Origin of the sequence: Gilliamella sp. B3892 (assembly GCF_026536305.1) — a bacterium.
Taxonomy (GTDB): Bacteria; Pseudomonadota; Gammaproteobacteria; order Enterobacterales; family Orbaceae; genus Gilliamella.
In genome coordinates this window covers 1-115,343 of the sequence record NZ_JAFNOK010000006.1, presented here as the reverse complement: position 1 = coordinate 115,343, position 115,343 = coordinate 1, and the positions used below count along the sequence as shown (strand labels likewise).

Below are 115,343 nucleotides of genomic sequence, written 5' to 3'. Positions count from 1 at the left end.
TTGGTATAAATATGGTGGTAATAAACCTATAGCACCGAATAATCTACCAATACCTGAATCATTCACCGTGAATAAATAAGGCAATCACTTTTGTTATGTTGAAATCAAAACTACAGAATTTATTATCAATTAATACTCTAAAAAATGGTCACTACCAAATATTAGCCGGGCCGATGCTTATTTTATTGATCCTGTCGATGATGGTACTGCCTTTACCAGCCTTTATTTTGGATCTATTTTTTACCTTTAATATCGCTTTATCCATTATTATTTTAATTGTGGCGCTATTTACTAAGCGTGTTCTTGATTTTGCGGCGTTCCCCACTGTTTTATTATTTGCCACTTTATTACGTTTATCTTTAAACGTTGCCTCAACTCGTGTTGTATTATTAAAAGGACATACCGGTAGTGCAGCTGCTGGGCGGGTCATTGAGGCATTCGGGCATTTTTTAGTAGGCGGTAATTTTGCAATCGGTATTGTTGTCTTTATTATTTTAGTCATAATTAACTTTATGGTTATTACCAAAGGCGCTGGTCGTATAGCAGAGGTTGGGGCGCGTTTTGCCTTAGACGGTATGCCGGGTAAACAAATGGCGATAGATGCCGATCTCAATGCCGGCTTAATTAACGAAGACGAAGCCAAATCCCGACGAGCTGAGGTAACTCAAGAAGCCGATTTTTATGGCTCAATGGATGGGGCAAGTAAATTTGTCCGTGGTGATGCGATTGCTGGCCTACTCATCATGGCAATCACCATTATTGGTGGCCTACTCGTTGGTGTTATGCAACACGATATGACGCTATCTGACGCCAGTAAAACTTATGTATTATTAACCATTGGTGATGGTCTGGTTGCCCAAATACCGTCGCTGATTATTTCAACCGCAGCGGGTGTGATTGTTACACGTGTTTCATCACAAGAAAATATCAGTGAACAGATGCTCAATCAACTATTTAATAATCCACAAGTTTTAATCTTAACAGCGGTTGTGATTGGTTTACTTGGATTAATTCCCGGCATGCCAAATATGGTTTTTTTAATCTTCACTGCATTTTTATCACTTATTGCATGGTGGTTAACTAAACAGCAAAAGGCAAAACCGAAAAGTACCACCTTAAACACTGATGCACCAGCTACAACGCCAGCAAATAACGAAGCAAGTTGGTCTGATGTCAATATTGAGGATACATTGGCAATGGAAGTCGGTTATGGGCTGATTCCAATGGTTGATCAAACACAAAATGGTGAATTATTAGGACGAATCCGTAGCCTACGCAAAAAGTTTGCCCAAACATTTGGCTTTTTGCCGCCACAAGTCCATATCCGTGACAATCTTTCTTTAGCTCCTTATCAATATAAAATATTTATCAAAGGCGGAGAAATCGGTAAAGGGGAGATAATGAATAATAAATGGCTTGCGATCAATCCCGGTAATGTTACAGATAGCATCGAAGGTATCGCAACCACTGAACCTGCTTTTGGATTACCGGCAATTTGGATAGATGAAAACAATAAAGAAAATGCCCAAATTTTAGGTTATACCGTAGTGGATACTAGCACCATGATTGCAACTCATTTCAATCATTTATTACAACAATTTGCCAGTGAACTACTCGGGCGTTTAGAAACTCAAGAATTACTTGAACGCATAAAACAAGAAGTGCCCAAACTTATCGAAGACTTTATTCCGGGCGTGGTGTCTTTAACGACATTTCACAAAGTTCTACAAAATCTAATAGCGGAAAAAGTATCAATTCGTGACATGCGAACAATTATTGAAACAATAAGTGAACATGCACCAAACCAAAATGATGCTTATCAGTTACTGAGCATTGTTAGAATCGCTTTAGGAAGAGTTATTACTCAACAATGGTTTCCCGGTACAGATCCAATTAATGTCATTGGACTGAATGTCAATTTAGAACGTTTGTTATTACAAGCAATGCAAAACACTAACAACGTTGAACCGGGATTAGCCGAACATATTATTCAACAAGTCCAGCAAGCAATTAATCAACAAGAAGCAATCGGTGCTCCGCCGGTATTATTAGTTAATCACACATTAAGACCAATGCTATCGCAATTTTTAAGACCAAGCTTTCCACAGCTAGCGGTATTATCAAATTTAGAAATTACGGATAATAGAGAGATTAAAATGACAACGCAACTTGGGGATGATAGTTAATAAATTATCTGTTAAAACCTTACATAAAATGAAACAATATTGAATGTAAGGTTTACCCTATATATTACTCAGCCACTACCGTAAAACGTTGCTTAATATGTTTGGCATTTTCAGCTTCATCGATCATGGCAATAGCATAATCGGCATAACTGATCCGGCTTTGTCCTTGCGAATTGAACAAGACCTGCTCATTACCGGCTTTATAGTGACCTGTTCTTGCTCCGTCGGCAATAAACTCAATCGCAGGGCTTAAGTAAGTCCAGTTTACATCCTGACATTTTTTAAGCTCATCTAGTGCTTTGGCCATATTATTGGCTAACGGTTTAAATTCTTCGGGAAATTCTGGGGTATCAACTAAACGAATAGTGTGTTGTGGATTAACATATAAACTACCGGCACCGCCAACGACTAATAAACGATTAGGTTTACCGCTTAAAATATCAGTAAGATGTTTTAAACTGGTTTGATGTTGAGGCAGTGATTCAAGACTCCATGTGGCAAATGCATCAACAATCACATCAAAAGGTTTCAAATCTTCATAAGTAAGTTCGAACAGATCTTTAACGAGAACTTTTGCATTAGGATCGACATGCGCATTTGGATTACGAACAATCGCCGTCACATCATGCCCACGCGCAATTGCTTCTTTAACGATTAAACTACCTGATTTACCACTCGCACCAATGACCGCAATTTTCATGGTCTACTCCTTTAATATTATCAAAATAAAATTTTGGTTAACACTTTTTGACTTAACATGTTGATCAAAAAACGAATATATTTAGATTAATATTCAAAGTTTCCATTGTAAAGTAGGTACCATATAGTAATATAGTATCTATTTAGTAACTATTGTTGAATTTTAAGGAAATTATCAGCGTGTTAAGTAATGAAAATTTACCACCCTGCCCGGTTGAAACCACATTAATGCTAATGGGCGATAAATGGAAAGTCTTAATTGTTCGTGATTTATTAACAGGTACAAAACGCTTTGGTGAATTAAAAAAATCACTTAATGGTGTGTCACAGAAAGTATTAACTCAACATCTAAGAACAATGGAAAAAAACGGCTTAGTCAGCCGCAAAGTCTATGCCCAAGTACCACCTAAAGTTGAATACACATTGACCGATGTCGGGCAAAGTTTAAAACAAGTGCATGACGCTATGTTGGCGTGGGGAAGTGCTTATCAATTAAAACAGGGTAAAAAGTAGGTTTTAGTGATAAAAAGTTTTTTCTATCTATGCATAAGTAATGTTAGCAAATTGATAGCATGATTTTCATTAAGCAAAAAATGATGGCTAATTAGCATCAAATTTAGAACAAATGAAATAAAATTCATCCGGTTTTGAGTCTTTATCCTGACCAATAACGATTGTATCTGGGTAAAGATTGTTGTCGGTAATAGGGGTAATTTCCTTTCGGAATATGTCTGTATCATTCAAAGGAATAGGTTCTTCACAGCTGCGTAATATAGGGTTAACCTCAATCAATTTAGCGAACTTGTGCATATCACCTTTGGCTTTAGCATAAAAAGAAGTGATGAAATTATCGCTTTCATAACGAATCATATTCACCCATACATTCTTGACTTTGATAGGTTGCTCAAAATGGTATTCGATTTCAGTTATACTATCTTGTTTTTTGTTTTTTATAGTAATTTTTTGTTTTTCAAGTTCAGCGATGATCTTTTTATCTTCTATGGCAAAAGGCTTTAACTGACATAATAAAGCTGATCTAAATTGTTCTGTTATGGTTGTATTCTTCGTGTCATCACTAGAGGCATATCCAGATAAACTCAACAAAAACAGAGCGGAAGTGTAAGTCAAAAGTAAATGTAATTTTTTCATGTCTAATGGCTTTTAGTAAAGTTACAGATTGAGTTAAATTGTATTACCAAGAACTTGTCAAACTTTAATCTAATTCTACCACTGAATTTAAATAAAATATAAGCAATATTGCATATATTTAAATATCAACCAACCTGCCACCATATCGCAATTTTGTTAAAACTATATTACTATAATTTAATTGATCTTTATTCAGTAAATTTATTATGAGCAAGTCATTGAGCCATTTAACCATTAAAGATATTGCTAAACTTAGTGGTGTAAGCAAATCAACGGTTTCAAGAGTAATTAACCATGATCCTATGGTGAAAGAGGCAACACGTAATAAAGTCAATGCCATTATTGAACAGTATCAATTTACGCCCTCCAAATCAGCTAGAGCAATGCGAGGTTATGGTAATAAAGTGATTGGTATTATTGTCACTCGGCTTGATTCAATGTCTGAAAATCAAGCTGTTCGAAGTATGCTACCTATTTTTTACCAATCTGGCTATGACCCAATAATCATTGAAAGCCAATTTTGTGTTACAAAGGTATCGGAACATCTTTCCATGTTAAATGAGAAACAAGCTGACGGAGTAATCATTTTTGCTTTCAACGGGCTTGAACACTCATTATTATCATTTTGGCAACGCAAATGTGTCATCATAGCAAGATCTTTTTCTAACTATAATTGTATTTGTTATGATGATACGGGTGCAGTAATTAAGCTACTTAACCATTTATATTTTGAAAAAAAATTTAAAGACATTGCTTTTATTGGTGTCGAGCAACAAGATCAAACTACAGGCGCATTACGTTACCAAGCTTATCTTGATTTTTGCCATAAACAGCAACTTTTACCTAATGCCGCTTTAAGCAAATTGAGTTACCGCTCCGGTTATGATCTTGCCGCATCCGTGTTAAAAAAATCACCGTGCGCTATTATTTGTGCGACAGACAGTATTGCTTTAGGTTTAAACAAATATTTAGCCGAAAATCAGTTAAAACATATTGTCGTTGCGAGTGTTGGTAATAGTGAACTACTTCAATTCTTATTTGCTAATACTTTAGTGGTTGAGCTAGGGTTTGATAAAGCAGGCACTTATGCTGCGCAAGAATTACTGGCTATGTTAAAAGGTAAAGTTGAATATAAAACCATTACTGTGACATCTTGTTTATTTAACACGTCAAAATAGACTTATCTCCCCCAAATATTAATAAAAATGTGAATTGAATCACAAAAAGGGAACGTTCCCATTTATTAGTTATCAAATTCATTTTATGCTTAAACCCTATCATAAAATAGCCACATTATTGATCACATTAAAAATGTACAAGTGCAAAAGAAAAGGAGGCCTGCTATGGCTAAAGATTCCAATATCACAACAGAATCAATTATGCAGTTAATTGAATTTGTTGGTGGGAAACATAATGTTGCCAGTGTTAGCCATTGTTTAACTCGGCTCAGATTTGCTTTAGCAGATCCTAAATTAGCCAATATCGAAGCAATTGAAGAGCTGCCTTTTGTGAAAGGCTGTTTTAGTAATGCCGGACAATTTCAAGTCATTATCGGCACAAATGTTGATAGCTATTACAAAGTGCTTATTGAACAATTAAATTTAGATGAAGCCAACAAAGAGCAAACAAAGGCTGCAGCTAAGCAAAATATGTCATGGTTTGAACGGTTAATCTCAAATTTAGCTGAAATTTTTGTCCCATTATTACCCGCACTGATTGCGGGCGGCTTATTACTTGGCTTGCGTAATGTGATTGGTGACATGCCAACTATCAACGATAAACCGCTTACTGACACTTATACTTGGTTGGTACCTATTCATAGTTTTCTTTGGTTACTGTGTGAAGCGATTTTCAATTTTCTACCGGTAGCCATATGTTGGTCTACAGTCAAAAAAATGGGCGGTTCCCCTGTGTTAGGGATCGTTTTAGGGATAACATTGGTTTCCCCACAACTGATGACTGCTTATAATCTAGGGAAAATCGTTCCCGAAGTGTGGGATTTTGGTTGGTTTACTATTGCTAAAGTTGGTTATCAGGCACAAGTTATACCGTCAATTTTTGCCGGTTTAGCGTTAGGATGGATTGAAACTCGATTACGTAGAATTGTCCCTAATTACCTAACTTTAGTGATTGTCCCAATCGTATCACTACTATTAGCCGTCGTCCTTGCACATTTTCTTTTAGGACCAATCGGACGAATGTTAGGCAATGGTATTGCTTATGTGGTTAAATATTTAATGACTGGTGATTATGCCTTCATTGGCTCGGCAATTTTTGGATTCTTTTATGCTCCGTTGGTTATTACTGGAATTCACCATACTACATTAGCTATCGATATGCAGATGACAGAAAGTATGGGCGGTACACCGATTTGGCCAATCATTGCCTTATCTAATATTGCTCAAGCCTCAGCCGTTGTTGGCATCATTCTAATCAGTAAAAAACATAATGAGCGCGAAGTTTCCATACCTGCGGCAATATCAGGTTACCTAGGTGTAACTGAGCCAGCTATGTACGGTATCAATTTACGCTATAAATTCCCAATGTTCTGCGCCATGATTGGAGCTGCTAGTGCTGGGTTAATCTGTGGTTTATATGGTGTGTTATCAAATGGTATTGGTGTCGGCGGATTACCTGGCATCTTATCGATTCAACCCGTTTATTGGGGAATTTATGCCTTAGCTATGTTGGTGGCAATAGTTGTGCCAATTATTTTAACAGCAGCTGTTTATAAATTGAAATTGAAAAAAGGCACATTAGAGATTCGCTAAACACGATTTAATAACCGTTAACCATTCGATTACTGAATGGTTAATTCATGTCAGATTAAACATAAAGAGCAAACAATGAATACGAACGAAATCCCTTGGTGGCAAAATGGTACTATTTATCAAATCTATCCCAAAAGCTTTCAAGCCAGTGGTGCAAGTTCAACGGGGGATTTATTAGGTATTATAAGTCGATTAGATTATCTTAAAAATCTGGGAATTAGTGCGATTTGGTTAACGCCAATTTATCCTTCTCCGCAAGTTGATAATGGTTATGATGTATCAGATTATTATGATATCGATCCAGCTTATGGCACGATGCACGACTTTGAATTATTGGTGAAGCAGGCGCATGAACGTGATATCCGGATTATGATGGATATGGTATTTAACCATACTTCAACACAGCATCCTTGGTTTAAATCGGCTTTAGATAAAAACAGTCCATTTCGATCGTTTTATATTTGGAAAGACGCCAAAGCTGACGGCTCAGAACCTAACAATTGGCGGTCAAAATTTGGCGGCAAAGCCTGGCAGTGGCATGAGCAATCTAAACAATACTATTTACACCTGTTTGCAAAACAGCAAGCCGATCTCAATTGGGAAAATCCAACCGTTCGCCAAGAGATTAAAAATGTCTGTCAATTTTGGGCGGATAAAGGCGTCGATGCATTAAGGCTTGATGTGATTAATTTAGTCTCTAAACAGCAAGACTTTCCGGATGACGTGCAAGGTGACGGAAGAATATATTATACGGACGGCCCGAAAATACACGAATTTTTGCAAGAGATAAGCCGAGAGGTTTTTCAACCTAATGGTTTAAAAACAGTGGGGGAAATGTCGTCTACTACGCTTGCAAACTGTCAAAAATATGCCGCATTGGATGGCAAAGAGTTGACCATGACGTTTAATTTTCATCATTTAAAAATTGATTATCCAAATGGGGAAAAATGGACGCTGGCTAAACCTGATTTACTTGAACTCAAAAAGATACTTGGCTATTGGCAAGTGGGTATGCACGGTAAAGCGTGGAATGCGATTTTCTGGTGTAATCACGATCAACCTCGCATTGTGTCACGTTTAGGTAATGAAGACCAATACCACAGCGAATCGGCCAAAATGCTGGCAATGATTCTTTATGGACTACAAGGCACGCCGTATCTTTATCAAGGTGAAGAGATTGGGATGACCAATCCCCATTTTACCCATATTTCGCAATATAAAGATGTGGAAAGTCTTAACATCTATCAAGAAAAAATTGCCGAAGGTGTGTCAGAGTCTGATATGTTAGCGATTCTTGCCAGTAAATCACGGGACAATAGCCGAACACCAATGCAATGGGACAACACCGCCCACGCCGGATTTAGTCAAGGTAAACCTTGGATTGAGGTGGCAAACAATTACGCGAAAATCAATGTGAAGGCAGCACTTGACGATCCTAATTCCATTTTTTATTGCTATCAAACTTTAATCAAATTACGCAAAACATACCCGATCTTTATTTTCGGTGACTATCAAGATCTAACGCCTGATAATGCTGATTGTTGGTATTATATCAGACATTGGAATAATCAAACGTTACTTGTGATAGCCAATCTGACCGAAAATAGGGTTAAATGGCAATTGTCTAAAGCATTAGAAAATAGTTCTTGGCAAAAGTTGTTGAGTAATTACCAAAATGAAACAACGTTAAAATCGGAATTAACATTGCAACCTTACGAAGCGATGTATTTTCTATTGAACGAAGATTAATAATTTTAACTATTGGCTTTTAATAAAAGTCTGTAACAGCGTAATCAATAAAGATTACGCTGTTTAATCTCATCATACCGACTAATATTGATACAACGACTCTCGCATGTTAACCAAAATCTGTAATACCTTAGCTGAATCAGGTTGTTCAGGTAGTGATGATATTAGTGATGCGGTTTCAATGTCAGCCAGTAATGATTCGGCCATATTTATAATCTCATCATAGCTTAATTGACCATTTTTAATGGCGAGCAGTTCATCACGATTAGCGCATTTATTGGTAATGGTGCCTTTGGTCATTATTTCGTGAGCAACTTGTAATAAGCGAATGGTATGCATCATATTTTTAGCATCAAAATCATTACCATTTTCAATATTGCTACGATAACGCTGCTCATTACGTTCGGCAACCCATTGCCAGTAAGCCTTATAATCACGACAATGCGATGAAAAACCATCACGATTAAAACTTAAGTAAGCATTTACTGGGGTGCCTTCTTTCACCAACGACAAGCACAGTTCAGTCGAATCATCATGCTGAATAATGCCATGATAACCGCAATCTCCCGATGCATCATAAAAAAGTGCATATAAATCTCGACTATGTGGCACATTCACTAAACCACATAAGTGTTGATCAAGATGCTTTTCATTTAACCAATTGGTGAGAGGATAAGCATGCTGACCTTGAATGATATAACAAAAATCAAGGACTGTTTTACGTTTCACCTCAACGGGATTATTAATTTTTTTATTCAATCCTTTGGCTTTTTTAATTTGTGACATGGCATAGTGAGCAAAGGTTTGTTTAGTTTGCTGAGATAGAAATAGATCAAGGGTTAACTGCTGCATTATCGGATGTTGATATAAAATACAGTCTGGTGCAGAAGCCAATACTTCTAAAATATTCGGATTATTTTTTAGTAATAACTCGACAAAGCGTCCTAATTCATAATAGACAATATCATTGGTTTCATTACTAATTAGCGGAATATACTCCAGTCCATAAAATTTATCTTTAGGTAAATAAAACACTCCTTTGATATCCGTATCCGATGTTTCGGTAGCTAATCCGAATGAACGACTACCACTAATCACTTCAAACAAAATAAGATTTTGGGCTTTTAAATCATCAATTGTCATTAAGTCTCCCTCAACGCTATTTTAAAGTCATTAATGTTTGCCTAAAAAATTGATCTAATTTATCTGCATTAAAATGTTGTTCGCAGATAGATTGAACTTGTTCAGAGATATCAATCATTGATTGTTCAATAAACAACAAGATTTCTGGCGCAATGGTAATCGGCGCTGATTCCACCATGGTTGCTTTTAATGTAATAATATCATTAATTTGCTGGCGCAAACTGTCCGGTAACAACGTTAATAACGGAATGATTGACATGGGCGCAATTTGCCGTTTTTCTAGGCACCATTCAGCACACAATAGTGGTCTTAGCACATAAAACAGTTTTTTTATGCCAATCTGCTGCCCATCAAGATTTTGTAAGGCACTTTTGGCAATACCTAAATAGTGATAAATATTACCACGCGCATTAAAAAAGTGGGCACACAGTTGCCACAGTTGACCTGCAATGGCTTCATTTTGATGATAAATAATTGGAGATTGTAGCCATTCAAATGGTGTGGTGTTGGACTTACGTATTAACTGTAACGTCTTTTTCAGATCCCAACCTTGTAAATCCAATTCATCATCTACAGGAAAAGTTAAATGTGATGAAGGATTATCAATAGCTAAATACTTATCCAACGGATGAACGTAAATAAAACGCACATCATAATCACTATTTGGCGAGGGAAATCCCCACGCCCGACTACCCGACTCACAAGCGTATAAAATATGGATATGATATTGTTTTTCTAATTCAGTAATTTTTTGTTTTATTCGCCGTTCCATTTTAACTATTCCTTAATTTTGACACACTTTATTCATTATCATTGATAATCAATTAATTAACCATGACTATTTATGATAAAAAGCTTCAAATCTGAAATCATTTTAACCAAAAACGGGCTGTAACTTTTTTTAGCATTAAAGTGTTGTATTTAAAATAAAATCCACTCTAGCCATCAACTCATAATTTTTGATCTTAATAGAAAGTATATGCGACAATATCGAGGACAAGGAGAATTTTTTATGATGATGGACGCATCCTATTCAATAGAACAATGTGTAAAATACCACACACAAAATGTTGTTTATGTTTCTCAACCAGAAATCACATTAACACAAGATCAAGCGCTGAATATTAAAAAAAGAATGATTAATGGTAATTATGCAATTGCTCCTTTTTATTTCCCATATGATGCATATGCCATTTCATCTGTTTTAGATGAATATGGTCTACAAGGACTTTATTATATGCCTGGCTCTTTAGAAGAAGCGGTAAAAGAGATTGAAGATAAAAAAGGACAAGTTAGTGAAAATAATTAATTTAGTAATTATCGTTTTATTTAATTTTATCGGTGCCTATCTAAGTTACCAATGGTGTTATTCAATAATTATAAGAAAACATCATCGTTTACCACCAGAATTATATTATTTGATATGTTATGGTTTGTGTTATTTCTGTTTTATTCTGATTTCAATCTTTCTTTTAAATAAAATAAAAAGACCGATGACTTTAGTGATTTTCGGCGTGCCAATTGGTATTATAATTCCCGCAATGCCGCCTATTGTCCCAATGTTAGTAATGGAAGATACGAATAAATTTGCTTTTAATCTAGATTTTATTATGGGGATGTTAGGTATCACATCAATGATAACCCTTAATTTTATAATCTATCCGGCAATTTTATTATGCTGTCATTATTCTATCGGTGGGATACAAAAAATATTAAGTAAGATTGTGTTGAAGCAATAATTAATTGTCCGAACTTACTAACAAAAAATCTTCAATCACTTTAAATATTAGTGAGACCCAATGATTTACCTTGTTGTTATTGAATATTTTATGTTTATTAAATAAATAAATAGATATCAACTGAGTATTGTTTACTTTGAAAATAAGTAATATGTAGAATAATACAGCGCTTATAAGGACAATATGGTAAGTGATACTTAGTTATTTACAATCTTTTAATTTTTTGCAAAATCAATTCCAATTTTGACAATAATGTCTAATAAGCTGATTACAATCATCATGGTGATTAGTTCTAAGGCAAAATAAATACACACAAATATAGTTTATATACCTAGTGTGGTGGTTATTAATTTGTTTTTTTATTGATTTGAATTGAGTTTTTTAATTATTAATGAAGTAAATTTAGCTAACCAATTTTCATATTTTAAAACATGTCCAATTAGTCCTCTAACATTCGCAATATCAAAAATTGCATATAAAATGTAATCATCAGGTATTTGTGTGTGCCCATAGACCTTTTTTATATCTTTAGGTGTATTTGTCATAAATACAAATGCATCTTGATTAGGAATTCTTTTACATGCAAAATGAGCAAAAACATTTCTAATAGTTCTACGCAACTTTATTTCGGTCAAATTTTCTGTAGCTTCAAATTTTTGTTCTTCTTCCAAATTGAGTTGATCTAAACAATTGATAAATTTATCAATCAAATTAGGAATGTCTTGTCTTTCTTTTTTATCAAAGATTAACAATGCTTTATTTTTAAGTAGGATAATACAACGCTGAATATTTAAATCTATAAAATTATAAGTTTGTATATACATACCTAATAATCTAAAATCTTCATTTGTTAAATTTTCAAGTTCATCCACTTGAAAATTTCTGAATTTTTCTTCAAGAAAAATCATTTTATCTGTTCTAAATTCAGATGGTAATGCCATTCAATCTCCTGTTAGTAATCCTAATTCTATCTGTATTATACTTTTAGGAATATTGTTTGTGAAACTATTACTCTAAATACACTAACACATTATAATTAGGAAATAAAATTAAATAATAGTTATTTAAATAAAAGCAATAAAAACGAAAAGATAGATCGTATCACCTAAATAACCCTAACGACTCGCCCCTATACTTCAAATCCGGCTGTTTAATCCACTGCTGGGCATCAATAATCGCCAGCTCTCGAGCATTTTGTTGTTTGGTGATGTCGAGAACGTGATTAGCGGCATTGGCAGCGAGTTCAAAGGCGGTTAATTGGGATTGTCCATTGACTAAATGGGCAGTAAACAGGCTACAAATTAAATCGCCCACGCCTAATGGACGGTGTGGAAAATCATATAATGGTCGAGCCAGATGATAGCTTTGTGATGGTGTGGCTAAAATCATTTCAAATAATTCAGTCGTTTTACCGGCATGCAGCAGATTTTTAACCAATATGGCTTGAATCGGCTTATTTTGCAGTGTTTTTATCGCGTTAAGCACATCGTTAAAGGTTTTGATTTCCAGATTCGATAATATCTGTAACTCCAATAAATTTGGCGTGATATAGTCAGCGTATTTGATTGCTTGCTTAGTGAAGAAATCAATAATATTTTGTGGTAAGGAACTGCCTTTATTGATGTCGCCCCCCATCACCGGATCGCAAACATAAATCGCATTAGGATTATAAAATTTTATCTTTTTTACGGCCTCAAGGATCTCTTCACCTTGTTCGGCAAGTCCAATATAGCCCGAAATAATGGCGTCAATGGATGACAATACGCCAATTTTTTCCAAACTATTGACGATTCGAGTAATTTGCTGAGCGCCCAGCACAATGCCGTCATAATGTGGATAAACCGTATTACTCGATAACTGAACGGTGTGAATTGGCATCACTTCGACACCTTGCAATTGCATCGCTAGTGTCGCCACTTTATTACCGGCATAACCATAAACAACATTGGACTGAATTGATAAAACAGTTTTCATATATAGACCTTATTATTCATCATAATAACGATATTTGCTTAACAAGTAGATGCAGATAATGGATATCAGTGCTAAACCGCAATAAAATAAGGCTAAGGGTAACCAAAAACTTTTGAAGGTATAAATAACATAACCACCTATCATTGGAATTAAGCTACCAAAAATAGCCGCACATCCTTGATAACTCATTGATAACCCAGTATAGCGCATTCTGGCAGGGAAAATACGGCTCAAATACCCAGCTATTACACCATAAAAGCCGCTGTAGCAAATCACATTTAGCGAAATCCCAATAATAAAACTGGTTTTTGTGCCTGAATTTATAATCGGGAATAACAAGAATACCGATGCCATTGCCAATATTGCTGTACAAATCAAAAAGCGTGTTGCCGAGAATTTTTCTGACCAATAAGAGATAAACGGTTGAGCAACAAAATGGACAATAGCGATCCAAAACAGTGCATCAACTATCACTGATTTTTCGACACCAAGTACCAAAGTAGTATAACCAATCATTAAGGTATTGGAAAAGATACCGCTAAATGACAGCACATTAGCACCAATCGCTAATATTAATAATGGCAATGCTTTTTTAAATACTTCAATAATCGGTGCTGACTCTTGCTTTAAGTCCGCTTGTTTTTTAGATGCTTCAACAAAAACCGGCGATTCGGTTAACGTCACTCTAGCAATAATGCCAATAATTAACAAAATCGCACTGGCTAAAAAAGGAATACGCCAATAACCGCTATCAATCAGTTCATTAACAGGTAAACGAATAATATAAGAAAAAACCAGTAATGCTAAAATATTGCCTGCTGGGCTTCCCCACTGAGCAAAGGATGAAAAGAAGTTTTTCAATCCTTTCGGCGCATGTTCATTAGTCATCAATACGGCACCACCCCACTCACCACCAACAGCAACACCTTGTAAAACTCGCAACGCAACCAATAACGTTGGTGCCAAAATACCTGCTTGTTGATAAGACGGTAATAACCCAACAAAAGTGGTCGCCGTCCCCATTAAAAGCAAAGTGATAATAAGTGATTTTTTACGCCCTAAACGGTCACCAATATGCCCAAATAACATTGCACCTAAAGGACGGGATAAAAAACCTACTGCAAAGGTAGCAAATGCCCCTAAAATTTGTACAAACTCGTTATCAGACGGAAAAAATAGCTGACCAAAAATCAATACCGATGCTAACGCATAGATATAAAAATCATACCATTCAATGGTGGTACCGATAAAAGCAGCGAAAGCGACTTTTTTAGCCGATGAATTTGACATAAGCAACCTTGGTTTAACCAATATTTTATGTAAGTGATAACGATGAAACTAGCATAAAATGAGTGATTTCACAATTTGTTATCTGAAAAGGTGGGGTAAAGATTATAATTAAAGGAATGTATCCAGTATTTTATTTATAAGTTTAAATTCTGAATATAAAAATTAAAGTACATTTATATTTACCTAAAACCGCTAAAATTTTACTGGATATAAAATTAATAATTTATTGAATTTAAAGACTCGGCTTAATATTCAATATATCAAGTAAATCCTGCTTAATATATTTTTCACGTTCTAAAACAAATTCTTTGAAATTTTTAAAATCAAGAGATACATTCTCAGATAAATGATGTTGTTTTAAAAAATGATGAATAGCATTTTGGTTATCAAAATTTTGTTCAACCCATGCTTGTAGTGTCATATCTCTTTTTTCAAGATTTTGTGTATTTGGTAATAACCGAATATTAGCAATACGGTCTTTATAATTATCATAGAAAATAGTATCTTCAACTGTAAGTCCTAAAAGACGATAATTAACTTTATTAAAGTGAGATCGAGGATGTAAATGATCTTTGTGATAAATAAAAGTTTGATTAATCGATGGATATAGCAACATTAGTAAAGAGTATGTCTTTTTATCATTGTATTTCAATTCTAATAAAGCATCTAATTCGTCCATATCAAATATGATAGAGCGCTGTCGACCTCTATAATGTTCTGTTATGGATTCTAACGGAAATGAGAAAGGAGACTCTTTTATCAATCGCCTTATAACAGGATAAATCGCATCAGGTGTACCACCAAAAATACCTTTAAGTATAACTTTAGCCAACCACTCTTTAATTTTTTGTCGATCACCTTGATAATGACTTGAAATCAGAAACTTATTGTCATAATTATTATAATAAATATAATTAGCAATAGGTATCACAGCATTATATGTCGTTAAGCTATCACCATTAAAACCAAAGTTTGAAATTAATTTAACAGAAAGAATTATAGCATTACGAATTTTTTCCCAATTTCCTTCTATGATTTTCATATTTTCTTTAGTGAAATTATCCACCTGAAATTTCACATCTAAATCAGATAAAACTAGGCAAGATTTCAATATAAAATCTTTGTTAAAATGAAAAGGGATAGAATTTATGGATGTGCCTATTTGGTTTAAATCATCAACTAAACAATGTATCTCTTCTCGAGCATCTTTTTCCATCCATTGAGCTGTTGCAATGGATAATAAAAGATCTGAATAACTTAATTTAGTTCCTCCACTATTAATCCGAATAAATATTTGTAAAACTTTATCAAGTTTATTATCACTTTCCACATATGCACTAATTGTACCTTTTTGATGAATGATATTATAAAATTCATTTAAAGTTTTTATAGCGTATTCAGACTGACTTTCTGTATATTTAGATGTATCCATCAGCCCTTGTTTCATCAAAAACATTGAAATCTTACTCATATCAGCTAATTCTAGTATTTGGTGACAAGGAAACCAAAAACAATCTTCTGATTCTTTTGTAGCTTCTGATTGAGTTAGAAATTTGAACTCATATTTCATTTCTAATTCATCTGTAAGCCTATAGAATAAGTTTAAATATAATTGTTTCTTAGGATAAGCATGATCATTATCTACGCGATAATAGGGTAATTTGGCTGCATATGTTCCCATAAGACCTATATATAAGGCAGTTAACCGCTGCTGCCCATCTAAGATAGCTGTAATAGATTCTTTGTCTAAATTTTCTACCTTATCATTATGAAACTGATCACGATCATGATAATGTTTTAGGAACTCATAAAACTGAAAATTATTTATACCATCTTTATCAACCCGCCAAAATAAAAATGTACCAATCGGATATCCTCTCATTAAGGAATCAAATAAAACCTCAATTTGACTTTGTCCCCAAACAAATTCACGTTGAATCGATGGTAACAAGTATTCTCTTTGTTGTATATGAGTTAATGCATCTTTGATTGTGATTGGCGTTTGATAATTGGACATTGTTTTACCCTAAGCTAACAACTAATTAATTCTATAATTAGAATAATACTATAATCATATCTAACTTAATTTTAATATAATCTTACTAATATAAAAAGATGAGTATATTCCAGTAACGGATTATTAAATAATAATATTGTATCTAGTACGCTATATGTTAATGAACATTTAGAGGAACTTTTGACTAAATTATTCCTGAAACTCTTTACAAAAATATCTATTATTATTTAATCAATACCGTTAAAAAAATTTATTTAGTTAAAAAACTGAATATTTTAACTAATCTATAATCATTATAAATTTGAAATATGTATTTCAACAAATACATTAATCCAAATGGTAGACATGAGAAACAAGAAATTACACAGAATGATTGAAAAATAAATAAACAACTTTTTTAACTACAATTACAACCGGCAATGAATTAATTATTCAAGCGGACAAACATCTTGTGAAAGACTGTATTATGTACACTGCCAAACAAGAATCAGACAAAAAACTGTCGTTTATTGCGTATAAAGCAAGGAAAACAAACTAACGAGAAGAAAGTTATGACAAAAACTCAATATATGATAATACTGAAAGCTATTCTTAATAGGCACACGCAAGATGCGATTGCGAAGATTAATCATATTAAACAGATTCTGCCCGAAAAAGCTAGATCGGTTGAGGTTGGTATTCATCCCACCCAAGATGAGGAAGGTATATTTTCTATTATGATTCACCTTATCGGACCAGATCTATACGTACTTAATAAAATGATAGAACCTTATCGTGAACTGTTTGGCATAAAATTCATTGATGCTAAATTACAACCAGAAGTGCCTTTATTTGATCCTTATGAAACTCCATTTTCAGTCAATGATTTAATTGTTGAAGTAAGCATTGACTGGCTTAAGCAGATATGGAATTTGTCAGGGGGTATAGGCATACCTGCATATGCATTTGGTGAAGAATACTCTAAATTTGAGGGACTTATCCCCCTAGGTGAGTAAATAAAAATCCAAAGATAAAATTGAAGAGGCCGGTGTAATTGGTTTTAAAAGATGGTATGATATCTTTTTATATTCATTACACCTATTTAGCTTTTCATAAAGGCATACTATTACTGTCTATATTATTCTTGATATTCAGCATAATCATCTAATACGTCATCAGTCATCCGATCTAAGTGTTTTTGTTTACTAAGCTCCTTTAGACTACTGTATGAGATATAACTACAACTTTCTGATAAAGGGCCTTTTTCAAGAAGAGAAAATACTGGTCGTCGGATTTCTTGAAAGACTTTTTCTTGTCGATTATCGGGCGCCACGATATGTAAATTAATATTCATATTCGGTTGTAATGCTAATAAGTCAGCCATACGTAATAAACCCGAGTAAACAGATGTAGTATGTTCTACTTCAAAAGCTCGAACAATTGAGCGACCTTTTAACCAAATTACGTCTATTTGTTCAATGGTACTTAATGTTGCCTCATCGTAATTAAGCGGCAATCTATCTAATAGAACTTCGGTGTTATTTTTCCATTCTTTTAAAACTCTACTGCGATCTGCTTTAGGCAGCCAAATTTTAAGTCCCATACAAGCCCCAATTTGAGCAATTAATGCCTGCATTTTTATTGATTCTCGCACGTCCTGATTTTGTGTTTGCGCTTCATCATCAAATGATTGATCATCATTAGGTACAGAAACCTCAATCACTTTATCCGCTCGGTTAACTGTATGTGTTTTTAATTTTTTCTTATCCAATTCATCTAAAGGATAGGGTATCGCATCATTTGATTGCTTTAATAATGTAGTTGCTAATAATTTACCATCTTTATCATTAAGTTTATTTAAACTGTTTCGTAGTAAGCCTGTCCATGCACTGCTTTTTTTATCATGTGATTTGGTAAACGAAAGTTGTTGCCAAAGTTCATCAACATGAATAGGAATTGTTTCAGCCAACGGTAACCAAACTTTAGTACTAACATGAAAACGAACTGTAAAAGGATCATCTTCATCTAAAAAGATAGGTGTAGAATCGTGAAACGGACCATCGATCACCTCAAGCAAACCACACCAACGAGATAATCGTGTTATATAACAAATTAAAATATCACCAGGCTTAAGCTTATTAGCGAGCCCTTCTTGCCGAATACGAAAACCGGATATTGATTTATCGGAATGCGTGAAAGCATGATAGGTTTCGGGTGAAAATATATTGGTATAGTAAGTCATAAATTACCTATGCTAATTTGAAGATAGTATTTATTAAAAATAGTGTTTATATATTATTTTAGCGCTTTACTCGCTCATATATTTGTTTGGCAAGTCGTTTAACTACTCTTTTTTTCAATTCTAAATTACTCATAACCTTATTACATACTTCTTCATTACCGCTTAATCGTTCTAAAAATAGATCCAGAAGTTTTGTTGATAAAAATTCAGTAAAACTTTCTAAAGAATTAGCTTTAACCGCGTCTTTAATTGATTCATCCGAAAGTGCTGCTTCTTCGATTTGATCAAAAAATAATTGGTCTGCAACAGTAAAATCGGTACCAAATGCTTCATTTAATTCACTAACTAAATGTGAAAGATTTTCAGTAGAATCAGCTCGACCAGTACCAACATCAGTTGAACCTTTCAACTCATTCGCCTCACCATTTCCTAAATCTATACCTTGTTCACTTAATTTCTGTAAACGATAGAATTGTAATACGACAATTTTTGATAAATCAATTTCAATTTCTTTCGTACCTTTAGGTAATTTCTGGAGTAATACCTTTAAATAAGCATAACGTTTTTCATGTTCTGAGTCGGTAAAATCCAGAATTTGAGAAACAAATAAATATAAATTTAAGTAACTTTGTAATTGACTCTTAAATAGTTTTTGTTGTTCTTGTTGGTGAATAGGATCATCTATATGTATCGCTTTATATTTTTCTACTGCACGGTCAATAATACTATTCAATTGGCGATGTTCCTGACCTGTTAATCGACTTCTATCTTTAAACCAAATATTAGCAAATTCATTAATATCGTTTTCAAAATATAATTTCCAACTGTCAAGATCAAATCCTAATTCATTTAATTTTTGTGCATTAGGAATATCGCCAAGTTGTGTTACTTCATAGAAAGGTTTAAAGGCCTTATAAATATCATCATGAGTATTAACAAAATCTAATACAAAAGTATCTTCTTTACCATAAGTACAACGATTTAATCGAGATAGCGTTTGCACCGCATGAATACCAGAAAGCTTTTTATCAACAAACATTGTATGCAATAATGGTTGGTCAAAGCCTGTTTGATATTTTTCAGCAACTAATAATACTTGATAATTATCAGTATCAAATTGCTCAGGTAATTCGGTTTCTTTAAAACCATTCATGCTAGATTCGGTATATTCAACAGCATCAACTTCTAATTTTCCTGAAAAAGCAACTAATGATTTAATGCCCCTGTAGCCTTTCTCTTTGATATATTCATCAAAAGCTAATTTATAGCGCACTGCGTGTTCCCGAGAACTAGTTACCACCATTGCCTTTGCTCGACCACCTATTTTATGGATTGTGACCGTTCGGAAATGCTCAACTATTATTTCGACTTTTTGTTGAATAACACTTGGATGCATGGAAACAAAACGCATCATTAATGCTTTGGTTTTGTTTTTTGCGAGTTCTTTATCTTCACTAGCAATTTTTAATAATTTAAAATATTGTTTATAGGTAGTATAGTTAGCCAGTACATTAAGAATAAAACCTTCTTCAATGGCTTGTTTCATACTGTAATAGTGAAAAGGAGCAAATCCATTTTCCGAAGGCTCATCAAAACAAGCTAACGTTTTCCATTTTGGCGTAGCAGTGAAAGCAAAAAAACTTAAATTAGGTTGTCGGCTACGTTTAGCTGCCTCAATAAACAATCTCTTTCTAGCCTCATCACTTAAATTATCATCGTCTTCGTCATCTAAAAATTCTTGAGCAATTGCTGCTTCGATGCCATCTTTGTTCAAAATTTTACGCAGCTCCATTGCTGTTTCACCACCTTGCGAACTATGTGCTTCATCCACTATGATGGCAAAACGCTTATCGGTTGTTGATAAGTTAATATCAATACCTTTTTTAGCTTGAGTACGAATTGATTTCATGACATAGGGAAATTTTTGAATCGTAGTAATAATAATAGGCACATTTGCTGCCAGCGCATGAGTTAACTGCAAAGTATTTTCATCTATTTTCTGGACTACGCCATCTTTATGTTCAAATTGCACAATCGTTTCTTGTAACTGACGATCTAACACTACTCTATCAGTAATTACAATAATGGAATGGAACACTTTTTCATCACTGTCGTTGTGCATAGAAGCTAAATGATGAGCTAACCAAGCAATGGTATTGGATTTTCCTGAACCAGCTGAATGTTGAATAAGATAATTATGTCCCGCACCATGTGATTTACTGTGTTTGATTAGTTTTCGTACGGCATCGAGTTGATGATAACGTGGAAAGATCATCATTTCTTTGGTTTGATAAATAAAGCCGACATCTGTGCGCACTTTTTTTGATTCAGTACTTAAATGTAAAAAACGCCCAATAATATCCATTAAACTATCTTTCACTAAGATTTCTTGCCAAAGGAAACAAGTACGTACATTATCCTTAACTGGGGGATTGCCTGCTCCATTGTGAAAACCTTTATTAAAAGGAAGAAAATGTGTTTTTTCACCATTTAACTGAGTTGTCATATATATTTCACAGGTATCTACTGCAAAATGAACCAAGGTACGCTTTTTAAACTCATATAATCGACCTTGTGGATTGCGCTGATATTTATATTGATTTATCGCATCATGGACATTCCAGCCTGTTGCCGATAGCTCATTTTTTAGCTCCATAGTGATAATTGGGATGCCATTTAATGACAAAGCAATATCAGGAATTTGTTTATCTTCAGTGTTAATTTGGCGAGTACAAGTTAAAATATTGGCATTATATTGTTGTTGCGTAGTTTTATTAATATTGGTATTCGGTGCAAAGTAAGCCATTTTAATTTTTTTACCAAAACTTTTAAAACCTTGCCGTAATACAGCTAAAGATCCAAAACTATCAAGTGCGTGAGTAAGATCATTAAGAATATATTCAGCTGCATCACCCTTATAAGCGGAAGTAATCCTTTCCCAAATTTTAGGTTGTGTGGCTTGAATAAAGTTAATCACATCTTGCGGGATTAAAGCTCGTTGAATATCATAGGCTTTCGGTGAGCCTTTTACATAACCACCATCTGTAATTAGGCTTCGCTCCACTTCCTGTTCAAAATAGTATTCGCTATGCATACCAACCACTCCTTAAAATATTTTTTATAGTTATTGATTCAAATTCCTAACATCAATTTTACCGGTTATCGCTTGAGTAATAAGAGCTGAGCGGTATTCTTTTAAATTGATAATAATTCTATTAATTTTATCTTGTAAAGTATCTGTTCTTTTTATTTCTTTTTCCAAATTTCTAACTATCAATTCTTGCTCATGTATTGGAGGTAATGCTAATTTAATTTTTTTTAAATCATCCTGATTTAGGTTTGGTTGCCCCCCCCCATTAGACAAAGAAATGAGAATTGGCCGACGCATCCATAACCAATAATATAAAAATTTATAATTTAAAATATTCGAGCAACAAAAAATACAACATGCTTGATTAAATGTTGCTTCTTTACCTAATATACCTAATCGTCCAATAGTTGCACCATACATAGCAATTGCTACACTATTTTTAGGAAATTTTTTTAAAGCACTATAAGTATTTATGGCTAATGAGGAAACATGTTGTTTGGTATCTTCAATCACTGTTTCTCTTAATTCAGATGTTGTAACCCAGAGAATATCACCATCATAATATTCATTATTGTCACTTTTTGGAGTAGTACCGCTACCTATACTATCTGTGGCATGAACAATTTTCCAAACATTCCAATGACTCGGAATATCCCCCAACCACTCAATACCACTCTCTTTCATCTCAACATCAGGATTAATTCCCTTCGTTACGGCATGCGAAATTAATGCAATACGCTGTTCTGCTAGTTTTTCAAGTAACATTTCTTGTTTAGAGATTAGCGTATCTATTTGGGCGATTTTTTTATCTAAAAAGCTAACGATTGCGTTTTGTTCTTCTAATGGTGGAATTGATAAAATTAAATCACTGTATTTTTCTGCACTTATATTTTGTATAGTTGCTTGGATATTTATAGCTTTAACCCAATCCCAGTATATTTTAGATTGTAAAAAATAATTAACAAATTCAGCATTAAACTTCTGAAGATCTAATCTCGCTCTAATTAAATATCCAGCATAACATGCATTACCAACTATTTTTTTATAATATAAATAACTTTTACCCACAGTAGCTCCACTTCTTGCGAGTAAAATATCAAGATCTTCTAATAAATAGCTTTTTGCTTTTTCAAACTCCAATGATTTAAATGTTTCATCTCTTAGGTTTCCTATTTCATCAATATCAGTAATTCTAATATATCTAGGTTGACTCCTATCTTCAGATTCAGCAGATTCATTAGCCCCATATTTTAATTTATCAACTAATAAAAATTTTAATCGATTAATTTCCCAAAGATTGGGTATTTCTCCCAACCACTCAACACCACTTTCTTTATAGTGCGCGTACTTTGGTAAATCGCTCATGCAGATAACTCCCCAAGCAGTTGCATAATTTCTTGTTCCAGTTGCTCAATATCTGCTTTAATTTCTGCTAATGGTCGTGGTGGTTGATAGACATAAAAATGACGATTAATCGGAATTTCGTAACCAACTTTAGTTTTGCTGTAATCGACCCATGCATCGGGCACATGTGGTAAAACTTCTGCTTGCATATATGTTTCGCAATGTGCATGGACTAATTTTAATAATAAATCTAAACCCGTTTCATTATCATATTGTAATGGCAATGGTAACGAAATATCAGATGGAAGTGGAACTAATTCAGTATCTCTTAACTGTGGATCGGGTTCTGGACAACCTTTACTATCTAAGCAAATATCGGCATCGGGATCACGTTCAGATAATGCCTCTACTATCGCTTTTTTTACTGAAGCGGAAATTTTAAAGGTTAATTTTTTTAGATGAGCATCAAGAATTTTTAAAAATGACTTCCGATTTTTCCAAATGGTATGGCTGTCTATTTTTGCAAGTGCATTTTTAATCGCCTGCTGCTGATCCATTCCAATTTGTTCTTCTTCGGCAATGCGTTTTTCATCCTTAACCTTTTTACTTACCGCTAAATTGATAAATGCGCTTTGATTATCTAAACGGGCAATACGTTCCGGAGATGCTTGAAAATTTAAACGTAAAGGTCTTTCAACCACCAATTTAAGATAGCCAAATTCCTGATTAGTAAATATTTTACTACAAACTTTAAAATCACCTAATTGATTTTTTATAGTTGGACTTTTTTCCAGATCAATAAAGTTTGAATAAAATTGGGTTAACTCAGCAATATGGTCGGCAGAAAGTTCATTGCGTTTATTACCTAAGCTTTTAACCATTTTCTGATAATGTGTGGTACCATCAATTAGTTGAATTTTACCTTGGCGTTTTGTTGATTTCTTATTCGATACAATCCAGATATAAGTATAAATACCCGTGTTATAAAACATTTGGTCAGGTAATGCGATAATAGCTTCTAGCCAGTCATTTTCAATAATCCACCGACGAATATTACTTTCACCACTGCCGGCATCGCCGGTAAATAATGGCGAACCATTAAATACGACAGCAATACGTGAGCCTTCACCGCCTTCTTTTGGGGCTGATTTCATTTTGGAAATCATATGCTGCAAAAATAACAATGAACCATCATTAATACGTGGTAAACCGGCACCAAATCGACCTGAAAAACCAAATTTAGCTTCAGCCTCAACAAATTCTTTTTCTGGTTTCCATTCCACACCAAATGGCGGATTAGAAAACATATAATCAAAACGTTTATCTTGATGACCATCATGAGGGATATAGCCATCTTTTGCCTTGGCATTTTTTATCCCTAAGGTATCACCGTAAATAATGTTTTCAGCAGGCTCATCTTTTATCAATAGATCAGAACAGCAAATAGCATAGGATTCAGGATTATATTCTTGCCCATATAATCCTAAACTAATTTTATTATTATAGGCTTTAAGATATTTTTCTGATTCGGATAACATACCACCGGTACCGGCAGTAGGATCATAAATTAAGCAGTGTTTAGCTGGTTTACTTAATTCTTTACTATCTTCAGCAAAGATGACATTAACCATAAGATTAATGACTTCTCTTGGAGTAAAGTGATCGCCCGCTTCTTCATTGGCTTGTTCATTAAATTTGCGGACTAATTCTTCAAATAAATATCCCATTTGTAAATTTGAAATACTTTTCGGTGATAAATCTAAACCCGATTTTTTTAATTCCTCATTAAAATTTTTAAAAATCAGATATAAACGATTAGCATCATCTAATTTTTCGATTTCTTTTTCAAACTCAAATTTAGCAAAGATATCCTTTGCCTTATCGGAAAATCCATCAATGTATTTCAGTAAATTTCCAGTAAAATGGTCAGAATCCGCTAATAATGTTTCTAAATTAAATCCGCTAATATTGTATAATGCTTGTTGACGATCTGAACCAGTAATCTTAGTTAATGCTTTTTCCAAAAAGTCACGGGTTAATTGTTTACTTTCGGGCTTCTCTATTTCTGCATCATAAAATTTTTTAATTTGTTGAGTATAAGGACTTAATATCGCATCAAAACGACCTAAAACAATAAGCGGTAACATAACCCGACGATATTGAGGCGGGCGATATGGACCTCGAAGAAGATTAGCAATACTCCAGACGAGTGTAACTAATTTAGAATGCTGTGGATCTTGATTTGATTCAATTGTCATATTTAATGGTTTCTTAAAAAAGTACAGTGTTAGTTAGAGTGCGATAACCTATATTATTATCATTCATTGCACACATGTATAGAAAGCTATTTTTTCTACAAATAGTCAATTATTATAACTAATTATAAATATTCATCTATTACATTGATTGTTATAAAGTTCAGAGTAGTTAATATAAACCTTAGATCCTATTCTAGTATATAGATTCAAATAAATCATCTTAACAAAACCTATATTGTTAATATCTATCCTTTATTATTAAATTATCTCTTTTTTACATCGTCTTTATTACATCTTTTCCAAATATGAAACAATCGGCAAATCTGCCTCCGCCCAATCAAGATTTCCGATCTCATCACTTTTTAACCAACAAATCTCATTATGTTCTAAACATTGTGGTTGTTCATCTACAAGTTCACACACAAAAGCATTAATTTTTACTGTGCCAAAATCATAGTTATGTGAAGTGGTTAATAAATGATTCTTAATTGATATTTTACAACCGAGTTCTTCTTTAATTTCACGCATTAGCGCTGTTTCTAATTGTTCACCTGATTCAACTTTACCGCCAGGGAATTCCCATTTATAAGCTTGATATTTCGTATTACCTCGTTGTGCACAAAGAAATCTTCCATCCTTGATAATTACAGCTGCAACAACATGAACGAATTTATTCATCTTTTTTAGAAACCTCTTTAGCTCTTAAACTTGCAATTGCCTTCAATTTATTTATGTCTTTCTCATCTTTAACAAAATGCATTTTACGATGACAATTTGGACATAATGCAACCGTATTTTCTATAGAATCCTCCCCGCCCTCAGACAACCAAAGAATATGATGACATTCTAAATAAGGAATATTTCCGCTGGTAAAAAAAGGAGCTCGATTTTCACATAAATCGCATTTCCCATCAGCTAGGCGTTTTATAAACTCAGCTAACTCAGCACTTCTTATATATTGAGGCGTAACAATGTCTCGTTTACCTGGTTTTTTATTTTGCTTTATTATTTTATTGAGTAATTTATCTACTTTGTACTTATGGACTTGTTCTTCTTGCGCTTTTTTATAATCAGTAAAAACACTATTGGGCAACTTATTATCAATAAGTTTTAAAGGAAAAACCCAAACTTTACGTAATAATTGATTAGCATCGTATTGCTGTGTTTGATAGGGAGAAGCTGCTTTAATTAAACGTCCTGAATATGTATATTCTTTGTCCTTAAACACTTCAAAGTAATGTACACTAATACCATTAAACTCAATCTCATTAAGTGTTTTATTTTGCATAAATTCCAAACTTTGATCACCTCTTTGCCCCATTCCAGTATAATGTAGTACATCATCATCCCAAACATCAGAATAAACTGACTCTACATGATTTGTTATTAGAACTAGAGTTTGAGTGGTATTAGATTTTCGCATTCCACCTTGTGGACTACATTTAAAAATATCACATAATTGTTGGTTATTTAAAACTGCACCAGGTATTAATTGTTTAATTTTATTGTCAACTGGAGTCATCATATGCATTTCCTAAACGCTTATCCCAATCGCCCCAAAGGCATATTAGAATTGTGATATTTACACTGGGGGCTTAAACGTTTTAATAAATTAAGCAATGATTGCTCAACCTCAGTCTTATAATTAAATAAACGCGTATGATCATGTTTATATTTTGATAATACATACAAAAAAGGCACATGTTGTGCTCGTTGTTCACCTTTTTTCCAAATGATGATATCGATGATTTTATGTTGTAATTGTTTGATACCCATTATTTTCATTAACCTAATGTAAAAATCGGGACATTATTACAAATATAGGAATATTTTTGTGATCTAGCTCACAAAAATTTGAAACACACTGAAAAAAATAATTTTATTATAGAGAAAATGAGAGTATTTACTTCCAAATCGTATTTGATAAAAAGCCAGCAATCGCTGGCTTTATTTTTTTGGATACTAAATTAGATTACAAATTTTTTTTATTGCATACTCGTTCTTACAGAACGTTTATATAACGTGTCGAAAAATTATTATTTCTTGATAAAACATATTTATAAATTTTTCAATTCCTGCATTCCTCAGTTATTGCTTATTCCTCAATCTCTATTACTGGATATTCTAAACCATTGTAATGCATATAAAATGTTTTATTAGGTAAGGCAATTTCTCGCGCAAGACATTCGCCATAATCATCTACCACAGCTATTTCATTTACATTTTTTTCAAAAACAATTAGGTCGACATAACCATTAGTCATACAAGTTCCTAATATTATATTACGATCATAGATACGAATGTCATGTGCGCACCTTTGATCATTCTCACCTGAAAGTTCAAACATGGGGAGATTATTAACAACGGGGTTTAATTTATCATTTTGTTTAACGTAGAGATTAATATATTCTCCGCTATAAGGAGAGGAAGTTGATCTGATTCTATATTGAATACGTACACCAAAAGCCAAAGTTTCAGGATTAAGTTGATAACTATCTTTATCAATTTCAAAACCAATTAATTCTTTGGCATCACTTTCAAGTGCATTAGGTTGCCAACTATTAGCAATGACTTGACCTGATTGATTATCAATTAATAAAACATCAAGGTCATAGGTGTCAACTATACCGCCTTTTTGTAGTAAGGGTAAAACAACAATAGATTTGCTTTTATCTGCTTGCCAAACATCGCAAATTGCCATTTTGCTATCACGAGAATGGTGTCGCTCATTGAGCAATATATCAATCCACTTTTCACAATCTGCATGACTAACAACAGGTAAACATAGTAGTGTTAATAACAACGAATTTTTTAAACCAATCATTTGATTATACCTTTCAAGCCTTTTCTGTTGGAATTGCGATGAGGATTATAATTTATATTTTATTAACATGGTTATTTTTTATTCTAATATGAAGGTTATTTTAAATTTCAGGTCAATAAACAATTTTTTTAACTACAATTACAACCAGCAATGAATTAATTATTCAAGCGGGCAAACATCTTGTGAATGACTATATTATGTACACTGCCAAACAAGAATCAGACAAAAAACTGTCGTTTATTGCGTATAAAGCAAGGAAAACAAACTAACGAGAAGAAAGTTATGACAAAAACTCAATATATGATAATACTGAAAGATATTCTTAATAGGCACACGCAAGATGCGATTGCGAAGATTAATCGTATTAAACAGATTCTGCCAGAAAAAGCTAGATCGGTTAAGGTTGGTATTCATCCGACCCAAGATGAGGAAGGTATATTTTCTATTATGATTCACCTTATCGGACCAGATCTATACGTACTTAATAAAATGATAGAACCTTATCGTGAACTGTTTGGCATAAAATTCATTGATGCTAAATTACAATTGGAAGTGCCTTTATTTGATCCTTATGAAACTCCATTTTCAGTCAATGATCTAATTGTTAAAGTAAGCATTGATTGGCTTAAGCAGATATGGAATTTGTCAGGGGGTATAGGCATACCTGCATATGCATTTGGTGAAGAATGCTCTAAATTTGAGGGACTTATCCCCCTAGGTGAGTAAATAAAAATCCAAAGATAAATAGGTTTCAGGGGAAAATATATTGGTATAGTAAGTCATAAATTACCTATGCTAATTGGAGATGGTATTTATTAAAAATAGTGTTTATATATTATTTTAGCACTTTACTCGCTCATATATTTGTTTGGCAAGTCATTTAATCACTTCTTTTAATTCTACATCACCCATAACCTTATTACATACTTCTTCATTACCACTCAATCGTTCAAAAAGTAAGCCCAGAAGTTTTGTTGATAAAAATTCCGTAAAACTGTCTCATATAATGGCAGTTTAGTGGCAGCATTAACTGCCACTGTTATTAATTTTCTCTTCTGTGCAAAAACAAGCAATTTTATGTTCATTATTATTAATCAGCTTTGGCTGCTGAAACGCACAACGTGAAAATGCCCAACGACAGCGAGCATGAAAAGCACAACCTAAAGGCGGGTTCAAAGGGCTTGGTAATTCCCCTTCTAACTTTATTCTATCACGCCTAAGATCGGGATTTAATCTTGGTGTTGCGGATAAAAGTGCCTGCGTGTATGGGTGTTGAGGATTACGATAGATTTCATCTTTTCTCCCTTGTTCAACACAACGCCCCAAATACATTACCATTACTTCATCAGCAATATGCTCAACGACTGAAAGGTCATGAGAAATAAATATATAAGATAACCCAAGATCTTGTTGCAAATCCATCATCAAATTAAGTACTTGTGCTCGCACAGAAACATCCAATGCTGAAACCGGTTCATCAGCAACCACCACTTCGGGATCAAGCATTAAACCTCTTGCGATAGCAATACGCTGGCGTTGTCCACCCGAAAACATATGAGGATAACGATTATAAAACTCTTCTTTTAACCCAACTTTTTGCATCATTGATAGTACTTTTGCTTTACGGTCACTTGCCGTTAAATCAGTATTGATAATGAGAGGTTCTTCTAATATCGAGCCGATTTTTTTTCGTGGATTTAATGATGAATAGGGGTTTTGGAAAACGATTTGTATTTTTTGACGACGTAATTTTTGCGCTTGTGGATCATCATTTAATAGGTTCTGATTTTTAAAATATATTTCACCGGATGTCGGTTTTTCAATCATTGTTAATAATCGGGCTAATGAAGATTTACCACACCCTGATTCGCCAACAATCGCAAGGGTTTTGCCTTTACCTAATGTAAAAGAAACACCATCAACCGCTTTGACTTGTTTTTTTTCCGAAAAAAAACCGGTTTTTACCGAATAATATTTTGTCAAGTTTCTGGCATCAAACAGTAATTCACTATTTTCCATATTATTGTTGTTCATATTGAGGTGTCCCTTCGCGCGATAATGGATAATGACATTTGACTTTCCTGTTTTTGGAATAGCTAATTAATGTAGGCTCCTCGGTATTACAACGCTCAGTTGCATAAGGACAACGAGGATTAAGTAAGCAGCCCACTGGTCTATCGTATTTACCCGGTACAACACCAGATAACGATTCTAACCGTTCTTTATCTTGAGTAAACTCAGGAAGTGATCGTAATAATGCTTGAGTGTAAGGATGTAACGGCGTTTTAAAGATAATTTCAGCATCGCCAATCTCCACAACTTGCCCGGCATACATCACAATAATTTTTTGTGCTGCTTCAGAAACTAACGCTAAATCATGGGTAATAAGAACTAATGCCATGTTATTTTTGCGTTGTAACTCAAGCAATAACTCAATAATTTGCCCTTGAATGGTAACATCTAATGCGGTTGTCGGCTCATCAGCAATTAAGAGTTTAGGATTGCACGCAATTGCGATTGCGATCATGACCCGTTGACTCATCCCACCTGACAACTGGTGTGGATAAACACTTAAACGATTCTCAGCATCTGGAATACCCACTAATTTAAGCAATTCAATCGCCCTTGCTTTAAGTGCTCTTTTACTGCCACCTTGGTGAATTTTTAATGTTTCAATAATTTGGTAACCTATAGTGAAACAAGGATTCAAGCTAGTCATTGGATCTTGAAAGATCATCGCCACATCTGCACCTACAATCTTACGACGCATTTTGCTTGTAAGCTGTTGAAGGTTTTTAGTATCAAAATGTAATGCTTCGGCAGTAACTTTGCCGGGAAAATCAATTAATCCCATTATTGCCAGCGAACTAACTGATTTACCTGAGCCAGATTCTCCAACTATACCAACTACTTGTCCTTGTTCGACGTCATAACTAATATGATCTACGGCTTTGAATCCGTTAAATTCAACTGATAATTCTTTTACTTCTAATAGTGCCATGACTGTATCTCCATTACTGCTTCAATTTAGGATCAAGTGCGTCACGCAAACCATCTCCCATTAAGTTGAAAGCTAACACTGTCATTAAAATAATTAAGCCAGGAAAGGTAACAACCCACCATGCAGACTGTGCAAATTGCAATACGTCAGCAAGCATTGTTCCCCATTCAGGTGTTGGCGGTTGTGCGCCCATACCTAAAAATCCTAAGGCGGCCATATCTAAAATTGCATTTGAAAATCCTAACGAGGCTTGAACAATCAGTGGCGCTAAACAATTTGGCAAAATATTTATAAACATCTGCCGTAAGGCTCCGGCACCGGCAACTCGGGAAGCAATCACATAATCTTTATTAATTTCAGCAAGCGTCGCGCCTCGAGTTAAACGAACATAGTGTGGTAATGCAACAAAAGCTAAAGCGATAGAGGCGTTAGTAATAGATGGGCCGAAAATTGCAACTAAAACCAGTGCAAGCAGTAAACTCGGTAAAGCAAGCATAATATCAACAGCTCGCATAATGATGTTATCGACGAAGCCACCAACATAACCAGCAATCAAACCTAGGGTAATGCCCAAAATAAGTGAGATGATGACAACCAAACAACCGACCAATAAGGATAGTCGAGCACCATAAATAAGGCGAGATAAAATATCTCTACCTACATCATCGGTTCCCAAAATAAATTGCCAACTGCCATCTTTCATCCAGACAGGAGGAGCTAATAATGCTTCTCTAAATTGTTCAGAAGGAGAATGTGGCGCAATAAAATTAGCAAAAACAGCTAGCAATACAACGATAACAATAAAAATTAAACCAACAACAGCCCCTTTATTTTTTGAAAAATAGAACCAAAACTCTCCTAAGGGCGTTAAGGGTTTAGGTGCAACCAAACTAGCATCCGGCTGTGTATTGGTTTTTTCAGCAATATCCTGTTTATTCATCTGTATACATACTCTTATTTATGTCTAATACGTGGATTGATAACGCCATACAACATATCAACTAATAAATTCACTAAAATGATCATACCCGCAACGATTAACACGCCACTTTGCACGACAGGGTAATCTCGGCGTTGTAGCGCTTCAATAAGCCAACGTCCAATTCCAGGCCATGAGAAAACCGTTTCGGTCAATATAGCTCCAGCTAGCATTGAACCAACTTGTAAACCGATAACAGTAATCACTGGAATCATCGCATTGCGTAACGCATGAACAAGGATAATACGAATTCGGCTAACGCCTTTAGCACGTGCTGTTCGGATGTAATCTTCACTCAATACTTCTAACATTGAAGAACGGGTCATACGGACAATGACCGCTAATGGAATGGTACCTAACACAATAGCCGGTAAAATTAAATGAGTTACAGCATCAATAAAATCTTCTGTTTCACCCCATAAAAAAGTATCAATTAGCATAAATCCAGTTAAAGGATTACTTTCATCCAAAAATAGCATATCACTGACACGTCCGGACACTGGGGTTAAGTTTAAATGTACAGAGACTAACATTATTAGCATCATTCCCCACCAAAAAATTGGCATGGAATAACCGGTTAGAGACAGGCCTATCGCTGTATGATCAAATATTGAACCACGTTTCACTGCGGCAAGAACACCGATTGGAATGCCGAAACTGACAGCAAACAACATTGCGCAAAATCCTAACTCAAACGTTGCTTTAAATCGGGGTACAAATTCGTCCCATACTGGAATTTGGCTTTTAAAAGAGATTCCAAAATCGCCATGAAACATATTGATAATATATTGAAAATATTGATGATAAAGTGGTTTATCTAAACCCAGTTGAGTCATCAATTCAGCATGGCGTTCTGGGGATAAGCCTCGCTCTCCAGCAAGCACTGTAATAGGATCCCCTGGGATAAGATGGACAAAAATAAAAGTAAGCAGTGTGATACAAATAAACGTCGTAATCAGTATACCTAACCGCTTTAAAATAAATTGGAACATATAGTTGCTCTTAAATATTGCTTCTAACGTATTGTTTATATGATAGATAATTTTTTATAAAAATAATATTTACTATTTCAACCCTAAAAAAGCTAATGCCGCAATTAACCACAAAAAGGTGGTTAATTGCATTGATGCTATTTTTCAAGAGTAACTTGGTTAAAATTATGTAATGCTAAAGGATCCATGATGTAGCCTTTAAGCTCTTTACGTAATGGCATATAAACCATAGAATGAGCAATCATTAGCGCAGGCGCTTGATCACGCATTTCAACTTGCGCTTGTTTGTATAGCTTAACCCTTTTTTCATGATCAGGCTCAATGCGAGCTTGTTGTAATAAATCATCAAATGGTTTATAGCACCAATGTGAATAGTTAGAACCTGCTTTAACCGCATCACAACTCATCAAAACAGAATAAAAATTATCCGGATCACCATTATCTCCAGACCAACCCATTAACACCGCATCATGTTCACCGTCACGAATACGGGATAAATACTCTCCCCATTCATAACTAACAATTTTAGCGGTTACACCAATCTTAGCCCAATCTTCTTGAATCATTTCAGCCATACGGCGCGCATTTGGATTATATGGGCGTTGTACTGGCATTGCCCATAAAGTGATAGTAAATCCGTTTTCTAGGCCAGCTGATTTTAATAATTCTTTTGCTTGTGCTGGATCATAAGGGTAATCTTTTACTTCATCGTTATAACCCCACATTGAAGGAGGAATAAAGTTTTTAGCCGGTTCAGCGGCACCTTGAAAAACAGCCTTTATAATCGCTTCTTTATTCACTGCCATATTTAATGCTTGTCGAACTTTTAAATTATCAAGTGGTGGCTTATCCATATTGTAGGCTAAATAGCCAATGTTAACCCCAGCCATTTCTTTCACTACAATATTATTGTCTGATTTCATTCGTTCAACATCGGCCACATTTGGAAATGGCATAGCATGACATTCTCCTTTTTGCAATTTAGCATAACGAATTGCAGCATCTGGTGTAATTGAAAAAACTAAACGATCAAGTTTAGCTTTTGGACCAAAATATTCCGGATTAGCTTTATAAAGGATTTTTGAATCTTTTTGATATTGAACAAAAGTGAATGGCCCCGTACCGACAGGTACTAAATCGACTTTTTCGGGGGTGCCATTTTTAAGCATAGCATCGGCATATTCAGCAGATAAAATTGAAGCAAATGACATCGCTAAATCAGCTAAAAAAGGGGCTTCTGGCCGTTTTAATTCAAACACAACAGTATGATCATCAACTTTTTTAATCTCTTTAATTAAATCTGCTAATCCCATACTTTCAAAATATTCATATTGACCACCAGAAACTTTGTTATAAGGATGATTTTTATCTTTTTGTCGCATAAATGTGAAAATAACATCATCAGCATTTAAATTTCGTGTTGGTTTAAATTCTTTAGTGTTATGCCATTTCACATCATCACGTAAATGAAAGGTATAAGTTAAACCATCTTGGCTAATATCCCAGGATTTAGCTAAAGAAGGTTCAATTTCGGTCGTACCTAATTTAAACTCGACCAAACGGTTATAAACAGGCACAGCGCTAGCATCCATTGAAATTCCACTTGTCACTAACTGTGGATTGAATGTTTCAGGTGAAGCTTCAGCACAATAGACTAGTGTTTGGGCAGCATGAAGCTGTGCACTAGCAAGCATCGTCAGCAACCCAACACCTAACAAAAATTTACGCTTATATTTCCTTAAATTATTCATGATAATTACTCCAATTATTGAATTGTAAATCTATTTTTATATTACTTAAACAAAGTTAAAGACGTTGTATTACTAACATCTTTTAAATAAAGCCTGTATAAATAGTCTGAATTTTGATTTTCAGAACAATTTATTTTATTAAAATCTTTTTTCATCAAATCTTGCACAGCAATAGTGCAAATTGCATTATCATTAAAAGTTCAATATCACATTGAAATTTATAATAATATTCCATTTTTAATTGAAAAAACCTATAACACAAGGCTATTAGTGTTGTGTAACAAAAGAACTTGCAAAAATAGTGCCATTTTTCAATCAAAACCATGCTAAACAAAAATATAAAAAACAACTAATCAACACATTTTTTTGATAAGTTTAAGTTATCTATGTCACTCGACTGATTAGATGATTTTTCGCTTACTGTTTGATTTTTATTGAATGTATTATAATTAGTGCAGATAAAATAATCATCAAAATAATAATAAAAAATCGCTGCCTTAATTGATTTAAGCTAATAGCACTTCAATGCTTTAAGTAGGTTGTAATAAGAGAGAAGGAGAATTTCAGAAACAAAAAAACCAGCTTTCGCTGGTGTTCTTTTAGAATTGGTGCCCGGACGCGGAATCGAACCACGGACACGGGGATTTTCAATCCCCTGCTCTACCGACTGAGCTATCCGGGCAACAATGGATGCACATTAAACACGATCTGTGATAATTCGTCAATTCTTTTTGTGATATATTTTAAAAAAAATAAACTGTTTGGTTGAAAAATAACTGATTGGGTTTATATTACTACAAATATTCTGACTGTATCATGTTGTTTCTAGGTAATGACTAATGCGATTTTTAGCCTATTTTATTCTTTTTCTTATTATATTTTATTTTTATTGCGAAATTAGTTTATTTAAACTGGTGATTTCTTTAATCGGTGTATGGCCAACCCTAATTTTTGTGATTGCTAAATTCATTCTTTGTTCTCAATTCGCTAAAAAACAAATTATAAAAAATGATCGATTTATGCAACAGGATGAGACGAATCTAAAGGGTATGAAACTGGAGAGTTTAAAAATTGAAACACTTTCAAATATTTTAACAACAGTTGGTGTTTGTCTTGTCACCCTTCCTGGTTTTGTAAGTGATATATTTGGGGGGATTTTATTAATTCCGTACGTAAAAAGGTATATAACCAAATCAATTTTAGAAAAAGTATTTAGTAAAACGGTTGTTGTTTCATCAAAAACAACAACCGTTAATCAGTTTGATGAATATATTGAAGGTGAATTTAGTCGTAAAGATGATGAATAAATAATCAATCGGTTATTTTTTTGGAATCTTTCTCTTGAAGAATATAAAAATATCCCCATGTAAAGCACACTATATTTTAAAATCATTAAATTATGATTTATTGTTAATAATCATTTGTTTACAAATTAGTGCTAGGAGATAACTAATGAAAATTCGTCCATTGCATGATCGTGTGATCATTAAACGCAAAGAAGTAGAATCAAAATCAGCTGGCGGTATTGTTTTAACGGGTTCAGCTGCGGGTAAATCAACACGTGGTGAAGTTTTAGCTGTTGGTAATGGTCGCATTTTAGAAAATGGTCAAGTTCAACCATTAGACGTTAAAGTTGGTGATATCGTTATTTTCAATGAAGGATATGGCGTTAAAACAGAAAAAATTGATAATGAAGAAGTGCTTATCTTATCTGAAAGCGATATTTTAGCCATTGTTGAAGCGTAATTGGCAAATAATTTTATTTATATACAGAATTTAGGAGAAATACAAAATGGCAGCTAAAGATGTAAAATTTGGTAATGACGCTCGCATTAAAATGCTAAAAGGCGTTAATGTATTAGCTGATGCAGTTAAAGTAACATTAGGTCCAAAAGGACGTAATGTCGTTTTAGATAAATCATTTGGTGCACCAACCATTACTAAAGACGGTGTGTCTGTTGCTCGTGAAATCGAATTAGAAGATAAATTCGAAAACATGGGTGCACAAATGGTTAAAGAAGTGGCTTCAAAAGCAAACGATGCCGCTGGTGACGGTACAACTACCGCAACAGTACTTGCACAAGCAATTGTTAACGAAGGTTTAAAAGCGGTCGCGGCTGGCATGAATCCAATGGATTTAAAACGTGGTATCGATAAAGCAGTTGTTGCCGCGGTTGAAGAGCTTAAAAAATTATCTTCACCTTGTGCAGATTCTAAAGCGATTGCTCAAGTAGGTACAATCTCTGCTAACTCAGATGAAACTGTTGGTACTTTAATTGCACAAGCAATGGAAAAAGTGGGTAAAGAAGGTGTTATCACTGTTGAAGACGGCACAGGTTTACAAGACGAACTTGATGTAGTTGAAGGTATGCAGTTCGATCGTGGTTATTTATCACCATACTTCATCAATAAACCAGAAACCGCAACAGTTGAATTAGATAGCCCATATATCTTATTAGTTGATAAAAAAATCTCTAATATCCGTGAATTATTACCGGTATTAGAAGCGGTTGCTAAAGCAGGTAAATCACTATTAATCATTGCTGAAGATGTTGAAGGCGAAGCATTAGCAACACTAGTTGTTAATACTATGCGTGGTATTGTTAAAGTTGCAGCAGTTAAAGCACCTGGTTTTGGTGATCGTCGTAAAGCTATGTTACAAGACATCGCTATTTTAACAGCTGGTACTGTAATTTCAGAAGAAATCGGTTTAGAGCTTGAAAAAGCGACTTTAGAAGATCTAGGTCAAGCTAAACGTGTTGTTATCAATAAAGACAACACCACTATCATCGACGGCGTTGGTGAAGAGTCTTTAATCAGTGCACGTGTTGAACAAATCCGTAAACAAATCGAAGAATCAACTTCTGATTACGATAAAGAAAAACTTCAAGAACGTGTAGCTAAATTAGCGGGTGGTGTTGCAGTAATTAAAGTTGGTGCAGCAACTGAAGTTGAAATGAAAGAGAAAAAAGCACGTGTTGAAGATGCATTACATGCAACTCGCGCAGCTGTTGAAGAAGGTGTGGTTGCCGGTGGTGGTGTTGCGTTAGTTCGTGCTGCATCTGCAATTTTAGACCTTAAAGGTGCAAACGAAGATCAAAACGTTGGTATTAAAGTTGCCCTTCGTGCAATGGAAGCGCCATTACGTCAAATCGTAACTAACTGTGGTGAAGAAGCATCTGTTGTGGTTAACGCAGTTAAAGGTGGCAAAGGTAACTATGGTTACAATGCTTCAACTGAAGAGTACGGCGATATGATCGCAATGGGTATCTTAGATCCAACTAAAGTAACTCGTAGCGCATTACAATATGCGGCATCTGTTGCTGGTCTTATGATCACAACTGAATGTATGGTTACTGATCTACCTAAAGATGATAAAGCTGATTTAGGTGCTGCTGCAGGTATGGGCGGCATGGGTGGAATGGGCGGAATGATGTAATTCCTCTCATCTACATACTAAAAGCATTAACTCGAATCACCCGCATCGTGCGGGTGATTTTTTTTGGTTATTTTTTAATTGTTTTTAAAGGTGTAAAACAAAGTTTTCGCTTGATGCGGATCTCATTTTGATAGAAAAAACAGCTACAACCCCACATACAATACCCTCACGATATCTTACCGAGATAACCTATCAAGCAGATGAATTTTATAATTTATAATAATTATATTGTCAAAAAGAGAGGTTGATTAGATAATAACGCGCTGAAAAGATGAGACTTATCTTTTTCAAGTAATGGAATTAATTATCCTGTTTTTAAATAAAAGGATAGATTTTAAAAAGGAAAAAACAATGAGCGTAGCTTCAAAGAAAAAATTAGCCACCACTGAACAAAGAGATTATTCTGCAAGACAACGTGAAAAAAATACTAAAGCAGAAAACCCGCAAGCAAATATTAAGGACAATACCTTTTTTAATGTCATTTTTTCAGATAGCCTCTCTTTAGAGCAAAAAGTAGAAGAAGTCACCCGCATATTAGCTTTCACTGACAACAAAGAAAATGATCGTGCCAAAATTCAAGAATTTGATGCGTTTAAGGAATACTTACAATCTATCTCAGAAGAGATGTCAAAACAGCGTATCGAAATGACCGATACAGAAGTGTTTGCTGAATTACAACGTGTTTATTCTGATTTTAATGATGATCTTAATGATTTTATTGAAAAAATAAAACCGCTTACCGAAATCACTGATGCACTTTATAACTTGCGCCAAAATGGTGAAACGCGTAATGCATTAGCAAAAATTAAAGCTGATCAACAATGGGATGCAGAAAAAGAGGCGCAACAAGCGCAATTAAACAACGAAATTCATGACAATCAAATACAAATCAAAAAACTTGAAGCTGACAATATTGAGCTTGAAAAAGAGAGATCGTTCTTCGGGCTAGGTCAAACCAAACCGGCAGCAAAAGCGAAAATCACCGCTAATGAACAAACAATAGCATTTTTAAAACAAGCTATCGAAAACAAGCGTAAGCAAATTGGCGAGATCGTAGCTGAAGTCAAACAGAATCATCAGCAGCGCACGCAATCAATTGATGTTGAAAAGCTTAAAGAATTACTGAATTTAACTTCCGATCAACACACCTTACGCCAAGCCGATATGGTTCAATCAGCACTAAAATTTGTCAATCAAGGCAAAGAGCGTTTTGGTGCTATCCGCAATCATCTGGAAAAAATGGTCAAGCAAATTGAGGGATTAAGTGATAATAATGGCAATATGATCCAAATCTACGCCATTATGAACGAAGCGACCAAACAAGTTGAAAAAGTTCACCGTGAACGCAGAGCAGAGCTTGAAAACAAAGACGTCGGCGACAATTTACTTGAGTCAATGAAACTTGATGAAGCAAGACGTAATTTAGATGAGCATATTGATACCGTATCAACAGCAACCGTTGATACCATGCAAACTTATGGTGAATTAACCACTGAAGCAATCAAAATACGTAATATGCAAGCGGCAACCAAAAAGCAAGTTGAAAGCGCAAGAGCAATGCACTCTCGCGGTATTGCATCGGTTGCATCACAACTAAGTGTCGTGGTCACAGCGGTTAACTCAGCGGCGATCAATGAAGCACAATCCATGGCAGGCAATACCCTCGCTGAAATGACACGTGTTACCAACGATATTGCGAAAAATGAAGCAATCCGCATCGCAACTGGCCGTGATGAAATCAATAATGATTTAGAAGCCATGTTACAAAACTTAGCAGAATTTGGTGATACCCAACGTGAAGCGACTGAAATCACCCGTTCAGCACTTGAAACAATGCGTGCTAATTTGGAAGAAATCGAAAAAATGTCTAAAGATGTTCAAGAAAACACCCGTGACTTTATTGCAGTAACCGGTGACGTTTTATCAGAAAAAACCGAAACCAAAAAAGAGAGCACGGGTACAACTTCGCCCTTTAAACTATAACAAAGGAATTATCAATGTATTTAGTTAGAGGACGCGAATATTTAGCGCAATATCCCAATTTTGCTTTAGTGGGAAGGGAGCATGATTTAGAAAGAATATCATCGATTCTTATACGAAAAACTTCAAACTCACTATTATTAACGGGTCCAGCAGGTGTAGGCGTTTCGGCGCTTACCCTTGGTTTACAAGCGGCAAAAAATAATCCGGACACACCATTTGACTTAATTGTCAAAAAACTGTTTTGGTTAAATAGTGATGCACTTTTTGCCAGTGGTGATAGCGCAAAAATTAATAACGAGTTTCAACGAATTTTAAAAAAATTAATGCAAACACCGGAATCGGTTTTAATCATAACCGACACGGCTAATTTTCTTGAAGCAGCACACAACACCGGCAACTCACACTTTATCAACGCTTTAAATAATGCGGATAAATCAGATAATTTCCAAGTTATTTTAGAAGTGCGTGATGATAAATTAAGCAGTGTTTTAAAAGCCAGCACCAATATGTCTGAGCTTTACACCCTTTATGATGTCAAAGAGCCGGCTGGAGATGATTTAAATGCAATTGTTAGTGTTGTTGCACAAGAGTTATCAGAGCACCATAAAATCGCAGTGGATGAAAAAGCCGTCATCGAGGCGATCCATTTAACAAGTAAATATCGTGACAGTTTAGGTTTAGGTGGCGCACAACCACAACGAGCAATTTCATTACTCGATCGTGCTTTTGCCAGCTACCGCCAATTAACCCATAAACAGCACCCTAAAATTACGGAATTAATGGAAAAAATCAGCCGTAGTTCTAATGAATCAGAAAAGCAAGAGCTGCAAAAGCAACTTGACCAGTGGCAACAAGATTGGCAAGAACTTAAATCAGAGATTAGCAAAACTTACCAATATCAACGTGATGCTGAAACAATGCGCTTTAAGTTGCAAGATGAGATCACTCAGTTAGAACAAGAAGAAGAGAATAACAAAAATTCAGAATCTTCTGCTATAAAAACCTTTGCCCAGTTAACTTCTGGTGGATTTGATTCACCCGCAGTGACCAAATTAAAAGAAAAAATTCGACAAATCGATGCCGAAATTGAACAAAATAACCAACAACATAAAAAACTGGTCACATTAGCTAACAAAGATTTACAGCTTAAGCGCCAGCAAGTGATCAGTGAATTTAGTAAAATTTCGGGTATTTCGGCCAATAAACTCGATGAAAATGAAATCGAAAACTTAATTCATCTTGAAGATCACCTATTATCACGCATCTTTGGGCAAGATAATATTGTTAAGCATGTCGCCAATTCGGTAAAAGTTGCGAAAGTGGATGCGCTTGAAGAGTCGGGTCCAGCCATGTCTTACTTATTCCTAGGTCCGTCCGGTGTAGGTAAAACCGAAATGGCCAAAGCGCTTGCGCTCTATGTATACGGAGACGAAAAATCGTTAATACGTTTTGACATGTCTGAATATATGGAAAAACATGCTGTGGCCAAATTGATCGGTGCACCACCAGGTTATGAAGGCTTTGAAGCAGGTGGAATTTTAACCAATTCAGTTAGAGCAAAACCTGTTGGTATTTATCTTTTCGATGAAATCGAAAAAGCACATCCGGATGTATTTAATATCTTTTTACAGATCTTATCGGACGGAAGATTAACCGACAACGTTGGTCGAACCGTTGATTTTTCCGATATCATGATCATCATGACATCTAACATCGGACAATCTTACTATTTAGATCCGGAACTGTCCGATGAAGTAGCTTGTCAATTGGCAACAAATGAACTCAATAATACTTACCGTTCAGAATTGCTTAACCGCTTTAACGGCCGAGAAAATATTCTTCACTTTAAACGCTTGCCGATGCAAATTATCGAAAAAATTATTCGCCGTGAAATCGATAAATTGAATCAAGCTTATCAGCCACGAGGCTATAGCATTGAAATGCAAGATACTTGTATCAGCGCATTTTGTCATGAACACTATGACATTATTCGTGGTGCACGAGGTTTACCGGGTTATATTAAAGCCAATATAAGACCATTTATTGTGAATCATATTTTACAAAACCCTCATGATCAGGGCGTATTTAAAGCGATTTATAATCAACAGACGCATAGTTTTGATATCGAATTTAGTAAAAAATAATACGGTATTTTACTTTGAGCAAATAGGTTGATTTATTGCTAAATCATACTTAAGCAAAGGGGGCTATATGCCCCCTTTTTTATTTCCTTATCCATCTGGTATCCTTTAAATAAAAGATTAATCATCAATTTGACTTTTAAACAAAGCAATAAAATCTTGACAAGAAGTTTCAGAAAATACCCACGTTTTAGTATAAAACACGAATCTTTGCTTTTTTTGAGGTACTTAACAATAGGATCACGGCAAAATCCAATCATCCCGACAAAACGAGCAATGTATGATTTAGTTTGTAGTTAAAGCGATAAATGTTTTGACAAGAAGTTTCAGAAAATACCCACGTTTTAGTATAAAACACGAATCTTTGCTTTTTTGAAATACTTAACAACATGATCACTGCAAAATCCAATCATCCTGACAAAACTAGCAATGTATGATTTGGTTTGTCGTTTAATCGATTAACGTTTGACAAGAAGTTTCAGAAAATACCTATGTTTTAGTATAAAAATAGTAACGGCAGATAATAATCTGCCGTCAATAAAAAACCGTCACTTCAACGGTAGACGGTTTTTCTCATTAGGATAGATGCTGATAAAGCGTTATCACACCAATTAAGATAAGGACTATTCCGCCGATTAGCTCAGCTTTTTTTCCAATAAAACAACCGATTTTTCGACCTAACAATAAACCAATTGTCACCATAATACAGGTCGCCAGACCAATCATTCCAGCGGCAAGATAGATATTAACACTGGCAAGCGCTAATCCAACCCCCACGGCAAAGGCATCAATACTGGTTGAGATAGCGGTAAAAATAAGCATTAAGAAAGATTTTTTTGACGATTGGGTGACTGACTCATCACAATTTTCATCATCTTCCTTAAAACTATTATAAATCATGCTAATACCTAAAAATAACATGACGGCAAAAACGACCCAATGATCCCACTTTTCAATATATTGCAGAGCAATATAGCCGATTAACCAACCCAATAAGGGGGTAATGGCTTCAATGACACCAAATAATAGTCCAACTTTTAATGCGCCAATAAAAGGCGTTGATTGGTAAGATGTGCCACGACATACCGCTACGGCAAATGCATCTGTAGACATGGCTAACGCCAATAACAAAATAGCCCAGAAACTCATGACATATACTCTGCTTCAAATGATATATTTTATATTTAATTTTTATTGTTTAATCAAAACTATTTTTTGGTTACTGAAAATAGGTAATTCGCCACTTTCGCATCCCCTTTTGTTCGGTAGAGTTCTGCGGTTTTTATTACGCTATCTCGACGGCTAGCATCGTATTTAAACAGTTGCTGAAACATTGAGTCAGCCGTTTTTTTATCGCCATTTTGAATCGCACAATATCCATATTGCTCATAAACATCCGCTTTCCAACTGTGCCGGTCGAAATCAAGCCCTTGCTGAAACTGTTGCTTGGCTTCTTGATAACGATTACGACCACATAAAAACGAGCCATAATGAACATGATATAAGCCATTACCCGGTTGCATTAAGGTAATGCGTTTATAAATCATCTCTGCTTCGTTATATTCACCAACATGCTGATCAAACATTGCCATAGCCAGCATAACCTGCGGATTATTCGGCGAGTATTGTGCGGCTAATTTCAGATTATAATGTGCGGCTTTGACGTTATCTTCTGATTCATCGGCTTTGGCCAAATACCCCAAGCCTAAACGCATTCGGGCTAGCGCCGCTTTTTCAGGATCAAACTCTTCATCATTTGTATTTTGACAACCCGCTAATAGCATGACCATTAAGCAACTTAATATCGGCACTAGTTTTTTCATGTTCAATTCCTTATATTCTGCTTTGTTATGCCGTTTGTTGAGCAAGATTTTGCTTTTTATAAAGCGTTCTTTTCGTGCGATCAACAACTTCACCGGCTAACTGACCACACGCCGCATCAATATCATCACCCCGTGTTTTACGGACAATAACGGTAAAACCATAGCCCATTAACGTTTTCATAAAACGGTCGATGCGGGTATTGGAACAACGGGAATAAGGCGCACCGGGGAACGGATTCCATGGGATTAAATTAATTTTACTCGGCACATTTTTTAGGAACTTAGCCAGTTCATGCGCATGCTCAACACTGTCATTAATTTGGTTAAGTAATACATACTCTATGGTGACCTTGCCATGGTTGGCATTGGAAGTCGCCAGATAGCGTAAGATAGAATCTCGCAGCATCGCCATATTATATTTTTGGTTGATTGGCATAATTTCGCTACGGATAGCATCATTAGGCGCATGCAGGGAAATGGCTAATGCCACATCAATCATACCAGCTAATTTATCTAAAGCCGGAACAACGCCGGACGTAGAAAGCGTGACTCGACGTTTTGATAAACCATAGCCAAAATCATCAAGCATGATTTCCATTGCTGGTGCCACATTCGATAAATTCAGTAACGGTTCGCCCATACCCATCATCACCACATTGGTAATCGGACGATCGGCCAATTTACCGGTTACTCCAATAGCATTTGACGCTCGCCAAACTTGGCCAATAATTTCAGAAACGGTTAAATTACGGTTAAAACCTTGCTGAGCGGTTGAGCAGAATTTACACTCTAACGCACAACCCACTTGTGATGAAACGCACAGTGTCGCTCTATCACGCTCAGGGATATACACGGATTCAATCATTTGGTTATTACCAACATCAAGCGCCCATTTAATGGTGCCGTCAGATGATCGTTGCTCCATTGCAATAGTTGGCGCTTTAATTTCTGCCAGCGTTTTTAACTGTTCACGTAATTTTTTATTGATATCGGTCATTTGATCAAAATCATCAATACCAAAATGATAGATCCATTTCATCACTTGGTCAGCTCTAAACGGTTTTTCTCCTAACGAGATAAAAAACTCACGCAATTGCTGCCGGGTAAAATTGAGCAAATTGATTTTTTCAGGCGTTGGATTGAGATCAAGGGTTTTGGTTGTGTCTGAACAATTTACAGACGTATTAGATGTTGCAGTTGTTAACATAAGGCCTCGTTTTTACACATTATGGCTATTTCAAATTTCAGGGAAAGGATTATACTGTTTTTCACCTATTGTGGCTAATAGAATATAATGGATAATATAAAATGATTAAGAAGGCGAGAGTTATAAAAATAATTTTTACTTCACTTTCAACATTAACCCCACTTTTATACACAACTTTCACTATGGCACAAACAATACCACTAAACAAACTTATCGGTCAGTTCGATGAAAAACAAGACAGTAATTTTGTTGCTTTAGATTCAACAATCTTACCGGTTAATAAAAAAGGCATGTATCTACAAAAGGAGCCGACAGAGCAACTGATTAAAGCTTATAACGATTTTAAGGCAGCACATCCCGATATTCCTTTTATTGTGGTTAGCGCAACACGCAATTACACCTATCAAAATGGCATTTGGCAACGTAAATGGGATGCGCTGGCAAAAAAGATAAATGATCCACAAAAAATTGCCCAAGAGATTTTGAAATTCTCTTCCATGCCCGGCACATCAAGACACCATTGGGGTACCGATATTGATATCACCAGTGTTTCATCAGACTATTTTAAAAATGATAAAAAAGGCATCATTTTATATAAATGGTTACAAGATAATTTAGCTAAATATGGATTTTGTCAGGCATTTAATGAAGGGCGTAAAGGTGGCTATCAACCCGAAGAGTGGCACTGGTCTTATAAACCGATTGCCAGCCAATATATTGCACAATATAAAGCGACATTAGAAACCAATCCGCAATCTATAATGCAATCGCTCAATTTTATCGGCCATGACAAAATTGAATTACAACGACTCATTAAAGAGTATGTGCTAACAGTTAATCAAGACTGCTATTAGTGTTTACGCCAGTAAGGTAATTTAATTGTCACCACTAACCCACCACCATCACGATTATTTGCTTGAATAGTACCGTTATGCATAATAACGGTCTTTCTGGCAATGGCAAGCCCCAGCCCATAACCTTTACCTAACTGAGCAGATTGAATACGAACAAACGGTTCAAAGATACTCGATAGTTTACTGGATTCAACGCCGGGTCCCCGATCTTTCACTTCAATTTGTAAGCACTTACCTGACTCTTTTAACGTCACTTCAACCGCTTGCCCGGGTTTGGAAAAACGAATCGCATTACGGATGATATTTTCAACTGCCCGACGGATCTGTTCTGAATTACCTTTCACAATTGAATGAGAAATAGGCGATAAATTAAAATAGACATTAATCAATTGATGATTGGCTTCGTAATTCGCATCGCTTATTACAACGCCAAGTAACTCTTTAAGATCAAAATATTCATCGGTACGATTATTCATCTCAGCACGAGAGTAGTTTAGGATTTCACCAATAAGCTGATCTAATCGTTCTGATTCTAACTCAATACGGGCTAATGCGGTGTCAATATTTTGTTTATTTTGCTGGGCTAGTCCAATGGCTAATTGCAAGCGAGCTAATGGCGTTCTAAGTTCATGTGACACATCATGCAATAGGGCTTGACGATCTGAAATTAAGATGTTGAGCTGCTCAACCATCATATCAAAATCTTTACCCAGTTCGCTTAATTCGTCACGTCGAGCTTTTAGTTTCTCAAATAATCGTACAGATAGATCGCCTTGAGAGACTCGAAAAAAGCCTTCCCTTAGTAGCTTCATCGGTCTGGTTAAGTTCCACGCTAAAAACAGACTAAATAGCAGCCCAACACAAATACCCATTAATACAATAGGTAGAGGCATGTTAAACAGTGCTTTTTTAACGTGATCATCCTTATCTTTATCTTCTTTAAATGACACCGTATAGAGCGTGCCGTCTGGCGCGATAGTGGTGCGTTGATAAACATAAGTTGGCGGTTCTAATTCATCAGTCAGAATATTGACTTGATCATTTTGCGGAGAAACTAACTTTATCGACAACAACGCCCGTTCACGCTCCGGTAAATGGGCGATAAAATTAAGTGTTTCATCTTCGCCAGCAACATGCAATAATTGCGCTATCATGTCGACTTTTGTCGGCATATGATTTAAAAATCGTTGATTTTTACTTTCTATATAGTAAGAAAAAGCAATCCAAGTAAATTGGAAAGTAAGATAAAAAATGACCCCAAATATAATGAGTATTTTTGTGAATAATCGACGATTCATAGCAAGCCTAATTGCAAATTAACGAATACGATAACCAACAGCCCGAATCGTTTCAATTGTGACATCATTTTGGGCGACTTGATGTAATTTTTGACGAATGTTACTGATATGAACATCGACACTACGATCATAGAGCTCACGTGCTCGTCCAAGTCCAATTTCTGAAAGCTCTTCTTTAGTAACCACTCGCTCACTATGTTTGACCAATAAAACCAACAAATTAAACTCGGTTGAGGTCAAATCAATGACTTTACCATTCCAGGTACAAAGTCGTTGAGGTAAATCTAACGTTAAGCCATTAAAATGATATTTTTTGTCATCAACCAATTCGACTGAACGTTCATCAAAACGACGTAACACAGCACGCAATCTGGCTAATAATTCACGTGGATAACATGGTTTAGGGATGTAATCATCAGCGCCTAACTCCAGTCCCAAAACGCGATCAATATTATCACCTTTAGCCGTTAACATAATAACTGGCATATTACATTGTTGACGAATACTTTTAAGGACATCAATACCATTAACATCCGGTAACATAACATCTAAAATTGCTGCACGATATTTACCTGAAAGTGCTTCATCAATACCATCTTTACCCAAATAAACACTTTTGATATTAAAACCTTCATTGGTCAAATATTCACTAAGCATCTGTGATAATTCAATATCATCATCAATTAATAAAATATTTATCATATATCGCCATTATTATTTAATTTTAGGTATTTACATTATTGCAATAATAAAAAAAAAGTCAGTCGGTTTTACTAAAATATTACATAATTTGAACGATTGCCGACGATTTAATTTACCTTGAAATAATGCAAATAAGTTTAAGATTTAATGTACGTTTTAGTCTATTTATGACTAAATAACATCGATAAATTAGTCATTAAATATTAACCACTATTGATAATATATTGACATTATTCAATTCTTGATCAACATAGACTAAAATAGTACGTTCATTGTCTGTTAAATGTTCTTCACCATCTAACATTACTTATGACTATATGGAGATAAAAAATGAAACAACAAGTAATGTTGCAACAATTAATTAAACTGGTGAAACATGAAGTTTTGCCGGCACTTGGTTGTACTGAGCCGATTTCACTTGCTTTAGCCGCCGCTTGCGCAGCTCGGCATATTGATAAAAACAGTATTGAAAAAATCGACGCTTTTGTTTCCCCCAATTTAATGAAAAACGGTATGGGCGTAACCGTACCCGGTACCGGTATGATTGGATTACCCATTGCCGCTGCAATAGGTGCGATTGGTGGCGATGCTGATGCCGGACTTGAGGTATTAAAAAATATTACAGATAACCAAATCACTCAAGCCAAAAATATGTTAGCAGACAACAAAATCACGGTACAAATTGCCAAAAGCAATAAAGCTATCTACTCTGAAGCGAATATCTATACCCACTCTGACCATGTTAAAGTCTGCATTGAAGATCAGCATACTAATGTGACGTTAATTGAAAAAAATGGTGAAACAATTTTTCAAGCCGATAACACCCGCCGATGTGAGTCAAAAAACGATATCATTCTTAAAAATATGTCGGTGAGGCTCATTTATGAATTTGCCAGTCAGGCTAACTTTGACGATATCAAATTTATCTTAGATTCAGCAAAATTAAATGATGCTTTATCACAAGAAGGGTTATCAAAAGCCTATGGTTTAAGTATTGCCACAACTTTACATCAACAAACCAAAACCGGTTTACTGGCAGATGATCTACTTTCTAAAGTGATAATTCGCACAACCGCCGCCTCGGATGCACGAATGGGCGGAGCAACACTGCCGGCGATGAGTAACTCCGGTTCGGGTAATCAAGGCATCACCGCCACAATGCCAGTCGTTGTGGTTGCTGATTATTCAAATGCAACGCCTGAACAGCTAGCTCGAGCCTTGATGTTATCGCATACGATTGCGATCTATATTCATAGCAAGTTCCCACCTTTATCGGCACTTTGTGCAGCGTCAACCGCTGCCATGGGGTCGGCAGCAGGTATGGCTTGGTTACTGGGTAAAGGGCAATATGAACCGGTTGATATGACGATTTGTAATATGATTGGTGATCTATCGGGCATCATTTGTGACGGCGCATCCAATAGCTGTGCGATGAAAGTTTCAACTTCGGTATCATCGGGTTTTAAAGCCGTTTTAATGGCGTTAAATCAAACCCGAGTCACCGGTAAAGAAGGCATTGTCTGTGATAGTGTGGAAACATCTATCAATAATTTAGGTGCAATAGTTAGCAATAGCATGAAAGTTATCGACAGCCAAATTATTGATATTATGTCGCATAAAGCTTAAATAATTTGGTTATTGCTAAAAGATTAAACTTTTAGCGCTTTTAATATAATCAATCAGCACATTTTTTAAAAAATATGCTGGACAATGTTATTTTTTATGCGTAATATTTCGTCCTGCTTCTTATGGTGGCTATAGCTCAGTTGGTAGAGCCCTGGATTGTGATTCCAGTTGTCGTGGGTTCGAGTCCCATTAGCCACCCCATTTATACGAAGCAAAAACATCTAACGGCGAGTAGCGCAGCTTGGTAGCGCAACTGGTTTGGGACCAGTGGGTCGGAGGTTCGAATCCTCTCTCGCCGACCAATTTTATATAAAAAAGCCTGCTCAACGAGTAGGCTTTTTTATTATCCGCTTTAGCTCTGTTATTCTCCGCAATAGCTTATAAACTGTCGCTTTATCGTATTTATTTAACGCACTATCTGCTGCTATTTTACCCCACTGCCAACCCTAATTAATATTCATTTAATTGATTTTATTATATTTCTCATAAAATTTGTGATCTCCCTTACACTTTTGGTACTTAAAATTGACAACATGTATTTTTTTATCTATTTTTTGAACTATATTATGTGATTTAAGATATATCTGGGAATTAAAAAAGCCCAGTAATTGGAGTGTGATCTTTGGAATATCGTGATATTGCGTCTAAAACCGATGTAGAAGAACAAATAAGAGCAAATCCTAAAATTATTAAGGAAAAATCGACTGAGCGAGGGCTTGCGGAATTTTTTAAGGTAAGCCGAACAACCGTCAGGAAAGCCTTGCATGATTTAGCGATGGAAAGTTATATTTTTCAAGCCGATAACCACATTCCGAATCACAACGTTTTTGAAATCAATATGCTAAAAATGTCTTCGTTTAGTGAAGAGATCCAAAAAGAAGAAAATGTTCAAATTGAAATAAAAGTATTGTCCAACCAAATTATAAAAATGCCCGCACAATTGCGTAGCTTTTTTGGATCCAACCAGCAATTAATTCGAATTATCCGACAACGTTTATTGGGCAACACTCCGCTTTCTTATGAAATCAATTATCTCCCTTCAGAAAAATTTACCGATTTAGAAAAACAGGACTTAAATAACGTTTCGCTCTATGAATACCTTAAAGAGCATTATCATTTTACCCCAAGCCATGGTCGGGAAGAGATCACTTACGAAGCAGCGACCGAAGATAAAGCACAGTATTTAGCTATTGCCGAAGGAACACCTATCTATAAAGTATCAAGTTACAGTTACGATAATAATTTCCAGCCATTTGAACATACCGATCAATATTTGATTGGCAACCGATTTCGCTATCACTTATCGGCCAAAAATATCTTCAATTATGAGGAAAAACATAAATGAAGCTATTTGAAAAAATTGCCGCTCAATTACTTGAGCAGATAAATACCGGACGATATGGCGTTGGTGCTGAGTTACCACCCGAAGGACAATTGCAAAAAGATTACAATGTAAGCCGAACAACTGTCCGTAAAGCAATAGATCGATTAGTCGATCAAAATATGGTGGTGAGGAAAAAAGGAGTGGGGCTGTTTGTTGCGCCAACGCTTTCGACCCAAAATATTTTAGAGATGACAGGCATCATTAAACCTTACATCTACCCCAATCATAAAAAAGTCATCAAAGAAGCTTACTTAAGGCAAGCAGGCGCATATTACAGCCAATTACTAAAAATAAAACCGGCTGAACTGGTCTATTACATTAGCTTCCTTGAAGTGGCAAAAAACAGTATCGTAAAAGCGATCTTTGTGCTGCCATTAAATAACTTTCCCGATTTTCAAATTTCAATTATCAAAGTGTTATCTGCGCTCGAAATCATCAATTCAGGCAAGAAAAAAGTCGATAAATTAGAACAAGATTTGCAACTGATTGTAGCCAACTCAGAGCTCGCCAAACAACTTCGAATCCAGATTAACGACCCATTATTTAAAATTTCTAATCACTATTTTGATACTAATAGCGAACCGATTGCCCTTGAGTATAAGTTTGCTAGTAATACCAAATATGTGGTCGATTTCACTTAGGAGGTACACCAATGATTAAATTGTTACGTGTTGATCATCGCTTATTGCATGGTCAAGTTGTTGTTTCATGGTTCGAAAGTATGGATGCAAACACGATATTAGTTGCTAATGACGTTGTCGCCACTGACGAACTACGTAAATCTGCGATTCGTTTGGCTAAGCCAGAGCATGCAAAATTAGTGATGAAATCTATCGATGACAGTATTGAGGCCATTAACTCAGGCGTTACGGATAAATATCAGATGCTAATTGTCGTTGAATCAGTAGCAGATGCTGAAAAATTAATCCGTGGCACGCAAGGCAAAATAACCAGCCTTAATTTAGGCGGTACTAAGCCACGTGAAGGCACAAAAAACTACTCTAAAACCATTAATTTAACCGATCTTGAAGCAGATTTACTGACCAAATTACAACAAGACGGTATTGATATCTACATTCAGCAAATTCCAAGCGAATCAAAGCAGAAATTTGAGAAATAGTTGAGAGGTACAAAATGAGTATCGAATTAACCGCAGTACTGTTAGCTTTGATTGCGATGTTAGCAAATGGTGAATACTTTTTAGGTTCATCAATGTTATCCAGACCGTTAGTGACTTGTACCTTAGCCGGTTTAGTCATGGGTGATATCACACAAGGCATTATTATTGGGGCAACGTTAGAATTAGCGTTTGTCGGATCGTTTTCAATCGGCGCATCCATTCCACCGGAAATAATTTCCGGCAGTGTTTTAGGTACCGCTTTTGCCATTGGTGCCGGTAAAAGTACCGAAATCGCCTTAGCACTGGGCATTCCAATTGCATCACTGGTTTTATTAGTCAAAAATTTATGTTTTCTTTTTATTCTTCCTTACTTTGTTCACAAAGCCGATAAATACGCCAGCGAAGGCAACGGCAAAGGAATGGATCGAATGAACATACTCGGTGGTTTCTTTTCAATCAATCTGCCAATTGGTTTAGTGGTTGGATTCTCCTACTTATTCGGTAGTTCAGCGGTCAATGGCTTATTAGAAATGATTCCTCGCTTTATTATCGATGGTTTAGGTATTGCAACCGGCTTATTACCGGCGTTCGGTTTTGCCATGTTAATGAAAATTATGATTAAAAAAACCAATGCTACCTTTTTTGTTCTAGGCTTTGCTTTAGCCGTGTATATGAAAGTGCCTGTTACTGGCGTGGCCATTTTTGGTGCCTGCCTAGCACTTATCTTGACCGGTTACTCCTCATTTAATGGAAAAAAAGGCGTAACAGAACAAGACAGTCAGAAGCTAACAACTAACACTGGCAACGTTTTAGGTGCACAGGAGATCGATTATGAAAACGAAGAATTCTAAATTAATAACCAATAAAGAATTAACCCGAACCTTTTGGCGCTCTTTCACCGCTGAATGGTCATGGAATTATGAACGGCAAATGAACTTAGGCTATGCCTATGCCATGCGCCCGGCTTTAGATAAAATTTATAGTGATAATCAAGTGGACCTTACCGATGCCTATCAACGCCACTTAGAATTTTATAATGTTACCCCTTGGCTAATTACCTTCCCTCTAGGCATCTGTATTGCCATGGAAGAACAAAATGCCACCGATAGTGAGTTTGATAAAAGTTCGATTAATGATGTCAAAATTGCGTTAATGGGGCCGTTAAGTGGTTTAGGTGACTCTTTCTTCTGGGGAACATTACGTGTTATTGCCACCGGCATTGGCACCTCTTTAGCGCTGGAAGGTAATATTTTAGGTCCATTGCTATTCTTGCTTATCTTTAATGTGCCGGCGATTTTAGCACGATATTTTGGCTTATTAATTGGCTACAACATTGGCGCTTCCTTTATTGAAAAAGTGCAAAAAACGGGCTTAATGGATAAATTGTCCTATGGCGCTTCAGTACTCGGGCTCTGTGTGGTCGGGGCTATGGTTGCCACCATGGTGACACTCAATATGCCATTGAAAATAGGTACCGGTGATGATTCGGCATCCTTACAAGATATTTTTGACGGCATTGTGCCACAGATCCTACCGTTACTCTTTACGCTATTTATGTTTGTATTGGTGAAAAAAGGTGTTAAAGCACATTGGATCCTTCTACTTATCGCCGCTATAGGCATTTTCGGTGCCTGGACTGGGTTATTAGGAAATTGAGGGATAAAACAATGAAAAGTATTGCTGATTATGTCGCATTAGAGCCGAAATATTATCAAGCTGTTTTAGATAATTATCAGACGTTATTTGCCGATCATATCGATTTAAGTCAAATAAAACAGCTTAATGCCATTGTCATTTTTGCCACCGGCTCCAGTGCTAATGCTGCTTATGGTGCAAGACCGATAATGAGCGAACTGTTGAAGATTCCTGTCTATATTGAAGATCCTTCAATGGCGGCTAATTACCTGCACTATAACGATCCAAATACACTCTATTTTGCCATTTCACAAGGTGGAGAGAGCTACTCAACCATTCATTTAGTTGAACAATTTATTCACCATAACAAGACGATATATAGCCTGACCAGCAATCCGCAAAGTCCTTTGTATCAAGTTAGCAATCACGTTTTATCTATGGGGATGCCGATTGAGGAAATGCCTTATGTCAGTGCCGGTTATAGTATCACCATTTTAGATTTGATCTTAATTAGCCTCATTATTGGGCAAAAAACCGAAACCATTAATCAAACCAAATTTGATGACTATATGAATCAGATTAAAACGATTACCCAATTATTACCACTAGTTATTGAGCGTTCACAGGCGTGGGTTAATCGCCTTGAAGATCAATATAATCAAGCTCAACGGGTAATATTGATCGGTTACGGTGCTACCTACGGGGTTGCAAGGGAAGGAGAAACTAAATTTACCGAAACCGTGCGCAACACAGCGTTGGGTAAAGAGCTCGAAGAGTATATGCATGGCCCTTATCTGGGTTTGCATAGCGATGATCATATCATTTTTATTGAACCGCAAGGGAAACTGGCGCAAAGAGCTGATTCCTTAAAAGTATTCTTAAATCAGTATGTGAAAAATGTTGTAACAATTTATGCACATCAACAAGACAACCTAACAGAAAATGACTTATGTCTAGGTGTCAGTTGTGATGAGCGATTAACTTCGCTGTTTATGACAATTCCTATTCACTTACTTAGCTATCAAGTATCACAGTTAAAAGGTCACAATCTGGAAAAATCAACATATCCGGAATTTGATGAAATTACTAAATCTAAAATTAAGAGGGTTAGAGCATGAGAAAATACGATGAAAAAAAAGAACTCGAGAGCATGAATGGTGCATTGGCACTTCGTCCACAAATCAATGAATTTATCGATAAAATTCATTCTCGTGGTTACAGCAATGTGTGCTGGTTAGGTATTGGCGGAACTTACGCTTCATCGATGCAAGCAGTTGTTCATATGAAAGAAAAATCAGCCATTGAAACCTTTATTCAACATGCTGCGGAATATCTGGTAACCGGCAATAAGCGTATAACCAAAGACACCTTAATTATCATCTCATCTGTTACAGGCTCTACCCAAGAAGTCGTTGCGGCTATTGATAAAATTCAACAAGAGGTCGGTGCAACGGTCTTAGCCTTTTTAGATAAAGCCGATTCACCATTAGGTAAAATGGCGCACCATGTGATTTCTTACCCAATGAATGAACAATTAAAATTCTTTATGGCCGCTGATCGCTTAATGTATTTGGCCGGCGAATACCCTGACTATGATGAATTTTATCAACAAATGGATCAACATTTTGCTAAAAATATCGTCGAAGTGGCGAAAAAAGCTGATGCATTCGGGCAAGAAGTCGCATTGAAACATCATAACGATGCGATGCACTATTTTGTCGGCGCTGGCAACCAATGGGGAGCGACGTATTCCCATGCGATGTGCTACTGGGAAGAGCAGCACTGGCTACGTTCAAAATCGATCGAGTCTGCTGAATTTTTCCATGGCACATTAGAAGTGATCGACCGTGATACGGCTGTAACCGTTTATGTTGGTGAAGATAGTCAACGTCCATTAAGTGAAAGAGTGGCAAAATTCTTACCGCAAATTTGTGGAAACTACACCATTATTGATACCAAAGACTATCCATTACCGGGTATATCAGAAAAATATCGTGGCCATTTATCACCGTTTGTGTTTAGAACGATAAATAACCGAATTGATGCTTATGTTGAACACTTAAATCGACATCCAATGACTATTCGTCGCTATTATCGTTGTCTGGATTATTAAGGAGTGCAACAATGGTTGCAGTATTAATTAGTACTCATGGACCAACGGCGCAAAGCTTGATCGTAAGTGCCGAGATGATTTGTGGTAAACAAACCTTATGTGAAGCAGTGCCCTTTTTAATGGGGCAATCGTTAGATGATTTTCAACAGCAGATTGAAAATCATTTAGCAAGCTTTGCCCAACAAGGCGAGGCCATATTGTGTTTGGTGGATTTAAAAGGCGGAACGCCTTTTAATACCACAGCGCAGCTTATGGCAAGTTATCCCAATCTCGAAATTATCACGGGTGTGAATATCCCTATGTTATTAGCGACTTTTATGCTCAGAGAACAATTGCAGCTAGATGATTTATTACCGGAAGTAATCAAAGCATCAATGGAAGGTATTGAGCAAATTAATATCGCATCAATGACAACCAATTCCGATCAAGATGAGGATTTTTAGCACATAGCTATCGCTCAAGATAAGTCGTCTATATAAGTAAGGCAAACTGGTTTTAAAACACTCAAAACCGCTGCCTTGCTTATCAAGCACTTAATAAACTCATTGATTTAGCTGTTTAATATAACGCCATGTTATTTTGTTATACCCTGTAGAAATAATTCTTATCTTACTTTGTTTTATCAAGATATTTTGTTTTAATAGTAAAAAATATATCTCAATATAACATCTACTTTTTGGAAATAAATTATGAAAAATGTTGGTTTTGTCGGTTGGCGTGGAATGGTGGGATCTGTTCTGATGCAACGTATGGTTGAAGAGCATGATTTTGATTATATCAATCCGGTTTTCTTTTCTACATCTCAAGCAGGTCAAGCTGCACCTACATTTGGAGGTAAAACCGGGACATTACAAAGTGCCGATAATATTGATGCGCTAAAAGCATTAGATATTATTGTTACCTGTCAAGGTGGTGATTACACCTCAGAGATTTACGCCAAACTTCGTGCAACCGGTTGGCAAGGCTATTGGATTGATGCCGCTTCAACACTTCGAATGGAAGATGATGCCATCATTGTGCTTGATCCGGTAAATAAAGCTAACATTCATACAGCATTGGATCAGGGCTTCAAAACTTTTGTTGGTGGTAACTGTACTGTCAGCTTAATGCTTATGTCGCTCGGTGGCTTATTTGCTGAAAATTTAGTTGATTGGATTTCTGTTTCAACTTATCAAGCCGCTTCCGGCGGTGGTGCTCGCCATATGCGTGAACTGTTAACACAAATGGGCATGTTACATGCTGAAGTTGCGAAAGAGTTACAAGATCCTAATTCATCAATTTTAGAGATTGAACGTAAAGTGACGCAAAAAATGCGTGACGGCAGCTTACCGACCGATAACTTTGGTGTGCCGTTAGCCGGCAGTTTAATCCCATGGATTGATAAAGCGTTAGACAATGGTCAAAGTAAAGAAGAGTGGAAAGGTCAAGCTGAAACCAACAAGATTTTAGGCACCAGCCAAATTATTCCGGTTGACGGCTTGTGCGTTCGTATCGGCGCATTACGCTGCCATAGCCAAGCCTTTACAATCAAGCTGAAGAAAGATATCAGCGTGCCTGAAATTGAACAATTACTCGCTGGGCATAATGATTGGGTGAAAGTGGTACCAAATGATCGCCAGTTATCGATGCAAGAACTCACTCCGGCTGCTGTTACCGGAACATTAACAACGCCGGTTGGTCGTTTACGTAAATTGAATATGGGCAAAGATTTCTTATCTGCCTTTACCGTTGGCGATCAGCTATTATGGGGCGCCGCTGAGCCGTTAAGAAGAATGTTACGCATTTTAGCCTAATTGACAAAGCCCGAATCATCGGGCTTTTTAGTCACCAAAATCTATTTAATTATAGTCATCAAACAACGTCATTAATAACGAACCATTAAACAGCGCTTGTTGAATTAAGGCAAATGCACCAATAGCCGATCGGTCATTGAGCGATGAGCAGTTAATGGTAAGATTCTTTCTTAAATCCTCTAAACTTAGCGCATTTAAAGCACTATTGACGGCACTTAAAAGGATTTGCGGTGATTTGGTTAGCTCACCGGCTAACACTATGCGTTGTGGATTAAAAATATTCACCATAATTGCCACAGCTCGACCAAGATTTTCGCCGGCATCTTTGACTAATTTTATTGCCAGCTCATCGCCTTGATTAGCACACTGACAAATGTTAGCAATATGACACGCATCAAGAGTGAGTTTGGTTGGATAACCTTGTTCTATCATCTGTATGGCACGGCGTTCGATCGCATCGTTTACAACTCGATTTTCCAGACAACCGAAATTACCACAATGACAACGCTCACCCAATGCATCAACTTGAATATGACCAACTTCACAAGCGCTCTGATTATGGTTGGTTAAAAGTTGTTGATTAACAATAACGCCCGAACCCACACCGCGATGAACACGAATCAATATTGAGTCTTCAACATCTTGAGTTGAACCAAAGTAGCTTTCTGCCAGTGCTAAGCTTTGAATATCGTTGCCTAAATAAATGGTCACATTAAACTCTTTTCGCAACACTTCAGCTAGCGGCCATGCTTTAACTTGAATATGAGGGGTATAACGAACGATGCCTCGCTGTGAGTCAATCAAGCCAGGTAATACAACTGATATAGCAACCAGTCGTTTAATTTTTTTACTGTGGTTTTCAATAAACTGTTTAAGTAAGCTAATTAAATATTGTTGTACTTCTTGCTCTGTGAAAATTGTCAGCGGATGCACTTCTGACATCAACGAGCGGCCACCTAAGTCATAAAGTTCAATGGTGATATGCGAACGGCTTAACTGCACACCGATTGTTTGATAGTAACTAAATTTTGCCTGTATCGAAACAGCCGGGCGTCCACCAGTTGATTGTTGCGCATCAACTTCTTTGATCAGTTTATTTTTAAGAAGTTGACGAGTAATTTTGGTAATACTTGCGGGTGCCAGCTGACTGACTTCGGCTAATTGAATGCGTGATAGTGGTGCTTGCTGAACAATCAAACGATAAATAATTGCATAATTTAACTGTTTGATTAGCTCAGCATTACCCACTAAGTTCAGATAATTAAATGTCATATATTATCTCAATATTTTCTTAATTATCTGATATTCTAACGGCTCATCTCTCCATTAACAACCGTTTTAAGTACAGTAAAATCCGGATTAAAAATAACTAAGTTGGCAATTTTGCTTTCAGTTATGGTACCGAGTTGTTTATCAACACCTATTGCTTTAGCAGGATAAAGGGTTGCCATTCTTAATGCTTCATCCAATGCGATACCGACATACTGCACCGCATTTTTTACCGCTTCAATCATGGTTAAGGCCGAGCCACCTAGCGTACCATTTTCATCAATACAGCGACCGTCTTTATAATAAATCGTTTTACCGGCAAATACGCCCGATTCTAAGTTTGAACCGGCAAGCAACATCGCATCGGTAATTAATATTAAGTGATCTTGTTTGATTTTATGGCTATTACGAATGTTTGCCCAACTCACATGTTGACCATCAGCGATAATCCCAACATACACTTCAGGTTCATCATAAATTGCACCAACAACGCCCGGTTCACGCCCGGTAATATAAGGCATAGCATTAAATAAATGGGTGCCTAAACGAATACCGTCATTAAAACCACGACGACAGTCATCATAATGTCCATTTGAGTGCCCAACCGATACATGAATACCAGCTTTAACAAGTTGCTTGATAAAATGACTTTCAACCCGTTCCGGCGCTAAAGTAATGACTTTAATAACATCGGCATTTTCACAAAGAAAATCTATCATTTGCTGTGAAGGTTTACGAATAATATTTTGGTCATGAATCCCTTTCTTTTCAGGATTGATATAAGGGCCTTCAAGGTGTAATCCTAACGCTTGATTCGGATGCGTGGCTAAATATTCCCGCATAACTTTAACCGCTTTAATCATAAACTCATCAGTTGAAGTGATCAGTGTCGGTAAATAGCTTGTGCAACCATAAACAAGGTTGGTCGCTTGCATCGCTTCTAATGTTTCAACGCTTAAGGCATCAAGCGTTTCATTAAATTGGACTCCCCCACAACCATTTACTTGGATATCAATAAAACCGGGTGCAACAATTGCGCCTTGTAGATTTTCAACAGTAATATCGGTAGGTAGTTCATTTTGTTTACAGACTTTGGCAATCTTATCGCCGTCGATAACAACGGCGTGATTTTCAAGAATCTCATAACCAGTATAAATACGACAATTGGTTAATGCGTACATTGAGTTATCCTTTATAAAACGGTCACTTTAAGATTATCAGCTTCCATTTGTTTAAAATATTTTAGTGTCTTGACTTTAAGATCATCAGTGCTTGGCTCATCACAAACAATGATTGATGCAGGATGCATTTGTAGTGCGGTGACTGTCCACAAGTGGTTAATTGATCCTTCAACACCCGCTTGTAAAGCTAAGCTTTTATTATGTCCACAAACTAATAAAATGACCTCTTGCGCATCCATTAACGTTGCAACACCAATTGTTAGCGCATGTTTAGGCACTTGATCTTTGTCATTATCAAAGAAACGCGAATTCGCAATGCGAGTATCATCTGTTAAGGTTTTGATACGGGTACGGGAGCAAAGTGAAGAGCCGGGTTCATTAAATGCAATATGCCCATCTTGACCAACACCACCAACAAAGATATTAATTTTACCATAGGCTTTAATTTTTTCTTCATATTGACGACATTCGGCATCGATATCTGGTGCATTTCCGTTTAATATATGAATGTTGTTTTTATCAATATCAATATGGTCAAAGAAATTTTCATGCATAAAAGTATGATAACTTTGTGGATGATCTTCTGGCAAGCCCACATATTCATCCATATTAAAAGTCACAACGTGTTTGAAACTCACTTTACCTGCTTGATACTGTTTAATTAATTGTTGATACATGACCAAAGGAGAGCTTCCGGTTGGCAAACCTAACAAAAACGGACGATCTGCTGTCGGGTTGAATTGGTTAATTTTATTAACAATACGCTGAGCAACCCAAGCGCCTACTTCTTGGGCATTTTCTAAAGGAATGAGTCTCATGGGGGAATACCTCTTTTGATATAATTAAATAACTTCTTTTTTTTTAATGTAAAATATGTTGTCTGTATTCTACTATATTAATGTATTTAAGCAAAAAAAATCGTGACAAAAATCACAAAAAATGAATAATTAATTTGCGAAGTAAAATAATATAGAGTCAAATAGTAAATGATTTACTACAATTACTGAAAAAAGTGAAATTTCATTATTTTTCAAGTAACTCCCAAATAAATATATGAGGTAAAAATATGGGAATTTTAGCTTATTTGCAACGTATCGGGCGCTCATTAATGGTGCCTGTCGCAGTATTACCTGCCGCCGCAATACTATTAGGCATTGGATATTGGATTGATCCAAATGGCTGGGGACAAAATAGTATTATTGCTGCCTTTTTAATAAAATCTGGTGGTGCAATTATTGAAAACATGCCAATCCTATTTGCAATAGGTGTTGCTTATGGTATGTCTAAAGATAAAGATGGTGCAGCTGCATTATCTGGATTAGTCGGTTTTTTAGTTGTCACAACATTACTTTCACCAAGTTCTATTGCATTATTTAATGGTATTGATACTAGTATTGATGGTTGGGAATCACAAATCCCCCCTGCATTTAAAAAAATTAATAATCAGTTTGTTGGTATTTTAGTTGGTATTATTGCAGCTGAATTATATAACCGATTCAGTTCTGTTGAATTACATAAAGCGTTAGCTTTTTTTAGTGGTAAACGATTAGTTCCCATTATTGTTTCTATCGTTATGCTATTAGTTTCTGCTGTTTTATATTTTATATGGCCATCTATTTATGATGCATTAGTTGCTTTTGGTAAATACATTAAAGATTTAGGCTCTATTGGGGCGGGTATTTATGGCTTCTTTAACCGTTTGTTAATTCCGGTCGGCTTACACCACGCACTTAACTCGGTATTTTGGTTTGATGTGGCTGGCATCAATGATATACCAACTTTCCTTGGTGGACAAAAATCAATTGATGCTGGATTAGCAACCATTGGTATCACCGGTCGCTATCAAGCAGGATTTTTCCCAATTATGATGTTTGGTTTACCGGGCGCAGCATTAGCCATGTATCATACAGCTAAAAAAGGCAATAAAGATAAAACCGCATCGATCATGTTAGCCGCTTCATTTGCAGCATTTTTCACTGGGGTTACTGAACCTTTAGAATTTGCTTTTATGTTTGTAGCACCTGTACTTTATGTGATCCATGCTATTTTAACTGGAATTTCACTATTTATCGCTGCAACCATGCAATGGATAGCTGGCTTTGGCTTTAGTGCAGGTTTAATCGATATGCTGTTATCCAGCCGCAATCCTTTAGCTATACATTGGTATATGCTTATTCTTCAAGGCATCGTATTTTTCTTTGTATATTATATTGTGTTCCGTTTTGTTATTGTTAAATTCAATCTTAAAACTCCGGGGCGTGAAGACGATGTGAGCGATACTTCAGCTGAAGAGAATGTACCAGCTGTAGGCGACACTTCTAAGCTTGCTGAACAATATTTAGCTATCGTTGGTGGTAAAGAAAATCTAACTAATATTGATGCTTGTATCACACGTTTACGTTTGAATGTTCATGACTCAGATTTAGTCGACGAACAAGCGGCAAAAGCGCTTGGTGCAATGGCGGTGATTAAGCTAGGTAAAACCGGCGTACAAATCGTTGTTGGTCAGCAAGCAGAGAAAATTGCCGATCAGATGAAACAACTAGTTTAATTTATTATAACTATAACATTTGATTGATTTTGCCCACTCTATTCGCTTAACTTTAAATAGGGTGGGCTTTTTTATCTAACCAGCCCACAAAAATTCATTGTACCTTTGTAAATATTTACCGTTGGTAAAATCGCTTGCGACTGTTTTAATTTATTTAGTCAGTATAGAGGTTGCAGATCAAATCCGGTTTTCAATATAAATATCAATTAGAAACGTAAAATCATATCTTGCTTAGCAAGTAGTTGATTTAACGTTGACCTATCAATAATTTGAGTGGGAATATTTAACGTAATATCAGTTAGATGCTCTGCTTTAAGTGAAGATTGGTCTACATAAACATCTTCAATATCATAAAGTTCAAGCATATTAAATGTCGCAATATAATCACGCATCAAAATTTGTTCAGGCGATTGATTTGTCAATAAATGAAAGATACCACTATCGATAAATATAACCGATATATGGTTAATTGCAGACAGGGCTAAGGCGGCATCAAGTGCTTCTCTGCCTTTAGCGTTACCATGAGGTGGCGAGCTAATAATGATTGCAACGTTTTTCATTGAATATGACCTTAACCTAAAATTGAATCATACGATCTGATTCGGCTATTGATTCGCCCAGTTCGCCAAGTCCGGTTAATTCAAAATAGTCAGCAAGATTATCTTCAGTAATACCTCGCCGTTGTGCAGCAGCAACACAAACCGTTAATCGAATAGCGTATTTTTTTGCTAATTGTTGCCATGCGTTAACTAAATCAAACTCATCACTAGCTGGATCGGTACAACGGTTTGCGTTGTAACAACCATCTGCATAAAAAAAGATATTTTCAATGCGGTGTGGAGTATGAGCCAGTAGAGCTTGTGCAAATTGATAAGCACAATAAGCTGATTGGGTCCCATAAGCAGGACCCAAAATGACAAGTGTATAGTTTAAAGCGTTAACCAAATTCGTTAACCACGGGTTATTGTTGTGGTTCAGCTGAAGGTTTTACTTTTTCTTCATGCCCTAACGGTTGAATGCTTTGCTGAGAATCATCGCCATCAATGCCGAGTAATTCAACTTCAAATACAAGTGTCGATGCTGGTCCGATACCCGGTTTGTCTCCTTGACCACCCCGTTTTTGATCGCCATAAGCTAATTCAGGTGGAACAACTAACTTAATTTTACCGCCAACGCCAATTAATTGAATGCCTTCAGTCCAACCACTAATTACCGCTTTTAATGGGAATGTTGCCGTTTCGCCATGATCATAAGAACTATCAAATTTCTGACCGTTGGTTAATGTTCCTACATAGTGAACAATTACGCTATCATCAGCGGTTGGATGACGCCCATTGCCTTCTTTAATAATTTGGTAAAGTAATCCAGACTTAGTTTGATTTACACCTTTTTGTTTAGCAAATTCTTGACGGAATTTTTCACCAGCGGCGGTATTGTCAGTTTTTTCTTTTTCAAAACGTGCTTTGCTCTCTTTTTCAACACGTTCACGAAATGCGTTTAACGTTTTTTTAATTTCATCTTCTGAAAGTTGTGATGCGCCACGATAGGTTTCTTCAAAACCACCGATTAAATATTCTAAATCTGTTTGAATTTCGTTTTGGTCTAAATTATCTTTCATATAGGTTGCAAAAGAGGAGCCTAACGCATAAGACTCTTTTTGTGCATCAGTCGAAATGGTAAGTTTGCCAGTAGATGCATTTTCGTTTTCATTACAGCCGGCTAATGCAAATACCATTGCACTACTTATTAAAGTCATTTTAATCAATGATTTCATTTTACTTCTCCGAGTTAAATGGTTTTTTGTTATTATTCACAACATTATATATGAATTAAAACTTTATAAAATAATATTTACAAATCATTTATTTAAATACCAGATACCAATATTATTTCCAGCGATTTAATCAATCAAAGCCTTGTGGTTGAAATCATCCTTGAGTGATAGCGGGATCCTCAGTTATAATGTTCAAAATTTATTGAAAATAATATATAAGGATAGCTATTTTGACTACCGAACTTAATACCCTTGATATTGAAGAAATCATCAGTTTATTACCTCACCGTTATCCATTTCTAATGGTTGATCGTGTTATTAGTTATGAAAAAGGTAAAACATTAAAAGCCATTAAAAATGTTACGGTTAATGAGCCATTCTTTCAGGGTCACTTCCCAAATAAACCTATTTTCCCGGGTGTTTTAATTTTAGAAGCCATGGCTCAAGCAACCGGAATTTTAGCCTTTAAAAGTATTGAAGAGCTTTCACCAGGCCAGCTTTATTACTTTGCTTCAATTGATAAAGCACGTTTTAAACGCCCGGTTGTGCCAGGTGATCAGCTTATGCTTGATGTGGAATATATTAAAGAGCGTCGTGGTATTGCCTTGTTCCATGGAGTTGCAACTGTTGACGGTAAGTTAGTTTGTGAAGCCGAAATGATGTGTGCTCGTAAATAACTTCGATTTAAAGATATCCCAAAACAGTATTAAGGAACGGTTATGGCAGCAGAAATACATCCAAGTTCAGTGATAGAAAAAGGGGCAAAAATTGGCAATAATGTCAAAATTGGGCCTTTTTGTTATATCGGTGAAAATGTTGAAATTGGTGATGGGACTTTTTTAAAATCGCATGTGGTTATTAATGGTCATACTCAAATTGGTAAAGATAATCAAATCTATCAATTTGCTTCCATTGGCGAAGTTAACCAAGACTTAAAATATCGTGGCGAACCAACTCGGACTATTATTGGCGATCGTAATTTGATTCGTGAAAGTGTGACAATTCATCGTGGCACGGTTCAAGGTGGCGAATTAACACGTATCGGTAACGATAATTTACTGATGATTAACGCCCATGTTGCTCACGATTGTATTATTGGTGATCATTGCATCTTAGCGAATAATGCCACCCTTGGTGGGCATGTTCATTTAGATGATCATGTAATTATTGGTGGTATGACAGCTGTACATCAATTTTGTGTGATTGGATCACATGTTATGGTGGGTGGCTGTTCTGGCGTTGCACAAGATGTTCCCCCTTACGTCATTGCACAAGGTAATCATGCAACACCACATGGCGTAAATTACGAAGGTCTAAAACGTCGTGGTTTTAGTAAAGATGCGTTGCAAGCAATACGCAACAGCTATAAGGCACTTTATCGAAATGGATTAAGTTTTGATGATGCCAAAGCTGAAATTGAGATAATTGCCAAACATCATCCCGAAGCGCAACTTTTTGTCGACTTTTTTAGCCGCTCAACACGTGGCATTATTCGTTAATGACCAATAAACCGTTAACTATCGCTTTAGTCGCCGGAGAAACCTCTGGCGATATCCTCGGTGCAGGTTTAATCCGTTCTCTTAAACAACATCATCCTAATATTCATTTCGTCGGTATTGCCGGCCCTTTAATGCAAGCGCAAGGCTGTCAAGCATGGTATGAAATGGATGAATTATCGGTAATGGGTATTGTTGAAGTATTAGGGAGATTACGCCGTATTTTAGCTATTCGCAAGGATATCACTAAACGATTAATTGCGCTTAAGCCGGATATCTTTATCGGTATTGATGCACCTGATTTTAATCTTTCTTTAGAAGGAAAATTAAAACAAGCGGGCATTAAAACAATTCATTACGTTAGTCCGTCAGTTTGGGCTTGGAAACAAAAACGTGTTTTTAAAATTAAACGTAATACCAATTTAATACTGGCATTTTTACCCTTTGAAAAAGCTTTCTATGATAAGTTTGACGTGCCTTGTCGCTTTATTGGTCACAAAATGGCAGATGATATCCCGCTTGAGCCAGATCAAATCGCAATGCGTCAACAATTAGGTATTGCCCCTACTGGCCGCTGTTTAGCTTTACTGCCCGGTAGTCGCCATACTGAAGTGACCTTATTGTCAGCCCCATTTTTACAAGCTGCCCAGCTATTGCGTGAGCGTTATCCTGATCTACATATTGTTGTACCGTTAGTGAATGCTAAAAGGCGACAGGAGTTTGAGCAGATAAAAGCCCAAATAGCGCCACAACTTGAAGTACAATTACTCGATGGTCATGCTCGTGAAGCGATGATTGCCAGTAATGCAGCCATATTAGCCTCCGGAACGGTGGCTTTAGAGTGTATGCTAGCTAAGTGCCCAATGGTGGTGGGTTATAAAATGAAACCTTTCACTTTTTGGTTAGCTAAAAAACTGATCAAAACACCTTATGTTTCGTTACCCAATATTTTAGCGGGTAAACAGATTGTGCCGGAACTATTACAACATGATTGTACCCCAGAAAATATTGCCAACCATATTATTCCTTATTTAGAAAGCGATAATGCCGATTTGAAAAATACATTCTTATCTTTACATAAGCAAATTCGTTGTAATGCTGATGAACAAGCAGCCCAAGCTGTACTTGATGTATTAGAGGATTCCCCTTGTTGTTAGAATTTACCTACCCTGATGCCACTTTAATTGCCGGAGTTGATGAAGTTGGACGAGGCCCACTTTGTGGTGATGTTGTTACTGCTGCTGTGATTTTAAATCCAAATAAACCGATAGAGGGATTAACCGATTCTAAAAAGCTGACAGAAAAAAAACGTGAAGCTTTATTTGATATTATCAAGCAAAATGCATTAGCGTGGAGTGTTGCTCGGGCATCAGTCGATGAGATTGATAAGCTTAATATTCTTCATGCCACTATGCTGGCTATGCAACGGGCGGTGTCTGGTTTAAAAATCAAACCCAATTATGTTTTAGTGGATGGCAATCGTTGTCCTGAATTTGGTATTCAAACACAAGCTGTCGTTAAAGGCGATTTACTTGTTGCTGAAATTAGCGCTGCGTCGATTCTTGCGAAAGTGACTCGTGATCGTGAAATGGTTGAATTAGACAAATTATATCCACAATATGGGCTGGCACAGCATAAAGGTTATCCAACCAAATCTCATTTGGTTGCAATTGAAACGCATGGCGTGAATCACTTATACCGAAAAAGCTTTGCGCCAATTAAAAAGCTACTCATGCTGTAAGCTTACCTGCGCGGATAACAGTGATAAATAGTGTGAATGAAACATCGAAGCGAGTGAAAGGACGGTTTGTTGCTAGGCTATCTTATTACCATAGCCTTCGTTTGATTTTTGTTTTACTACTAGTAAGTGACAGCTTAAAATCTTTAATTAATCATAATAATACAAAATAAAACAGCCACTTAAATATAGTTTTAAATAGCTGTTAGTCGTCTTTAAATAACTAATCCCGATTGCTGAAAATCGATGTCGATTTTGTTTTGTACATAAATTTACTCGCTCGAGCAAAACGGATCGTTTTGAAAATACCGAGTAAACTTGCTTGATGCATTCGATATAACAATCGATGAATAATTAGCGCAAACCACCCTTTTACACTCATTTCACTCTTGCCACCTAGCTTAATCACGCCTTGCGCTGTATCGTGCAACGAGATAATAGTACCATTATCAGTATATTTAAATGATTTTAATGGTTGATTATTCAGTAGATTAACGATGTTTTCATAACAAATTTTTGCCATTTGGTGTGCCGCTTGCGCAGTAGGTGGTGAAGCACGACCGCTTTCCTGCATTGCATAAGCACAATCACCAATCACAAAAATGCTATCATCGCGGGTCGTTTGTAATGTTGGTTTAACCACTAATTGGTTAGAGCGACTCGATTCTAAGCCTGCAATCTCTTTTAAATAATCTGGCGCTTTAACCCCGGCTGTCCAAATCATAATATCGGCTTTTATCGTTTGACCGTCTTTTGGATAAAAACCATCACTTTCAGCCTTCGTAATCATCGTTTTAGTTAACACGTGAATTCCACGGCTTTCTAAAGTTTTAGTGATACTTAATGCAGTAGTTTCAGGTAGGGCTGGTAAAATGCGATCGGTAGCTTCAATGACGGATACATCCAAAAGATCTGAACACATCTTATTACGACCACAAGCACCAAAAGTTTCAACCATGTGTGGTAATTCGGAGGCTAATTCAACACCGGTTGCCCCACCACCAACAATGGCAATACGGATTTTTTCTTGCTCAGTGGAATCTTTGTCATCAATGATCGAACAAAAACGAGTGAATTTTGATACTAAGGTTTCACGTAATTTGATTGCCGCATTTTGGTCATCTAAAAAGATACAGTGCTCTTTCACGCCCGGCGTACCAAAATCATTGGACGTACTACCAATAGCCACTACTAAAATATCATAATCGATAGTATCAGTTTGATTGTTAATATCAGTAATTTTGATCTGTTTATGGTCACGATCAAGATCGGTGAAGGTACCTTGAGTGAATTGAAAATAGTGTTGTTGCCCTTGGGATGCATAATAAATATTATCAACTTGCTCATCAAGCCCCCCTGTTGCAACTTCATGTAACAAAGGTTTCCAAAGATGATAACTATTTTTATCAATTAAAGTAATTTGCGCTTTATTGTGTTTACCTAATTTATCACCAAGGTCTGTGGCTAGCTCTAAACCGCCTGCTCCGCCACCAATAATAACTATTTTTTCCATATTACAAACCCTATAATTTTCAATTAAAAAATATCATACTAAATAAGTAGGTTTTTATCTATTTCTTTTGACTGATAATATTCATAAATAAAATCTATTAAAATGTTGGTTTACAATTATTGAAATTTATTTAATGCTCACATAGAATAACTAAAATGTATTAGATGTTAATAGTACCAATATATTCTTTTTTGCCACATAAATGTAGCTTTCATTGTTTAAATAAAGCACTATTCGTATGGTATAATAATCATAACTGACGTATATTGAATCAATCTTACATACAATTTTCCTAGTTCTTTAGGCCTTATCTAATTATTGTCACTTATACAAATTTATGAATAAAAAAACTTTTATTATAATTGCATTAATTGTTATTCTGATTTCGATGACAATTTTAATACGTGCTCACAACAGCCAGCTTATATTGCAGGGCGAAGTTGATGCGCCTAATGTTAGCATTGCCTCAAAAGCTAAAGGGCGAGTACAACTGATCCATGTTAATCGTGGTGATGATGTTAAGCAAAACGATATTTTAATTACACTCGATAGTCCCGAACTTTTAGCGCAAGTTAGAGCCGCTGAAGCAGCCCGGGATCAAGCACAAGCGCAGGTAGAACTTTCTAAGCATGGTACCCGTGAAGAAAGTATGCGCTATTATGAGGCTTTAGTTGAACAGGCTAAAGTTGCTTATGATAATGCAAATCGAGAGTATAACCGTAATAAAGCCCTTTCTACTAAGGGGTTTGTGTCACAATCGGTGTTAGATAGTGCATTAAAAACCCGCGATGCTGCCTTTCAACAAGTCCAATCAGCACAAGCTAATTTAGATCAAGCTAAAAACGGCGACCGTATTGAACAACGGCAAATTTATGATGCTAAATTAAAAGAAGCACAAGAGCAGCTCAAGCAATTACAAATTCAGTACGACGACTTAATCGTTAAAGCGCCTGTCGATGGTGAGGTAGGATCAATTCCTGCTGAAGTTGGTGAACTTTTTAATGCTAATAGCCCTTTACTGACATTGATTCGATTACCGCAAGCCTACTTTGTTTTCAACCTTCGTGAAAACATTATGCCAAATATCCATAAAGGTGATCGAATTAAACTCGAGGTACCTGCGCTAGGTAATGAAGAAATCGAAGCGGAGATTCGTTATATTGCGCCAATGGGTGATTATGCAACTAAACGGGCAACTCGTGCCACCGGTGACTTTGATCTGAAAACATTCGAAGTTAGACTTTATCCATTAACACCTGTCAAAGGTTTGCGTGCAGGTATGAGCACATTATGGAAATTAGACAACTAACCTTTGACTTTTGGCACCGCTTTAAAGACGCCTTTAACGATGAGATACCAGTTATATTTAGGCGTTTTACCTTTCACTGGTTAATGTGGATTTTGCCACTGATTATCTTTGTTTTAATCAGCAGTATCTTTTATCGCGGGGTACTGTATGATCTGCCTGTCGGCTATGTTGATCTAGATAAAAGTGCATTATCGCGAGAAATAGTTCGTAATCTCAATGCCGGTGCCCATGCCGATCTAGTCAATTATGATAGTGCGCTTGCTGATGCTGAGCGAGATTTACAAAAAGCCAAAATTTACGCCATTTTATATATCCCTTCTAATTTTGAAGCAGATGTTTTAGCTGGTCGCCAACCTACGCCTATGCTCTATTACAATGCGTTATATTATAGTGCCGGGTTATATTCGATTATGGATTATTCGGGTTTAATTGCGCAATTAAATACCCAATATCGAACCACGATGGCAACCAGCATCGGTTTACCGGTACCGACACTTGCTAAAGTGAATTTTAATTATGACGGGTTATTTAACGCCAGCGGTAACTCAATGTACTTCCAGCAATTTTCCGCAGTCGTACATCTGTTACAACTTTTTGTTGTAACAACAACCATTCATATTTTATCGCAACTGCATAAGCGAACTCGTCTTAGTTATCCATTTGTGCTTGGCAAATTAGCACCTTATACCATTTGGTATACCATGCTACTTATATTCGAAATTGCAATGTTGGTGCTGTTTTCAGATGCACGAGTATCTGGCTCTCCATTTGCGATGATGATTGTGGTATTTTTTTATGTCATTGCAGCGCAAAGCATTGGCATTTTACTTTTTACTTTCACAAAAACATCACTTGATGCTTACACCTTTATCGGCTTACTGGTAGGATTAGCCTTAACCTATTCCGGTGTTGTTGTGCCCGAATTATCAATGCCGTGGATAGCGAGGTTTATCTCATCACTTGAACCGTTAACTTATGCACTTAATAAACTGTTCGATCTTTTCTTACGGCACTCGACTTATCTCTCTATATTTAAAACTTGTGGGATTTTGATGATCTATCCAATAATAATTACCGTGTTAGTCAGAAAACGCTTAGTTAAGCGTTTACACGCACAGTAAGGAGAAAAAGATAGATGCTTAAAATATTTTTTTCTTCATTTTTAAAAACGTTTATGTATATGTTAGTGCGACCTGTGTGGTTGCTACTACTTATATCCGTTTCATTGATGAGTTTAGTATACATTAATGGCACCATTACTAATTTACCGGTAGCCATTGTGGATCAAGATCATAGTGCAACCAGTCGTAGTTTGATTCGTTCATTAAACACCAGTTCTAAAATCGAAGTATTGACTTATGAGAACTCATTGCAAGCTTATGATGATATCAATAATCGTAAACTTTTTGCCGTCTTTACCATTCCAAGAGATTTTGAAAAAAACATCTTAAATGGTCAAGAGGTCACAATACCGGCTTATGGCGATGCTTCGAGCCGTTTAGCGAATGGTTTAATACAAGTTGATATTAGAGGTATTTATCAGCAAATTTTAACCGATTTTAATACCCGTATCATGCGTACCAATGGATTTTCGGATAAACAAATCGATATTATTTTATCGCCCATAAAAGGACAAACTCAGCCCCTTTATAATGCCGGTATCAGTTTTGCCGCCATTACATTTCCGGGATTGCTAGTGATGTTATTGCAACACTCATTTTTAATTGCTTCAACCCGTACCAATATTACATTGCACTCTTTACCTCAAGGTAAACCGCCTTTCATTGCTATTTTTGGTGCGCTATGTGGTTTGATACCTATTTGGTTATTTTTATCCATTGTGCTATTCGGTTTGTGGCCTTGGGTGCTGGGCTATAGGCAACTGGCGAATATATTGGAAATTTTGATAATGACGTTTCCGCTGCTGCTTGCGGTTTTAGGTTTAAGTAAGTTACTTACTGAATGCTTGCGCCGTTCAGAGATGATTTATCTTACCTTAGCATTTTTGACAACACCGGTGTTTTATCTCTCCGGCACTATCTGGCCGCTCGATGCAATGCCACTTTGGGTACAATTTGTATCGAAAATGCTACCTTCAACTTGGGCAACCAACATGATTGCTGGCGTCAATCAAATGGGGCTTAGCTTATCGGATAATTGGTTTAATATCTTTATGATCTTAATGCTAGGTGTAATTTATGGTTCACTTGGTTATTTCATTGCGGCATTACGTACCGGAAAAGTGAGACGATTTTTCAAAAAAGCCAAAATGTCACCAAACGCATCAAAACGCTTAAGCAAGTAATAGAGCGCTAATTCGGCAGTTGTTATAACGTGAATTTAATATCAATTATTGTTATGATGACTGCTTATTTTTATCGATTTAAATATCATGTTGTATGCACATTAAATATAATCCGTGGATTATTAGTTTACGCCCTAAGACGTTAGCGCTTTCATTATCAACTGTTTTATTAGGCAATGCTCTGGCTTTTTGGCAACAATCGTTCAACCTACCGGTTACGATTTTTACTATCATAACAGCTGCATTGCTACAAATATTATCCAATCTTGCCAATGATTATGGTGATGCCATTAAAGGCACTGACAAAGATAATCTAATTGGTCATCAACGTGGAATTCAATTAGGTTTAATTAGCCTTCGGCAATTAAAAGTTGGTTTATCAATTAACATTTTGCTGTGTATTGTTTCTGGCCTTTGCTTACTTTTGCTGGCATGCAATGATATTTACCAATTATTAATTTTTATACTATTAGGGCTGTTATCTATCGTTGCGGCGATAACTTATACCATAGGTAAAAAACCTTATGGGTATATTGGGCTTGGCGATCTGTCGGTTTTTATCTTCTTTGGAATAATCGGTGTAATGGGGAGTGACTATTTGCAAACCAAAATAGTATCACTATCCATTATTTTACCTGCCATAAGTAGCGGTTTGCTGGCGGTTGCAGTACTTAATATCAATAATTTGCGCGATGCCGATAACGACCGCATTCACCATAAACGCACGCTGATTGTGTTATGGGGTAAAACATTTGGTAAATACTATCACTTAAGTTTAATCCTTAGCGCATTAAGTCTACTTGGTCTATTTGCTTATCTGTATTTAAAGACAATCTGGAGCAGTTTATTTATCTTAACTTTTCCTTTATACATCCAACATATCTATGCAGTATTTAAATTTAATCAAGCAAAAGATGCTACACCGTTATTAATTCAAATGGTCAAACTTGCTTTATTGACAAATTTACTTTATTGTTTGGGTATTATTTTGAGCTAGCTCACGTTTATGAAATTTAATATCGTGTCACTCAATATTAGCGTTATACTAGAAACAATTCATTATTACAGCAAAAGGAGACTCGATAATGGAGTTTGATACTTCTATTCTTTGCGATTACTACCCAGAAGATGTTAACGTCGTTGAACCAATTTTCAGTAATTTTGGTGGGGTAACATCATTTTCAGGTCAAGCTGTAACAGTCAAATGTTTTGAAGATAACGGCTTGTTATACGAAGTTTTACAATCAAATGGTGCTGGCAAAGTTTTGGTGATTGATGGCGGTGGTTCAGTTCGTCGAGCATTAATAGATGCTGAACTTATTGATATTGCTATCCAAAATCAGTGGGAAGGCATTATCGTTTATGGTGCGGTACGGCAGGTCGATTATTTAGCTGACGCTGAAATTGGTATTCAAGCACTAGCAGCAATTCCAGTCGGATCGGACGATCAGGGCGTAGGCGAAATTGATATTCGTGTCAATTTTGGTGGCGTCACCTTCTTTTCCGGTGATTTTGTTTATGCAGATAATACCGGTATTATCCTTTCTGAAATTGCACTGGAAATTGAAGAAAAATAGAATTGATTATACCGCCGATCACAATCGGCGGTTTTTATATTCAAACACAGGATAATTCTGAAAACTTTTGTCAGCATTGAGATGCCTTAAATTGTTCGGTTTCGTATATATCCGCCTGTAACGGTGATAATTAAGCCGGCTAATTCCATTTCTAATAATTTACTGGTTAATTCCGGAATAGGTATATCAACAAGTAAGGCAATAATATCAACCGGTGTAGGTTGATGACGAATTACCGCAAAGATATCCGGATATAAAATATTGTGACTATCGCCATTGCTTCTGCTCGCTTGTCGATTAATCGTTGATAAATAACCACTATAATGCTCTAAAATATCGGTTGGCTGACTAACTAAATAAGCGCCTTGTTTAATTAAAGCATGGGTTCCTGAGCAATTTTGATTATCGATATCGCCCGGTAAGGCAAAGACATCACGATTTTGCTCAAGTGCATAGCGTGCAGTAATTAATGAGCCACTTTTTTCGGAGGCTTCTATCACAAATGTCCCTAAACTTAATCCGCTAATAATTCGATTACGGCGAGGAAAATAGACCGATCTTGCTTTCTCAAAAGGTAAGAATTCCGACACAATTGCGCCATCTTTCATTAAAATTTCATTAACCAAATTTAAATTTGTTCTTGGTGCTATTTGCGCTAAGCCACTTCCCAATACAGCAATGGTATAGCCCGATACATCCAGCGCACCTCGATGACATATCGCATCTATCCCCAACGCTAAACCACTGGTTATTGTCAAACCATTAATTGCCAATTCACCCGCAAAGTATCTTCCCCATTGAGCGCCATAGTCACTATACTCACGGCTACCGACCATTGCCAGTTGGGGAGAGTTTAATAATTGCCGGTTACCTAACACAAATAACAATAAAGGTGGGGAACAAATTTGTTTTAATAGTAATGGATAGTCACTATCGCAATAAGCAATAAGATGCTTTTGTGGCGTTGGAGAATTTAACCATTCAAGTATGGGTTCAAAATGGAGATACGAGGTTTGATAAAACTGTACTAATTGAGCGTCATTTAATCTTAATTTATCTAACAAAAAAGAGACATCTTGTATAATGTTGGGTAAACCACACGCAAAAAGCTGTCCTATTCTGTCAAAAATTGCTTGTTTTCCATACCCAAGCATTGAAATTCTTAATAAGAATTCATATTTAGTCATTATAAACCTTTATGAAACAGTTAAAAACCAGTGTCCTGATATGGATTGATAAGATATATCTTACCAATAGCCTGTAAGGACTGTTCATTGTGATAATAAATGTTTACAATGTGTGAGAATCTGAAAAATATTGATAATTGAGGAGTAGATCGAACAATTTATGGCTATTTTACCGGTATTACGTTTTCCTGATGAACGACTTCGCAAAGTTGCTAAGCCCGTTACTAATTTTACCCCAGAACTACAAACAATCATTGATAATATGATTGAAACCATGTATGCCGAAAATGGCATAGGTTTAGCGTCGACTCAAGTTGATGTGCATGAGCAAATTATTGTGATCGATGTATCTGAAGATAAGAGTCAAGTCTATGTGATTATTAATCCTGAGGTGATTAGTCAAGAAGGTGAAACAGGCATTGAAGAAGGTTGCTTATCGATACCCGATTGCCGTGGATTTGTCCCGAGATCTGAAAAAATAAAAATTAAAGCGCTTGATCGGCATGGCAATCCTTATGAAATTGATGCTGATGAGCTACTAGCTATCTGTATTCAACATGAGATGGATCACTTAAAAGGGAAGCTCTTTGTTGACTATCTTTCACCTTTAAAGCGTCAACGAATTGAGCAAAAAATGAAAAAATTAACCCGCGAAGAACAAAGAAACAAATAAAAAAACCGCCATAATTACTGGCGGTTTTTTTATATACTTTTATTTTGCAACAATAACCATTGCCGGGCGAATTAAACGACCATTTAAGGTATAGCCTTTTTGGATTGTGTTAACAATTTGACCCGATTGATGTTCCGGCGATTCAACCATACTAATCGCTTGATGCACATCTGGATTTAGTTGAGAATCTTGAGTATTAATCACTTCTATTCCAAACTTTTTAACAGTATCTAAAAAAGATTTTAAAGTAAGTTCTAAACCTTCAACGGTTGCTTGATGTTCCGGATTGTTTTTATCGGTCGATTCTAATGCACGCTCTAAATTATCTATTACCGGTAAAAGCTCATTTGAGAATTTTTCCAGCGCAAATTTACGGGCTTTATCAACATCCTGTTCAACACGTTTGCGAACATTATCGATTTCAGCTCGGGCACGAATCATTGCCTCGCTTTCGTTCTTTTTCGCTAGTTGTAGCGCTTGCTCAAGCTCAGCAATTCGGGCATCTTTGGCTTTTAATTGCTCTTCAACATTCGCTTGTGATTCAGTTTTTTGCTCGGTTGATTCTTCCGTTGTGGTTTCAATATTTGTCTCATTTTCTGACATATTGTTATCTTGTTCTGTCATACTGTACTCCAAATGTAGTCGAAAACTTAGTTAATTACGGTTATTATGGGGGCAAATTTTATTATTACAAGTTTATCGATCGGCTGATAACTATTTTTTTAACCCTCGATTAAAAAATATAAAAATTTATATCATTAATTACTAGGATATTTTATGGATACACCATTTAAATGTATAGGTCTGATTGGGCTTCCACGTAAAATAGAAGCAATGCAAACCCATCAAGTGTTGCATGATTGGCTAGTTGAGCTTGGTATTCGTGTTTTAGTCGAAGACCGCTTAGCGGAATATTGCCAGTTTCCCGCCAACGAATATGCTTCGCTCGATACCATTGGTCAGTTAGCTGATTTAGCCATTGTGGTTGGTGGTGATGGAAATATGCTACGCTCAGCTCGTTACTTATCGCACTATAAAATTAAAGTGATTGGTGTTAACCGTGGTAATCTTGGCTTTTTGACTGATATTTTACATGATCAAGTGATTGAACAGTTAACACCTGTCATTGCAGGCAAGTATGATGATGATCCACGTTTTTTACTTGAAGTCTCTATTTATGATAATGGTCACTTAATTAATTCCGGTTTTGCGGTTAACGAAATTGTTGTCACTCCCAATACCGTTGCCCATATGATTGACTATGATGTGTATATCAATGAACGTAATGCTTTTTCACAACGAGCCGACGGCTTAATTATTGCCACACCAACCGGATCGACCGCCTATTCATTATCGGCCGGAGGCCCGATTTTAGCACCTCATTTAGATGCTCTGATTATTACACCAATGTTTCCACACTCATTAGCTATTAGACCGCTGGTGATTAAAAGTGATAATCCTATCCGACTTAAATTTCCAACAACGGCGCTTGATCTTAATATTGCCTGTGATAGCCAAATCATTTTACCGGTAAAACCAACGCAAGATGTCATTATTCGCCGTTCATCGTATGAATTTAATTTAATACATTCAAAAGATTATGACTATTTTAATAATCTTTCAAGTAAATTGGGCTGGTCTCAAAAAAGGTTTTGAACTGCTTAGATAAACTGTTGTAAAGCGATAATAACAAAGCTTTGCAACAGTTTGTGGAAGTCTTGAAAAGCATGCTAGTTTAAAATAAAAGATGAAATATTCGCAATATTTAGCTTGCTAGCAAATAAGCCAATACCCATACCGTAATTGATGAAAAAATAGCTGCAATAACATCATCAACCATAATACCAAAACCGCCCGGCACACGCTTATCAAACCAACGAATAGGCCAAGGTTTGGCCATATCAAACAATCTAAATGCGACAAAAGCAATCGTCACCCATAGTATTGAAAATTGAGGAATGAAATACAGCGTTATCCACATACCGACAAATTCATCCCAAACAATATGACCCGAATCATGAGTATGGGTATCATCCGACGTTTTTTGGCAAATATAACAACCAAACACAAACGTCACTAAAATAAAAACCCAATATAAAGCAGGTTGTAAACCCCAAAATAAAAGCCACAGTGGTATCGCCATTAATGATCCCATAGTACCAGGCATAATGGGTGATAGCCCACTACCCAATCCGACCGCTAAAAAATGAATTGGATTAGTGAGTTTTAGGTATTTTTTAAAATCTTTATTGCGCGCTTGTTTCGTCATTCTGATGATAATCGGTTGATAAAATTATGCCGACTTGAGGTCGGCAAAAAATTTGCTTAGCTAACTTTAGCCAGCACTAATAATATTTAGCTATATTATTAGTCTTTAGCTAAGGTTGCAACCATTACTGCTTTGATCGTGTGCAGGCGATTTTCGGCTTCATCAAAAACGATACTATGTTTAGATTCAAAGACTTCATTTGTCACTTCTAAACCATCTTTCAAACCATACTGGGCTGCCATTTGTTGACCTACTGTGGTATTCATATCATGGAAAGCCGGTAAGCAATGCATAAATTTAACATTTGGATTCTCGGTTAATTTGACTACATTTTGATTGACTTGGTATGGGGTTAATAATTTCACTCGCTCATCCCACACTTCTTTTGGTTCGCCCATGGAAACCCATACATCGGTATAAAGAAAATCAACACCTTTCACACCTTCAGCGACATCTTCAGTTAAAACAATTTTAGCGCCTGTTGTTTTAGCTATCTCTTGGCACTTTTGAACAAGCTCTGATTCAGGTTGGCACGCTTTAGGCGCCACGAGTCGGATCTCCATACCCATTAAGGCAGCACCTTCCATTAACGAATTGCCCATGTTATTACGAGCATCGCCTAAATAAGCAAATTTAACGCTATTAAGTGGGCGCTCACCGATATGCTCTTTCATGGTCATAAAATCTGCTAAAATTTGCGTTGGATGCGCTTCAGTCGTTAAACCATTCCAAACCGGCACACCGGCATATTTTGCCAAAGTATCAACAATATCTTGCCCATAACCTCGATACTCAATACCGTCATACATGCGTCCGAGTACTCGAGCTGTATCGGCTATCGACTCTTTATGCCCAATTTGGCTACCACTTGGCCCTAAATAGGTGACTTGAGCACCTTGATCATATGCACCGACTTCAAAAGCACAACGAGTACGGGTTGAGTCTTTTTCAAAAATTAAGGCAATATTTTTGCCAACCAAATGTTTTTTCTCAGTGCCTTGTTGTTTAGCCTGCTTTAATTGAATGGAAAGATCGATTAATTGATTGATTTCATTTGGCGTAAAATCCAGTAAACGTAAAAAATGGCGCTGATAAAAACCATGCATAACAAGCTCCTGATAGATGTGATAATTCAAGTCATTCTATTTGAATAATTATGCATTTTCAAGTTAAACCTGATAATATCGTCGATAATCTACAGTAACTTGCAATAAGTCTCAAAAATGAGACATGATTATTGAAATAATTTTAATAATATCGCTTTTTTTGTACAAAAAAGTGTAATAAAATGACCATTCATTGAATCCTGAAAGATAAGTGGTTTTGAATTTTTATTCATAAATAGTAATTCTTTATTCAAAAGGTCTTTTTAACCATGCAAACTTATGCCCTCCTTATATTACAAGACGGTTCACAATTTATCGGTAAATCAATCGGTGCCGACGGACAAACTGTTGGTGAGGTCGTTTTTAATACCTCAATGACCGGTTATCAAGAAATACTCACCGACCCTTCATATTGCGAGCAATTAGTCACGTTAACTTATCCCCATATAGGTAATGTCGGTACTAACAATGCCGATGCTGAATCTAATCAAGTTTATGCAAAAGGGCTGATTATTCGTGATTTACCACTATTAGCCAGCAATTATCGCAATGAGCTCGATCTTTCGAGTTATTTAAAACAGCATAATGTTATTGCCATTGCCGATATCGATACTCGCCGTTTAACTCGAATCTTGCGTGAAAAAGGGGCTCAGCATGGCGTGATTATCACGGCAAACGATAAAGAAACTTTACTTGAAAAAGCCGATACCGCTAAACAAATGGCGATTGATTTTAAAGGATTATCCGGACTGGATTTAGCCCAAAAAGTCACCTGTACAAAAAGCTATTTGTGGACACAAGGTGTATGGACAAGAGAGCAAGAACACCCCGCGGCAAAATCGGAAAGCGCCTTGCCTTATCATGTTGTGGCTTATGATTTTGGCGTAAAACGTAATATCTTACGGATGTTAGTTGCACGGGGTTGTAAATTGACCATTGTTCCGGCCAAAACCTCTGCGCAGGAGGTATTAGCATTAAATCCTGACGGTATATTCCTATCAAATGGTCCCGGTGATCCGGCACCTTGTACTTATGCCATTGATGCCATTAAACAGTTTTTAGCCACTAACATACCGATATTTGGTATCTGTTTAGGTCATCAACTGTTAGCGTTGGCTTGTGGTGCAAAAACCATAAAAATGAAATTTGGACATCATGGTGGCAATCATCCGGTTAAAGATCTTGAAAATAATCGAGTTATGATTACCGCCCAAAATCATGGTTTTGCCGTTGATGAAATGAGTTTACCGACTCACTTACGTGTGACGCATAAATCACTGTTCGACGGTTCGCTACAAGGTATTCATCATAATCAAAAACCGGCTTTTAGCTTTCAAGGTCACCCCGAAGCGAGTCCCGGGCCTCACGATGCCGCCCCACTATTTGATCACTTTATCGAATTAATTAAAATTTATAAGCAGGAGCAATAACATGCCTAAGCGAACAGATATTAATAGCATTCTCATTATTGGCGCTGGCCCAATTGTTATTGGTCAAGCTTGTGAATTTGATTATTCCGGCGCTCAAGCTTGTAAGGCTCTGCGTGAAGAAGGTTATCGGGTTATTTTAGTCAATTCTAATCCTGCCACCATTATGACCGATCCGGAAATGGCGGATGCCACCTATATTGAGCCAATTGATTGGACAACGGTGAGTAAAATTATTGAACAAGAAAGACCCGATGCCATTTTGCCCACCATGGGCGGACAAACAGCGCTCAATTGTGCGTTAGAACTGGATAAAAGAGGCATTTTAAAACAATTTAATGTCGAGATGATCGGCGCTACCGCTGATGCAATTGATAAAGCTGAAGATCGCAAACGTTTTGATCAAGCCATGAAAAAAATTGGTCTTGATACTGCCCGTTCCGGCATTGCTCACTCATTAAAAGAGGCTTATGCCGTACTTGAACAAGTTGGCTTTCCTTGCATTATCCGCCCTTCTTTTACTATGGGGGGAACCGGTGGCGGGATTGCTTATAACACTCAAGAATTTGATGAAATTTGTACCCGAGGACTTGATCTGTCGCCCACCAATGAACTCCTCATTGATGAGTCATTAATTGGTTGGAAAGAGTATGAAATGGAAGTGGTACGAGATAAAAATGATAACTGTATCATCGTCTGTTCGATTGAAAATGTTGACCCTATGGGCATTCATACCGGGGATTCTATTACCGTTGCGCCAGCTCAAACACTAACTGATAAAGAGTATCAAATCATGCGTAACGCATCGATAGCGGTACTTCGTGAAATTGGCGTTGAAACAGGTGGTTCGAATGTACAATTTTCGGTTGATCCTAAAACCGGACGCTTGATTGTGATTGAAATGAATCCAAGGGTATCACGTTCATCAGCATTAGCATCTAAAGCAACCGGTTTTCCAATCGCAAAAATTGCGGCCAAACTTGCGGTTGGCTATACCCTTGATGAGCTATCTAATGATATTACCGGAGGTAAAACGCCAGCGTCATTTGAGCCTTCGATCGACTATGTGGTGACAAAAATACCCCGCTTTAATTTCGAAAAGTTTGCCGGGTGTAATGATCGTCTAACAACTCAAATGAAATCAGTGGGTGAAGTGATGGCTATTGGGCGGACTTTTCAAGAATCATTACAAAAAGCGCTACGAGGGCTTGAAGTCGGTGCCTGTGGTTTTGATCCGAAAATTGACAATTATGATGATGAAAAAAATCTCAGCAAAATACGTTATGAACTGCAAGAAGCGGGCGCTGAACGAATTTGGTATATTGCTGACGCTTTTCGAGCCGGCTTTAGTTTAGAAGAAATTTTCACATTAACGAATATCGATCGCTGGTTTTTAGTGCAAATTGAAGAACTTATCAGCCTTGAAAACCAACTAAAATCGCAATCATTAGCTAGCCTGAATTCAGAATCATTATGGCAACTTAAGCGTAAAGGTTTTTCAGATTTACGTATTGCTAAACTGCTTAATGTTGAAGAACAAGACGTTCGTGATCGACGAAACCAATACGATATCCATCCTGTATATAAACGAGTTGATACCTGCGCAGCAGAGTTCTCGACCGATACAGCTTATCTTTACTCAACCTATGAACAAGAGTGCGAAGCTAAACCACAATTCATTCGCCCGAAGATTATGATATTAGGCGGTGGACCTAATCGGATTGGGCAAGGTATTGAGTTTGATTACTGTTGTGTACATGCAGCGCTGGCGCTCCGTGAAGACGGTTATGAAACAATTATGGTTAACTGTAATCCGGAAACGGTATCTACCGATTATGATACCTCAGATCGACTCTACTTTGAGCCAGTCACACTGGAAGATGTGCTTGAAATTGCTCACGTCGAAAAACCAAATGGCGTAATTGTCCAATACGGCGGGCAAACACCATTAAAATTAGCCAGAGCGCTTGAAGTCGCTGGGCTACCGATTATTGGTACCTCGCCAGATGCGATAGATCAAGCTGAAGATCGCAAACGTTTTCAGTCGATTGTCGATAAGTTAAAGTTAAAACAGCCAGTTAATGCAACGGTTACCGATATTGAAGATGCGGTGATTAAAGCCGAACAAATTGGCTATCCATTAGTGGTCAGACCGTCTTATGTGCTTGGTGGTCGAGCCATGGAAATTGTGTATAACGAGCAAGATTTAAGACGTTATTTTAAAACCGCAGTCAGTGAATCGAATAATGCTCCAGTACTACTTGATCACTTTTTAGATGATGCTATTGAAGTTGATATTGATGTGATTGCCGACGGCGAGCAAATCGTAATTGGCGGCATTATGGAGCATATTGAACAAGCGGGTATTCACTCGGGTGACTCAGCTTGTTCATTACCAACATATACTTTAAGCCCGGAAATTTTAGATCAACTGCGCAAGCAAGCTAAACAGTTAGCGTTAGAACTTAATGTAAAAGGGCTTATGAATGGGCAATTTGCCGTCAAAGATAACCAAATTTATTTGATTGAAATCAACCCTCGAGCCGCTCGCACCGTGCCATTTGTGTCGAAAGCTACCGGTTTGCCATTAGCGAAAATCGCTGCACGAGTTATGACCGGGCAATCACTGGCTAAACAAAATATCACCAAAGAAGTCATACCGCCTTATTACTCAGTGAAAGAGGTGGTATTACCATTTAATAAATTTAGTGGCGTTGACCCAATTTTGGGGCCCGAAATGCGTTCAACCGGTGAAGTGATGGGAATTGGTAAAACCTTTGCCGAAGCCTTTGCCAAAGCACAACTTGGTAGCTTATCCAGTATGAAAAAATCGGGAAAAGCTCTGCTATCTGTTCGTGATCAAGACAAAACTCGCTTGTTAGCGATCGCTAAACGATTAATTGCGTATGGTTTTAGTATTGATGCTACTTTGGGCACCGCTAAGACATTACAACAAGCTGGCATACCCTGCCAAATGGTCAAAAAAGAGAACGAAGGGCGCCCCAATATTCATGACCATATTAAAAATGGCGAATATAGCTACATTCTTAATACCACATCTGGACGGGCTGCCATTGAGGCATCGAAAATTTTGCGCCGCAGCGCAATCCAATATAAAGTGTATTACGATACCACGATGAATGCGGCCTATGCCACAACTGCCGCATTAGACTGCGATCCAGCACAATATGTTGTTTCATTGCAAACACTTTATGCATAAATATTGGCTAAAAAGTAAGCCTGTAAAATACATAGCGGCTGACAGATTTGCGCAAAACAAGAACCTTAGTACGATTAAAATATAGTACTAAGGTTGATTTAAAAATGGTGATAATTTGCAGGCTTTTCGCACTTGTATTAACTTTACGCTAAATAAACCTTAATCACTTGCCATTGACTAATGTTGCATCTTATTTATTTGCTATATCCAAATTATAAGTAAATTTTTATTTAAATTGTCGACGATTTAATTAATTGTATTTATTTAGAATTTTGATTAACTATAGCTAAAATATCGGCCTCTGTCAGTTTCTGCGTCGGATTAGCAAAAGCGTAACAAGTTGGTTTTTTGTCAATAAAGACCTCTGATGTAAAATCCAAATTCTTAATATCATTAAAAATCCAGGCAGCAAGATAATAATTTTGTGTGCCGGTTAAATGATAATAAAGGTGAGAACCGCACTGCTGACAAAATGCTCTTTCAGCCCATTGTGATGAAGGATAATGACGTATATTGTCTTGACCTTCTACGGTAAGCTCACCGTTATACATTAATGACATAAAAGGTCCGGCACTCCACTTCCGACAGGTTTCACAGTGACAGGCACTTAAATGTAAGTTTTTGAAAGGGATAACCAACTTAACCTTGCCACATAAACATGTCCCATGATACTCAGTTGACATAAATACTCCTTTTTGATTGAAATGAATAATTTTTACTCAAACCTAAATCATTATAACTAAAAAAACAAGCAAATCTTGTCAAGAAGTTTCAGAAATACCCTACGTTTTAGTAAAAAAACCGTATTTATTTGTTTAAAAATGTTTAAAATTAGCTCGCTTAAGCAAAAAGGTATTGCTTTATTATTTTATTACTATAATATAGCCACCTCTTTGACGCGGGGTGGAGCAGCTTGGTAGCTCGTCGGGCTCATAACCCGAAGGTCGTTGGTTCAAATCCAGCCCCCGCAACCAATTCCTCAAAAATCTATTCTAAATTATTCTTAATCATAAACTATTCTGATTTCGGTACAGCCAGTAGCGTTGATACAGCTTCACTAATTCTTCTAGCAATATAGCTATTATTCATGGTGTACAAATGGATACCGTCAACATTTTGTGAAACTAAATCAACAATCTGATCGATAGCATAAGCAATACCGGCGTCACGGAACGCATCAGGGTGATGCTCGTATTTCTCCATCATCTGTTTGAATTTCTTCGGTAGATTTACGCCACACATCGATACCATACGTTCAATTTGGTTTTTGTTCGTTACCGGCATAATCCCTGCTTCAATTGGTACATTAATTCCCATATCACGGGCTTTATCTAAGAAAGTATAAAAATAGTCATTATCAAAAAATAGCTGTGATATGAGTTGATCTGTTCCGGCACTCACCTTTTCTTTTAAATGTATTAAATCTTGTTTTAGCGTTGATGCTTCAAGATGTCCTTCAGGATAACATGCCCCAATCACATTAAAATCACCATTTTCTTTAATAAATGAAACCAGCTCGCTGGCATAGCGAAAATCATCTTTAGGTGTAACTGTCGGGCTAATATCGCCTCGCAAAGCAAGCACATTATCGATACCGGCACATTTAAGATCATGAAGAATTTTTTGCATTTCTGCTTTATCAAAATTAATTCCCGGCAAATGAGCAACACTTTCAATGCCATAAGTATGTTTGACAGAGTGGGCGATATCAATTGTGGTTTGACCATTCAAACTACCACCAGCGCCATAAGTAACACTGATAAAATCAGGTTTGAAGTAACCAAGTTCACGCAATGTGCTATAGATTGTCTCTAAAGGTGACGTTTTTTTAGGGGGAAAAACTTCAAAAGAGAACACGGTTTTTTTATTAAAGAGTAAATTTGTTTTCATCTGTATCATCCATTGGTGTGATTACTATTATCCTTACTGACATTTCCGCCGCCAAAATAGGCGGCGGAAATTAAGGTAAAGCAAATTAATTAACGCAACAGTGTTAATTAAGCGTTTTTCGAACTTCTAATGTTGCTTGAACTAAATGTTCTAAACTTGCAACAACTTCTTTCTCACCACGAGTTTTTAAACCACAATCCGGATTAATCCAAAGTTTTTGCTTGTCAATTTTTGCCAGTAACTTCTCAATTGTTGCTTTGATTTCAGCAACCGGTGGTACACGTGGTGAATGGATATCATAAACACCCGGTCCAACTTCAGTTTTAAAGTTATTGGCTTTAAGTACATCAATCAATTGTAGATTAGAACGTGATGCTTCAAATGAAATCACATCAGCATCCATGGCATCGATATCTTTGATAATGTCAGCAAATTCGCTATAACACATATGTGTATGAATTTGTGTATCAGCTTGTACTTTGCTGTGCACTAATCTAAATGCCGGAATAGCCCAATCAAGATATTCACTATTCCAATCAGCTTTACGTAATGGTAATTTCTCTTTTAACGCCGCTTCATCAATTTGGATGACTTTAATGCCGGCCGCTTCAAGATCTAACACTTCATCACTGATTGCTAAACCAATTTGGAATACTGACTCTTTTTGTGAAATATCTTCACGAGGGAACGACCAGTTAAGGATCGTCACTGGGCCAGTTAACATGCCTTTAACGGGTTTGTCAGTTAGGCTTTGTGCATATTGTGAATATTCAACGGTAATTGGTTTAGAGCGTGAAATATCACCCCATACAATTGGTGGCTTAACACAACGAGTACCATAAGATTGCACCCATGCTTTTTCAGTAAAGACAAAACCATTTAAGCTTTCACCAAAATACTCAACCATGTCATTACGTTCAAATTCGCCGTGAACTAACACATCAATACCAATCTGTTCTTGAAGCTTGATACATTCTGCAATTTTTTGTTTGTTAAACTCGGTATATTCATTTAAACAAATTTCACCTTTCTTGAATTTTGCACGGTTTAAACGTACATCAGGTGTTTGCGGAAATGAACCAATCGTTGTTGTAGGTAATAATGGCAAATTAAAGGCTTTTTTCTGTGCTGCTTCACGTACTGAAAATTCCGGTAGACGGGTAAAATCAGACGCTTTTAAAGCCGCAACTTTTTGACGTACCGCTTGATTTGCGCCTTCACGCTCACGTGTAAATAGGGTTTGATTTGCTTTGTAAGCCGGACTATTTTCAAAATTCGAGTCTTTGACTAATTCACCAAGTTCTGCTAACTCTTGTAGTTTTTCTTGAGCAAAAGCAAAATAAGCTCGTTGTTGAATCGTTAATTTAGTTTCGTTTTGTAATGTATAAGGTACGTGGAGTAAAGAACACGAAGTATTAATCACAATGTTTGCCGCTTTTTGCTTAATTTTTGCGACTAATTCCAATGTTTTTTTATAATTATTTTTCCAAATATTTTTACCATTTACCACACCGGCAAATAACACTTTATCAGCCGGGAAACCATGACTTTCAAGTAATGCTAAGGATTGTTTACCTTCAACAAAATCAAGTCCGATACCGTCAAATGGTAACGCCACTAATTGTTGGTAACAATCACGCACATCGCCAAAATAAGTTTGTAAAACCACTTTGGTTGTACCTTTAACGGATAAAATTGACTGATAAAGCTCATTAAATAGAGCAATATCTTCATGAGTTAAATCCGTCACTAAAATTGGTTCATCAATTTGTATCCACTGCGCACCAAGGGCAGTAAATTTCTGAATAATTTCTTGATAGACTTTAATAATATCGGCTTTAAAATCAACTAGCTGTTTATTACCTAAATACTGTGCTAATTTGAAAAAGGTTAATGCGCCAATCACAACCGGTTTGGTTTGAATACCTAATGCTTTGGCTTCTTGATATTCGTCAAAAGGTTTGGTGCTGGCTAGTTTTATTTGTAGTGAATCTTCAATTTCCGGCACTAAGTAGTGATAGTTGGTATTAAACCATTTTTTCATTGCCAGCGCTCGCACATCACCTTTTTCACCTTGATAACCACGCGCCATGGCAAAATAACGATCGAGTTCAGGTAAGCCTAAATCTTGATAACGTTTTGGGATAACATTCAGTAAACAGGCCGTATCTAATACCGCATCATAAAATGAAAAGTCATTAGAGGAGATTAAAGCAATTTTATGTGATGCTTGTTGTTGTAGATGTTCAGCACGTAGGGCTTTTGCTTCGTTTAATAACTCAGCTTGAGTTTTATTACCTTTAAAATAAGCTTCGGTTGCAAATTTAAGTTCACGAAGTTTACCAACACGAGGATATCCAATAACTGCAGTATTCATTTTCTTTTCCTTATTTAGCATTTAGCACTTTTCTTTAGTGGTTAAAAAGATAGCAAAAAAAAATGTTATTGAATAATTCTAGTTTTTTATCAAAAGATATAGTTTTTAACTATATCAAAAGGTATAAAAAAATCCCTCTGTTTTTCAACAGAAGGATTGAAATATATGAAAATTAATAAATTAACTACTGGCGCCATTCGCCACGGATTGGTCTTGAAAAGTGAGCAAGCACAGCGATCATACAGATTTCAATCGACACACCCCAATAGATATGCCCTAAAATTTCACTCCAAAGTTCATAACCATTTAGGTTCCATAACCAACCTACCGTACCTTCCGGATCATAAGCAGGATGACGAAAACCTAATAGTGGAATTAAAAAACCATGCATCATAACGGTAATGATAATGCCATAAAATGCACCATACCATAATCGAATATTATTCCAAAAGTAGGCAATAAATACATAAACGAAGGCAAAGGCAAAACTAAATAACCAGTGATAAAGTGTTACTGCGCCCGAAACGATTGCCGTTTGGTAAACATAATCAAGTGAATGAGAATTAATGCCTAACCAACCAAGCCATGCATCAATGTGTGCTGCTGGCGGTGAAATTTCCCCGGGAACACGAGGAGGCATATTAACTTCAGAACCCCATTTAACCAGTGCGCTAATGAATCCACCAATCAGAGTAGTCCAAATAATAATTTGACGATTTATTTTATTTCCAAACATTTAAAATTTCCTAATTATTGTTAAAATTCTTCGAATTATATTGCATATTAATGGGTGTTAAAAGAGGAAAAATAAGATAAATGAACAAAAAAATCTATTATAATAATCGATAAAACTTGTTTTAATATGAACAAGCCAAATAAAAACACTCAATCCATTTATATATTATCAAAAACCAATGAAGCCTTTATTATTTAACTGTTAGCAAAAATAAATAATAATGGATACTCAATTAGTTAACACATTACAAATTACTCATAAAATATAAAAAACTGTATTTATTTACAGTGTTTTTATTGCTATACTGTTTTTATCATCAATAGTACTGTTTATTAAAAATATTATGATAACTCAACTTACTATCAATAATTTTGCTATCGTCGATCAGCTGTTAGTGGATTTTACAACAGGGATGACCGCAATTACGGGTGAAACAGGTGCAGGTAAATCGATTGCGATCGATGCATTAGGGCTTTGTTTAGGGAATCGTTCCGATGCTTCATCTATCCGATCCGGCGCTGATCGTGTCGATATTTCAGCTTGCTTTGTGCTTGATGACACCCCCGCTGCCTTTTCTTGGCTAACTGAGAATCAGCTAGATGAAGGTAATGAGTGTATTTTACGACGAGTTATTAACCAAGATGGACGTTCTAAAGCCTTTATTAATGGTCGGGCAGTACCAATATCACAACTGAAAGATTTAGGACAACTATTGATTCAAATTCATGGTCAACATGAGCCTCAGCGACTTTTACGTAGTGACTATCAACAGCTTTTACTTAACCATTATATGAATGAGCCATCGTTGCTTAGTCAAATGAATCAAGCATATAAACAGTGGAAAACAGCTTGTCAAACTTATCAGCAATATCAAACCTCCAGACAAGAGCGTGAAGCACATATTCAACTTTTACAATATCAACTTAAAGAGCTTAATGAGTTTTCCCCTATAGAAGGTGAATATCAGCAAATTGATGAAGAATATAAACGCCTTTCCAACAGTGAACAGTTAATTCAGCTTAGCCAACAATCAGTGATGCTGTTGGACGAGGCCGAAGAATATAATGTCAGTAACTTACTCAATAGCGTGAAACATACCGTACAGGAGTTATCGGCTTTAGATCCAACTCTAAGCGATATTTGTAATTTGCTTGAAGATGCTTCCATTCAAATTAAAGAAGCCAGCTACGAACTACGCCATTATAGTGAGAGTTTAGAGCTTGACCCTGCCCGTGTGATGCAACTTGAACAGCGACTTTCAAAACAAATAGCCTTAGCTCGTAAACACCATGTGGCTCCTGAAGCTTTACCGGAATTACACCAAAATCTTTTAGCTGAGTTTAAGCAAATTAATCAACAAGACGAACAAAGCGAACAACTGAAAGCTGACATTAATAAATACCACCAAGTCACATTAGAACTTGCCAGTAAATTACATCAAAAACGTTTAGCCGTCAGTAAAACCTTAGCGAAAAAAGTGACTGCTATTATGCATGAGTTATCGATGCCAAATGGGCAATTTAGTATCGAAATTGCCTATGATGAAAATCGGTTAAATGAAGATGGTGCCGATCAAGTCACGTTTTTAGTAACAACTAATGCCGGCCAACTCGCACAACCATTGGCTAAAGTTGCATCGGGCGGGGAGTTATCTCGTATTGCCCTTGCCATTCAAGTTTTAACTGCGCAAAAAATGGATACACCTGCATTAATATTTGACGAAATCGATGTCGGTATCAGTGGCTCTACAGCGGCAAAGGTAGGACAACTGTTAAGACAATTAGGTCAATCAACACAAGTTATTACAGTCACGCATTTACCACAAGTTGCTGGTCAAGCCAATCAACACTATTTTGTCAGTAAAGAAACCAACGGTAAACAGACATCAACCGATATGCAAAAATTGGATGAAAAGGGTCGTATAAACGAACTGGCACGGCTTTTAGGCGGTGATAAAATAACTAATGCAACATTAGCCAATGCGAAAGAGCTACTTATTATCTAATTGAATTGTGGTAATATAACGCTTTCGATTTGGCTATAAAGGAAACGCGATCATGAATCTAGCGGGTAAACATATTCTATTAGGGATTGCCGGAGGCATTGCAGCTTATAAATGCCCTGATCTTGTTCGCCAATTAAAAAAAGCCGGGGCGCAGGTACATGTGGTTCTCACTGAGTCAGCGAGCCACTTTGTCACACCGCTAACACTACAGGCAGTATCAGCAAACCCTGTATCAAGCGACCTGTTTGATCCGTCAGCTGAATTATCAATGAGCCATATTGAGCTGGCAAAGTGGGCTGATTTAGTTTTAATCGTACCCGCCACTGCAAACGTCATTGCCAAAATAGCCAATGGTATTGCTGATGATCTGTTATCGACTGTTTGTTTAGCTACACCAGCGCAAATAGCTATAGCGCCGGCGATGAATCAACAAATGTATAAAGCAGCGGCAACGCAACATAACCTTTCCATTTTAAGTGCCAGAAATTGCCTAATTTTAGGGCCGGATACAGGTTTTCAGGCGTGCGGTGATTGTGGTCCAGGTAGAATGCTCGAGCCACAAACGATAATAAACCAACTCGATAGTTACTTCGCTGATTCATCTTTACTTGCCGGAACATCAATTACTATTACCGCCGGACCAACGATTGAAGAAATCGATCCAGTCCGCTATATCAGCAATTACAGTTCAGGTAAAATGGGCTTTGCTATTGCAAAAGCTGCAGCTGAAATGGGGGCAACGGTCACTCTTATTAGTGGACCGGTAAATTTAGATACACCGAATAATGTCAATCGAATTGATGTTAAAAGTGCAAATCAAATGTATAATGAAGCTATCAAGTTTGCCAAAAAATCGTCTATTTTTATTTCTTGTGCTGCCGTAGCCGATTACCGTGCTGAAACAATCGCCAAGAAAAAAATAAAAAAAACAGATGACAACAATGAGCTAATTATCAAATTAGTCAAAAATCCAGATATTGTTGCCACTGTTGCTGCATTAAAAAGACAGCGCCCTTTTGTAGTAGGTTTTGCTGCCGAAACCAACAATGTTAAGGCTTATGCCCTTAAAAAACTGACTGACAAAAATTTAGATTTAATTTGTGCTAATGATGTTTCCGATAAAAGTATTGGTTTTAATTCAGATCAAAATGCATTAACCCTTTACTGGCAAAATGGTGAGCAAAAATTACCATTAGATAATAAACAGCAATTAGCCAAACACTTACTTGAAGCATTGATAATACGATATAAAGCGAGTCATGATGAAAAGAAAAATCGATATTAAAATATTAGATAAACGTTTAGGTGAGACATTTCCACTACCAACCTATGCCACTGAAGGATCAGCGGGTATTGATTTGCGTGCAATGTTTGACAAAACAACCGAAATCAAGCCAGGTGAAACCATTTTAACCCCTACGGGTTTATCAATGCATATTGCTGATCCAAATTTAGCCGCATTAGTTCTACCTCGCTCCGGTTTAGGCTCTAAAAATGGGATTGTATTAGGTAATTTAGTCGGTTTAATCGACTCTGATTATCAAGGGCAACTGTTTGTACCAATTTGGAACAGAAGCCAAACGCCTTTTGTGATTGAACAAGGCGATCGAATTGCGCAATTAATTATTGTGCCAGTTGTTCAAGCTGAATTTAATATTGTAGATGAATTTACCGAGTCAGTGCGCGGTGAAGGTGGATTTGGACATTCGGGTAAAAAATGATTGTGAGTAATAAAAATAAAAATCGCAAAGAGGATATATTACAAGCGTTGGCAACAATGCTTCAATCCAATGAAGGGACACAGCGAATTACTACTGCTAAACTAGCCGCGACCGTTGGGGTGTCTGAGGCGGCGCTCTATCGTCATTTTCCAAGTAAAACCAAAATGTTTGAAAGTTTAATTGTCTATATTGAGGATATTTTACTTTCTCGTATCAATGTTATTTTACAAGACGAGCCTAACACAATGATTCGTTTGAAGTTAATTTTAGCGTTGATATTAGGCTTTTCAGAAAAAAATCCTGGCTTAACCCGAATTATGACCGGGCATGCCTTAATGTTTGAACAAGATCAATTACAAGAACGCATCAGCCAACTATTTGAACGAATAGAAACACAAATTAAGCAAGTTTTACGAGAGCGTAAAATCCGTGAAGGAGTTGGATTTACCACCGACGAACGAATTTTATCGAGCCAATTATTAGCTTTCTGTGAAGGTATGATGTCCCGTTATTCTCGTTCAGGATTCGAGTATCTACCGACGATAAATTTTGAGACACGTTGGGCATTATTAGCTAAACAATTAGTGTAAAAAATAACTAGCTACTTTTATGTATCAATTACGTGATCAACTATCAAGGATTCCATTATGAATTTCGAAAATACTATGGAACAAATCATCTTATTTATTGAAAAATATGATAGTGTTGTTCTAAATTATATCGCCCATTTTTGTTTTGCCATTATTATTTTCATCCTTGGGCGGATGATTGCCAGATTTATTAGTCGTCAATTTAGACGCATTTTAACCAGTCGTGAGGTCGATCCGACAGTGGTTAAGTTTGTGAGTGCTTTATCTTATTATGCCATTATTATTGTATCGCTGGTTGCCGTATTAGGCCAATTAGGTGTACAAACCGCTTCAATTGTCGCGGTAATCGGTGCAGCCGGTTTAGCCGTCGGTTTAGCCTTACAAGGGTCACTATCTAACTTTGCCGCAGGGGTAATTTTAATAATTTTTCGCCCATTTAAAGTGGGTGAAACAGTCATTATTAATAATCAACGAGGTGTAATAGACTCAATTCAAATCTTCTCTACCACAATTATTACTCCAACCAATGAATTGGTGGTGATACCTAATAGTCAGGTAGTGAGTGCCAATATTATCAATTATACTCGTTTACCGGAAAGACGCTTAGACTTAGTAATTAATGTCGGTTATGATTCTGATATTCAAAAAGTTTATCAAGTGTTAACACACGCGGTTAACCAAACTCAGAATATTTTGACCAGTAAAGAAGCCATCATTCGTTTGGATCTTTTAGATGCTTCGTCGATGAATTTTAATGTCTTAGTTTGGACGCTTAATGCCAATTATGGATCGGTCAAGGCCGAGTTACTTGAAAATATTAAAAACAGCTTAACTGAAAATGGCATCAACATTCCTTATCCAACTATGGATGTCAATGTTAATCCAAACCATTAAATAGATTAATAACCTATCTGCTAACCAATAACGGATAGGTTATTTTACCCACCTCACTAAATTAAATAGTCTTGATCCATATTTAGCGCTGGTTTGTCACAGTCGGGGCAACCAACCACTTTTGCCGGCACGCCAGCTACAGTTGTGTGCGCAGACACTGGCTCTAATACCACTGAACCGGCACCGATTTTAGCCCCTTTGCCAATTTCAATATTTCCTAAAATAGTAGAGTGTGCACCAATCATTACTCCCTCTCGAATTTTAGGATGACGATCACCGTTTTCTTTACCTGTACCGCCTAGTGTTACTGATTGTAAAATAGAAACATCATTTTCAATCACAACCGTTTCACCAATTACAATGCCAGTTGCATGATCAAACATCACACCACAACCAATTTTTGCCGCAGGGTGAATATCCACACCAAAAACAATAGCAATCTGACTTTGTAAGAATGTGGCTAAAGATTTACGATTTTGCATCCAAAGCCAATGTGCTATTCGGTATGCTTGTAAAGATAAAAAACCTTTATAATAGAGTAATGGCGTTGTGTAATAGTTGGTTGCCGGATCGCGAATATAAACGGCCAAAATATCGGTAATAGCAGCCTTGATAATCCCCTTATCAGCCTCATACGTTTGACGGGCTATCTCTCGAATTTCAATAGCTGGCATAACTTGCGTTGCCAGTTTATTTGCCAAAATATAACTTAATGCACTGCCTAAATTTTCATGATTTAATAGCGTTGCATGGAAATAACTGGCTAACATGGGTTCACTTTCAACTAATTCTGTCGCTTCTTGCCGAATGGCTTGCCATAGCATATCGGGTTTAACAACCGTTTTTATATTGTTCACAACAACTACCTATAGATATTAATCAATATAGTGAACATTGTTTCTCAAACTTAACAAGTAAGCAAGTATTGTCTGCATTAACCGATATCAAAAACAGAAAAATGGAAACAATTTGTTTCCATTTTATCTATATATTTCATGATTGATGGGATTGAAGCTTAGCTTTTTTATCATCACATAGAGTAAATATACCAATGAGTAAAATTGTAAGAACAATACTGGCAAGAATATAAAACGTGGTTGTAAACCCGTTATTGTCAAATAACTTACCGACTATCCATGACAGCACAATAACACCAATATTTGATGAAATATTAAATCCAACTAAATAAAGAGTAGAAGACAACCTTGCATCAAAATTCGCAACTACATATTTAAATACCGCTAAAATAAATAACGGTGTTTCGATAGCATGAAAGAGTTTAACAAATGAAATTAAATAAACATTATCCAATGTGGCAGATAACGCAATGCGACAAATCATCACTAATACGGCAATTAATAGCGATCGTTTAGCGCCCATTTTATTAATAAAATAAGGAGCCAAAATCATAAAGCCCGCTTCTAAAAAGACTTGGAAGGAATTTAAATAACCATAGGTTTCATAACTATCTTCGGGTATTTCAAAAAAACTGGTATAAAAATTAGGAAATAACTGCTGATCATAAATAGTATAAAAACTATTGGTACCAATGATAAAAAAGACAAATAACCAAAACTTCTTCATACCAAATAGTGAAAATATTTCGCTCATGGTTGGTATCGTTGATTTTGTTTTAGCTAAAACTTCACTACTGTTATCAGTTTTTGATGCTGGATCGTGTTTAGGTTTAAAAGCAAGGTTAATGACAAAATAGGTTGTAGCAATAACCGATGCCATCCAGAAGTTAATATGCGGATTAATACCAAATAAGATACCTGCAATAAATGTAGCAATCGCATAACCAAATGATCCCCAAAATCGAGCGGGTCCAAATTCAAAACCAAATAATCGACTAATACGCTCGATAAACGAATCAATTAATGCACAACCCGAAATAAAGCCAGCACTTAACACCGGTGCTCCAATGCAAGCTCCCAAAATAAAATCGTTTTTGAGTAAAGGTTCATACACATAAATTAAAAATGGTCCAATAAGAATCATTACAATACTTTGGAAGGTAATTATCGCCTTTCCGATTTGTAATTTATCTTGAATAACACCGTAGAAGATCATAAAAAACATGGCAGCAGCTGAGTTAGCGGAATAAACAATTCCCAATTGTTCGCCGGATAATCCTATATTACTTTTTAGCCAAATGGCATAAAAAGACCACCAAAGCGACCAAGCTGCATAAAAAGTAATAAGGTAACCTGATGAGAACCAATAGTTTCTATTATATATAATATTCATATTCATATTCATTACTCTTATGTTGTTGAAGTTTAACGTTAACATGTTAAGGTTAACATTATTGTCATAATTAATATGAAATAGATAGTATCGATTATCATAATTGTTACTTACCTCACACTTTTTATCATTTTTATTTGTGGTATCATCAAAATAATAAATTTAAATAATTAATCTTTTAATGCTGAGCAAAAAGGGTTTAACTATGGTTTCACTTAAGGATGTTGCAAAGTTGGCATCGGTATCATTGATGACGGTATCACGTGCAATTAATAATCCGGAAAAACTAAATAAAGAGACTTATAAACGAGTCAAAAAGGCAATTGAGCAACTTAACTATGTTCCGGATTTATCCGCCCGTAAAATACGCGGTGATCATACCGCCCCACACGCTATTGGTGTTTTGGCATTAGAAACGGCAATGACACCATTTTCTGTCGAGCTTTTACAAGCCATTGAAAAAACTGCTCAACAACATGGCTGGAACACCTTTATTGTTAATTTGTTTGATGATAAACAGCCCGATCATGCAATTAACACGTTATTATCTTATCGCCCTGACGGAATTATCTACACGACAATGGGGCTAAGAAAAGTAGAATTACCTGAAAAACTCCTAGGCAAAGATGTTGTATTAGCTAACTGTATCAGTGATTCCGAGCAGCTTGCCTGTTATATTCCTGATGATTACAACGGTCAATATCTGGCAATGCAACAGGTTATTAAAAAAGGTTATCAAAAACCACTTTGTATCTATCTATCTGAAAACACATTAGCCGGTAATATTCGGCGCAAAGCAGCAGAGCAAGCATGGTTAGATGCGGGTCGAAATTTAGATGATATGCTTAGCTATCACACAGTATTACAACATGACCTTGCACAAGAGTATATGATGACGGTGGAAATACTAAAACAGCATTGTAAAAATAAACCGGAATTTGATGTATTGATTTGTGGCAATGATCGAATTGCTTTTGTTGCCTATCAATTCTTACTTAGTCAGGGCTTTAATATTCCAAACGATATTGCAGTTTTAGGTTATGATAATATGGTTGGTACTGGCGAATTGTTCTACCCACCACTAACAACGGTACAGCTTCCACATTACGAAATCGGCGAGCAAGCGGCTTTACATATTATTGGTGGTAACACACAGAAAAAAACCACCTTAGTGGCATCTCCCTTTTTACAACGAGAATCATTATAAGCAGGATCTTAAATCCACCACTTTTTTGTGGTGGATTTAAGATTGGTTAGGCATAAATCGATTTTAATTGCCAACTATCTAATTGCGTCACTACCGCCTGACCATTTTCGGCAAATAGATTAATCATTCGTTGAGCGGGTAATTTTGGATAAATACGGCTTGAAAAGCTATATAGATCACCATTAACAAAGACCTCAACCGAGGAAGCATCTACAAACACATGCAGAGTTAATTTTTTCGTTTTAGGTAAACGAACGCTACGATAACCTTTTAATTCAAGCCCGGAAAGACTGCGATCAAGTACAATACGGTTTGATTGTAAATCCACATATAAAAGCGTCGCCTGCTTTCCATCTTCGGTTGCAGCAAGTTGTAAACCAAAACGTTCAGCATTACTTTGCGTTAAATCGATTTCAACTTTTAACTCACAACTAATTGATTCTATGCAAGTATTTTTAAGTTCATTATTTAATACAATATTGGATAATGATTGCGGTTTTTCACGCAATGCTTCAAGCTCTTTAATTGGTCTGTTACGAACATTATTATGACGATCTAAAATCAGTTCACGAGGCAGGGTAAAAGCACCCATCCATTTATCCATTTTACTAGGCATGACAGATTCCCACATGTCCATCCAGGCAAAAACAATGCGGCGACCGTCAGCGGCAAGAAACGACTGCGGTGCATAAAAATCATGGCCAAAATCCATTTCTTGAAATGGTTTAATTACGGAGAATGTTTTTCCCGGTTGCCAGTTACCCACAATATAGCCGGATTGGAATCGATTACGATATTGATAACCTTTAGCTTTCATACCTTGCGGAGAAAACATCAATATCCATTTATCGCCGAGAGGGAAAAAGTCAGGGCATTCAAGCATATATACATTGGGATCAATATCGCTGATCAGCACATGATCGAATTGCCATTTTTTAAGATCCTGAGATCGAAAAAGTAAAATTTGCCCCACATCATTGTTATCACGTTGGCCAACGACCATCCACCATAGATCATCTTGTTGCCAGACTTTTGGATCTCGAAAATGCATAATGCCGTCTTCTGGCGTCAAAATTGTGCCCTGTTTTTCAAAATGAATACCGTCTTTACTGGTAGCAAGGCATTGGGTTTGGCGGATTTGTTCATCATTACCTTCACCTTTTAACCAAATATGACCGGTATAAATCAAACACAGTTCACCATTTTTATCGACAGCAGAACCCGAAAAACATCCACTTTTGTCATATTCATTACCCGGAGCAATAGCAATCGGTAATCTTCGCCATGTTACTAAATCATCACTAACAGCATGCCCCCAATGCATTGGCCCCCAATTTTCATCATAAGGATGATGTTGATAAAAGGCGTGATACTGCCCTTTAAAGTAAATCAAACCATTAGGATCATTCATCCAACCCGCTTGTGGCGCCAAATGAAAATGCGGATAATACTGTTTATTCATTTTACTTTCTAATTTTTTAATAGCTTGATTAGCTTTATCAATAGCAGTAGACATAAAATCCCCTTTGTTCATCCTATATATGATTAATATAATAACATGGTACATCAATTTAATTGTTAACGTTAACTATAGGCAAAATAAACAGTAAAATATGTGATGTTAATCACATATTTTTAACGTTAACAATGAATTTTTTTAGAAATCATTTAGTCTATTGTTAATGACTAATTGTTAAACAAAGTCTAATCTATACCTAATTGGCTAAATTAAACAACAAATTGCCAACACAGTAATATATTTTCAACCAAATTAACCATATATTATATAGAGTAATTAAATGAATAACACAAAAGTCTGGTCGCTTGGGGATGCCGTTATAGATTTATTGCCATTTGGCGATATGAATTATCAAGCTTGCGCTGGTGGTGCGCCGGCTAATGTTGCTATTGGTGTTGCTAAATTGGGACTTCCTTCAGCGTTTATTGGCCGAGTCGGTAACGATCCATTTGGTCATTTTATGGAAAAGACATTCAAACAATACCATGTTGACTGTCAAAGCCTTGAAAAAGACGATAATCATAGAACAAGTACTGTTGTTGTAGATTTGGGTGATAATGGCGAACGTAGCTTTACTTTTTTAGTCTCTCCTTCGGCCGATCAATTTTTATCAAAACAAGCATTGCCTAATTTTAATCAAGATATCTTACATTTTTGTTCTCTTGCACTGGTGGGGCATACCTGCCGGCAAACGCTAAAAACTGCAATTGAAGATCTGACGGCCAAAAATGGGTTGATTAGCTTTGATATTAATTTGCGCGAACAGATGTGGCAAGATAAAGACGAAATGCGCACGGTTATTACGCAATTTAGCCATGATGCCGATATCCTTAAACTGTCTGATGAAGAGCTATTTTGGTTAACAGAAAGTGATGATTGGCATCATGCCTTAAATAAATTAACACAACATTATAATGCTCAGCTTAAGCTAATAACTAAAGGAAAAGATGGCAGTATTGTTATATGGCAAGGTAAACGATTTTCTTTTGATTCCTATCATGTCAATAGTGTTGATACAACGGGGGCTGGGGATGCTTTTGTGTCAGGATTGTTAAGTAGCATAGCTTCATCAGGAATGCCCGAAGATAAATTAATGCTAGAAAGCATGATGACTATTGCCAGTGCCTGTGGTGCATTAGCAACAACCAAAAAAGGGGCGTTAACGGCGCTACCCGATAGCGCATTTTTACAATCATTTATTGGCGACAATCCAGCCTTAACCGCTAAACAAATGGCATAATTTAATGACAGAAAAAGAAAAGATGCTCGCCGGTTTGTTATACGATCCCTGTATCAATTTACTGGCTAAAGAACGGCTTTATGCGCAAGATCTCTGCTTTCAAATTAATCAACTATCACCACTGGTTGAAGAGCAGCGCCAACGATTATTTCAAACCCTGTTAGGAAAAACAGGAAAGCTATTTACAATTATGCCCGGTTTTCAATGTGATTATGGCTACAATATTGAAATTGGAGAGAATTTTTTTGCTAATTTTAACTGCATCATGCTTGATGCGGCCAAAATTACATTCGGAGATAATGTCCTTGTCGCACCCAATTGCGGTTTTTATACCTCAGGTCACCCACTTGATAGCCAAATACGCAACAGTGGGCTTGAGTTTGCCAAACCGATTACGATCGGTAATAACGTTTGGATTGGTGGTAACGTAATTGTACTACCCAATGTGACTATCGGCGATAATACGGTTATTGCAGCTGGCAGTATTGTAGATCGAGATATTCCTTCAAATGTCGTTGCCATGGGCACGCCATGCCGAGTGTATAAAACGCTTTAATGCCATTTAAACTATCTGTTTGCTACATTGTGCTCTAGCCCATGCATCAATAATGAACACATCATCAATAGTGGCAGGTTCCGGAAAATTAAGTTGATCTAACGTGGTTGCAACCTGTTTGGCAATATCCATAAAACCAATTTTATGCTGTAAAAATGCTTCAACCGCCACTTCATTGGCAGCGTTAAGCGCTGTTGTTGCCGCTTGCCCTTCACCACAAGCCTCAATGGCTAATTTTAAGCATGGATAGCGAATAAAATCGGGTTGATTGAAGGTTAATGATGAGATTTGAGTAAAATCTAAAGCAGGTACACCGGATGAAATACGTAATGGATAAGACATTGAATAAGCAATTGGCGTACACATATCTGGCACGCCTAATTCTGCAATAATACTGCCATCTAGATAACGAACCATTGAGTGAATAATTGATTGAGGATGTACAATAATCTCCATTTGCTCAAAACTAGCATTAAACAACCAACGAGCTTCAATATATTCCAAGCCTTTATTCATCATCGTTGCCGAATCAACTGAAATCTTTCTACCCATTGACCAGTTAGGATGTAAAGTCGCTTGCGCAGGTGTGACTGAAGTTAATTGATTTAACGGTAGCTCCCGAAAAGGTCCGCCAGATCCGGTTAACACAATTTTGGCGATACCATGATCAGTCAGATTAACAAATCCAAGATCATGTTGCACTGCGGTAGGTAAACTTTGAAAGATCGCATTATGTTCACTATCGACCGGCAGTAGCTCGGCGCCATATTGTTTCACCGCTTGCATAAATAAATGCCCACAAGTGACTAATGACTCTTTATTAGCGAGTAAAATGCGTTTACCTTTTTTAATTGCAGCAAGAGTCGGCCTTAATCCCGCAGCACCAACAATTGCAGCCATAACTTGGTTAACTTCGGGGAGCTGTGCTAAATCACACATAGCTTGCTCACCACTCAGTACTTCTATATTCAATTTTAGGTTGGCTAAATTTGCTTTAAGCTGCTGCGCTGCTTGTTTGCTCGCCATAGCAACATATTTTGGTTTAAACTCCTGACACTGCTCTGTCATTTTTGCAACATTAGCGCCACCTACTAGCACATAAGCTTTGTATAAAGTTGGATTTTGCCGAATGACGGCTAACGTGCTACAGCCGATCGATCCTGTTGAACCTAAAATTGCGATATTTTTCATAATTAATACATTAAACCAATGTTATTTTCTTCAAAGTAAGCGACGTAGCCTAAATCCGGCGCTCTATCGGTCATCACCAAATTAAACTGATCAAGGTTACAAATAAAAGCCGGTTTAACTTGATTAAACTTAGTATGATCGGCAATTAAAATATTTTGATTAGATTTTTTCATCGCCTGATGCTTCATATTCAATTCATCAAAATGGTAACAAGTTGCACCTTGAGTGAGATCAATACCCGCTGCCGAAATAAAAGCTTTATTTGGACAGATAAAATCGAGCGGATTATGGGAACTAATATTGGTAAAAATTGCATTATTAAGCTGATACTGCCCACCGCATAAAATGATTTTACATTTTGGTTTGTTTTGTAACGCTAGAAAGGCATTGAGTGAATAGCAGATTGCAGTAAAGGCAATATCATCACTAATTTCATCAATGATAAATTGCATGGTTGTACCGCAATCAAAAAAAATAGTATCGTTCTCATCAACAAATTGACTAACTAGTTTGCCAATATAACGCTTTTCATCTACATGTTTATCTTTTTGATCTGAAACAAAATATTGCGATATGGTATGGCGTGCTTGGTTAACAACATAACCGCCTAAAACAGCTAAACATGATGATTGATTGCTAAGATCTCGACGAATCGTCATTTCAGAAACAGCAAGCATTTGCGCTGCTTGCTTTAAATGAATTTTATCGGTAGTTTTTAATTGCTCAATAAGTGCATTAACTCTTTTTTGCGGTTGCGTTTCCATTGCCATTCCATAAATAGCAATAAGCTACTATACAGTAGCTTATAAAAGGATGAATTAATAGCCGCTAGATGATGCTTTATCGCCTGATACAATTGCAATACCAGCACTAGCGCCTAACCGTGTTGCACCAGCTTGAACCATTTTTTCAGCAGTTTGACGATCTCTAATGCCACCTGATGCTTTAACACCCATTTTATCACCGACTGTTTCGCGCATCAATTTAACATCTTCAACTGTTGCCCCTGATAAGCTAAAACCGGTTGAAGTTTTAACAAAAGCAACGCCAATTTCTTTACAAATTGTACAAACTGTAACGATTTCTTCTTTAGTTAATAAGCAAGTTTCTAAAATAACTTTTAACGGCACTGAACCACAAGCATTAAATACTGCTTGAATATCTTCTTTAACCGCCGTTAAATCATTGCTTTTTAGCCAGCCGACATTGATAACCATATCGATCTCTTCTGCGCCAGCTTTGACTGCCATTTCAGTCTCAAATGCTTTAGCAGAAGTCAGCATAGCACCTAAAGGAAAGCCAACGACTGAACAAACCTTTACATCGCTACCTTTAAGCAAGCTAGCGACTAAAGGCACATAGCCTGAATTAACACATACAGAATAGAAATGATACTGCTTTGCTTCTTCACAAAGTTTACGTATTTGATCTTCTGTGGCATTCATCGCCAGTAAAGTATGATCAATATACTTTGCATAATCCATAATGATGTCCTTTAATTGTGTTTAGTAATGTCTAGTAAATAATAGTTTTTAGTAAATGTTAGTAATGTTATAAAAATAACATATATAGCCCTATAATGTTATTTCCGTAACATTATATACTTAAATTTTGATAATTAAAAACTAAACTATTTACTAAACTATTTAATAAACTTAAACAATTAAATCAAATTGAAGTGATTGGTATGAAAAAGCTAAGCAATGCGCAATTTAACATTACCTATTAATTGAAGTTATGATACGTGATTCACTAAATCAACTTGGAAACCATGATTTTGACAAACTTGATTAACTTTAGTGGCAAATAATGCACTAATACAAATAGAATCTTTTACCTTTTAAATGTGCACAAGCGCATTATTTGTATTGATCAACTATAAATAAACTCAGTTAGACTTTATACCGCTTAAATAGAAGGATAGCTGTTTATTGAGTGATTTTTTATTTTTGATCTACTCGCTAACGGATAAAACTAATATTTTGTATTTTTTAGCGATAATGAAATGATTGATAATTGATAGGTAAAAAATCAAAAAGCCTAGTTTTATCAACTAGGCTTTTTAGACAAGAGATTAAAATTCCATTAACTCTTTTTCTTTATCTGCAAGCACTGCATCTAATTTTTTGATAGCTGCATCTGTTGCTTTTTGAATTAAATCTTGTGATTTACGTTCATCATCTTCTGAAATTTCTTTATCTTTTAACAAAGCTTTGATTTGATCGTTGGCATCACGACGAATATTACGAATTGACACACGACCTTGTTCTGCTTCATTACGAACTATTTTAGTTAAATCACGGCGACGTTCTTCAGTTAACGGTGGAAGAGGTACTCGAATAACTGTCCCAGCTGAAGCAGGGTTAAGCCCTAAATCAGAAGTTAAAATTGCTTTTTCAATCATTGGCGTTAATGATTTATCAAACACCGTAATAGCCAGCGTTCTTGCATCTTCAGCAACAACATTAGCTAATTGACGTAGTGGTGTTGGGCTACCATAGTATTCAACCATAATTCCGTCTAATAAGCTTGGTGAAGCACGCCCGGTTCTAACTTTAGAAATATGATTTTGAAACGCCTCAATACTTTTTTCCATGCGCGCTTGCGCTTCTTTTTGAATCTCGTTTAACATAATAAAAACCTTATTTAAAATAAAGATGACTAACAGCTAACTGTAGCCTGATTATTAATTAATGTTCCTTCTTGTTCACCTAAGATGACTCGGCGTAATGCTCCTGGTTTATTCATATTAAATACACAAATAGGCAGGTTATGATCACGAGCTAAAGTAAACGCTGCTAAATCCATGACTTTTAATTCATCATCTAACACTTTTTCATAATTTAATGTTTTATATAGTGTTGCATTAGGATCTTTAACAGGATCGGCTGAATATACCCCATCAACTTTGGTTGCTTTTAAAACAACATCTGCTTCAATCTCGATACCACGTAAGCAAGCGGCAGAATCAGTTGTAAAAAATGGGTTACCTGTCCCGGCAGAAAGAATAACGACTTTACCATGGCGAAGTAAGCTAATTGCTTCAGTCCAACGGTAGTCATCACACACACCATTTAATGGAATTGCCGACATTAAACGTGCATTAACTTCAATTCGATGCAGCGCATCACGCATGGCAAGTCCATTCATCACCGTTGCTAACATTCCCATGTGATCACCAACGACACGATTCATACCCGCTTTAGCAAGGCCTGCACCACGAAATAGATTACCGCCCCCAATAACAACAGCAACTTGAACATTCATTTCGATAAGTTCTTTGATTTCTTGCGCCATGCGGTCAAGAACGGTTGGATCAATACCAAAACCTTCATCGCCTTGTAGTGCTTCGCCACTGAGTTTAAGAAGAATACGTTTATAGAAAGGGGTTACCATATGAAGTCTCACTATTTCGTTATTTAATTACCTAATTAGCTAGAATAACTAGCGGGTAACTATTTTAAAATATTTTGTAGATAAACAAAACCGCCTTACGGCGGCTTAGATAAAACAATTAAGATTGTTTCGACATCGCAGCAACTTCAGCTGCAAAATCAACTTCGACTTTTTCGATGCCTTCACCCACTTCAAAGCGGATAAATGTAGCAATTGTCGCTTTTTTCTCTGCAAGTAAATCACCAACAGTTTTGCTTGGATCCATAACAAATGGTTGACCAGTAAGTGATACTTCACCAGTGAATTTACGCATACGGCCTTCAACCATTTTTTCTGCGATTTCACGTGGTTTACCTGACTGCATTGCAATATCGATTTGAATATTACGTTCATGTTCAACAACATCAGCTGGAACATCACTTGGATCAACATATTCTGGTTTGCTTGCAGCGATATGCATTGCAATATGTTTCACTAATTCTTCATCACAGCCACTGTTTGCCGCAACTAATACACCGATACGTGCACCGTGTTGGTAACTACCAACAACATCACCAGTGATCTCTTGAACACGACGAATACCGATATTTTCACCAATTTTAGCAACTAAAGCAGTACGCTCTTCTTCAAATTTTGCTTGTAAAGCAGCAAGATCAGTAATGTGATCATTTAATGCCGCAGTTGCTACTTTTTCACTAAATGCGATAAAACCTGCATCTTTAGCAACAAAGTCAGTTTCACAGTTGATTTCTAGAATAACACCTGATTTTTTATCAGCAGAAATTTTAGAAATAATCACACCTTCAGCAGCAACACGACCAGCTTTTTTAGCTGCTTTTGCTTGACCTGATTTACGCATATTATCGATAGCAAGATCGATATCGCCATTAGCTTCAACTAATGCTTTTTTACATTCCATCATGCCTGCGCCTGTTCTTTCACGCAGTTCTTTTACCATAGAAGCGGTAACTTCAGCCATTTTTTAATCCTCTATTTAACCATTATGATGATTTTCATTAGAATGGGTCGATTGATTTTATTATCGACCCTGAAAATATTTGAGTTTATTACTCAGCTGCTGGTGCTTCTTCAACGAAGCTTTCTTCTGATACTGGAGATTGGTTTTGCTCACGACCAGAACGAACAGCTTCAGCAACTGCATTTGCATATAATTGAATTGCACGAATAGCATCATCATTACCAGGAACGATATAATCAATACCATCTGGATCTGAGTTAGTATCAACAACAGCAATGACTGGAATACCTAAATTGTTAGCTTCTTTGATTGCGATATGTTCATGGTCTGCACCAATTACAAAAATCACATCGGGTAAGCCACCCATGTTTTTAATTCCACCCAAGCTATTTTCTAATTTCGCCATTTCACGAGCACGCATTAGTGCTTCTTTTTTGGTTAATTTGTCAAATGTACCATCACTAGCTTGTGTTTCTAAATCTTTTAGGCGTTTGATTGATTGACGAACTGTTTTCCAGTTAGTCAACATACCACCTAACCAGCGGTGATTAACATAGTATTGGCCACAACTTTCAGCCGCTTGCTTAATCGCTTCGCTAGCTGCACGTTTTGTACCAACAAATAAAATTTTACCTTTACGCGCTGCGATCTTGTTTAATTCAGCTAAAGCTTCATTAAATAAAGGAACTGTTTTTTCAAGATTGATGATGTGAACTTTGTTGCGTGCACCAAAAATAAATGGTTTCATTTTTGGGTTCCAATAACGAGTTTGGTGTCCAAAGTGTACACCCGCTTGTAACATATCGCGCATTGATACTGTAGTCATGATTTCCTCATTTTGACGTTGGGGTTATGCCTCCACATATCCGCTTTATCCGACCTTATTACTTAAAGTACAAGGCACCCCGGAAAAGAGTAATGATATGTGTGTGTTATAACGTTAATTAAATTTTAAAATTTGTGCTTATAATCCATAATCATTTTGCTTAAAAATAATCTGGAAAGTAGCGCAGGCTTTATACCATATTTAGCTAACTATTACTAGTTTTATTTATATCGATGTGATTTTTATTGGCAAAAAAGATTTACAGTCATAATAAATGAGGATTAAGTTATCGATTAATACCTTAAATTTAATTTTTAGATACCATCAATTTCATTTCATAATAATACATAATCCACATTTTTTATTACGCTATTTTTATTAAAAAATGATTTAATTAAATCGTTTTTTTATTTTAAATTGGCTCAATTCGACCCATACCGGCATATCAAACGGTTTAATAAGGTTATGCTAATCACATTTACTATCATAATCGATGAAATATTATTCTTCTGCCTCTGAGACTTGAATAGTATAAATTTTTTCAAAATAAGAAGCTGGCACATACCAGAAAGCAGGAGACATTTTTCCTTTAACAACAACTTTAATATCACCTGTTATTTTGGGAGTGCCCTTCACTGCTAAATAATTATATTCAACATAACCATTTATTTCAGGGAATATTATTTCTAATCCAGAATTTTTTGGATAAATTTCCCTCAGAAATCCTCTTTCTAAAATTGGCCCAGAACCGCCTCGAATATTAATCGTAGTATAATAATTTTTACCTATAACAGCTTTCGGTAGCTCATGAGGCGTTATCATTACTTTCGGGGCGACGATACAACCTATCAATAAAAAACAGACTGAAAAAACGATACATAATCTTTTAAATTTTAATTTTCTCATTGTTATTATGGTATCTTTTTAAATACCATTCCTGCAAAATTATGGTTCAAAAACCTACTCAATGTTAATGTCATATCTATCTGCTCAAAAAAATAACTTTACCAAAATAATGTTAACTATTTTGTTATTTTCTTTATCGCAACCTTATTGCCGATGAAAAAAAGACAACAGCATTTTATCGAAAAAGATAACAAATATTAACATTACAAAAATGATACCTAAAGTGTTTCCCTATTCAACAATATTTAACAAATATCATTGATGAAATATTATTCTTCTGAATCTGCTACATGAATAATATAAATTTTTTTAAAATCACCAGGCGTGATATTCCAGTAAGTCGGAGTCATTCCCCCTTTAATAATAACCTCAATATCACCTGTGATTTTTGGGATCCCTGTCACTGCTATATAATTACGTTCAACCATTCCATCTATTTCACGTAATATTATTTCTAATCCAGAGTTTTCGGGATAAATTCTCGTCCAAAATGAAAGTGGTCCAGAGCCTCCTTCAACATTAATCGGCGCATAATAATTTTTACCTCTAATACCTTTTGGTAATTCATTCGGTGTTATAATGACAGGGGTGATAACACAACCTATCAATAAAAAACAGACTGAAAAAACGATACATAATCTTTTAAATATTAATTTTCTCATTGTAATTATGGTATTTTTTTAAATACCAATCCTCCATAAAATAGTTTACATGTCTGTATACAATGGCAATAGATCCAACTCACGTAGCCGAATATCAACCCGATTCACCGCTTTAATATCATCTGCAGTTTCTTTATCAAAAAAATGGGGCAACGTTACCACTAGCGTTCCGGTTACCAGTCCTTCCTCGTTTTTGACACTTACCACATCCGACGATTCGGGTACTATTTCGTGCGTTAATTGAGCCTTGGGTAGATATATCATCCAGCCTGCTGATAGTCTGTCGGGAAAAACAGCTTTTCGGGGTAAATAATTTCCATTAACTATAATATAGGCACTATTAAATTTCTGAACTAAGGCTAAAATGAACTCAGTGACTGTTTGAGATTTAGTAATCCTAATATCTATTTTGAAATCTAATTCAATTTTAAGGAAAAATCTTTTCTCTAAAAGTTTCTCATATATAAAATAACATAGAGCTGCCTCTTCAGTATTTTTATCCCAAATAGATCCACTAAAAGAATTCTTATTTTTCTTATATTTTTGAGTTATTTTTTCCAATCCAACTTTAGTTACGCCATTTTTATCAAATAGCTGGTAAATAGATGACTTTTTTCTTAGAAACACCACATAAGTACCAATTTTCACTTTTATGAAGATAGTAATGCTGGATTTTTAATATCTGTTCAATTTGCGCAATACACACAGAGAGTGGTAAATAGGCTTCAGGTTTGAAATACATCTCAATAGTTAATTGTTTTTTCATATTGGCTTACTATAAATAACTCCTTATTGGTAATAAATCAGCATCACGCAATCTTAAATCAATACGATTGATTGTTTTCACATCTTCGGTGTTTTCAATACTTGGCATATGATCAAGCGATACAATCACTGTTCCTAGCTGTTTATCGTCTTTATATTTAGCTATATCTTCAAATTCTGTCCGATTAAACATCAATGAATCATAATTAGCTTTCATCATTGATTAAAGCAGGTTTATCAAGATTTTTAATCAAACTAGGGTTTAGGGTGAAAATCATCTATCTGATCTCGCCATTCATTGTAATCCCAAGTTACAATTTTGGTTTTCAGCGTTTCCAAATAGTCTAAAGCCGCTTGTTTTTCAGTTGGGGTAAGCATTTGTTCTAAACGATTTTGGATTTCTTTGTTATATTCCCAAACCGGTGGGAGTTGATAAGCATGCCACGCTAAATTATTGTCTATCTCGATAATTTTTTGTTTTGCATAATCACTTAACAGCGACCAGGCATAGGCTTTAACCGGATCTTGCTCCCGTCCTAATCCATAGAAATAGGCTTCAGTCATGCGCAATATGCCTATAATTGAGCTATGCGCTGCCATTAGCTGCGCATAATCTATTGCCTGTTTTAAATCTTCTACTTTTAATGTGCTGCGGTATTCGGTTAATTTATTCAGCTGTTCATATTTTTGATCTTTATAGTGAGCTGCTTGTTGAAATAACATACTGCCTATCAAATTTTCGTAGCAATGATAGCCACCTTCAATGGCGTAATTAAAATACTCAATACTTTTTTCTAATCGCTCATCTGGACAGGGGCGTGCCATACCTTGTTCATCATACCCACAAAAACCCATTTGCCAACCTTTTTTAAAGGCGAAATAGGGATATTTTAAATCGGCAAACCGATCCATTAAATACCATTTTATTTGAGAACTTTTAAACACCGCTGGTTCAACTAACGGTTTACCTGCACTATCCACTAACTGATCCCGATACTTATCCATAAATTCTATAAATGAGATCATCCCTTCTTCTTTGTAATCTTCATCAAAGAATTTATGCCAAGTAAGGAGAGAGTAATAATACGGCATGGCATTTTTATCCCATTGCCAGGCATGTTTTAAAAACTTGACTAAGTTGTCCGGACTAACTACCGCATAAAATACTTGATCGTCAAATGCTGATTCATACAGCTTTTTAGCTTCATCTATACGTAATAATTGATTTTCAGGAATGGTTGAAGGGTAAATTGTAAAGTCCATAGGTAAGTTTTCGGATTCAACAAAACCAAAATTGACTTGTCTATCGGATGATTGATTAAAATAGAATTGATAAAGGCTAATAACCATTATCACGCTCATGGCTAACATGACTATTTTGAACGTTGAACGTTTCAATTTGCTATTCTTCACACGCTATTCCTGCACTAAAAACTCACTCTATCCAGATTAATCACTATTATTCAACCTCAAATTTTACTCACTGCAATATAGTCAAATAAATTACGGTTTAGGATGAAAATCATCTATCTGATCGCACCATTTATTATAATTCCAAGTGACCACTTTGGTTTTCAGTGTTTCCAAATAGTCTAATGCCGCTTGTTTTTCGGCTGGGGTAAGCATTTGTTCTAAACGATTTTGGATTTCTTTGTTATATTCCCAAACCGGTGGTAGTTGATAAGCATACCACGCTAAATTATTGCCTATCTCGATAATTCTTTGTTTTGCATAATCACTTAACAGCGACCAGGCATAGGCTTTAACAAAATCTTGCTCCCGTCCTAATCCATAGAAATACGCTTCAGTCATGCGCAATATGCCGATAATTGAGCTATGCTCTGCCATTAGCTGCGCATAATCTATTGCCTGTTTTAAATCGTCTGATTTTAATACTTTACGGTATTCGGTTAATTTATTCAGCTGTTCATATTTCTGATCTTTATAGTGAGCGGCTTGTTGAAATAACATTCGGACCATCAAATCCTCGTAGCAATGATAACCACCTTCAATCGCATAGTTTAAATACTCAATACTTTTTTCTAATTGCTCATCTGGACAGGGGCGCGCCATGCCTTGTTCATCATACCCACAAAAACCCATTCCCCAACCTTTTTCATAGGCAAAATAGGGATATTTTAAATCGGCAAACCGATCCATTAAATACCATTTTATTTGAGAACTTTTAAACACCTCTGGTTCTACTAACGGTTTACCTGCACTATCCACTAGCTGATCCTGATATTTATCCATAAATTCTGTAAATGAGATCATCCCTTCTTCTTTGTAATCTTCATCAAAGAATTTATGCCAAGTAAGGAGAGAGTAATAATATGGCATGGCATTTTTATCCCATTGCCAGGCATGTTTTAAAAACTTGACTAAGTTGTCCGGACTAACTACCGCATGGAATACTTCATCGTCAAATGCTGATTCATACAGCTTTTTAGCTTCGTCTATGCGTAATAATTCATTTTCAGGAATGGTTGAAGGGTAAATTTTAAAGTCCATAATAAAATTTTCCGGTTGATTAAGTTCATGGTTTCGTTTTTTTGAATTATCACTGCTTAAATATATAAGGCCAATACCGATAATAAAACCCAAAATAATGACAAAAACGGTTAATTTTTTCCGTATTGATTCATTTTTTTTAGCTGGATAATTCATTAAAGATACTCCAAATCATTTTGATTAAACACATCCACTTCAACAATACGTTCTTCTAGTTTTCCTTTATTAAAAACTCTGCAAGGTAGTATTTGATTTTTCGGTGCAAGTTTTTTTATTTCTTCATAAATAGGATAGATAGGATTCTTTACCTTTTCTTGTTCAATCATTCTATTTTTATACTCCTTCATTCTAGCTAACGTCTTTTTATGTGTATCACCAGTGAACAAAGCATACCCCCATAAGGCACAAGCAGTAATATGTACAAGTACACTATTTAACTTTCTTTCTGGTCGATATTTATAAAAACCACTATCTAGTAAAGAATTGGTTGAGGAGATCATTCCTCCACTTTCAGTAACAATATAATTATCATTATACTCACCAATATTGCCGGCAAAACTAGCGTAAGTCACTTGCCCTAAACAACGAGTTTCTTGTTGCATTGAAATGACATTAGCTAAACACTTTTGTGCTTTTCTTTGTTTTTCTTTTTCAAGATCTTCATAAGCACCACCCCGACAGGAGTGTAATACCATAATGCCTTCATTTGGATGCCAAGGTAAAAGTTCCATATTGTCTTTTTCGTTAAAATAGATATCATTTCCCTCACCTTTTAAACTAAGTTTATCAGGTCCCCCATGACCAAAATAATGAACTTGCCACAAAGCATATTTACAAGCCGTTTCAGAGTTAGTTAATTCATTATATAGCTTTGTCCATTCAGCTTTAAATTCATTTGGATAAAGAAATCCTTCAATAATTCTTACTTCAGCATCTGGATATTTTTTTAATAGCCTCGAACGTTTATGTTTTGCTGCTTTTTCAAAGTCTGGTGCTCCCCTACCACCATAAGCAAATAGCACAAATAGAGGCGTTGGTTCTTTTTGTAATATAATTTCTTCAACAGCAACCTCTCCATTTTCAAGCTTACTTGTTTGGGCTGTAAAAACTTTACATTTTTGAGTGTTCTCATTTGGCATATTGATTAACTTACCTACTAATTAATTCCAGTGTAATTGTTTCATTTTCATTTGTAGAATGAAATGATTGGGTATATCCATTTTTATCGGTTTGCCCTTGTATCTTCCTACCATCGGGTAACGTAGCAATATAACGCTCATTGGCATAGATTTTTCCGGTCTCATCTTTACAGATAAATTTAACCGCATAATCACCAATAATATACGGTAATGCTAATTGATTACGGGCCATATTTTTCGGCCCCATCTTCTGCATCACATTACATTTAAGCTTAACGTTATCTGGTGTGCCTAGCTCTATGCCTTTACTGCTGATTTTGATATACGAGCCGCCACAGATTAGGGTTAGCTCTTTGCTGGCGGTAATGGTCAGTTTGCCGTCAACACTGTCAATGTGGATATCTTGCTTTGCGGCCATATTCAGGTTGGCATTTTGGGCTTGTATGTCAATATCCCCTTGATTGGCAAAGACCTTCATCCCCGATTTGTGGGCAAATAGCCCTATCGCTTCTCCCGAAGATACCGTGATGTTTTTTAATGCCGTGATGTCGGTTTGGTTTTCCGCCGTGATACTCACGCTGTTACCGGTTGATAGCTGAATGTTTTCCGGACTGGTTAATGCAATGCCTTCTTGCGCATAAGCTAAGATGCCACTTTGGGCCAGTTCAGTTAAGTTGGCCTTGAGCTGGTCTTGACTGTCGGTGTCGGCATCGTGGGCTTCCGATTGTTGAGCGGCTTGCTGGAGTGATTTGGCTATCGATAAAGCATTTTCCAGCTGGGTAATCGCACCTTGCATATCCAGTTGTTTGCCTTGCGCTTTCGGCTCGGTTTGGCTGGTCAGGTATAAGCCTTTTTCAGCTGCAATGGCACCCCAGTCATCCGTGCGAAGTTCAAACCCTTCACCCCGTGGTGTTTTGTTTTGGTCAACTAAGTGACCCAGATTGAGTTGCGTTTTACCGTATTCGGTTGCCAGTTTGATATGCTCCTGCCCCCGTTTGTCATCCATGCGCAATTTATTATTGGCCGGAGTACGTATCACATTACGATGTTTGTTTATCGTGGTGACATGGTCAGGATGGGCACTGTCGTGCA

108 protein-coding genes and 4 tRNA genes (1 of these 112 running past the window's edge) are annotated in these 115,343 nt (G+C 36.3%); 51 read left to right on the top strand and 61 right to left on the bottom strand.

Annotation, left to right across the window (positions count from 1 at the left end; all coding sequences use genetic code 11):
- Window positions 1–79 carry the end of a flagellar biosynthesis protein FlhB gene (gene flhB / locus J3U74_RS07845; protein ID WP_267329338.1) on the top strand. It extends 1,052 nt beyond the left edge of the window, so 79 of the gene's 1,131 nt are visible here — the last part of the coding sequence; the start codon falls outside the window, past its left edge; it ends in the stop codon at window positions 77–79.
- Between the two features lie 16 nt (window positions 80–95).
- On the top strand, window positions 96–2,186 hold the full coding sequence (gene flhA / locus J3U74_RS07840; RefSeq protein WP_267329337.1) for a flagellar biosynthesis protein FlhA: 2,091 nt from the start codon (window positions 96–98) through the stop codon (window positions 2,184–2,186).
- 64 nt (window positions 2,187–2,250) lie between these two features.
- Here flhA and J3U74_RS07835 read toward each other — a convergent pair whose 3' ends face one another.
- Window positions 2,251–2,886, bottom strand: coding sequence for an NAD(P)-dependent oxidoreductase (locus tag J3U74_RS07835; protein ID WP_267329336.1), 636 nt, complete (start codon window positions 2,884–2,886; stop codon window positions 2,251–2,253).
- A 227-nt stretch (window positions 2,887–3,113) separates the two neighbouring features.
- Between J3U74_RS07835 and J3U74_RS07830 the strand changes: the two genes are divergently transcribed.
- Window positions 3,114–3,398, top strand: coding sequence for a winged helix-turn-helix transcriptional regulator (locus J3U74_RS07830; protein ID WP_220219668.1), 285 nt, complete (start codon window positions 3,114–3,116; stop codon window positions 3,396–3,398).
- An 87-nt stretch (window positions 3,399–3,485) separates the two neighbouring features.
- Here the strand turns inward: J3U74_RS07830 and J3U74_RS07825 are convergent, their stop codons facing one another.
- Complete coding sequence (locus tag J3U74_RS07825) at window positions 3,486–4,034, bottom strand: hypothetical protein (protein WP_267329335.1); 549 nt, start codon at window positions 4,032–4,034, stop codon at window positions 3,486–3,488.
- A gap of 206 nt (window positions 4,035–4,240) precedes the next feature.
- Here J3U74_RS07825 and treR point away from each other — a divergent pair, with 206 nt between their 5' ends.
- The 3 genes from treR (at window position 4,241) to treC (ending at window position 8,554) form a co-directional block, all read left to right on the top strand.
- Window positions 4,241–5,212, top strand: coding sequence for a trehalose operon repressor TreR (treR, locus tag J3U74_RS07820; RefSeq protein WP_267329334.1), 972 nt, complete (start codon window positions 4,241–4,243; stop codon window positions 5,210–5,212).
- Window positions 5,213–5,377: 165 nt separating this feature from the next.
- Window positions 5,378–6,805, top strand: coding sequence for a PTS trehalose transporter subunit IIBC (treB, locus tag J3U74_RS07815; protein ID WP_267329333.1), 1,428 nt, complete (start codon window positions 5,378–5,380; stop codon window positions 6,803–6,805).
- A gap of 75 nt (window positions 6,806–6,880) precedes the next feature.
- Window positions 6,881–8,554: an alpha,alpha-phosphotrehalase gene (gene treC, locus J3U74_RS07810; RefSeq protein WP_267329332.1), complete on the top strand. Its 1,674-nt coding sequence runs from the start codon at window positions 6,881–6,883 to the stop codon at window positions 8,552–8,554.
- An 81-nt stretch (window positions 8,555–8,635) separates the two neighbouring features.
- Here the strand turns inward: treC and J3U74_RS07805 are convergent, their stop codons facing one another.
- The gene (locus J3U74_RS07805) at window positions 8,636–9,697 is read right to left on the bottom strand and encodes a DNA polymerase beta superfamily protein (protein ID WP_267329331.1); all 1,062 of its coding nucleotides are present in this window, start codon (window positions 9,695–9,697) and stop codon (window positions 8,636–8,638) included.
- Between the two features lie 16 nt (window positions 9,698–9,713).
- Window positions 9,714–10,469 (bottom strand): nucleotidyltransferase domain-containing protein, encoded by a 756-nt coding sequence (locus J3U74_RS07800; protein ID WP_267329330.1) that lies wholly within the window; start codon window positions 10,467–10,469, stop codon window positions 9,714–9,716.
- Window positions 10,470–10,676: 207 nt separating this feature from the next.
- Between J3U74_RS07800 and J3U74_RS07795 the strand changes: the two genes are divergently transcribed.
- Window positions 10,677–11,006: a hypothetical protein gene (locus J3U74_RS07795; RefSeq protein WP_267329329.1), complete on the top strand. Its 330-nt coding sequence runs from the start codon at window positions 10,677–10,679 to the stop codon at window positions 11,004–11,006.
- The gene (locus J3U74_RS07790; RefSeq protein WP_267329328.1) at window positions 10,993–11,436 is read left to right on the top strand and encodes a hypothetical protein; all 444 of its coding nucleotides are present in this window, start codon (window positions 10,993–10,995) and stop codon (window positions 11,434–11,436) included. The genes J3U74_RS07795 and J3U74_RS07790 overlap by 14 nt, the downstream gene beginning before the upstream one ends.
- Before the next feature lie 359 nt (window positions 11,437–11,795).
- Here the strand turns inward: J3U74_RS07790 and J3U74_RS07785 are convergent, their stop codons facing one another.
- The 4 genes from J3U74_RS07785 to J3U74_RS07770 all read right to left on the bottom strand — a co-directional run bounded on the left by J3U74_RS07785 (window position 11,796) and on the right by J3U74_RS07770 (window position 16,717).
- A complete protein-coding gene (locus J3U74_RS07785) occupies window positions 11,796–12,377 on the bottom strand; it encodes a hypothetical protein (RefSeq protein WP_267329327.1) in 582 nt (193 codons plus the stop codon).
- A gap of 160 nt (window positions 12,378–12,537) precedes the next feature.
- The gene (gene pdxY, locus J3U74_RS07780; protein ID WP_267329326.1) at window positions 12,538–13,410 is read right to left on the bottom strand and encodes a pyridoxal kinase PdxY; all 873 of its coding nucleotides are present in this window, start codon (window positions 13,408–13,410) and stop codon (window positions 12,538–12,540) included.
- Window positions 13,411–13,422: 12 nt separating this feature from the next.
- On the bottom strand, window positions 13,423–14,700 hold the full coding sequence (locus J3U74_RS07775; protein WP_267329325.1) for an MFS transporter: 1,278 nt from the start codon (window positions 14,698–14,700) through the stop codon (window positions 13,423–13,425).
- Between the two features lie 232 nt (window positions 14,701–14,932).
- Window positions 14,933–16,717: a DUF262 domain-containing protein gene (locus J3U74_RS07770; protein WP_267329324.1), complete on the bottom strand. Its 1,785-nt coding sequence runs from the start codon at window positions 16,715–16,717 to the stop codon at window positions 14,933–14,935.
- Window positions 16,718–17,268: 551 nt separating this feature from the next.
- Between J3U74_RS07770 and J3U74_RS07765 the strand changes: the two genes are divergently transcribed.
- Window positions 17,269–17,712: a DUF6389 family protein gene (locus J3U74_RS07765; protein WP_267337969.1), complete on the top strand. Its 444-nt coding sequence runs from the start codon at window positions 17,269–17,271 to the stop codon at window positions 17,710–17,712.
- A gap of 122 nt (window positions 17,713–17,834) precedes the next feature.
- Here the strand turns inward: J3U74_RS07765 and J3U74_RS07760 are convergent, their stop codons facing one another.
- The 8 genes from J3U74_RS07760 to J3U74_RS07725 all read right to left on the bottom strand — a co-directional run bounded on the left by J3U74_RS07760 (window position 17,835) and on the right by J3U74_RS07725 (window position 28,455).
- On the bottom strand, window positions 17,835–18,938 hold the full coding sequence (locus J3U74_RS07760; RefSeq protein ID WP_267328954.1) for a hypothetical protein: 1,104 nt from the start codon (window positions 18,936–18,938) through the stop codon (window positions 17,835–17,837).
- 58 nt (window positions 18,939–18,996) lie between these two features.
- Window positions 18,997–22,032, bottom strand: coding sequence for a type I restriction endonuclease subunit R (locus J3U74_RS07755; RefSeq protein ID WP_267328953.1), 3,036 nt, complete (start codon window positions 22,030–22,032; stop codon window positions 18,997–18,999).
- A 30-nt stretch (window positions 22,033–22,062) separates the two neighbouring features.
- Window positions 22,063–23,394 carry a restriction endonuclease subunit S gene (locus J3U74_RS07750; RefSeq protein WP_267328952.1) on the bottom strand — a complete coding sequence of 444 codons (1,332 nt, stop codon included), beginning with the start codon at window positions 23,392–23,394 and terminating at the stop codon, window positions 22,063–22,065.
- Window positions 23,391–25,631 carry a type I restriction-modification system subunit M gene (locus tag J3U74_RS07745; RefSeq protein WP_267328951.1) on the bottom strand — a complete coding sequence of 747 codons (2,241 nt, stop codon included), beginning with the start codon at window positions 25,629–25,631 and terminating at the stop codon, window positions 23,391–23,393. The genes J3U74_RS07750 and J3U74_RS07745 overlap by 4 nt, the downstream gene beginning before the upstream one ends.
- 288 nt (window positions 25,632–25,919) lie before the next feature.
- Complete coding sequence (locus J3U74_RS07740; protein ID WP_267328950.1) at window positions 25,920–26,309, bottom strand: (deoxy)nucleoside triphosphate pyrophosphohydrolase; 390 nt, start codon at window positions 26,307–26,309, stop codon at window positions 25,920–25,922.
- Complete coding sequence (locus J3U74_RS07735) at window positions 26,302–27,156, bottom strand: HNH endonuclease (protein ID WP_267328949.1); 855 nt, start codon at window positions 27,154–27,156, stop codon at window positions 26,302–26,304. The genes J3U74_RS07740 and J3U74_RS07735 overlap by 8 nt, the downstream gene beginning before the upstream one ends.
- A gap of 17 nt (window positions 27,157–27,173) precedes the next feature.
- Window positions 27,174–27,407: a hypothetical protein gene (locus tag J3U74_RS07730; protein WP_267328948.1), complete on the bottom strand. Its 234-nt coding sequence runs from the start codon at window positions 27,405–27,407 to the stop codon at window positions 27,174–27,176.
- Window positions 27,408–27,726: 319 nt separating this feature from the next.
- Window positions 27,727–28,455, bottom strand: a complete 729-nt coding sequence (locus J3U74_RS07725) for a hypothetical protein (RefSeq protein ID WP_267328947.1) — start codon at window positions 28,453–28,455, stop codon at window positions 27,727–27,729.
- Window positions 28,456–28,737: 282 nt separating this feature from the next.
- On the opposite strand from J3U74_RS07725, the gene J3U74_RS07720 reads away from it, so the two are divergent.
- On the top strand, window positions 28,738–29,181 hold the full coding sequence (locus tag J3U74_RS07720; protein ID WP_267337968.1) for a DUF6389 family protein: 444 nt from the start codon (window positions 28,738–28,740) through the stop codon (window positions 29,179–29,181).
- A 300-nt stretch (window positions 29,182–29,481) separates the two neighbouring features.
- Here J3U74_RS07720 and J3U74_RS07715 read toward each other — a convergent pair whose 3' ends face one another.
- The 6 genes from J3U74_RS07715 to J3U74_RS07690 all read right to left on the bottom strand — a co-directional run bounded on the left by J3U74_RS07715 (window position 29,482) and on the right by J3U74_RS07690 (window position 35,860).
- A complete protein-coding gene (locus J3U74_RS07715) occupies window positions 29,482–30,489 on the bottom strand; it encodes a peptide ABC transporter ATP-binding protein (RefSeq protein WP_324099750.1) in 1,008 nt (335 codons plus the stop codon).
- The gene (gene dppD, locus J3U74_RS07710) at window positions 30,476–31,456 is read right to left on the bottom strand and encodes a dipeptide ABC transporter ATP-binding protein (RefSeq protein WP_267329016.1); all 981 of its coding nucleotides are present in this window, start codon (window positions 31,454–31,456) and stop codon (window positions 30,476–30,478) included. The genes J3U74_RS07715 and dppD overlap by 14 nt, the downstream gene beginning before the upstream one ends.
- A 13-nt stretch (window positions 31,457–31,469) precedes the next feature.
- Complete coding sequence (dppC, locus tag J3U74_RS07705; protein ID WP_267329015.1) at window positions 31,470–32,396, bottom strand: dipeptide ABC transporter permease DppC; 927 nt, start codon at window positions 32,394–32,396, stop codon at window positions 31,470–31,472.
- A 14-nt stretch (window positions 32,397–32,410) separates the two neighbouring features.
- Window positions 32,411–33,427 carry a dipeptide ABC transporter permease DppB gene (gene dppB, locus J3U74_RS07700; protein WP_220218394.1) on the bottom strand — a complete coding sequence of 339 codons (1,017 nt, stop codon included), beginning with the start codon at window positions 33,425–33,427 and terminating at the stop codon, window positions 32,411–32,413.
- Between the two features lie 137 nt (window positions 33,428–33,564).
- A complete protein-coding gene (locus J3U74_RS07695; RefSeq protein ID WP_267329014.1) occupies window positions 33,565–35,178 on the bottom strand; it encodes an ABC transporter substrate-binding protein in 1,614 nt (537 codons plus the stop codon).
- Between the two features lie 606 nt (window positions 35,179–35,784).
- Window positions 35,785–35,860, bottom strand: a tRNA-Phe gene (locus J3U74_RS07690).
- Window positions 35,861–36,017: 157 nt separating this feature from the next.
- Here J3U74_RS07690 and J3U74_RS07685 point away from each other — a divergent pair.
- From J3U74_RS07685 to J3U74_RS07665, 5 genes are all read left to right on the top strand, one after another.
- Window positions 36,018–36,485, top strand: coding sequence for an FxsA family protein (locus J3U74_RS07685; protein ID WP_267329013.1), 468 nt, complete (start codon window positions 36,018–36,020; stop codon window positions 36,483–36,485).
- A 145-nt stretch (window positions 36,486–36,630) separates the two neighbouring features.
- On the top strand, window positions 36,631–36,924 hold the full coding sequence (locus J3U74_RS07680) for a co-chaperone GroES (protein WP_220218397.1): 294 nt from the start codon (window positions 36,631–36,633) through the stop codon (window positions 36,922–36,924).
- 46 nt (window positions 36,925–36,970) lie between these two features.
- Entirely contained in the window at window positions 36,971–38,617 is a 1,647-nt protein-coding gene (groL, locus tag J3U74_RS07675) for a chaperonin GroEL (RefSeq protein WP_220218398.1), read from the top strand.
- A gap of 351 nt (window positions 38,618–38,968) precedes the next feature.
- Window positions 38,969–40,600, top strand: a complete 1,632-nt coding sequence (locus tag J3U74_RS07670) for a hypothetical protein (RefSeq protein ID WP_267329012.1) — start codon at window positions 38,969–38,971, stop codon at window positions 40,598–40,600.
- A gap of 14 nt (window positions 40,601–40,614) precedes the next feature.
- On the top strand, window positions 40,615–42,744 hold the full coding sequence (locus J3U74_RS07665; protein ID WP_267329011.1) for an AAA family ATPase: 2,130 nt from the start codon (window positions 40,615–40,617) through the stop codon (window positions 42,742–42,744).
- Between the two features lie 573 nt (window positions 42,745–43,317).
- Here the strand turns inward: J3U74_RS07665 and J3U74_RS07660 are convergent.
- The 3 genes from J3U74_RS07660 to J3U74_RS07650 are packed head-to-tail and all read right to left on the bottom strand — an operon-like array spanning window position 43,318 to window position 45,771.
- Entirely contained in the window at window positions 43,318–43,890 is a 573-nt protein-coding gene (locus J3U74_RS07660) for a manganese efflux pump MntP family protein (protein WP_267329010.1), read from the bottom strand.
- 59 nt (window positions 43,891–43,949) lie between these two features.
- Window positions 43,950–44,564 (bottom strand): hypothetical protein, encoded by a 615-nt coding sequence (locus J3U74_RS07655; protein ID WP_267329009.1) that lies wholly within the window; start codon window positions 44,562–44,564, stop codon window positions 43,950–43,952.
- 25 nt (window positions 44,565–44,589) lie between these two features.
- Window positions 44,590–45,771, bottom strand: a complete 1,182-nt coding sequence (locus tag J3U74_RS07650; RefSeq protein ID WP_220218403.1) for a bifunctional tRNA (adenosine(37)-C2)-methyltransferase TrmG/ribosomal RNA large subunit methyltransferase RlmN — start codon at window positions 45,769–45,771, stop codon at window positions 44,590–44,592.
- A 101-nt stretch (window positions 45,772–45,872) separates the two neighbouring features.
- On the opposite strand from J3U74_RS07650, the gene J3U74_RS07645 reads away from it, so the two are divergent.
- Window positions 45,873–46,625 carry a M15 family metallopeptidase gene (locus tag J3U74_RS07645; protein WP_267329008.1) on the top strand — a complete coding sequence of 251 codons (753 nt, stop codon included), beginning with the start codon at window positions 45,873–45,875 and terminating at the stop codon, window positions 46,623–46,625.
- On the opposite strand, the gene J3U74_RS07640 is transcribed toward J3U74_RS07645, so the two are convergent.
- Window positions 46,622–47,923 carry an ATP-binding protein gene (locus J3U74_RS07640; RefSeq protein ID WP_220218405.1) on the bottom strand — a complete coding sequence of 434 codons (1,302 nt, stop codon included), beginning with the start codon at window positions 47,921–47,923 and terminating at the stop codon, window positions 46,622–46,624. The two genes, J3U74_RS07645 and J3U74_RS07640, sit on opposite strands and share 4 nt — an antisense overlap.
- A gap of 18 nt (window positions 47,924–47,941) precedes the next feature.
- Window positions 47,942–48,622, bottom strand: coding sequence for a response regulator transcription factor (locus J3U74_RS07635; protein ID WP_366915688.1), 681 nt, complete (start codon window positions 48,620–48,622; stop codon window positions 47,942–47,944).
- A 333-nt stretch (window positions 48,623–48,955) separates the two neighbouring features.
- Here J3U74_RS07635 and J3U74_RS07630 point away from each other — a divergent pair, with 333 nt between their 5' ends.
- From J3U74_RS07630 to asd, 12 genes are all read left to right on the top strand, one after another.
- Window positions 48,956–50,251 (top strand): serine dehydratase subunit alpha family protein, encoded by a 1,296-nt coding sequence (locus J3U74_RS07630; protein ID WP_267329007.1) that lies wholly within the window; start codon window positions 48,956–48,958, stop codon window positions 50,249–50,251.
- 125 nt (window positions 50,252–50,376) lie between these two features.
- Window positions 50,377–50,452 (top strand) — tRNA-His (locus tag J3U74_RS07625).
- A 24-nt stretch (window positions 50,453–50,476) separates the two neighbouring features.
- Window positions 50,477–50,553 (top strand) — tRNA-Pro (locus J3U74_RS07620).
- Between the two features lie 320 nt (window positions 50,554–50,873).
- Window positions 50,874–51,596 carry a GntR family transcriptional regulator gene (locus tag J3U74_RS07615; RefSeq protein WP_267329462.1) on the top strand — a complete coding sequence of 241 codons (723 nt, stop codon included), beginning with the start codon at window positions 50,874–50,876 and terminating at the stop codon, window positions 51,594–51,596.
- Window positions 51,593–52,276, top strand: a complete 684-nt coding sequence (locus J3U74_RS07610) for a GntR family transcriptional regulator (protein WP_220218409.1) — start codon at window positions 51,593–51,595, stop codon at window positions 52,274–52,276. Before J3U74_RS07615 ends, J3U74_RS07610 begins: the two co-directional genes overlap by 4 nt.
- Window positions 52,277–52,287: 11 nt before the next feature.
- Window positions 52,288–52,755: a PTS sugar transporter subunit IIB gene (locus J3U74_RS07605; RefSeq protein ID WP_220218410.1), complete on the top strand. Its 468-nt coding sequence runs from the start codon at window positions 52,288–52,290 to the stop codon at window positions 52,753–52,755.
- 14 nt (window positions 52,756–52,769) lie between these two features.
- Window positions 52,770–53,606: a PTS mannose/fructose/sorbose/N-acetylgalactosamine transporter subunit IIC gene (locus tag J3U74_RS07600; RefSeq protein WP_220218411.1), complete on the top strand. Its 837-nt coding sequence runs from the start codon at window positions 52,770–52,772 to the stop codon at window positions 53,604–53,606.
- Window positions 53,587–54,411 (top strand): PTS system mannose/fructose/sorbose family transporter subunit IID, encoded by an 825-nt coding sequence (locus tag J3U74_RS07595; protein ID WP_220218412.1) that lies wholly within the window; start codon window positions 53,587–53,589, stop codon window positions 54,409–54,411. The genes J3U74_RS07600 and J3U74_RS07595 overlap by 20 nt, the downstream gene beginning before the upstream one ends.
- Before the next feature lie 11 nt (window positions 54,412–54,422).
- Window positions 54,423–55,508 carry an SIS domain-containing protein gene (locus J3U74_RS07590; RefSeq protein WP_267329461.1) on the top strand — a complete coding sequence of 362 codons (1,086 nt, stop codon included), beginning with the start codon at window positions 54,423–54,425 and terminating at the stop codon, window positions 55,506–55,508.
- Window positions 55,505–56,503 carry an SIS domain-containing protein gene (locus J3U74_RS07585; RefSeq protein WP_220218414.1) on the top strand — a complete coding sequence of 333 codons (999 nt, stop codon included), beginning with the start codon at window positions 55,505–55,507 and terminating at the stop codon, window positions 56,501–56,503. The genes J3U74_RS07590 and J3U74_RS07585 overlap by 4 nt, the downstream gene beginning before the upstream one ends.
- 11 nt (window positions 56,504–56,514) lie before the next feature.
- Window positions 56,515–56,946 carry a PTS sugar transporter subunit IIA gene (locus J3U74_RS07580; protein ID WP_267329460.1) on the top strand — a complete coding sequence of 144 codons (432 nt, stop codon included), beginning with the start codon at window positions 56,515–56,517 and terminating at the stop codon, window positions 56,944–56,946.
- A 246-nt stretch (window positions 56,947–57,192) separates the two neighbouring features.
- Window positions 57,193–58,296 (top strand): aspartate-semialdehyde dehydrogenase, encoded by a 1,104-nt coding sequence (asd, locus tag J3U74_RS07575; RefSeq protein WP_220218416.1) that lies wholly within the window; start codon window positions 57,193–57,195, stop codon window positions 58,294–58,296.
- A gap of 45 nt (window positions 58,297–58,341) precedes the next feature.
- Here the strand turns inward: asd and J3U74_RS07570 are convergent, their stop codons facing one another.
- Genes J3U74_RS07570 through nagB form a run of 3 tightly spaced genes read right to left on the bottom strand, consistent with a single transcriptional unit; the run spans window position 58,342 to window position 61,564 of the window.
- Complete coding sequence (locus J3U74_RS07570) at window positions 58,342–59,568, bottom strand: ROK family protein (protein WP_220218417.1); 1,227 nt, start codon at window positions 59,566–59,568, stop codon at window positions 58,342–58,344.
- Window positions 59,569–59,603: 35 nt separating this feature from the next.
- Window positions 59,604–60,746 carry an N-acetylglucosamine-6-phosphate deacetylase gene (nagA, locus tag J3U74_RS07565; protein WP_220218418.1) on the bottom strand — a complete coding sequence of 381 codons (1,143 nt, stop codon included), beginning with the start codon at window positions 60,744–60,746 and terminating at the stop codon, window positions 59,604–59,606.
- Window positions 60,747–60,757: 11 nt separating this feature from the next.
- A complete protein-coding gene (nagB, locus tag J3U74_RS07560; protein ID WP_220218419.1) occupies window positions 60,758–61,564 on the bottom strand; it encodes a glucosamine-6-phosphate deaminase in 807 nt (268 codons plus the stop codon).
- Window positions 61,565–61,812: 248 nt separating this feature from the next.
- Here nagB and nagE point away from each other — a divergent pair, with 248 nt between their 5' ends.
- Window positions 61,813–63,297, top strand: a complete 1,485-nt coding sequence (gene nagE / locus J3U74_RS07555) for an N-acetylglucosamine-specific PTS transporter subunit IIBC (protein ID WP_267329459.1) — start codon at window positions 61,813–61,815, stop codon at window positions 63,295–63,297.
- Between the two features lie 206 nt (window positions 63,298–63,503).
- On the opposite strand, the gene tusC is transcribed toward nagE, so the two are convergent.
- The 3 genes from tusC to fkpA are packed head-to-tail and all read right to left on the bottom strand — an operon-like array spanning window position 63,504 to window position 65,071.
- The gene (gene tusC / locus J3U74_RS07550) at window positions 63,504–63,857 is read right to left on the bottom strand and encodes a sulfurtransferase complex subunit TusC (RefSeq protein ID WP_220218421.1); all 354 of its coding nucleotides are present in this window, start codon (window positions 63,855–63,857) and stop codon (window positions 63,504–63,506) included.
- A 16-nt stretch (window positions 63,858–63,873) separates the two neighbouring features.
- On the bottom strand, window positions 63,874–64,242 hold the full coding sequence (gene tusD, locus J3U74_RS07545) for a sulfurtransferase complex subunit TusD (RefSeq protein WP_267329458.1): 369 nt from the start codon (window positions 64,240–64,242) through the stop codon (window positions 63,874–63,876).
- A 16-nt stretch (window positions 64,243–64,258) separates the two neighbouring features.
- Window positions 64,259–65,071, bottom strand: a complete 813-nt coding sequence (gene fkpA / locus J3U74_RS07540; protein WP_220218423.1) for an FKBP-type peptidyl-prolyl cis-trans isomerase — start codon at window positions 65,069–65,071, stop codon at window positions 64,259–64,261.
- A 230-nt stretch (window positions 65,072–65,301) separates the two neighbouring features.
- Here fkpA and fabZ point away from each other — a divergent pair, with 230 nt between their 5' ends.
- From fabZ to rnhB, 4 genes are read left to right on the top strand one after another with little or no spacing between them, the layout of a single operon-like run.
- Window positions 65,302–65,748, top strand: a complete 447-nt coding sequence (fabZ, locus tag J3U74_RS07535) for a 3-hydroxyacyl-ACP dehydratase FabZ (RefSeq protein ID WP_220218424.1) — start codon at window positions 65,302–65,304, stop codon at window positions 65,746–65,748.
- Window positions 65,749–65,790: 42 nt separating this feature from the next.
- On the top strand, window positions 65,791–66,570 hold the full coding sequence (lpxA, locus tag J3U74_RS07530; protein WP_220218425.1) for an acyl-ACP--UDP-N-acetylglucosamine O-acyltransferase: 780 nt from the start codon (window positions 65,791–65,793) through the stop codon (window positions 66,568–66,570).
- Window positions 66,570–67,724, top strand: coding sequence for a lipid-A-disaccharide synthase (lpxB, locus tag J3U74_RS07525; protein ID WP_267329457.1), 1,155 nt, complete (start codon window positions 66,570–66,572; stop codon window positions 67,722–67,724). The genes lpxA and lpxB overlap by 1 nt, the downstream gene beginning before the upstream one ends.
- Window positions 67,718–68,308 (top strand): ribonuclease HII, encoded by a 591-nt coding sequence (gene rnhB, locus J3U74_RS07520; protein ID WP_267337967.1) that lies wholly within the window; start codon window positions 67,718–67,720, stop codon window positions 68,306–68,308. The genes lpxB and rnhB overlap by 7 nt, the downstream gene beginning before the upstream one ends.
- 220 nt (window positions 68,309–68,528) lie before the next feature.
- Here rnhB and J3U74_RS07515 read toward each other — a convergent pair whose 3' ends face one another.
- Window positions 68,529–69,818: an NAD(P)/FAD-dependent oxidoreductase gene (locus tag J3U74_RS07515; protein WP_267329455.1), complete on the bottom strand. Its 1,290-nt coding sequence runs from the start codon at window positions 69,816–69,818 to the stop codon at window positions 68,529–68,531.
- A gap of 337 nt (window positions 69,819–70,155) precedes the next feature.
- Here J3U74_RS07515 and J3U74_RS07510 point away from each other — a divergent pair, with 337 nt between their 5' ends.
- The 5 genes from J3U74_RS07510 (at window position 70,156) to rraA (ending at window position 75,009) form a co-directional block, all read left to right on the top strand.
- Entirely contained in the window at window positions 70,156–71,127 is a 972-nt protein-coding gene (locus tag J3U74_RS07510; protein ID WP_294953566.1) for an HlyD family secretion protein, read from the top strand.
- The gene (locus J3U74_RS07505; RefSeq protein WP_220218430.1) at window positions 71,109–72,248 is read left to right on the top strand and encodes an ABC transporter permease; all 1,140 of its coding nucleotides are present in this window, start codon (window positions 71,109–71,111) and stop codon (window positions 72,246–72,248) included. Before J3U74_RS07510 ends, J3U74_RS07505 begins: the two co-directional genes overlap by 19 nt.
- Before the next feature lie 14 nt (window positions 72,249–72,262).
- A complete protein-coding gene (locus tag J3U74_RS07500) occupies window positions 72,263–73,432 on the top strand; it encodes an ABC transporter permease (protein WP_267329454.1) in 1,170 nt (389 codons plus the stop codon).
- 94 nt (window positions 73,433–73,526) lie between these two features.
- The gene (locus tag J3U74_RS07495; RefSeq protein WP_267329453.1) at window positions 73,527–74,429 is read left to right on the top strand and encodes a 1,4-dihydroxy-2-naphthoate polyprenyltransferase; all 903 of its coding nucleotides are present in this window, start codon (window positions 73,527–73,529) and stop codon (window positions 74,427–74,429) included.
- 88 nt (window positions 74,430–74,517) lie between these two features.
- Window positions 74,518–75,009: a ribonuclease E activity regulator RraA gene (gene rraA, locus J3U74_RS07490; protein WP_220218433.1), complete on the top strand. Its 492-nt coding sequence runs from the start codon at window positions 74,518–74,520 to the stop codon at window positions 75,007–75,009.
- An 86-nt stretch (window positions 75,010–75,095) separates the two neighbouring features.
- On the opposite strand, the gene dprA is transcribed toward rraA, so the two are convergent.
- Window positions 75,096–76,196, bottom strand: coding sequence for a DNA-processing protein DprA (dprA, locus tag J3U74_RS07485; protein WP_267329452.1), 1,101 nt, complete (start codon window positions 76,194–76,196; stop codon window positions 75,096–75,098).
- A 160-nt stretch (window positions 76,197–76,356) separates the two neighbouring features.
- On the opposite strand from dprA, the gene def reads away from it, so the two are divergent.
- The gene (def, locus tag J3U74_RS07480; protein ID WP_220218435.1) at window positions 76,357–76,869 is read left to right on the top strand and encodes a peptide deformylase; all 513 of its coding nucleotides are present in this window, start codon (window positions 76,357–76,359) and stop codon (window positions 76,867–76,869) included.
- A gap of 39 nt (window positions 76,870–76,908) precedes the next feature.
- On the opposite strand, the gene grpE is transcribed toward def, so the two are convergent.
- Window positions 76,909–77,493: a nucleotide exchange factor GrpE gene (grpE, locus tag J3U74_RS07475; protein WP_267329451.1), complete on the bottom strand. Its 585-nt coding sequence runs from the start codon at window positions 77,491–77,493 to the stop codon at window positions 76,909–76,911.
- Window positions 77,494–77,646: 153 nt separating this feature from the next.
- Here grpE and nadK point away from each other — a divergent pair, with 153 nt between their 5' ends.
- Entirely contained in the window at window positions 77,647–78,525 is an 879-nt protein-coding gene (gene nadK, locus J3U74_RS07470) for an NAD(+) kinase (RefSeq protein WP_220218437.1), read from the top strand.
- Window positions 78,526–78,634: 109 nt separating this feature from the next.
- On the opposite strand, the gene J3U74_RS07465 is transcribed toward nadK, so the two are convergent.
- Window positions 78,635–79,138, bottom strand: coding sequence for a phosphatidylglycerophosphatase A (locus J3U74_RS07465; protein ID WP_220218438.1), 504 nt, complete (start codon window positions 79,136–79,138; stop codon window positions 78,635–78,637).
- 98 nt (window positions 79,139–79,236) lie between these two features.
- Complete coding sequence (gene argF / locus J3U74_RS07460; protein ID WP_267329450.1) at window positions 79,237–80,244, bottom strand: ornithine carbamoyltransferase; 1,008 nt, start codon at window positions 80,242–80,244, stop codon at window positions 79,237–79,239.
- A gap of 269 nt (window positions 80,245–80,513) precedes the next feature.
- Here argF and carA point away from each other — a divergent pair, with 269 nt between their 5' ends.
- Window positions 80,514–81,674, top strand: a complete 1,161-nt coding sequence (carA, locus tag J3U74_RS07455) for a glutamine-hydrolyzing carbamoyl-phosphate synthase small subunit (protein WP_267329449.1) — start codon at window positions 80,514–80,516, stop codon at window positions 81,672–81,674.
- Window position 81,675: 1 nt separating this feature from the next.
- The gene (carB, locus tag J3U74_RS07450) at window positions 81,676–84,891 is read left to right on the top strand and encodes a carbamoyl-phosphate synthase large subunit (RefSeq protein WP_267329448.1); all 3,216 of its coding nucleotides are present in this window, start codon (window positions 81,676–81,678) and stop codon (window positions 84,889–84,891) included.
- A gap of 260 nt (window positions 84,892–85,151) precedes the next feature.
- Here carB and J3U74_RS07445 read toward each other — a convergent pair whose 3' ends face one another.
- Complete coding sequence (locus J3U74_RS07445; protein WP_267329447.1) at window positions 85,152–85,574, bottom strand: GFA family protein; 423 nt, start codon at window positions 85,572–85,574, stop codon at window positions 85,152–85,154.
- A gap of 214 nt (window positions 85,575–85,788) precedes the next feature.
- Here J3U74_RS07445 and J3U74_RS07440 point away from each other — a divergent pair.
- Window positions 85,789–85,865 (top strand) — tRNA-Met (locus tag J3U74_RS07440).
- A 40-nt stretch (window positions 85,866–85,905) separates the two neighbouring features.
- Here J3U74_RS07440 and metF read toward each other — a convergent pair.
- From metF to J3U74_RS07425, 3 genes are all read right to left on the bottom strand, one after another.
- The gene (gene metF / locus J3U74_RS07435) at window positions 85,906–86,781 is read right to left on the bottom strand and encodes a methylenetetrahydrofolate reductase [NAD(P)H] (RefSeq protein WP_220218443.1); all 876 of its coding nucleotides are present in this window, start codon (window positions 86,779–86,781) and stop codon (window positions 85,906–85,908) included.
- 103 nt (window positions 86,782–86,884) lie between these two features.
- Window positions 86,885–89,158, bottom strand: coding sequence for a 5-methyltetrahydropteroyltriglutamate--homocysteine S-methyltransferase (gene metE, locus J3U74_RS07430; RefSeq protein ID WP_267329446.1), 2,274 nt, complete (start codon window positions 89,156–89,158; stop codon window positions 86,885–86,887).
- A gap of 184 nt (window positions 89,159–89,342) precedes the next feature.
- Window positions 89,343–89,894, bottom strand: coding sequence for a YagU family protein (locus J3U74_RS07425; protein ID WP_267329445.1), 552 nt, complete (start codon window positions 89,892–89,894; stop codon window positions 89,343–89,345).
- Window positions 89,895–90,237: 343 nt separating this feature from the next.
- On the opposite strand from J3U74_RS07425, the gene recN reads away from it, so the two are divergent.
- The 5 genes from recN to J3U74_RS07400 are packed head-to-tail and all read left to right on the top strand — an operon-like array spanning window position 90,238 to window position 95,104.
- Complete coding sequence (gene recN, locus J3U74_RS07420) at window positions 90,238–91,899, top strand: DNA repair protein RecN (protein ID WP_267329444.1); 1,662 nt, start codon at window positions 90,238–90,240, stop codon at window positions 91,897–91,899.
- Window positions 91,900–91,951: 52 nt separating this feature from the next.
- Complete coding sequence (coaBC, locus tag J3U74_RS07415; protein ID WP_267329443.1) at window positions 91,952–93,184, top strand: bifunctional phosphopantothenoylcysteine decarboxylase/phosphopantothenate--cysteine ligase CoaBC; 1,233 nt, start codon at window positions 91,952–91,954, stop codon at window positions 93,182–93,184.
- The gene (gene dut / locus J3U74_RS07410; RefSeq protein ID WP_220219673.1) at window positions 93,162–93,620 is read left to right on the top strand and encodes a dUTP diphosphatase; all 459 of its coding nucleotides are present in this window, start codon (window positions 93,162–93,164) and stop codon (window positions 93,618–93,620) included. The genes coaBC and dut overlap by 23 nt, the downstream gene beginning before the upstream one ends.
- Window positions 93,617–94,210, top strand: a complete 594-nt coding sequence (gene slmA, locus J3U74_RS07405; RefSeq protein WP_220218447.1) for a nucleoid occlusion factor SlmA — start codon at window positions 93,617–93,619, stop codon at window positions 94,208–94,210. The genes dut and slmA overlap by 4 nt, the downstream gene beginning before the upstream one ends.
- A 57-nt stretch (window positions 94,211–94,267) precedes the next feature.
- The gene (locus J3U74_RS07400; protein ID WP_267329441.1) at window positions 94,268–95,104 is read left to right on the top strand and encodes a mechanosensitive ion channel domain-containing protein; all 837 of its coding nucleotides are present in this window, start codon (window positions 94,268–94,270) and stop codon (window positions 95,102–95,104) included.
- A gap of 56 nt (window positions 95,105–95,160) precedes the next feature.
- On the opposite strand, the gene cysE is transcribed toward J3U74_RS07400, so the two are convergent.
- Window positions 95,161–95,928: a serine O-acetyltransferase gene (gene cysE, locus J3U74_RS07395; RefSeq protein WP_366915689.1), complete on the bottom strand. Its 768-nt coding sequence runs from the start codon at window positions 95,926–95,928 to the stop codon at window positions 95,161–95,163.
- Window positions 95,929–96,097: 169 nt separating this feature from the next.
- Window positions 96,098–97,354, bottom strand: a complete 1,257-nt coding sequence (locus J3U74_RS07390) for an oligosaccharide MFS transporter (protein ID WP_220218450.1) — start codon at window positions 97,352–97,354, stop codon at window positions 96,098–96,100.
- 205 nt (window positions 97,355–97,559) lie between these two features.
- Between J3U74_RS07390 and J3U74_RS07385 the strand changes: the two genes are divergently transcribed.
- Window positions 97,560–98,561 carry a LacI family DNA-binding transcriptional regulator gene (locus tag J3U74_RS07385; protein ID WP_267329440.1) on the top strand — a complete coding sequence of 334 codons (1,002 nt, stop codon included), beginning with the start codon at window positions 97,560–97,562 and terminating at the stop codon, window positions 98,559–98,561.
- A 46-nt stretch (window positions 98,562–98,607) separates the two neighbouring features.
- On the opposite strand, the gene J3U74_RS07380 is transcribed toward J3U74_RS07385, so the two are convergent.
- A complete protein-coding gene (locus J3U74_RS07380) occupies window positions 98,608–100,077 on the bottom strand; it encodes a glycoside hydrolase family 32 protein (RefSeq protein WP_267329439.1) in 1,470 nt (489 codons plus the stop codon).
- 283 nt (window positions 100,078–100,360) lie between these two features.
- On the opposite strand from J3U74_RS07380, the gene J3U74_RS07375 reads away from it, so the two are divergent.
- The gene (locus tag J3U74_RS07375) at window positions 100,361–101,320 is read left to right on the top strand and encodes an aminoimidazole riboside kinase (RefSeq protein ID WP_267329438.1); all 960 of its coding nucleotides are present in this window, start codon (window positions 100,361–100,363) and stop codon (window positions 101,318–101,320) included.
- A 4-nt stretch (window positions 101,321–101,324) separates the two neighbouring features.
- On the top strand, window positions 101,325–101,876 hold the full coding sequence (locus tag J3U74_RS07370) for a sugar O-acetyltransferase (protein WP_267329437.1): 552 nt from the start codon (window positions 101,325–101,327) through the stop codon (window positions 101,874–101,876).
- 6 nt (window positions 101,877–101,882) lie between these two features.
- On the opposite strand, the gene ispC is transcribed toward J3U74_RS07370, so the two are convergent.
- From ispC to J3U74_RS07290, 16 genes are all read right to left on the bottom strand, one after another.
- Window positions 101,883–103,067, bottom strand: a complete 1,185-nt coding sequence (ispC, locus tag J3U74_RS07365; protein ID WP_267329436.1) for a 1-deoxy-D-xylulose-5-phosphate reductoisomerase — start codon at window positions 103,065–103,067, stop codon at window positions 101,883–101,885.
- A gap of 2 nt (window positions 103,068–103,069) precedes the next feature.
- A complete protein-coding gene (deoR, locus tag J3U74_RS07360; RefSeq protein ID WP_267329435.1) occupies window positions 103,070–103,831 on the bottom strand; it encodes a DNA-binding transcriptional repressor DeoR in 762 nt (253 codons plus the stop codon).
- A gap of 54 nt (window positions 103,832–103,885) precedes the next feature.
- Complete coding sequence (gene deoC / locus J3U74_RS07355; RefSeq protein ID WP_065562697.1) at window positions 103,886–104,551, bottom strand: deoxyribose-phosphate aldolase; 666 nt, start codon at window positions 104,549–104,551, stop codon at window positions 103,886–103,888.
- Between the two features lie 590 nt (window positions 104,552–105,141).
- Window positions 105,142–105,699: a ribosome recycling factor gene (frr, locus tag J3U74_RS07350; protein ID WP_220218457.1), complete on the bottom strand. Its 558-nt coding sequence runs from the start codon at window positions 105,697–105,699 to the stop codon at window positions 105,142–105,144.
- Between the two features lie 29 nt (window positions 105,700–105,728).
- Entirely contained in the window at window positions 105,729–106,463 is a 735-nt protein-coding gene (gene pyrH / locus J3U74_RS07345; protein WP_267329434.1) for a UMP kinase, read from the bottom strand.
- A 118-nt stretch (window positions 106,464–106,581) separates the two neighbouring features.
- Window positions 106,582–107,442, bottom strand: coding sequence for a translation elongation factor Ts (gene tsf, locus J3U74_RS07340; RefSeq protein WP_220218459.1), 861 nt, complete (start codon window positions 107,440–107,442; stop codon window positions 106,582–106,584).
- Window positions 107,443–107,530: 88 nt separating this feature from the next.
- Window positions 107,531–108,268: a 30S ribosomal protein S2 gene (gene rpsB, locus J3U74_RS07335; protein WP_220218460.1), complete on the bottom strand. Its 738-nt coding sequence runs from the start codon at window positions 108,266–108,268 to the stop codon at window positions 107,531–107,533.
- 501 nt (window positions 108,269–108,769) lie between these two features.
- Entirely contained in the window at window positions 108,770–109,174 is a 405-nt protein-coding gene (locus J3U74_RS07330) for a hypothetical protein (protein ID WP_267329433.1), read from the bottom strand.
- 269 nt (window positions 109,175–109,443) lie between these two features.
- Window positions 109,444–109,836 carry a hypothetical protein gene (locus J3U74_RS07325; protein WP_267329432.1) on the bottom strand — a complete coding sequence of 131 codons (393 nt, stop codon included), beginning with the start codon at window positions 109,834–109,836 and terminating at the stop codon, window positions 109,444–109,446.
- 45 nt (window positions 109,837–109,881) lie between these two features.
- A complete protein-coding gene (locus J3U74_RS07320) occupies window positions 109,882–110,463 on the bottom strand; it encodes an Imm52 family immunity protein (protein ID WP_267329431.1) in 582 nt (193 codons plus the stop codon).
- Complete coding sequence (locus J3U74_RS07315) at window positions 110,423–110,602, bottom strand: hypothetical protein (protein WP_220218464.1); 180 nt, start codon at window positions 110,600–110,602, stop codon at window positions 110,423–110,425. Before J3U74_RS07315 ends, J3U74_RS07320 begins: the two co-directional genes overlap by 41 nt.
- A gap of 9 nt (window positions 110,603–110,611) precedes the next feature.
- Window positions 110,612–110,794, bottom strand: a complete 183-nt coding sequence (locus tag J3U74_RS07310; protein ID WP_267335936.1) for an Imm52 family immunity protein — start codon at window positions 110,792–110,794, stop codon at window positions 110,612–110,614.
- Window positions 110,795–110,856: 62 nt separating this feature from the next.
- Window positions 110,857–112,014 (bottom strand): hypothetical protein, encoded by a 1,158-nt coding sequence (locus J3U74_RS07305; protein WP_267329429.1) that lies wholly within the window; start codon window positions 112,012–112,014, stop codon window positions 110,857–110,859.
- A gap of 90 nt (window positions 112,015–112,104) precedes the next feature.
- A complete protein-coding gene (locus tag J3U74_RS07300) occupies window positions 112,105–113,268 on the bottom strand; it encodes a hypothetical protein (RefSeq protein ID WP_267329428.1) in 1,164 nt (387 codons plus the stop codon).
- Window positions 113,268–114,251, bottom strand: a complete 984-nt coding sequence (locus J3U74_RS07295) for a hypothetical protein (protein ID WP_267329427.1) — start codon at window positions 114,249–114,251, stop codon at window positions 113,268–113,270. Before J3U74_RS07295 ends, J3U74_RS07300 begins: the two co-directional genes overlap by 1 nt.
- A 10-nt stretch (window positions 114,252–114,261) precedes the next feature.
- Window positions 114,262–115,343 (bottom strand): DUF2345 domain-containing protein (locus tag J3U74_RS07290; protein ID WP_267337966.1); only part of this gene is annotated, 1,082 nt, incomplete at its 5' end.

Coding starts and splice junctions, on each gene's coding strand:
- flhA (WP_267329337.1), top strand. CDS start 96: ATGTTGAAATCAAAACTACAGAATTTATTATCAATTAATACTCTAAAA.
- J3U74_RS07835 (WP_267329336.1), bottom strand. CDS start 2,886: ATGAAAATTGCGGTCATTGGTGCGAGTGGTAAATCAGGTAGTTTAATC.
- J3U74_RS07830 (WP_220219668.1), top strand. CDS start 3,114: ATGCTAATGGGCGATAAATGGAAAGTCTTAATTGTTCGTGATTTATTA.
- J3U74_RS07825 (WP_267329335.1), bottom strand. CDS start 4,034: ATGAAAAAATTACATTTACTTTTGACTTACACTTCCGCTCTGTTTTTG.
- treR (WP_267329334.1), top strand. CDS start 4,241: ATGAGCAAGTCATTGAGCCATTTAACCATTAAAGATATTGCTAAACTT.
- treB (WP_267329333.1), top strand. CDS start 5,378: ATGGCTAAAGATTCCAATATCACAACAGAATCAATTATGCAGTTAATT.
- treC (WP_267329332.1), top strand. CDS start 6,881: ATGAATACGAACGAAATCCCTTGGTGGCAAAATGGTACTATTTATCAA.
- J3U74_RS07805 (WP_267329331.1), bottom strand. CDS start 9,697: ATGACAATTGATGATTTAAAAGCCCAAAATCTTATTTTGTTTGAAGTG.
- J3U74_RS07800 (WP_267329330.1), bottom strand. CDS start 10,469: ATGGAACGGCGAATAAAACAAAAAATTACTGAATTAGAAAAACAATAT.
- J3U74_RS07795 (WP_267329329.1), top strand. CDS start 10,677: ATGCGACAATATCGAGGACAAGGAGAATTTTTTATGATGATGGACGCA.
- J3U74_RS07785 (WP_267329327.1), bottom strand. CDS start 12,377: ATGGCATTACCATCTGAATTTAGAACAGATAAAATGATTTTTCTTGAA.
- pdxY (WP_267329326.1), bottom strand. CDS start 13,410: ATGAAAACTGTTTTATCAATTCAGTCCAATGTTGTTTATGGTTATGCC.
- J3U74_RS07775 (WP_267329325.1), bottom strand. CDS start 14,700: ATGTCAAATTCATCGGCTAAAAAAGTCGCTTTCGCTGCTTTTATCGGT.
- J3U74_RS07770 (WP_267329324.1), bottom strand. CDS start 16,717: ATGTCCAATTATCAAACGCCAATCACAATCAAAGATGCATTAACTCAT.
- J3U74_RS07765 (WP_267337969.1), top strand. CDS start 17,269: ATGACAAAAACTCAATATATGATAATACTGAAAGCTATTCTTAATAGG.
- J3U74_RS07760 (WP_267328954.1), bottom strand. CDS start 18,938: ATGACTTACTATACCAATATATTTTCACCCGAAACCTATCATGCTTTC.
- J3U74_RS07755 (WP_267328953.1), bottom strand. CDS start 22,032: ATGCATAGCGAATACTATTTTGAACAGGAAGTGGAGCGAAGCCTAATT.
- J3U74_RS07750 (WP_267328952.1), bottom strand. CDS start 23,394: ATGAGCGATTTACCAAAGTACGCGCACTATAAAGAAAGTGGTGTTGAG.
- J3U74_RS07745 (WP_267328951.1), bottom strand. CDS start 25,631: ATGACAATTGAATCAAATCAAGATCCACAGCATTCTAAATTAGTTACA.
- J3U74_RS07740 (WP_267328950.1), bottom strand. CDS start 26,309: ATGAATAAATTCGTTCATGTTGTTGCAGCTGTAATTATCAAGGATGGA.
- J3U74_RS07735 (WP_267328949.1), bottom strand. CDS start 27,156: ATGATGACTCCAGTTGACAATAAAATTAAACAATTAATACCTGGTGCA.
- J3U74_RS07730 (WP_267328948.1), bottom strand. CDS start 27,407: ATGGGTATCAAACAATTACAACATAAAATCATCGATATCATCATTTGG.
- J3U74_RS07725 (WP_267328947.1), bottom strand. CDS start 28,455: ATGATTGGTTTAAAAAATTCGTTGTTATTAACACTACTATGTTTACCT.
- J3U74_RS07720 (WP_267337968.1), top strand. CDS start 28,738: ATGACAAAAACTCAATATATGATAATACTGAAAGATATTCTTAATAGG.
- J3U74_RS07715 (WP_324099750.1), bottom strand. CDS start 30,489: ATGAACAACAATAATATGGAAAATAGTGAATTACTGTTTGATGCCAGA.
- dppD (WP_267329016.1), bottom strand. CDS start 31,456: ATGGCACTATTAGAAGTAAAAGAATTATCAGTTGAATTTAACGGATTC.
- dppC (WP_267329015.1), bottom strand. CDS start 32,396: ATGAATAAACAGGATATTGCTGAAAAAACCAATACACAGCCGGATGCT.
- dppB (WP_220218394.1), bottom strand. CDS start 33,427: ATGTTCCAATTTATTTTAAAGCGGTTAGGTATACTGATTACGACGTTT.
- J3U74_RS07695 (WP_267329014.1), bottom strand. CDS start 35,178: ATGAATAATTTAAGGAAATATAAGCGTAAATTTTTGTTAGGTGTTGGG.
- J3U74_RS07685 (WP_267329013.1), top strand. CDS start 36,018: ATGCGATTTTTAGCCTATTTTATTCTTTTTCTTATTATATTTTATTTT.
- J3U74_RS07680 (WP_220218397.1), top strand. CDS start 36,631: ATGAAAATTCGTCCATTGCATGATCGTGTGATCATTAAACGCAAAGAA.
- groL (WP_220218398.1), top strand. CDS start 36,971: ATGGCAGCTAAAGATGTAAAATTTGGTAATGACGCTCGCATTAAAATG.
- J3U74_RS07670 (WP_267329012.1), top strand. CDS start 38,969: ATGAGCGTAGCTTCAAAGAAAAAATTAGCCACCACTGAACAAAGAGAT.
- J3U74_RS07665 (WP_267329011.1), top strand. CDS start 40,615: ATGTATTTAGTTAGAGGACGCGAATATTTAGCGCAATATCCCAATTTT.
- J3U74_RS07660 (WP_267329010.1), bottom strand. CDS start 43,890: ATGAGTTTCTGGGCTATTTTGTTATTGGCGTTAGCCATGTCTACAGAT.
- J3U74_RS07655 (WP_267329009.1), bottom strand. CDS start 44,564: ATGAAAAAACTAGTGCCGATATTAAGTTGCTTAATGGTCATGCTATTA.
- J3U74_RS07650 (WP_220218403.1), bottom strand. CDS start 45,771: ATGTTAACAACTGCAACATCTAATACGTCTGTAAATTGTTCAGACACA.
- J3U74_RS07645 (WP_267329008.1), top strand. CDS start 45,873: ATGATTAAGAAGGCGAGAGTTATAAAAATAATTTTTACTTCACTTTCA.
- J3U74_RS07640 (WP_220218405.1), bottom strand. CDS start 47,923: ATGAATCGTCGATTATTCACAAAAATACTCATTATATTTGGGGTCATT.
- J3U74_RS07630 (WP_267329007.1), top strand. CDS start 48,956: ATGAAACAACAAGTAATGTTGCAACAATTAATTAAACTGGTGAAACAT.
- J3U74_RS07610 (WP_220218409.1), top strand. CDS start 51,593: ATGAAGCTATTTGAAAAAATTGCCGCTCAATTACTTGAGCAGATAAAT.
- J3U74_RS07605 (WP_220218410.1), top strand. CDS start 52,288: ATGATTAAATTGTTACGTGTTGATCATCGCTTATTGCATGGTCAAGTT.
- J3U74_RS07600 (WP_220218411.1), top strand. CDS start 52,770: ATGAGTATCGAATTAACCGCAGTACTGTTAGCTTTGATTGCGATGTTA.
- J3U74_RS07595 (WP_220218412.1), top strand. CDS start 53,587: ATGAAAACGAAGAATTCTAAATTAATAACCAATAAAGAATTAACCCGA.
- J3U74_RS07590 (WP_267329461.1), top strand. CDS start 54,423: ATGAAAAGTATTGCTGATTATGTCGCATTAGAGCCGAAATATTATCAA.
- J3U74_RS07585 (WP_220218414.1), top strand. CDS start 55,505: ATGAGAAAATACGATGAAAAAAAAGAACTCGAGAGCATGAATGGTGCA.
- J3U74_RS07580 (WP_267329460.1), top strand. CDS start 56,515: ATGGTTGCAGTATTAATTAGTACTCATGGACCAACGGCGCAAAGCTTG.
- asd (WP_220218416.1), top strand. CDS start 57,193: ATGAAAAATGTTGGTTTTGTCGGTTGGCGTGGAATGGTGGGATCTGTT.
- J3U74_RS07570 (WP_220218417.1), bottom strand. CDS start 59,568: ATGACATTTAATTATCTGAACTTAGTGGGTAATGCTGAGCTAATCAAA.
- nagA (WP_220218418.1), bottom strand. CDS start 60,746: ATGTACGCATTAACCAATTGTCGTATTTATACTGGTTATGAGATTCTT.
- nagB (WP_220218419.1), bottom strand. CDS start 61,564: ATGAGACTCATTCCTTTAGAAAATGCCCAAGAAGTAGGCGCTTGGGTT.
- nagE (WP_267329459.1), top strand. CDS start 61,813: ATGGGAATTTTAGCTTATTTGCAACGTATCGGGCGCTCATTAATGGTG.
- tusC (WP_220218421.1), bottom strand. CDS start 63,857: ATGAAAAACGTTGCAATCATTATTAGCTCGCCACCTCATGGTAACGCT.
- fkpA (WP_220218423.1), bottom strand. CDS start 65,071: ATGAAATCATTGATTAAAATGACTTTAATAAGTAGTGCAATGGTATTT.
- lpxA (WP_220218425.1), top strand. CDS start 65,791: ATGGCAGCAGAAATACATCCAAGTTCAGTGATAGAAAAAGGGGCAAAA.
- lpxB (WP_267329457.1), top strand. CDS start 66,570: ATGACCAATAAACCGTTAACTATCGCTTTAGTCGCCGGAGAAACCTCT.
- J3U74_RS07515 (WP_267329455.1), bottom strand. CDS start 69,818: ATGGAAAAAATAGTTATTATTGGTGGCGGAGCAGGCGGTTTAGAGCTA.
- J3U74_RS07510 (WP_294953566.1), top strand. CDS start 70,156: ATGAATAAAAAAACTTTTATTATAATTGCATTAATTGTTATTCTGATT.
- J3U74_RS07505 (WP_220218430.1), top strand. CDS start 71,109: ATGGAAATTAGACAACTAACCTTTGACTTTTGGCACCGCTTTAAAGAC.
- J3U74_RS07500 (WP_267329454.1), top strand. CDS start 72,263: ATGCTTAAAATATTTTTTTCTTCATTTTTAAAAACGTTTATGTATATG.
- J3U74_RS07495 (WP_267329453.1), top strand. CDS start 73,527: ATGCACATTAAATATAATCCGTGGATTATTAGTTTACGCCCTAAGACG.
- rraA (WP_220218433.1), top strand. CDS start 74,518: ATGGAGTTTGATACTTCTATTCTTTGCGATTACTACCCAGAAGATGTT.
- dprA (WP_267329452.1), bottom strand. CDS start 76,196: ATGACTAAATATGAATTCTTATTAAGAATTTCAATGCTTGGGTATGGA.
- def (WP_220218435.1), top strand. CDS start 76,357: ATGGCTATTTTACCGGTATTACGTTTTCCTGATGAACGACTTCGCAAA.
- grpE (WP_267329451.1), bottom strand. CDS start 77,493: ATGACAGAACAAGATAACAATATGTCAGAAAATGAGACAAATATTGAA.
- nadK (WP_220218437.1), top strand. CDS start 77,647: ATGGATACACCATTTAAATGTATAGGTCTGATTGGGCTTCCACGTAAA.
- J3U74_RS07465 (WP_220218438.1), bottom strand. CDS start 79,138: ATGACGAAACAAGCGCGCAATAAAGATTTTAAAAAATACCTAAAACTC.
- argF (WP_267329450.1), bottom strand. CDS start 80,244: ATGCATGGTTTTTATCAGCGCCATTTTTTACGTTTACTGGATTTTACG.
- carA (WP_267329449.1), top strand. CDS start 80,514: ATGCAAACTTATGCCCTCCTTATATTACAAGACGGTTCACAATTTATC.
- carB (WP_267329448.1), top strand. CDS start 81,676: ATGCCTAAGCGAACAGATATTAATAGCATTCTCATTATTGGCGCTGGC.
- J3U74_RS07445 (WP_267329447.1), bottom strand. CDS start 85,574: ATGTCAACTGAGTATCATGGGACATGTTTATGTGGCAAGGTTAAGTTG.
- metF (WP_220218443.1), bottom strand. CDS start 86,781: ATGAAAACAAATTTACTCTTTAATAAAAAAACCGTGTTCTCTTTTGAA.
- metE (WP_267329446.1), bottom strand. CDS start 89,158: ATGAATACTGCAGTTATTGGATATCCTCGTGTTGGTAAACTTCGTGAA.
- J3U74_RS07425 (WP_267329445.1), bottom strand. CDS start 89,894: ATGTTTGGAAATAAAATAAATCGTCAAATTATTATTTGGACTACTCTG.
- recN (WP_267329444.1), top strand. CDS start 90,238: ATGATAACTCAACTTACTATCAATAATTTTGCTATCGTCGATCAGCTG.
- coaBC (WP_267329443.1), top strand. CDS start 91,952: ATGAATCTAGCGGGTAAACATATTCTATTAGGGATTGCCGGAGGCATT.
- dut (WP_220219673.1), top strand. CDS start 93,162: ATGAAAAGAAAAATCGATATTAAAATATTAGATAAACGTTTAGGTGAG.
- slmA (WP_220218447.1), top strand. CDS start 93,617: ATGATTGTGAGTAATAAAAATAAAAATCGCAAAGAGGATATATTACAA.
- J3U74_RS07400 (WP_267329441.1), top strand. CDS start 94,268: ATGAATTTCGAAAATACTATGGAACAAATCATCTTATTTATTGAAAAA.
- cysE (WP_366915689.1), bottom strand. CDS start 95,928: ATGCTATGGCAAGCCATTCGGCAAGAAGCGACAGAATTAGTTGAAAGT.
- J3U74_RS07390 (WP_220218450.1), bottom strand. CDS start 97,354: ATGAATATTATATATAATAGAAACTATTGGTTCTCATCAGGTTACCTT.
- J3U74_RS07385 (WP_267329440.1), top strand. CDS start 97,560: ATGGTTTCACTTAAGGATGTTGCAAAGTTGGCATCGGTATCATTGATG.
- J3U74_RS07380 (WP_267329439.1), bottom strand. CDS start 100,077: ATGTCTACTGCTATTGATAAAGCTAATCAAGCTATTAAAAAATTAGAA.
- J3U74_RS07375 (WP_267329438.1), top strand. CDS start 100,361: ATGAATAACACAAAAGTCTGGTCGCTTGGGGATGCCGTTATAGATTTA.
- J3U74_RS07370 (WP_267329437.1), top strand. CDS start 101,325: ATGACAGAAAAAGAAAAGATGCTCGCCGGTTTGTTATACGATCCCTGT.
- ispC (WP_267329436.1), bottom strand. CDS start 103,067: ATGAAAAATATCGCAATTTTAGGTTCAACAGGATCGATCGGCTGTAGC.
- deoR (WP_267329435.1), bottom strand. CDS start 103,831: ATGGAAACGCAACCGCAAAAAAGAGTTAATGCACTTATTGAGCAATTA.
- deoC (WP_065562697.1), bottom strand. CDS start 104,551: ATGGATTATGCAAAGTATATTGATCATACTTTACTGGCGATGAATGCC.
- frr (WP_220218457.1), bottom strand. CDS start 105,699: ATGTTAAACGAGATTCAAAAAGAAGCGCAAGCGCGCATGGAAAAAAGT.
- pyrH (WP_267329434.1), bottom strand. CDS start 106,463: ATGGTAACCCCTTTCTATAAACGTATTCTTCTTAAACTCAGTGGCGAA.
- tsf (WP_220218459.1), bottom strand. CDS start 107,442: ATGGCTGAAGTTACCGCTTCTATGGTAAAAGAACTGCGTGAAAGAACA.
- rpsB (WP_220218460.1), bottom strand. CDS start 108,268: ATGACTACAGTATCAATGCGCGATATGTTACAAGCGGGTGTACACTTT.
- J3U74_RS07330 (WP_267329433.1), bottom strand. CDS start 109,174: ATGAGAAAATTAAAATTTAAAAGATTATGTATCGTTTTTTCAGTCTGT.
- J3U74_RS07325 (WP_267329432.1), bottom strand. CDS start 109,836: ATGAGAAAATTAATATTTAAAAGATTATGTATCGTTTTTTCAGTCTGT.
- J3U74_RS07315 (WP_220218464.1), bottom strand. CDS start 110,602: ATGAAAAAACAATTAACTATTGAGATGTATTTCAAACCTGAAGCCTAT.
- J3U74_RS07310 (WP_267335936.1), bottom strand. CDS start 110,794: ATGTTTAATCGGACAGAATTTGAAGATATAGCTAAATATAAAGACGAT.
- J3U74_RS07300 (WP_267329428.1), bottom strand. CDS start 113,268: ATGAATTATCCAGCTAAAAAAAATGAATCAATACGGAAAAAATTAACC.
- J3U74_RS07295 (WP_267329427.1), bottom strand. CDS start 114,251: ATGCCAAATGAGAACACTCAAAAATGTAAAGTTTTTACAGCCCAAACA.